General features: G+C 33.7%; 74 protein-coding genes (2 of these 74 only partly in view). 25 read left to right on the top strand and 49 right to left on the bottom strand.

Annotated elements, in window-relative coordinates; translation table 11 throughout:
• From IPK88_08720 to IPK88_08700, 5 genes are all read right to left on the bottom strand, one after another.
• Positions 1–3,916 carry the 5' portion of a T9SS type A sorting domain-containing protein gene (locus tag IPK88_08720; GenBank protein MBK8243496.1) on the bottom strand. It extends 3,071 nt beyond the left edge of the window, so 3,916 of the gene's 6,987 nt are visible here — the first part of the coding sequence; it begins with the start codon at positions 3,914–3,916; the stop codon falls past the left edge of the window.
• A gap of 505 nt (positions 3,917–4,421) precedes the next feature.
• A complete protein-coding gene (locus IPK88_08715) occupies positions 4,422–17,696 on the bottom strand; it encodes a DUF11 domain-containing protein (protein MBK8243495.1) in 13,275 nt (4,424 codons plus the stop codon).
• Between the two features lie 576 nt (positions 17,697–18,272).
• Positions 18,273–19,181 (bottom strand): hypothetical protein, encoded by a 909-nt coding sequence (locus IPK88_08710; protein ID MBK8243494.1) that lies wholly within the window; start codon positions 19,179–19,181, stop codon positions 18,273–18,275.
• A 21-nt stretch (positions 19,182–19,202) separates the two neighbouring features.
• Positions 19,203–20,903: a hypothetical protein gene (locus IPK88_08705; protein MBK8243493.1), complete on the bottom strand. Its 1,701-nt coding sequence runs from the start codon at positions 20,901–20,903 to the stop codon at positions 19,203–19,205.
• Between the two features lies 1 nt (position 20,904).
• Positions 20,905–21,969 carry a di-heme enzyme gene (locus IPK88_08700; protein MBK8243492.1) on the bottom strand — a complete coding sequence of 355 codons (1,065 nt, stop codon included), beginning with the start codon at positions 21,967–21,969 and terminating at the stop codon, positions 20,905–20,907.
• Positions 21,970–22,150: 181 nt separating this feature from the next.
• On the opposite strand from IPK88_08700, the gene IPK88_08695 reads away from it, so the two are divergent.
• Positions 22,151–22,579, top strand: coding sequence for a nuclear transport factor 2 family protein (locus IPK88_08695; GenBank protein MBK8243491.1), 429 nt, complete (start codon positions 22,151–22,153; stop codon positions 22,577–22,579).
• Here the strand turns inward: IPK88_08695 and IPK88_08690 are convergent.
• Complete coding sequence (locus IPK88_08690; GenBank protein MBK8243490.1) at positions 22,527–23,852, bottom strand: O-antigen ligase family protein; 1,326 nt, start codon at positions 23,850–23,852, stop codon at positions 22,527–22,529. The genes IPK88_08695 and IPK88_08690 overlap by 53 nt on opposite strands.
• 59 nt (positions 23,853–23,911) lie before the next feature.
• Positions 23,912–24,619: a hypothetical protein gene (locus IPK88_08685; protein MBK8243489.1), complete on the bottom strand. Its 708-nt coding sequence runs from the start codon at positions 24,617–24,619 to the stop codon at positions 23,912–23,914.
• Positions 24,620–24,768: 149 nt separating this feature from the next.
• Here IPK88_08685 and IPK88_08680 point away from each other — a divergent pair, with 149 nt between their 5' ends.
• From IPK88_08680 to rpmA, 5 genes are all read left to right on the top strand, one after another.
• Positions 24,769–25,845 carry a hypothetical protein gene (locus tag IPK88_08680; protein ID MBK8243488.1) on the top strand — a complete coding sequence of 359 codons (1,077 nt, stop codon included), beginning with the start codon at positions 24,769–24,771 and terminating at the stop codon, positions 25,843–25,845.
• A gap of 283 nt (positions 25,846–26,128) precedes the next feature.
• The gene (locus IPK88_08675) at positions 26,129–26,959 is read left to right on the top strand and encodes an SPFH domain-containing protein (GenBank protein MBK8243487.1); all 831 of its coding nucleotides are present in this window, start codon (positions 26,129–26,131) and stop codon (positions 26,957–26,959) included.
• Between the two features lie 300 nt (positions 26,960–27,259).
• A complete protein-coding gene (locus IPK88_08670) occupies positions 27,260–28,318 on the top strand; it encodes a hypothetical protein (protein ID MBK8243486.1) in 1,059 nt (352 codons plus the stop codon).
• Between the two features lie 201 nt (positions 28,319–28,519).
• Positions 28,520–28,834, top strand: coding sequence for a 50S ribosomal protein L21 (gene rplU, locus IPK88_08665; protein MBK8243485.1), 315 nt, complete (start codon positions 28,520–28,522; stop codon positions 28,832–28,834).
• Positions 28,835–28,853: 19 nt separating this feature from the next.
• Positions 28,854–29,207: a 50S ribosomal protein L27 gene (gene rpmA / locus IPK88_08660; GenBank protein MBK8243484.1), complete on the top strand. Its 354-nt coding sequence runs from the start codon at positions 28,854–28,856 to the stop codon at positions 29,205–29,207.
• Positions 29,208–29,217: 10 nt separating this feature from the next.
• On the opposite strand, the gene IPK88_08655 is transcribed toward rpmA, so the two are convergent.
• Both IPK88_08655 and IPK88_08650 read right to left on the bottom strand, forming a co-directional pair.
• Positions 29,218–29,940, bottom strand: a complete 723-nt coding sequence (locus tag IPK88_08655) for a tetratricopeptide repeat protein (GenBank protein MBK8243483.1) — start codon at positions 29,938–29,940, stop codon at positions 29,218–29,220.
• Positions 29,937–31,724 carry a hypothetical protein gene (locus IPK88_08650; GenBank protein ID MBK8243482.1) on the bottom strand — a complete coding sequence of 596 codons (1,788 nt, stop codon included), beginning with the start codon at positions 31,722–31,724 and terminating at the stop codon, positions 29,937–29,939. Before IPK88_08650 ends, IPK88_08655 begins: the two co-directional genes overlap by 4 nt.
• Positions 31,725–31,954: 230 nt before the next feature.
• Here IPK88_08650 and IPK88_08645 point away from each other — a divergent pair, with 230 nt between their 5' ends.
• The 3 genes from IPK88_08645 to IPK88_08635 are packed head-to-tail and all read left to right on the top strand — an operon-like array spanning position 31,955 to position 36,232.
• Positions 31,955–32,974, top strand: a complete 1,020-nt coding sequence (locus IPK88_08645) for a type 2 isopentenyl-diphosphate Delta-isomerase (GenBank protein MBK8243481.1) — start codon at positions 31,955–31,957, stop codon at positions 32,972–32,974.
• Positions 32,975–32,977: 3 nt separating this feature from the next.
• Positions 32,978–34,318, top strand: a complete 1,341-nt coding sequence (locus tag IPK88_08640) for a hydroxymethylglutaryl-CoA reductase, degradative (protein ID MBK8243480.1) — start codon at positions 32,978–32,980, stop codon at positions 34,316–34,318.
• Positions 34,319–34,378: 60 nt separating this feature from the next.
• Positions 34,379–36,232: an ABC-F family ATP-binding cassette domain-containing protein gene (locus IPK88_08635; GenBank protein MBK8243479.1), complete on the top strand. Its 1,854-nt coding sequence runs from the start codon at positions 34,379–34,381 to the stop codon at positions 36,230–36,232.
• A gap of 202 nt (positions 36,233–36,434) precedes the next feature.
• Here the strand turns inward: IPK88_08635 and IPK88_08630 are convergent, their stop codons facing one another.
• The 5 genes from IPK88_08630 to IPK88_08610 form a co-directional block, all read right to left on the bottom strand.
• Positions 36,435–38,579 (bottom strand): T9SS type A sorting domain-containing protein, encoded by a 2,145-nt coding sequence (locus IPK88_08630; GenBank protein ID MBK8243478.1) that lies wholly within the window; start codon positions 38,577–38,579, stop codon positions 36,435–36,437.
• Between the two features lie 159 nt (positions 38,580–38,738).
• Entirely contained in the window at positions 38,739–39,824 is a 1,086-nt protein-coding gene (locus IPK88_08625) for a hypothetical protein (GenBank protein MBK8243477.1), read from the bottom strand.
• Positions 39,825–39,913: 89 nt separating this feature from the next.
• A complete protein-coding gene (locus IPK88_08620) occupies positions 39,914–41,467 on the bottom strand; it encodes an Rne/Rng family ribonuclease (GenBank protein ID MBK8243476.1) in 1,554 nt (517 codons plus the stop codon).
• A gap of 405 nt (positions 41,468–41,872) precedes the next feature.
• Entirely contained in the window at positions 41,873–42,658 is a 786-nt protein-coding gene (locus tag IPK88_08615) for a hypothetical protein (GenBank protein ID MBK8243475.1), read from the bottom strand.
• Positions 42,659–42,661: 3 nt separating this feature from the next.
• Positions 42,662–42,982: an integration host factor subunit beta gene (locus IPK88_08610; GenBank protein ID MBK8243474.1), complete on the bottom strand. Its 321-nt coding sequence runs from the start codon at positions 42,980–42,982 to the stop codon at positions 42,662–42,664.
• Between the two features lie 220 nt (positions 42,983–43,202).
• On the opposite strand from IPK88_08610, the gene IPK88_08605 reads away from it, so the two are divergent.
• Positions 43,203–44,072, top strand: a complete 870-nt coding sequence (locus IPK88_08605) for a YicC family protein (protein MBK8243473.1) — start codon at positions 43,203–43,205, stop codon at positions 44,070–44,072.
• Positions 44,069–44,653, top strand: a complete 585-nt coding sequence (gmk, locus tag IPK88_08600; GenBank protein ID MBK8243472.1) for a guanylate kinase — start codon at positions 44,069–44,071, stop codon at positions 44,651–44,653. Before IPK88_08605 ends, gmk begins: the two co-directional genes overlap by 4 nt.
• A gap of 95 nt (positions 44,654–44,748) precedes the next feature.
• Here the strand turns inward: gmk and IPK88_08595 are convergent, their stop codons facing one another.
• The 13 genes from IPK88_08595 to mutL form a co-directional block, all read right to left on the bottom strand.
• A complete protein-coding gene (locus IPK88_08595) occupies positions 44,749–45,636 on the bottom strand; it encodes a peptidylprolyl isomerase (GenBank protein ID MBK8243471.1) in 888 nt (295 codons plus the stop codon).
• A gap of 15 nt (positions 45,637–45,651) precedes the next feature.
• The gene (locus tag IPK88_08590; GenBank protein MBK8243470.1) at positions 45,652–46,305 is read right to left on the bottom strand and encodes a peptidylprolyl isomerase; all 654 of its coding nucleotides are present in this window, start codon (positions 46,303–46,305) and stop codon (positions 45,652–45,654) included.
• A gap of 3 nt (positions 46,306–46,308) precedes the next feature.
• Positions 46,309–46,674: a hypothetical protein gene (locus tag IPK88_08585; GenBank protein MBK8243469.1), complete on the bottom strand. Its 366-nt coding sequence runs from the start codon at positions 46,672–46,674 to the stop codon at positions 46,309–46,311.
• Between the two features lie 25 nt (positions 46,675–46,699).
• Positions 46,700–47,923 (bottom strand): FtsX-like permease family protein, encoded by a 1,224-nt coding sequence (locus IPK88_08580; protein MBK8243468.1) that lies wholly within the window; start codon positions 47,921–47,923, stop codon positions 46,700–46,702.
• Positions 47,920–50,820, bottom strand: coding sequence for a serine hydrolase (locus tag IPK88_08575; GenBank protein MBK8243467.1), 2,901 nt, complete (start codon positions 50,818–50,820; stop codon positions 47,920–47,922). Before IPK88_08575 ends, IPK88_08580 begins: the two co-directional genes overlap by 4 nt.
• 1 nt (position 50,821) lies before the next feature.
• On the bottom strand, positions 50,822–52,753 hold the full coding sequence (locus IPK88_08570; GenBank protein ID MBK8243466.1) for a tetratricopeptide repeat protein: 1,932 nt from the start codon (positions 52,751–52,753) through the stop codon (positions 50,822–50,824).
• Between the two features lie 9 nt (positions 52,754–52,762).
• On the bottom strand, positions 52,763–53,473 hold the full coding sequence (locus IPK88_08565) for a YebC/PmpR family DNA-binding transcriptional regulator (protein MBK8243465.1): 711 nt from the start codon (positions 53,471–53,473) through the stop codon (positions 52,763–52,765).
• Between the two features lie 74 nt (positions 53,474–53,547).
• On the bottom strand, positions 53,548–55,485 hold the full coding sequence (locus IPK88_08560) for a tetratricopeptide repeat protein (protein MBK8243464.1): 1,938 nt from the start codon (positions 55,483–55,485) through the stop codon (positions 53,548–53,550).
• A 129-nt stretch (positions 55,486–55,614) separates the two neighbouring features.
• Positions 55,615–57,351 (bottom strand): hypothetical protein, encoded by a 1,737-nt coding sequence (locus IPK88_08555; GenBank protein MBK8243463.1) that lies wholly within the window; start codon positions 57,349–57,351, stop codon positions 55,615–55,617.
• 463 nt (positions 57,352–57,814) lie between these two features.
• Entirely contained in the window at positions 57,815–58,861 is a 1,047-nt protein-coding gene (locus IPK88_08550) for an endonuclease/exonuclease/phosphatase family protein (GenBank protein MBK8243462.1), read from the bottom strand.
• A 2-nt stretch (positions 58,862–58,863) separates the two neighbouring features.
• A complete protein-coding gene (locus tag IPK88_08545) occupies positions 58,864–59,745 on the bottom strand; it encodes a rhomboid family intramembrane serine protease (GenBank protein MBK8243461.1) in 882 nt (293 codons plus the stop codon).
• Positions 59,746–59,751: 6 nt separating this feature from the next.
• Complete coding sequence (locus tag IPK88_08540) at positions 59,752–60,354, bottom strand: rhomboid family intramembrane serine protease (protein MBK8243460.1); 603 nt, start codon at positions 60,352–60,354, stop codon at positions 59,752–59,754.
• Positions 60,355–60,361: 7 nt separating this feature from the next.
• Entirely contained in the window at positions 60,362–62,161 is a 1,800-nt protein-coding gene (gene mutL / locus IPK88_08535; GenBank protein ID MBK8243459.1) for a DNA mismatch repair endonuclease MutL, read from the bottom strand.
• Between the two features lie 306 nt (positions 62,162–62,467).
• Between mutL and IPK88_08530 the strand changes: the two genes are divergently transcribed.
• Together IPK88_08530 and IPK88_08525 are read left to right on the top strand one after the other, a co-directional pair.
• Entirely contained in the window at positions 62,468–64,360 is a 1,893-nt protein-coding gene (locus tag IPK88_08530) for an amidophosphoribosyltransferase (protein ID MBK8243458.1), read from the top strand.
• 48 nt (positions 64,361–64,408) lie between these two features.
• Entirely contained in the window at positions 64,409–65,143 is a 735-nt protein-coding gene (locus IPK88_08525) for a class I SAM-dependent methyltransferase (protein ID MBK8243457.1), read from the top strand.
• A gap of 11 nt (positions 65,144–65,154) precedes the next feature.
• On the opposite strand, the gene IPK88_08520 is transcribed toward IPK88_08525, so the two are convergent.
• Both IPK88_08520 and IPK88_08515 read right to left on the bottom strand, forming a co-directional pair.
• A complete protein-coding gene (locus tag IPK88_08520; protein MBK8243456.1) occupies positions 65,155–66,147 on the bottom strand; it encodes an NTP transferase domain-containing protein in 993 nt (330 codons plus the stop codon).
• 89 nt (positions 66,148–66,236) lie between these two features.
• A complete protein-coding gene (locus tag IPK88_08515; GenBank protein ID MBK8243455.1) occupies positions 66,237–67,955 on the bottom strand; it encodes a caspase family protein in 1,719 nt (572 codons plus the stop codon).
• A gap of 216 nt (positions 67,956–68,171) precedes the next feature.
• Between IPK88_08515 and IPK88_08510 the strand changes: the two genes are divergently transcribed.
• Both IPK88_08510 and IPK88_08505 read left to right on the top strand, forming a co-directional pair.
• Positions 68,172–68,681, top strand: coding sequence for a DUF4920 domain-containing protein (locus tag IPK88_08510; protein ID MBK8243454.1), 510 nt, complete (start codon positions 68,172–68,174; stop codon positions 68,679–68,681).
• Positions 68,682–68,758: 77 nt separating this feature from the next.
• Positions 68,759–69,832, top strand: a complete 1,074-nt coding sequence (locus IPK88_08505; protein ID MBK8243453.1) for a class I fructose-bisphosphate aldolase — start codon at positions 68,759–68,761, stop codon at positions 69,830–69,832.
• Between the two features lie 108 nt (positions 69,833–69,940).
• Here IPK88_08505 and dnaE read toward each other — a convergent pair whose 3' ends face one another.
• A complete protein-coding gene (gene dnaE / locus IPK88_08500; GenBank protein MBK8243452.1) occupies positions 69,941–73,495 on the bottom strand; it encodes a DNA polymerase III subunit alpha in 3,555 nt (1,184 codons plus the stop codon).
• A gap of 570 nt (positions 73,496–74,065) precedes the next feature.
• On the opposite strand from dnaE, the gene IPK88_08495 reads away from it, so the two are divergent.
• Positions 74,066–74,779 carry a lipoprotein signal peptidase gene (locus tag IPK88_08495; GenBank protein MBK8243451.1) on the top strand — a complete coding sequence of 238 codons (714 nt, stop codon included), beginning with the start codon at positions 74,066–74,068 and terminating at the stop codon, positions 74,777–74,779.
• Positions 74,780–74,809: 30 nt separating this feature from the next.
• On the opposite strand, the gene IPK88_08490 is transcribed toward IPK88_08495, so the two are convergent.
• The 4 genes from IPK88_08490 to IPK88_08475 all read right to left on the bottom strand — a co-directional run bounded on the left by IPK88_08490 (position 74,810) and on the right by IPK88_08475 (position 78,132).
• A complete protein-coding gene (locus IPK88_08490; GenBank protein ID MBK8243450.1) occupies positions 74,810–75,130 on the bottom strand; it encodes a helix-turn-helix transcriptional regulator in 321 nt (106 codons plus the stop codon).
• A 178-nt stretch (positions 75,131–75,308) separates the two neighbouring features.
• Positions 75,309–75,647, bottom strand: coding sequence for a helix-turn-helix transcriptional regulator (locus tag IPK88_08485; protein MBK8243449.1), 339 nt, complete (start codon positions 75,645–75,647; stop codon positions 75,309–75,311).
• A gap of 151 nt (positions 75,648–75,798) precedes the next feature.
• On the bottom strand, positions 75,799–76,488 hold the full coding sequence (gene tsaB / locus IPK88_08480) for a tRNA (adenosine(37)-N6)-threonylcarbamoyltransferase complex dimerization subunit type 1 TsaB (protein MBK8243448.1): 690 nt from the start codon (positions 76,486–76,488) through the stop codon (positions 75,799–75,801).
• A 3-nt stretch (positions 76,489–76,491) separates the two neighbouring features.
• Entirely contained in the window at positions 76,492–78,132 is a 1,641-nt protein-coding gene (locus IPK88_08475) for a S41 family peptidase (protein ID MBK8243447.1), read from the bottom strand.
• A gap of 855 nt (positions 78,133–78,987) precedes the next feature.
• Between IPK88_08475 and IPK88_08470 the strand changes: the two genes are divergently transcribed.
• Positions 78,988–80,397 (top strand): redoxin domain-containing protein, encoded by a 1,410-nt coding sequence (locus tag IPK88_08470; protein MBK8243446.1) that lies wholly within the window; start codon positions 78,988–78,990, stop codon positions 80,395–80,397.
• Between the two features lie 710 nt (positions 80,398–81,107).
• Positions 81,108–83,243: an elongation factor G gene (locus IPK88_08465; protein ID MBK8243445.1), complete on the top strand. Its 2,136-nt coding sequence runs from the start codon at positions 81,108–81,110 to the stop codon at positions 83,241–83,243.
• Positions 83,244–83,433: 190 nt separating this feature from the next.
• On the opposite strand, the gene IPK88_08460 is transcribed toward IPK88_08465, so the two are convergent.
• Positions 83,434–84,201, bottom strand: a complete 768-nt coding sequence (locus IPK88_08460; GenBank protein MBK8243444.1) for a DUF3667 domain-containing protein — start codon at positions 84,199–84,201, stop codon at positions 83,434–83,436.
• A gap of 156 nt (positions 84,202–84,357) precedes the next feature.
• On the opposite strand from IPK88_08460, the gene IPK88_08455 reads away from it, so the two are divergent.
• Positions 84,358–84,825: a hypothetical protein gene (locus IPK88_08455; protein ID MBK8243443.1), complete on the top strand. Its 468-nt coding sequence runs from the start codon at positions 84,358–84,360 to the stop codon at positions 84,823–84,825.
• 72 nt (positions 84,826–84,897) lie between these two features.
• Here the strand turns inward: IPK88_08455 and IPK88_08450 are convergent, their stop codons facing one another.
• Both IPK88_08450 and IPK88_08445 read right to left on the bottom strand, forming a co-directional pair.
• Positions 84,898–86,007 (bottom strand): glycosyltransferase family 4 protein, encoded by a 1,110-nt coding sequence (locus tag IPK88_08450; GenBank protein ID MBK8243442.1) that lies wholly within the window; start codon positions 86,005–86,007, stop codon positions 84,898–84,900.
• Between the two features lie 33 nt (positions 86,008–86,040).
• Positions 86,041–87,093, bottom strand: coding sequence for a glycosyltransferase family 4 protein (locus IPK88_08445; GenBank protein MBK8243441.1), 1,053 nt, complete (start codon positions 87,091–87,093; stop codon positions 86,041–86,043).
• A gap of 557 nt (positions 87,094–87,650) precedes the next feature.
• Between IPK88_08445 and IPK88_08440 the strand changes: the two genes are divergently transcribed.
• Positions 87,651–88,580 carry a substrate-binding domain-containing protein gene (locus IPK88_08440; GenBank protein MBK8243440.1) on the top strand — a complete coding sequence of 310 codons (930 nt, stop codon included), beginning with the start codon at positions 87,651–87,653 and terminating at the stop codon, positions 88,578–88,580.
• A 105-nt stretch (positions 88,581–88,685) separates the two neighbouring features.
• Positions 88,686–90,326 (top strand): tetratricopeptide repeat protein, encoded by a 1,641-nt coding sequence (locus IPK88_08435; protein ID MBK8243439.1) that lies wholly within the window; start codon positions 88,686–88,688, stop codon positions 90,324–90,326.
• Positions 90,327–90,354: 28 nt separating this feature from the next.
• On the opposite strand, the gene IPK88_08430 is transcribed toward IPK88_08435, so the two are convergent.
• Together IPK88_08430 and IPK88_08425 are read right to left on the bottom strand one after the other, a co-directional pair.
• A complete protein-coding gene (locus tag IPK88_08430; protein ID MBK8243438.1) occupies positions 90,355–91,182 on the bottom strand; it encodes a purine-nucleoside phosphorylase in 828 nt (275 codons plus the stop codon).
• A 3-nt stretch (positions 91,183–91,185) separates the two neighbouring features.
• Positions 91,186–92,328 carry a CofH family radical SAM protein gene (locus tag IPK88_08425; protein ID MBK8243437.1) on the bottom strand — a complete coding sequence of 381 codons (1,143 nt, stop codon included), beginning with the start codon at positions 92,326–92,328 and terminating at the stop codon, positions 91,186–91,188.
• Positions 92,329–92,415: 87 nt separating this feature from the next.
• Here IPK88_08425 and IPK88_08420 point away from each other — a divergent pair, with 87 nt between their 5' ends.
• The 3 genes from IPK88_08420 (at position 92,416) to infB (ending at position 96,861) form a co-directional block, all read left to right on the top strand.
• Entirely contained in the window at positions 92,416–92,886 is a 471-nt protein-coding gene (locus IPK88_08420) for a ribosome maturation factor RimP (GenBank protein ID MBK8243436.1), read from the top strand.
• A complete protein-coding gene (gene nusA / locus IPK88_08415) occupies positions 92,883–94,118 on the top strand; it encodes a transcription termination/antitermination protein NusA (GenBank protein MBK8243435.1) in 1,236 nt (411 codons plus the stop codon). The genes IPK88_08420 and nusA overlap by 4 nt, the downstream gene beginning before the upstream one ends.
• A 64-nt stretch (positions 94,119–94,182) precedes the next feature.
• The gene (infB, locus tag IPK88_08410) at positions 94,183–96,861 is read left to right on the top strand and encodes a translation initiation factor IF-2 (protein ID MBK8243434.1); all 2,679 of its coding nucleotides are present in this window, start codon (positions 94,183–94,185) and stop codon (positions 96,859–96,861) included.
• 15 nt (positions 96,862–96,876) lie between these two features.
• On the opposite strand, the gene IPK88_08405 is transcribed toward infB, so the two are convergent.
• Positions 96,877–97,623 carry a hypothetical protein gene (locus tag IPK88_08405; GenBank protein ID MBK8243433.1) on the bottom strand — a complete coding sequence of 249 codons (747 nt, stop codon included), beginning with the start codon at positions 97,621–97,623 and terminating at the stop codon, positions 96,877–96,879.
• A gap of 301 nt (positions 97,624–97,924) precedes the next feature.
• The gene (locus IPK88_08400) at positions 97,925–100,924 is read right to left on the bottom strand and encodes a gliding motility-associated C-terminal domain-containing protein (GenBank protein MBK8243432.1); all 3,000 of its coding nucleotides are present in this window, start codon (positions 100,922–100,924) and stop codon (positions 97,925–97,927) included.
• 221 nt (positions 100,925–101,145) lie between these two features.
• Between IPK88_08400 and IPK88_08395 the strand changes: the two genes are divergently transcribed.
• Positions 101,146–106,959, top strand: coding sequence for a PKD domain-containing protein (locus tag IPK88_08395; GenBank protein ID MBK8243431.1), 5,814 nt, complete (start codon positions 101,146–101,148; stop codon positions 106,957–106,959).
• Positions 106,960–107,413: 454 nt separating this feature from the next.
• Here the strand turns inward: IPK88_08395 and IPK88_08390 are convergent, their stop codons facing one another.
• The 8 genes from IPK88_08390 to IPK88_08355 form a co-directional block, all read right to left on the bottom strand.
• Positions 107,414–108,322 (bottom strand): hypothetical protein, encoded by a 909-nt coding sequence (locus IPK88_08390; protein MBK8243430.1) that lies wholly within the window; start codon positions 108,320–108,322, stop codon positions 107,414–107,416.
• Positions 108,322–108,573 carry a hypothetical protein gene (locus tag IPK88_08385; protein ID MBK8243429.1) on the bottom strand — a complete coding sequence of 84 codons (252 nt, stop codon included), beginning with the start codon at positions 108,571–108,573 and terminating at the stop codon, positions 108,322–108,324. Before IPK88_08385 ends, IPK88_08390 begins: the two co-directional genes overlap by 1 nt.
• Before the next feature lie 461 nt (positions 108,574–109,034).
• Positions 109,035–109,598, bottom strand: a complete 564-nt coding sequence (locus IPK88_08380; protein ID MBK8243428.1) for an outer membrane beta-barrel protein — start codon at positions 109,596–109,598, stop codon at positions 109,035–109,037.
• Between the two features lie 59 nt (positions 109,599–109,657).
• The gene (locus IPK88_08375; protein ID MBK8243427.1) at positions 109,658–110,275 is read right to left on the bottom strand and encodes a hypothetical protein; all 618 of its coding nucleotides are present in this window, start codon (positions 110,273–110,275) and stop codon (positions 109,658–109,660) included.
• 52 nt (positions 110,276–110,327) lie between these two features.
• Complete coding sequence (locus IPK88_08370) at positions 110,328–111,836, bottom strand: hypothetical protein (GenBank protein MBK8243426.1); 1,509 nt, start codon at positions 111,834–111,836, stop codon at positions 110,328–110,330.
• A 907-nt stretch (positions 111,837–112,743) separates the two neighbouring features.
• Positions 112,744–113,361 (bottom strand): hypothetical protein, encoded by a 618-nt coding sequence (locus tag IPK88_08365; GenBank protein ID MBK8243425.1) that lies wholly within the window; start codon positions 113,359–113,361, stop codon positions 112,744–112,746.
• Between the two features lie 127 nt (positions 113,362–113,488).
• On the bottom strand, positions 113,489–114,253 hold the full coding sequence (locus IPK88_08360) for a hypothetical protein (GenBank protein MBK8243424.1): 765 nt from the start codon (positions 114,251–114,253) through the stop codon (positions 113,489–113,491).
• A 149-nt stretch (positions 114,254–114,402) separates the two neighbouring features.
• Positions 114,403–115,343, bottom strand: the 3' portion of a protein-coding gene (locus IPK88_08355) for an SIR2 family protein (GenBank protein MBK8243423.1). Its footprint extends 352 nt past the window's final position; 941 of the gene's 1,293 nt are visible here — the last part of the coding sequence; its start codon lies beyond the right edge, outside the window; it ends in the stop codon at positions 114,403–114,405.

Below are 115,343 nucleotides of genomic sequence, written 5' to 3'. Positions count from 1 at the left end.
TTGCATTGGCTAATGCGGAGCCATTTGCAAGTCCGCATTTTGCATCTGTTTTATTTATTGTAACACTTGGATTCGGATAGATAATAATTTTGATTTGATCAGTAGCCGTACAACCATTGACATCTGTAACAGTAACAGTATAAGTAGTAGATGCAATTGGTGTTACTGATTTATTTGAGCCATAGCCAAGTCCATTATTCCATTCATAGGTATAAGTTGGAGTTCCTCCTGTAGCTAAAGCACTTAAATTAAATGTTGAACCCAAACATCCTGATTGATCGATGCCTGCATTAACTGATGGCCCATTTGTATTTCCAATGGTAGTGGTTGCTGTTCCAGTACATCCTTTTGAATCAGTTACTGTAACTACATAAATACCGGCATTTAAATTATTAATGGTTTGGGTACTAGCTCCATTTGTCCAAGCATAAGTATACGGTGCTGTTCCTCCAGATGTTGAAGCTGTGGCTGACCCATTTGCAAGATTACATTTTGAATCCGTTTTATTAATGGATACACTTGGAGTTGGGTTGAGAATAATTTTAACTTGATCTGTGGCCGTACAACCATTTGCATCGGTAACGGTAACTGTATAGGTTGTAGAAGCGATAGGTGTTACTGTTTTGTTTGGGCCACTACCTAATCCATTATTCCAAGCATATGAATAGGCTGGAGTTCCTCCAGTTGCAATTGAATTTAAATCAAAGGTTGATCCAAGACATCCTGTTTGATCGATTCCAGCATTTACAGTTGGACCATTTATGTTACTGATTGAAGTAGTTGCAGTCGCTGTACATCCTTTTGAATCCGTAACCGTAACAAAATAATTACCTGATGATAAATTATTGATGGATTGGATTGTAGCACCGTTAGACCAAAGATATGAATATGGTGAAGTACCATTAACAGGATTAGCTGTTGCAGAACCATTGGCTAATCCACACTTGGCATCTACTTTATTAATACTCACACTTGGATTAGGATAAATTATAATCTTAACTTGATCTTTTGCTGTACATCCATTTACATCAGTTACTGTGACTGAATAAGTTGTTGTTACATTTGGCGATACAGTTTTATTTTGTCCATTGCCAAGCCCATTATCCCATGTATATGCATAAGTAGGAGTTCCTCCTGTCGCAACTGAATTTAAATTAAATGTACTGCCAATACATCCCGATTGATCAGCACCGGCATTTATCGATGGACCATTAGTATTATTAATGCTTGTAGTTGCGGTTCCCGTACACCCTTTTGAATCGGTTACTGTAACATTATAATTTCCTGATGTTAGGTTACTAATTGTTTGAGTTGTAGCCCCATTAGACCAGATAAAAGTATAAGGTGATGCGCCCCCAGTTACATTGGCAATTGCAAACCCATTTGCTAATCCACATTTGGCATCTGTTTTATTAATGGTTACACTTGGATTAGGATAGATAATTACTTTTACTTGATCAGTTGCAGTACATCCATTGGCATCTGTTACTGTCACTGTATATGTTGTTGTCGCGTTAGGTGCCACTGATTTATTCTGACCTGCACCAAGACCATTATCCCAAGCATAAGTATAGGGTTGTGTTCCACCTGATGCCACTGAATTTAAATTGAACGAACTGCCAATACATCCCGATAAATCAGCTCCTGCATTTACAGAAGGACCATTAGTATTGTTAATTGTAGTTGTTGCTGTTCCCTTACATCCTTTTGCATCTGTTACAGTTACTATATAATTTCCTGTCGTTAGGTTATTAATCGTTTGACTTGTGCCACCATTTGACCAAATATAAGTATACGGCGTTGTACCACCTGAAGCATTAGCCGTTGCAGAACCATTTGCTAATCCGCATTTCGCATCAGATTTATTGATTGTTACACTCGGATTTGGATAGATTGTTACCTTAACTTGGTCAGTTGCAGAGCAGCCATTTGCATCTGTAGCAGTAACTGTATAGGTTGTCGTGGTATTAGGATTAACTGTTTTAATTTGACCATTACCAAGGCCATTGTCCCACATATAAGTGTATGCAGGCGTTCCTCCTGAAGCCAGTGAACTTAAATTAAATGAAGATCCAATACATCCTGATTGATCTACTCCTGCATTTACAATTGGACCACTGGTTATTGTCAATTGAACAGATTTTGTTGCAGTACAGTTTTTTGAATCTGTTACAGTAACTGAATAATTTCCAGAACTCAAATTATTGATGGTTTGAGTTGTCGCTCCATTAGACCATAAATAACTATAAGGCGATGTACCACCAGTTACATTGGCCGTTGCAGACCCATTATTAATTCCACATTTTGGATCTGTTTTAGAAATTGAAATATCGATCGTAGGATTTACAAAAACGATTACCGAACTAGTTGCTGTACATCCTTTAGAATCTGTAACAGTTACCATATATGTTGTGGTTTGAGTTGGGCAAACATTTTTATTTGGTCCGCTTCCCAAGCCATTATTCCATTCATAAGTATACGCTGGAGTTCCACCACTAGCTACAGCTTTTAAATCTGCACATTTTCCTGCACATACTGTCTGATTAACTCCAACATCAACAGTAGGTTTAGGATACACTAATACAGTAACTACATCTGTTGCTGTACATCCATTAGCATCTGTAGCTGTAACCGTATAGCTAGTTGTAGTTGCTGGACTTATTGTTTTAGATTGTCCGGTTCCCAATCCATTACTCCATGCAAATGTATAGTTTGGCTTACCAGCTACTGCATAGCCATTTAAAGTAGTACTTTGTCCAACACAAATCTTACCACAAACAGAAGCATTTGCTGATGTCAAATCTCCACCAGACAGAAAGAAATTAAAATCGAATTGACATGATGTTTCATAGTTAAATGTATTTGGTTGACATATAATACTATAATCCAACCAAGAACTTGCTCCAAAATTATTAGTAACTCCGTATAAACTTCCGTTGGTTCCCAATTGTAGCGCAGCCATTTTTCCTTTTACTGCAATTACACCGCCTAACATGGCTTCCTTCCCAACAAAACTTCCTTTCATACCCGTATAATAGTACCAATTTGATGTTGCTGATCCGGTACACCCTTCTAAATGTGGGTTTCCAGGAGGAGCAGAATAAGTTCTACCAGAAAGAATTAAAGTAACATCAAATTTATAAGTTGGTAAATCTACATTTTGAATTTGCATTTCAGCATAGGCCGTACCATCACAATATTCTTTGAAAGTACCACCAGAAATTATTTTCCAATATTTTCTATTACCTGAAGTTCCACCATTTATATTGTCTAACAAACAGTCTGCATAAAAAACACGATCTACAGCACCTGAACAACTTATTTCATTACTGATGGTACGCGTTTTTACTAAATTCAAATCTGTTTGCGCCAATGCAGTAAAATCAGCACATGGTGATGTACCTGTAAGGCAGAGTTGATCTACTTTCAACCAATTGCCATTCGTTCTACCCTGTATTCTTACGGTTACTGTTCCTGCAGGAACTAATGAATTAATGACATAATAGCTCATATTTGGCAATGAACCATCTACATCAACCATGGATTCACTTATAGGATTTCCAAGATTATTCAAATATTGTATCCCGAATTTTTGATTGAATGAATTGTCATGCACGCCACCATAAAAAGTTAATGTCAAACTGGTACCAACATTAATAGTAGTTATGTCTTGATGAAAAGTTCCCAATCCGGTAATGTGTTGAAAATGTCCAGCGTACGTTCCGCATTGAGCTGCATAGGTATTAGAAGTGAAATTACCATTAGCAAAAGTCCAATTTGTAATTCCGTTTTCAAAGCTAGGGTTAATAATATAATTTCCTGGACAATTACAGCTTTGAGCAGAAATAAGTTTAAAATTCAGAAGTATTAAACTAAATAATAATACAGAACTTTTTAATAAAATTCGCTTGTTCATGATTTTGGCTTGATTAAATTTTAATATTGACTTCCTGCAACTGAAAAATGGATTAACATCTGCAGAAAGAATAAAACAATCAAGTCATCACCAATAAGATCAAAATGAAAGACATTGAATATTTTACTTCACTTATGACAACTATAAGGAAGGAATACCCCTATGACTTTTCATTCAATTTTTTTAAAAAAAGATTTAATTATGATTCACTATCATTTTGAATGATCTAATATTAAACACTAATAGAAATATATATAATAAATATTTATATTATAATTATTACAATTTAAGCATTTAATACATAACTAATAAAATAAATAAATTACGATTTAAATCATGCTAAAATTCAAAACCAACTTCTATGAAAACTGACAATTGCGTTAAAATATTACTAATCATAATATTATTCATTTTGCAAATTCATAATATGAATTTTTCATAATTAAATAACAAAGCCTATCTCAAATGAATGAGATAGGCTTTGATCATTAATTCTTAAACTATTTTACCTTAATACAGTAAATTGTTTGTTAACTATACCATGGCTTGTCAATATTTGTAAATTATACTGACCTGCTGGTAATATTGAAGTATCTAATAATTCATTAAATGTTCCTGCCTTTCTAAATCCTCCAAATGGATTTGTCAATACATTCTTTCCAGATTTATCAAATACTCGTACTTCTAATTCACTTTCTTCACCTATTGTAATATCCACTTTCAACATATTGTCTACTGGATTTGGATAAATCGAAACATTGAATTCAGAGCTTCTATTAATTTGGATCGAAATAATCTTACTGTATGTGAAATGTCCATCTTTATCTACTTGTTTCAATCTATAATAGTAGACTCCAGATTTATTTGCATCAAAGTCATCATAACCATAATTATGTTTGGCTGCTAATCCATCTTCACTAGCCAATTCTTGTCCTATAACCGTGAATCCTGTCTCACTTTCATGACGTCTTTCAATTTCAAAGTGATCATTGTTCAATTCAACTCCAGTCTGCCAGTTTAATTCTGTAAAGCTTCCATTATAGTGACCTGTGAAATTCAACCATTCGATAGCTAATACCGCTCCTACTAAACCTGCGTCAATAGTTGGCATGGCATCACCCGTTTGAATTCGATACACTCTGGTCGTTCCATAACCGTTTGTTCCATCCACATCATTATCTACCGGATCTGTTCCACTATGTGCTGCAGTAAATCCGTAATTCACTGGAGGAATAAATTTAACATAATAATCACCTTGTGCTATTCCATCTAACATATAATGACCGTCAGATCCTGTAGTCGCTTCACTAACCATTGCACCAGTATTATTGTTATATGCATTGACTTTAACTCCAGGTATTGGTTGTTCCCCTGAATCCTGTAGACCATTTAAGTTGCGATCCAACCACACATAGTCACCAACAGTAGCTTTGTTCTGGAATCCAGCTCCAATATTCAATACCATATCACCACTTAATACAACGATCTTTCTTGTACTGTTTACTCCATTTTCGTGTCCAATGTCGGAATCTTTATCTGCATTCCCACCGCGTAATGGTTCTGATGCTGCTAAGTGACCCGGACGTTCGAACTGTACATAATAACTTCCTGGTTTAACACAAGCAAACTTATAATAACCATCGTCTGACGGCGTAGCTGGGTTTACTGCAGTTAATAAAGTTGCAACTACACTACCACTATTGTAATCAATTAAATTGATTCTTAATCCATTCAGACCATTTTCACTTGCATCAAATACACCATCTTTATCCACATCAAAGAATACCCGACCTCCTATCATTACACATTGCCATATTCCTAAATCCCAGGTTCTGTCATTCTCTCCAGGGCTTAAATAAGTAGTAGCATTGGTTCGAGGCCCATTACTATTATCCACATCACTATCCTTGGTATCATTTCCTACATTTGCAGTCGTAATATTCCATCCAGCAGGTGGATCATACTTAGCATAATATTGCATAGGCATTAATTTCTCAAACAGATACAAGCCATTATTATCCGTTGTTGTCGTTTTGACTGGTAGGTTAGTAACTGCATCATACAATGTTACCAATACACCACCCACTCCTTCTTCTCCAGGTTCCTGGATTCCATTGGCATTTCTATCATGCCATACATAATCTCCGTATGATGCTAATTCAACCAATCCAGCATCCCATGTGCTATCACGTTCACCCCATTGAAGGAATGTACATGCAGCAACACCCGCTGCATCAACATCACTATCTTTAGCGTCATTGCCACCTTTATCTCTGAAAGTGAAGGCACAGTTAGGCATATTTATAGGTAGTGCGTCAAATCTTAGGAAATAATCATCTGATAATAAAAAGTCAAATTCATATTTACCGCTAGCATCTGTAGTGTCCTTCTTAACCAAACTTCCATTGGAACATTTATACAAATAGACATGTACGCCAGGAACACCAGGTTCATTATTATCTTGAACTCCATCACCATCGAGATCTTTCCAAACATAATCTCCAATCCATGCAGTCACAACGACCTTCTCCGGATCATGATCATCTGAATCTTCGTTTTCGATCTGATTGTTTCCATCGATTACATCATCCCATGGATCTTCATCATGAACTGCACGTTCCCAAGCATTGTCCGTATTCGGTTTACTATCAGCATCATCGTTATCCCGATTCACGTTGAAAGTATCTCTTACACTGCGTATCTCTGCATAATTTTCCCAATCTGGTATAGAAGGATTAGCAGCTACGATGACTTTAAGTTTTAAATGCAATTGTACACTATCTTCAGGATACAATCTTGTTCCATAAGTATACTCCAATCTTGGACCATTAAATGCCCATCCTGCATTAATTGCTGGAAGGAATTGGAAACCTTGTGGTATATAGTCATTTACTCCAACTGCAGAAGAAACAACATTGCCTTGATTGTGTAGACTGATTACAAAATCTACTGTATCACCAGGTATGTAATATGGTTTTTTACCTGGAATCCATTTTCTCAATGCAAAATCTACAACTGGTGGTTCTGCAGGATCGTGATCATCTTCATCAACAGGTGGTTTTTCATCAACTTCGCCATCTTTTGGAGGACCATCGTTATTTGGATTATCATCCGGATCGCTATCTATATCATCACCAGGTGTATTTGTTGTATCTGTAACTGTAACAATTTCTGCAAAATTTTTCCAAGCTGCTTTATTATATAGTGTAGGCTTGACTGCTAAATACAGTGTCACTTTTGCACTATCGCCAGGAATAACTTTAGCTGCTATTGTTGTTTTAGCAATTCTTGTTATATTGTTATACGTCCAATTAGGATTTGATGGCACATCAAACTCATATCCCGGAGCTAAATAATCAGCGATCACAAAATTTTGTGCACTTCTATTACCTTGATTATATACCGTTACTTCAAATGGTACCACTTGATTGTACATAATTGGTAATGTCCCGGTATAATTCTTTCTTAAAGCAACATCGAAAACCTGTATTCCGGCAGGGTCATGATCATCTTCTTCTCCTCCCTTATTGACACTTGTGATATTATTATCTGCAACATCACCAGGAGTTACTGCAAGCTCACCAGGCCCATTAGATGATGGTCGGCTGTCTACATCAAATGTATTAACATTGTTGCCTAAAGTATCCAGCATGTTGGTTATCTCCGCATAGTTTATCCAATCTCTGTAACCACCTTTGGTGTTTTTTAATTTTAAGGTAATCACAAAATCTATAGAGTCTGTCGGATTTACAGTACCTGTATATAGATATTCAGCACCATTTGCATTTGCAACCCATAAAGGACTTAATGCTGGGACTAAACTAAATCCTACAGGAATATAATCTTGAATTTTAACATTTCTTACAGGTTCATTTCCTTGGTTGAAAATCCTAACCCGATAAGTTAAATTCTGATCATAAACATATGGCGGTGGCGTATCCAATAATTTCTTCAATGCCAAGTCATATATTTTTACATACTCAGGATCATTATCATCCTCATCACCAGTAGCATTTGTGTCACCTATTGTTCCTGTTCCATCTCCATTCAAGATATCATCGCTTCCAGGGAAATTTCCTCCTTCACTATCCGGAATAGGCGCACCACCCGGATCATTATTATATACTGCATCTGGATTAGAGTCAATATCATTAATTCCTGGTTCGTCTGCAACCGGATTGTCTGAACTAATTTCTATTTCAACTGTCCATGCATGTTTTCCACTTGCCGGTTGGGATGTTAATATGATATTATACATATCCATCTCACCAGGTTTAATGGTATCTGTTACCGGTACGGTATAACTTGCGATTCTGGTAACATTATTATACACCCAATTCGTGTTTGGACCTTGTGTAAAAGCAAATCCATCCGGTACTAAAACACTTATTGTATACCCAGCACTTGCTATATTTCCTTGGTTTTTTACCTTTATAGGGAATGTAATTAACTCACCATATGAACTTATTCTATCCACGTTATTTTCAATTACTGTAGCCAAGTCAAAAATCCATGGTCCAGCAGGATCGTGATCATCTTGACTTCCTACTCCAGTATCACTATTGCTGCTTATGTCATCATCACCTAATTTACCAGGTAATACATTATTTTCGTTTGGCCCATTACTTCCTGCTTCACTATCAACATCTGTTCTTGTTACATTAAGCGTATCTTGAGCAGAAGTTATTTCAGCATAATTAATCCAAGTCTTATTCGTAGTAAGCTGTGTAGCCATTTGGAATTTTAATACTAATGTCAATACAACACTATCTCCAGGTTTAATAACAGAAGTAATCATATTCGTAATTGTATTAGGTCCTCCAGTCCATCCATTATTGTTCGTGAAGCTATAACCATCAGGTATAAAATCACTAACTAAGATATTCGTTGCTGAAATATTTCCTTGGTTAAATACGGTAACTTTAAATATATGATTCTGTCCGTAAGTATATGGCGCTGCGGCTGGTGAAACCAAAGTTTTTCTCAATGCAAGATCAAAAACTTGTACAAATTCTGGGTCATTATCATCCTCATCTCCTGCTGCACTAGTACCTCCAACAACTCCATTTCCTGCACCATTTAAGATATCATCACTTCCTGGGTAATTTCCATCCTCACTATCAGGCAATGGACTTCCTCCAGCATCGTTTGAGAAATTATTATCTGGTTTTGAATCAATATCTTTAATACCAACTTCATCAGCTATTGGATGATCTTTACTAATTTCAACTTCTACCGTCCATGCATTTGGACCGTTAGAAGGTTGAGCAGTAAGTACTATACTAAATTGGTCTGTTTCACCTGGATTTAATACATTCGTTGATACATAAGTGAACAATCCGATTCCATTATCAAATACCCAATTAGGATTAAATGCTGGATTGAAAGCAAATCCAGAAGGTATATTAACGGATACTGTATAACCATTCGTAGGAATGTTTCCTTGATTGTGTACTTCTATAGGGAAATTGATCAATTCTCCATAGAAATGAATTTCAGCTGTTGAATTCTCAACTTTAGTAGCTAAGTCAAAGATCCATGGCCCTGCAGGATCATGATCATCCTGACTTCCAAATCCTGTATCTGAGTTACTTGCTATATCATCATCACCTGGTTTACCAGGAATTACATTTTGTTCATTTGTTGTATTTGATCCAGGGTCACTGTCCACATCATCTCCAGGTACTCCGTTTAGATCATTTGCTCCTGCAATTTCTGCATAGTTTGCCCATGATTTCAACGATGGAACTGCTACCATGTTAAAGGTCAAATTCAAAGTTATTGTTCTGCTGCCACCTGGTTGGATTGTATCTGTTATGGTCTTGCTGACCGTAGGGAATGCTCCGGTCCAGCCATTGTTTGGTGAGAAACTGTATCCTTCAGGTATATAATCTTTTACCTGAATGTCCTTAGCAGTCACATTACCCTGATTAAACACTGTAATTTCAAAAGTATGTGTCTGACCATATGTGTATGGTCCTGTAGCAGGAGTTACTAATTTCTTACGCAATGCAAGGTCAAAAATACTTATAATCGCAGGATCATGATCATCCTCATCTACAGGAGGTGCCTTAGTAACTTCATCGTCAGTCGAACCACCTGGTTCTCCACCATTATCGTTGGTTGGATCATCATCAGGATCACTGTCAAAATCATTACCCGATACTCCTAATGAGTCTTGAGCTGATTTAATTTCTGAATAATTTGTATAAGCATCAAATGCTGAACCATTAGGCAATAACCTTAACCGAATGGTGACATCTGTACTTTGGCCAGGACCAAGTGGTCCTGCTACAGTGCGAGTGGCTTGTTTGTTGCCTGCAGAATAAGTCCAAGCAGCATTTACACCTCCAGCAATAAACTGAAAACCATCAGGTATATAATCTACTACAGCTATATTTTTTGCTGTAATATTTCCTTGATTAAAAATTGAAATTTTAAAATCAACATCTTGTCCGTATGCATATGGTCCACCCGTTACAACTGATTTACGCAAAGCAAGGTCAAAAATATTGACACCAGCCGGATCATGATCATCCTGATCACCTGCCTTGGTGATGTCTGTGATATTATCATCATTTGTACTTCCAGGAGTAACAGCCCTCTCTCCAGGAGTATTTCCATTTGGATCACTATCGACATCTTGAGAAGATACATCAGTTCCATTAACTGATTGCATACTTTTGATCTCACTATAATTTATCCAATTGGTGTACCCACCTGAAGTTCCTGCTAATCTTAGTTTTAAGATTACTTCAAAATTATCTCCCGGATTTAATTGAGGAGCATGTGTGTGCGTCACCAATGGATGTGAACCGCTCCATACACCTGCATTATCCCCTGCATTGTAAGTATAACCAATAGGAATATAATCATTTACCACTACATTTTTTACCGGTAGAGTTCCCTGATTGTATACTGTAATTTTAAAATCAACTACTTGACCAACACTATATGGCCCAGCTGTTGCTGTAACTTTTATCAGGGCAAGATCATACACATTAATCATGGCAGGATCATGATCATCTTCATCGATCGTACCATCATCATCTACTAAATCATCAGTAGGCCCTCCAGGTTGTCCTCCAATATCATTATTCGGATTATCATCAGGATTACTGTCAATATCTACACTTGTAGTCCCTAAACTATCTTGCGCTGATTTAATCTCACTAAAGTTTATGTAAGCAGTACTACTTCCTGGGTTTGAAATAGTTCTTAGACGAATAGTTATATTTAAACTGTCACCAGGTTTTAATGGACCCGACACAATTCTAGATGCCTGTGACAATCCTGCAGAGTAACTCCATGCAGCATTAACACCTCCTGCTATAAATTGAAATCCTGCTGGAACATAATCTACGACATAAATATTTTGTGCTGTAAGGTTTCCTTGATTAAATATTCTTATATTAAAATCAACATCTTGACCATAACTATATGGTCCAGCTGTAATAACTGTTTTTCTTAATGCCAAATCAAATAGATCTCCAAATTCTATGCCTGTCCCGGCTGGATCATGATCATCTTCTTCGGCACCTTTATTCGTACTGGATATGTTATTATCATTGATTCTTCCTGGCAATACTGCTCTTTCCAATGGTCCATCACTGCCTACTTGACTATCTATGTCATCATTAGATCTATTGGCATTGTTCAAATCTTTGCTTGAGACAATCTCTGAATAATTAATCCATTTACGGAATCCTCCAGAAGTATTTTCTAAAGTGAGTATAATGTCAACAAAGGCACTGTCACCCGGAACAATTGGCCCAGCTATCGTGTAATTAACATTTGGGTATGCTCCAACCCATCCTGGATTTAATCCTGATGAAAAAGAATAACCGATTGGTATATAATCTACAATCTTAATATCCTTGGCTGTTTCATTGCCTTGGTTATAAACCCATATTCTAAAAGTTAATGGATTATTGTAATTAATAGAACCAGACACAAAAACTTTCTTTAATGCTAGATCCCATATTTTAATAGCTGCTGGATCATTATCATCCTCATCTTGTTGTGGATCATTTTTTCCATCCTCATTTATTTCATTATCATCGGTACCATCAATAACCACGTCATTGTCATCATCAGGATTCATGTTGAATCTGCTGTCAATGTCTTCGGTTTGGGTAATATTTTTATCATCTTTAGCCGTTTTTATTTCAGCCTCATTATACCATGCTCTGTCTACAGGATTACTGCCTGGTTGAACCACTAAATTTATGGTAACATTGACGCTTGATCCTGGATTAATACTAGGAATGGTTGTTGTCGCCATCCCAATTCCATTGGTCCAAATAGCGTTTCCTGGTCCAAATGCAAATCCAGAAGGAATATAATCCACCACTACAACATCACGGGCCTGGATACTTCCCTGATTATAAACTGTGATGACAAATGGCACCACGCTTCCGTATTGGAATGGACCATTGGCTGTTGTTGTTTTCTTTAAAGCAAGGTCAAAAACTTCAATACCTGCAGGGTCATGGTCGTCTTCATCTTCATCGGGATTATTTTTTCCATCTTCTGTGATGACGTTATCATCCGGACTTCCAGGTTTAACCGCTTTTTCTTTTGTAGAATTAGAATAAGGATCACTGTCTATATCCTCGTCTGAAACTTCATCCGTGCCCATAAATGCCTTTTTAATTTCAGCAAAATTGATCCAGTCAAAACTTCCACCCGAACTTGCTACTATTCGCAAGGTCAAATCTATTGTTTTAGATGCACCAGGATTTAAAAAACCTGGCAATTTTCCTTCCAATTCATTAGCAGAAACTATAGTCCAATTAGCATCTCCACCTAAATATTTTAACCCGGCAGGTAAGTAATCGGCTACTTGGACATTCTCAACAGCAGTATTGCCTTGATTGAAAACAGTTATTCTAAAAGTGATATTATCACCGTATTTATATGATCCAGCAGGATTCAGTATAACTTTCCTTAATGCTAAATCTATAATTTTTATATCGGCACAAACAGTATCCCGTTGATCAGGAATTCCATCATCATTTACATCAAGAGTCGTTCGATTAAATAATCCTTCTCCACTTTGCGGTACGTTTGGATTGTTTGCCCCACAAGGCGTATAGATCTCGTCGCCCACACTTGCCGTTGCAACTAAATCAATTTTCACCTGTAATTTAACTTGGTATGTGTGTGTCGTTTGCTTTATAATATTTTGGTCATTTGCAAGATTCCATGGTCCAAATAAAGTTAATCCTATAGGTCCGGGATTGGCCGGATTGCCTGGTGCATTTGAGGTATATTGAGCTGACAATACTTCAAAATCATTTTCTAATCCTGGTATGTCATTCAGAGTATATTTACCTGTAGCATAGCCACTATTGGCAACCTTTATAGTATAAGTCACATCATAAGTATTCGGGCCTTGTTTAACGACCACTGGACCAGACTTTTCATGATTGATAATAGGCAATTCTCCACAAGCTTCATCCCGTTCATCATTAAAATCATTAGGTGTATCGAGTATGGACAAATTATATAAACCGTTTTCTGGAATATAATCTCCAGGTGTAACTTCGGCGCAAGGTTTGTATGAGCCATCTCCTCCTGGAGGAGGCGTTCCTTTAAGATTTAAGGTAACAGAAACTGTAAGATTGTAAACTTGGACTTCTACATCTGTTATGTTTTGATTCACTGCTAAATCATATCTGTTACTACCATCTGTTGGCGGCACGATTGTACCAGGATTACCTGGATTTCCAACAGCATTGGTGCTATACTTTATGGCATTAACCACTACGTCTTTATCGAATGCCAATGAATCTTTTAAATTATATTTTCCATTTCCTGTGCCAATATTGTCCACTGTGATTTTAAAAGAAACATCATAAGTATTCAAACCAGTTTGAGTGACACCTACAAATTCTTTAAAATGAGTTACGACAGCGCATCCAATCACTTGAACAGTATAAGTTGCAGTTGCAGTACAACCCGTCACCTTATCCGTAATTGTCACATGGTAATCGTTTGTTATCAAAACATTATTAATGGTTGCAGTTTGATTGGTTCCAAGACCTGCACTCCACAGATAAGTATAGTCACTTGGTAATTTTGGACTAGGATTGGCAGTCAAGATCACATTATCTCCTATACAATTCGGATTCGTTCCTGTGATATTTACAGTAGGGCCTCCTTCATTGATGATACTTGCGGCTAAAGTTCCTGTACATCCATTTTTATCTGTAACTGTAACGGTATATGTTCCTCCGGCAAGACCTGTAGCAGTGGTTCCTGTTTGTTGTGGTGAGGTATTCCATAAATAAGAATAAGGTGATTCTCCTCCGCTGGCTGTCACTGTGATGGAGCCATTTTTCTTATTACACTGTTCATTGGTTTTTCCAACCAAACTTGGTGTTGGGTTATTATTTACTTTCACTAAGACTTGGGCTGTATCCTTACAACCTTTGGAATCAGTCACAATGACTTGATAATTTTGATCAGAAGTTGGTGAAGCAACAGGGTTTTGGCAAGTTGTGCATGAAAGCCCGCTAGATGGACTCCATAAATAACTGAAAGTAGGTGTGCCCCCTGAAGTAATTGCCGTTAGATTGACTGAAAAGCCCTGACAAATAACTGGATTCAATGGCGTAATGGTCACTTGAGGTTTTGGATTGACCAGTACCTCCACTGATTTGGAAGCTGAACAACCATTAACATCGGTTACTACCACTGTATAATTCGTTGTCGATGCTGGACTAACAGTAACTGATGATGTCGTCATTCCTCCTGGTGACCAACTATATGTAATAGGCGCTGTCCCTCCACTGGCATTTGCTGTTAAGGTAACTGAACCTCCTGCACAAATTGGGTTTGCCCCTGTTATATCCACAGTAGGACCTCCTTCATTGATGATACTTGTGGAAAAAGTTCCGGTACATCCATTTTTATCTGTAACAGTAACGGTATATGTACCTCCAGCAAGACCTGTAGCAGTGGTTCCTGTTTGTTGTGGTGAAGTATTCCATAAATAAGAATAAGGTGATTCCCCTCCAGTAGCTGTCACTGTGATGGTACCATTTTTCTTACCACATTGTTCGTTGGTTTTTCCAACCAAACTTGGTGTTGGGTTATTATTTACTTTCACCAGGACTTGCACTGTATCCTTACAACCTTTAGAATCAGTCACAATGACTTGATAATTTTGATCGGCAGTAGGTGAAGCATCTGGATTTTGGCAAGTTGTGCATGAAAGTCCGCTAGATGGACTCCATAGATAACTATAACTAGGTGTGCCGCCCGAAGTAATAGCTGTTAAATTTACTTTGACGCCTTGGCAGATGACTGGATTCAATGGAGTAATGGTCACTTGAGGTTTTGGATTGACCAGTACCTCCACTGATTTGGAAACTGAACAACTATTACCATCGGTTACCACAACCGTATAAGTCGTTGTTGAACCAGGACTAACCATTATTGCTGATGTAGTCATACCTCCTGGTGACCAACTATATGTAATGGGTGCTGTCCCTCCTGTTGCATTTGCTGTTAATGTAACTGATCCTCCTGCACAAATTGGGCTCGCTCCTGTTATATTTACAGTTGGTCCAGTAACGGTTCCAACAGTACCAGTGGCTGAACGAGAACAACCTGAAATGTCAGTCACAGTCACGGTATAACTGCCCGGAGACAAACCTGTGATGGTCTGGATATTTCCTCCATTGGACCAAGCATAAGAAAATGGCGGCGCACCTCCAGTTGGATTTGCAGTTGCTTCACCAATTTTTTTACTACATATATCCGGGTTTGTGGTTACATTCACCTGAATATCATTAGGAGTTGCGTTTATCGTTATAGTATTGGTCCCCGTGCAACCATTCTTATCAGTAATAGTTACAATGTAAGTGCTCGAAGGAGCTGATGGCGTTACTTGAATTGGGTTTCCACTCTGCGCGGTACTCCAGGTAAAAGTATAAGGTGTTGTTCCTCCACTTCCAACAGCGGTTAAAATTACTTTTGTTCCTTCACAAACATTGTTCTTATCCGAACTCACAGTCACAGATGGACTTGGGACCGGACTAATTGTTACTTGGGAAGTAGCCGTACAACCAGTAGTTGTGTTGGTAACAGTCAAAGTATAAGTACCTGCACCTACATCAATACAACGCGTTGTGGCCATTGTACTCCAACTGTATGAAATATTTGCGGCAGGAGTTTGTTTTGCACAGATTTGTGTCGTGCTGGCTCCAATACATAATCCAGTGGCGCCTGTAATACTGCCATCTGGAAGATCGTTAACTGTCACAGTCACTTTTTTAGAACCAGAACAAGCATTTATACCATTATCACCATTCTCAGTTGTACTAACGATTAGTGTATAGGTAGTAGTAGTAGTAGGATTCGCTGTAGGATTTGCACAAGTTGTACATGACAAACCAGTAGCAGGAGACCACAAATAAGATAGAGGTGCATTTCCACCAGTGATGGTTGGACTTAATACCACACTTGTACCCTTGCAAATAGCCACATTGGATAAACTTATGGAAGGTGTATCGCAAATTTTAAAAGTTTGGGTAAAATTTGATTCACATCCTAAACTGTCTTTAATATTTACAGTGTAATTAAACATACCTGCTGTAGATGGGCAAATAAGAGCGTTATAAGCTACCGAATTACCATTTGGATCTTTCCATTTGACATTATGTGATCCAATTAAACCACTTGGTATCGGACAATTAAATAATGTGTCTAATTTTATACAGGATCCCAGACATTTCTTTATACTATTATCTCCCAGTTGAGCTTTTATTAAACAACAAAAATCAATTTGGTCAAACTTAAAATCGACAGAAATATTGTTTGTATTCATATACAAAGATATTTTGTCGATATCACACCAATTGAACCCATTGGCCACAGTAAAATCAACCAATGCAAACTCTTCATCATAGTCACCAAATCCGGAACCTGGCATATTTCTCACAATAGTACCAATCTTTCCGGTGCCATCTGTTATAGTCACAGTCATTGTCACACCAGATTGATCTGCAAAATAATTATAAAGTCTAAATCCAGCGGAAGCATCTGGGACACCATTGGCATCAAGACAGTCACAGATTCCATTCCAATTTAATTGATCTCCTCCAGTACCACCATAAACCAATTCTGTATTGGATTCATTCCCTTCATCATTACTACTACTATAAAACCATTCACCAAAATATGGGCTTGTTATATCTGACTCTTTCAAAACATCGGCTCTCGAAGTTAGAGCTCCAGACACGTACCAAATATTCATCGTACGCTTATTTCCAATCAAACCACCTGCGTTTAATCCGGTAAAAGTTTTAGTTTCAAAAATGGGGCCACCTAAGATTGGAGACTTCACTATCACTGTTTGTTGTGTAGTACCATCTGGTTCATCAAAATTGTCAATGATACGACACTTGTTAAAAGTAGCTCCATCGTGCACTATAACCTTAACCTTATCTACCAAGGTAGTACAGCCAGCCTTTGCTGCAGTAATAGTAACTACTTCAGTAACAGTAGGTGTGTAGCTCATAAATGTGCCTGCAGCACCTGTCGCCATTTTTATTAATCCAGATACAGATCCAGTCCAGGTAAAAGTAATACCAGTAGGAGTGGTGTTTAGTTCTGCAAAAAGATCTACAGTCCCACCTTTACATACTTCCACAAAACCTCCCGCAGAAAGAATTGTAGGACAAGATTGAGCGTGAAGTCTTTGGAAACTTGATAAAAATACCAAAAAAACCAAAGAAAAACTTTGAAAAAGTAACTTTAAATTATTCATATGTATGTATACTTAGTTGATATAAATTTATAATTTATCAATTTCAAAACAGTGTTATCAATATTAGAATATTTACACATAACCATACTTCATGATCCTTGCAAAACAACATAATGATGACAGATTTACTTTACTTCATTTATACAAATTAAAAGTGTGATTAGCTTGGATAAACAGATCACTCTTTTGATTCAAAATGATTCAAATTAAATCAATTAATAAATTTCTTTAGAAAATTAAATATTCAAATCCAATGCGGATTTAACAACATTCAATTTTCTAGTTCATTCTTCTCAGGATGGTTGGAACAATTTGTCATACCACATTTCCAATATTTGGCATAATTATGGTATTACTATACGAAGGCCTTGTTGTTTTTAAACAATACCTTTATAGAAAGGCAAAGTTAGTTTAAATAAAATACATATTAATATTATTTTTAATATTTTTATAATAATATATGTATCTGATTTATTTTCAATACTATACAAATTAAATAAAAATACTTATTTACTCAAAAAACTTATAAAATTTAGTGAACTCTAGTTCCGAAGGGCCAGAATTTAGAATTTATGTCTATTCGATGCCACTTAATTTCCAATTTTTTTTGAATGGGTTATAAACAAAATACATCTGATTTTGCTGCTCTTCACTTGGTGAGGTAAGGTTATAATAAAACAACACCGTAAACAATTGCATCTTTCCATCTGAAGTAAATCTGATTTTTCTAATTTTATCATCCCCTCTTGGACCCAATCCGCTTATTGAAAATCCTTCTTTCAATCTTCCAACTGGATTGTTTCGCTCATCCAATTCTAATGAGTATAATTTTGATGCTCGCGCAGATGATAAATAAAGTATTCTTTTTCCCTGATGAATATGTAAGGCTAATCCATAAATATCTTTATGGTCAATAAGCGTTGTAATTTCTTTAGTCTTAATATCAATTTTACAAACTTTTCCGATTTCTCTTTTTTCAGAAGATCCTGCTACGGTACTAACGATTAACTGACTCGTCGAACAATCATAAAAACTACCTAACAATCCAAATGGATTAAATGACCCTGGCAAAACGTCCATTGGAATTTGAACGTAAGCATTCATCAATCCTGAATTGGCATCGACCTTATATATGGTGTTTTGTTTTTCCAAAGGATTTTTAAGTAAGTTCACTTTAGCAGAAGGGAGCACATATGAATTTCCAGATTGGTCTGTACAAATGGCACCAAGAAAACCTTTATCTGTCCATGAACTGTCCTGTATAACTTTAATAATCTTTGCATTCGGATTTCCGGGCTGTTCTGATTCAATAAGTGCCATTCCAACCAAAAATTTCTCAGAAGTGGATAAATAAGCTTTTTGTGGATTGATCCCTTTCTTCAAAAAATAGGGCGGTAATCCTTTACATTGATCTAACTGACCCAATAACTCAAATTGAAAACTACATAAACAGAATAATATCAAATAATAAATGGGCTGTTTCATTTAATAAAATATTTAACTTAATTAATAAGGCTTAAACATTGGACCTGAATAACATGGATAAATCACGGGTACATATACCCCATTTTTCAATACCGATTCGGCCCAACAATATTCATTCCCTTTAGTATCGTCATTTGTCATTTGTGCAACATACCATAGAACTATAGAACTTGTTTGTATTATTTCAGGATCAGGTTCTATAAATTTTTCAGGACCTTGTTGATAATCTTTGTTGCAACATGGGCCAATAGTTGGTAAATCAGTTTCACCTTCATCTCTATGTGAATCCCATTTAGTTACATAAACATATGCATTGTCTCCTCGTCCTCCATCCCTCATTTGACCTGTATTAGCCAAAATCACTAACCCTTGTTTGTTGTCGTTTTCTGTTTTCAACCATTGATGATCACCTTGATACAACGTTTTTCCTGTTTGTAAAGTCCATTGTTCATTTTTCCACTGTTTCCAGGTATTCTTATTCCATTCATAGAAATTATTTTTTTCGCCTGATACTGCAATTCTTGTAACCGGACGATACATTCCATTATTACCACATCCCCTTCCTATACTTCCGACGACAGGTCTAAATCTGCCATCATTATAAAATTCAAAATACTGATGATAATTATAATTACATGGAGTCGGCCATCCCTCACTATAATATCGTTGGCCCAATAAAAATCCCGTTGTATCACCAGATTCCACAATAGCTTCAAAATATGGTGGCTCTACTGCGAGTACTGCAGCTGTGGAAAATTCAGGACATCCTACTGCATCACTATAACCAAATCCATCTATTTTAGAATACGAGACATGCCAGTCTACTAATTTTACATTTCTAAAGAGCTCCTTTTTTTTATATTGAACATTAGTTAAAACAAGCCCATCAGATCGACTCATAGAATAGCTAAATGTCCAATCATTTTTTTCAATTACATTATTTTTATCACAATAACATGACATGATTTTATCATTCTGCATGGTACGTTGTGTTACTGCCATACCAGTCTCACCTACCTGAGTCCATTTGACACCAGCAATATTTAAATCAGTAAGATCTACTATAGCCCAAAGTGCCTTATCTCCTTTCACAAAGGTTGGAGCTACGCATAGATGCTTTGAACGCTGGCATTTGGTTCTATTCAGAGCTGTTTTTGTGCCAGCCATGATAGGCCTTTGGTCTAATTTATGTTCTCCATATTCATTTATTACTGCCGTATCATTGATTGCCATTTCCATTGCCAATTCAACAAGATGTGGTGGAATATCTGGCTGCGTCTCTTTATAAAAAATAATATTAATAACTTGCTTATGAGCTAAATCTACGAAACCAATTATAGAAGCATTCAATGCGTAATTATACATTTCAACTCTGTACAGATTTTCCATGTTCATTATTGCATTTCCATTAGGTAAATCAGATGGTCGGGCTTTTGATATTGAAAAAATTTCATTCAACATTTTTTTCTGACTCGATGGTTCTACAAAAAATTTATCCAATTTTGAATTTGAAATAAATATATCTTGTATTTCACTACTAGACTTTATGTCATTTTGTTTAACCAATAACACGGGTTTGTTCAATTTCAAAACGGCATTGATTTCTTTTTTTCTTTCATCCAGTAGTGAATGCCCATCAGTTCTTCTGTTTTTTTGTGAAGAACAATTCAGAATAATCATAAAACAAAACAAAACATAAATTAATACTATATTTTTCATCATATCATTCGTTAAACGGATCTAAAAAATAAGGATTTGACAAATAACTGGTGTCGGTCAGGGTATGTAAAAATGCTATTAATGCTTTTCGTTTATTCTCATCTAATTGAAATCGTTTTAGTCTGGAATCAACATTTGGATGAATTGAGCCATCTCCAATACAATCTCCACTAAGTATATTTCTCCCACGATGTTCATAGTTTATAATAACATCTTCCAAACTGTTTCCCGATCCATCATGGTAATAAGGGGCGGTGATAGCAACATTCCTCAATGTTGGTATTCTAAAAACGCCATCATCAGAATAATTCTTACTGTGTTCATATTGTCCTCGATCTCTGATTGGATAACTACCATTACAATTGTATAATCCAATATTTGCAAATGCAGGACCCATTGTTGGTTCCACAAAATCTAATCCCCCATGACATCGGTGACAGGAAATGGAATCTGAAAAAAACAATCTGTATCCCGTTAGTTCTTGATCTGTAAAAATTAAAGTGTCATTTGTTTTTAAAAATTGATCGTAAATAGAAAATCGACTTTGTAAGCTCAATTCATAAACAACAATACAATCCATGATTTCATCTAGATTAAGATTTGAAATATCTTTTCCATAGCAGCTTTTGTATAATGATTGATAGAGACGATCCGATTTAAATCGATCCAAAATTTGAGATTCCTTTAAATTAAAACCCAATTCTATGGGATGTTCAGAAAATAAAGGTCTCTTCATTTGTTCTTTCAGCGATGTAATCTGAGGATTTGCCCAATCAAAGCAAGTTCTATGATTAATATTGAGAATGGAAGAAGAATTTCTTTTTAACATTTGGGCATCACTGTTCAATGAAAGGCGGTAGCCATCACTAAAGGCTAAACTTGGATCGTGACAGGAAGAACAGGACTTTTTCAAATTATAAGATAATCTTACATCATAAAAAAAATAGTGGCCTAATTCGCCCAATTTACTCGTATTTGAGTTGGTGCTGATTTCAACGGGTTCATAACAAACCGAACTAAATAATATCGGTATAAGAACAATAATTCCAATTAAGCATTTTCGCTTCATAAACACACAAAAATACAAATACCATATTATATTTAGACCTTAATTCAAATATTTAATGAATTCAGATTATTTCTTCCAAATAAAAAGTTTTATTTCGTTATTTTAATTCTATTATCTAAACTGAAATGATACCCCTGTTTTTACATTATTTAATGCTTAAACCATTCAACCTTTTATGCAAATGACCCTATCAAAACAGACCTTGATTCTTATATTGATAACCATTATTAATGTTAAGGGATATACTCAAAAGACTTCTGACATCCTTAGGACTATTTTATATTTTAATGAAGCATTAATAAATAAAAATCTGACAGAAATCAACAAACTTACTCATCCCCATTTAAGTTATGGTCATTCAAATGCATGGATAGAAACCAAAAAAGAGTTTTTACAAAACATTCAATCCAACTATATTCAATATAAATCCATCAAGTGCGATACTGTGCAAATTATTAAAACAAAAAAGATTATTACAGCTAGATATAATGCCCAATTTACAGTAAGCTTAAAAGACAAACCCATTGATTTAACACTGCATGTATGCCAGACTTGGACTAAACGAAATGGTCATTGGGTCTTGTTGTCAAGGCAGAGTACGAAAATTTAATTGTTGGTGCATAAATAGAAATCAAAGCCATAACAATCCACAGTAATCTGAAATTTAGTATATCCGTATTGATTCCCTCTATAGTTAAAAAAATAATAATAAGGAATAGGATAAGATGTTTTGTGGTTGGATTCTGTCTATAGGAATTTGCTGCTATTTTAATTAACAAAAAAAACAATCCACAACACATAATTAATCCTGGAAAACCATATCCTGCAAATGCTCCAAGATAAGTACAATGCGGATCATAATAAATGCTCGATGGATTACTATTATTTAATCCATTCCTTTTCTGATATTCATTAAATGAAGTACCACTAATTCCAAACAAAGGTTGGCTCAATCCCACCTTTATCGCTAATTTCTTCAGTTCAAAATAGTTTGTTTTTTCTAACTCCCATGCATCAGATATTAATGGTTGATTCATAAAATTTTTTATAAATCTTGATTCCTCTGAAGAACCTACTTTGGATCTTACTACAAAGTGAGTTCCCATTAAATAAATAAAAAATAATAGTGCACTGACCATTCCAAATAATGTGCGAAACTGTTTGTTTTTTTTCTTAATAAAAATGAATAGTGTTAAAATTAATATTAAAATAAATATCGTTTTTGAACTTGTCAATAACAAGCCTATTCCTTCCAAAAGTAAAATTATATTCCAACGCCAACTTTCAAAATGTTTAGCTTTATAATATCCTAATTTTAACAAAATACTGATGGAAATTACATGAGCCATCATTTCTGGTGTACCCATCAATCCTCTTGCCCGTGGGACATTACCAAAATAAGGATATTCTAAATAGTACCATGCAAAACGATTAGGAATATGTTCACCATATGCCTGCATTACACCAATGATCCCTAAAAAAGTTGTAATACCACCAGTGATACTGAGTCCATAAATTAAATATCGGACTGTTCTGTCGCTATTCCTCAATATCATCCATTTTACAATGATATATAATGCAACTAAATAAATTAATCCTACCCATTCAATTATCGAATTTTTATCCATACTCATCATAGCTCCAATTCCATAAATAAATATCAATAATCCAATCGTTGCATCCAAATAGTTTAACTTATAATCAACAATATTGAAATCATTTTTTTGTGCAATAAAACAAAAGCCCAATAGAATAAAAATAAATTCAGGGGGTGATACAACTGTAAACCAATAAATATTTAAAAATGAAATAGAAATCAGATAAAGTAAAAAGATACACCAAAGGACACTATTACGATTAAGAATTTTAATTGATATTCCCATATTTTATTTATAAATGAACTTCAATCTATTTCAAAATTAAGTGTCTTAATATGATCTACTTACTTAGTGTCCAATACCCATAGAACTCCTTGTTCATTTCTAAAGGCAACCACACCCAGGTCTTTTGAAAAATAAATTTTCCATTGATTTAATCCCCAAGTTCTATTGGTATATATTTTTTGAAATGTTTTATTGAATAATATCAGTTCTGGAACATATTCATATTCAAAAGAGAAGATGGAATAAGGATTCTCCATTAACGGAATGGTTAGGATCTCAATTCGGATTTCACTGTTCAATAAACCAGGTAAAATTTGATAAATACTCAATACATCCAATCTCTGATTCTCCAGCGGTTTGGCAGGGTTAAATAAACAGCTGATTTCAAATTCGAAAATATGAAATGAAGCCTGATTCGGAGCCAGATTGATCATACGCGTAAAATGTCGCATGACATTATAACTTACTTGTATCGACTCTGTAGCATTTGAAACACATGGAACATGAACCACTTGATATGATTTCAATCCGTAATTTAAATCATTTAAAATAACAGCATCTGATATATGACCCGTACTATCTATGAATTTTTGTTTTACATCTTTACTATAATAGATCCATGATAGGGATTGCCCTAGTGGCTTAATATCTTCTAACTCAATTCGGTCAGGACATTCACCTTTACTTTGATCTAAATGCTCCTTATTGCAGGCAATAAACCAGAAGTTTAATCCAACAATAATCATTACAGCATAAGTCTTAGACATCTTGAGTTAATTTCAAAAGCTGGAAAAAATTTAAATAGCATATAAATGCTTGAATCATAAAGTCTAAGGATTTAAGCTTTTGTTAATATTCCATATAAACAGATCGATTTCTAAAAATTAAAGAACTTTGTGGAAAATCAAAAAATCATATGATCCAATTCATTTTATCTGCAAAACAAACCCAAATATATCTCATTTCAATTATTATAATTGGTTTTTTTGCATGCAAGAATAATCCTGCAAGTCCAAATCCTACCGAACAAGCAACATTTGATGATCCCCGATCAGGAGCCGCATTAGCAGCTAGTTTTGATGGAAATAAGTTAGTAGAATGGCCCGATCTAGACTCCATTAAAAACAGAAGAACCTACAATATTGAAATGAACCGTGCAGTCTATTTAGGACATTTAAATGATGTAAAGGGATATTTACTCTATGGAAGAGCTTTTATGGAAAATGGTCAGGTTGAAAATGCCGCAGATATTTTTTCAAAAGGAATCTTGAAATTTGAAAACACACCTGACTTATTTCAGGCCAGAGGAGAAAGCTTACTTAAAAGTCGCCAATTAACAGCTGCTATCGATGATTTGTGGAAGGCTGGTCAAAAAATGGAAAACACTCCTAATCCTAAAGGAATTATAGGAATGGGTCTCATCGATTCAATTGCTGATATGACGCTACAGTATAAAAACTACTTGTTAATGGGTATCGCATTTCAATGCAATAATGACTTTTCAAATGCTGATAAAATGTTTGAAGTATGTGGTGATTTTTCTACCAATTCTGACTTATGGGTTCGCAGCTATTACTGGCAATACAGTTGTTATACCCGATCCAATAGAATGGCAGATGCCAAAAGTATATTATCCAGTGTCAATGATAAAATGCAAATATTACCTTCTTCAAAACCATATTTGGATGCTATGCTCCATTATAAGGGAACTTTGGCTGAAAAAGATTTTATAGATCTGGAACATCCACCTAAAAACAGTATTGACGCCGAAGCCTGGATCATTGGTGCTTATGCAGTTGGGGTTAAAGCACTTTTAGATAAGGATCAAACCAAGGCCATTGATGTATTTAAGAAGATTTTAGCGACCGGTTATTGGACCATGTTACCTTATATTGCAGCCGAAGGAGAAATGGCACACATGAAAGGTGTAGTTATTAAAGATGCTGAAGAGATTCAACTGAACACTCAGGAAAAAAGAAGAAATACAAAATAAATAGTTATTCTAATTTTTCTTACACATACACTTAAGACTAGCATATTAGATATTTAAACAATAATATCTATTGAATAAGAAGTTAACTTAATTTTTAAATTTATTAGATTTCCATTTATTTCTAATAAAAAGTTCCTCATATTAAATTATCCTTTACATTTATGGAAGTTCTTAAGACCTTCCATTTAGATCTTTAGTCGAATTAATTCTTTGATTGGACGTTAAAAAACCTATTGTGGAACTTAACTATAAAAAGCTCTATTAATGTTACAAAACGAAGCATATGAAAGAAAAATTATTTAACCCCATCACCGGATGGCCATTACTCATTCTCAGTTTGGCTATTATTCCAAGTTTAATTTTTATTCAAAACATTTTTTGGTGGATAGGTGGCTCACTTTTATTATTTTTTATACTCATTGGGTTCATCATCATTATTCCTAATGGGTCAAAAGTAATGACGCTATTTGGAAAATACGTAGGTACCATCAAACAGGATGGATTCTATTGGGCCAATCCCTTTTATTTTAAACGCAATATAAGTTTGCGTGCGCATAATTTTGATAGTGAAAGACTCAAAGTCAATGATATGCGAGGGAACCCCATTCAAATTAGTGTTATCCTGGTATGGAGAGTAAAAGATACATTTAAAGCTACCTTTGAAGTGGAGAATTTGAGCAATTTTGTCAAAGTACAAACCGATTCAGCCGTTCGCAAATTAGCAGGAAATTATCCTTACGACCATGTGGACAATAGCGATGAGATCACGCTCAGAACTTCAAGTCAACAAGTCAATGATTCTTTGGAAAAAGAACTTCAGGAGCGCTTGGAAATAGCAGGAATAGAAGTCATGGAAGCCCGAATTGGATATTTGGCATATGCATCTGAAATTGCAGCTGCCATGCTTAAACGTCAACAAGCGGAAGCCATAGTGGCTGCGCGATTCAAAATCGTGGAAGGTGCAGTAGGTATGGTTGAAGGTGCTTTAAAACAATTACAAGATCGCCATATCGCTACTTTTGATGATAAAGAAAAAGCCAGACTTGTAGGAAATTTAATGGTTGTGTTGTGTTCTGATAAAGAAGCAAGTCCGGTTATAGAAATGAATGGATAGCGATTAACTTTTGTGGTATAGATATTAAAAAAGCCAGAATCCGCTAAATGAATTCTGGCTTTTTCCATTTCATACCGAAACCTATCTAAATAATCACTAACTTCGATCCTATAAACAAACCATTATATTTTGTTTTTGATAAAGAAATCCATAGGACTTCATGCTTACACTATAATGGTTTCTCTAATGCTATTTCTATCAATCATAAATCCAATCTATAGCGCATCAAAAATAAAAATTCCTTTCCGCTATGTGCAATCCTTTATCATTATTGATGTCAGATTAGAAAACCTGATTCCTATGCATTTTATATTTGACACAGGTGCAGAACATCATCTATTATTTGATCACACCTATACTGATCTGTTCACTAATACGTATTTAAGGGAGGTCAAAATAATGGGTGCTGATCTTCAACAAGAAGTCAACGCTTGGATCACCAAACCCATGGAATTTAACATACCAGTTTTCGGTACACTCCAATTGCCATTAGTCGTATTGCAACAAGAATTATTTCATTTAAATCAAATCGTAGGTGAAGATATTCATGGTATATTAAGTGCTTCCATGTTCAGTCATCATTTAATCCAAATTGATTTTAAGAATCACTTTATAACCTTGTTGCCTATTGATTATGAACCAGGAAAAAAATTCAGTTCTTGTGATATTACTGTCATTAAAAACAAACCTTATCTGAGTGCCTATTATACCGGCATAAATTCGACCCCTACTAAAATTCCAACGCTATTATTAGATACGGGTGCAGGCTTACCCTTACTATTATATACAGGCTCCTCCTCAGATATCCAAATTCCTGAAAAAACCATTTCCGGAAAATTAGGAACCGGTCTTGGTGGGCTACTCAATGGTTATATAGGTAAATTACCTGAATTTTCGTTTTGTGATTTTACTTTTAAAAATGTGATCTCCAATTATCAAGAATTAAATCCACTGTTAACCAACAAAGAACAAGTCATAAAACAGGGTATCATAGGAAATCAAATTCTAGATCAGTTTACTGTTGTTTTTGATTACATCCATCAAAAAGTATATTTCAAACCAAACAAGAATTTCAAACAAGAATTGGATATTGACTGTAGTGGACTCAGTATTATAGCAGGGGGACCCGATTTAAGGAATTATTATGTCCGATTTGTAGTTCCTGGCAGCGCGGGTGAACTTGCTGGAGTAATGGAAGGCGATCAAATCAAATGGATCAATAAAAAACCAACAAAATGGTACAATATGAACCAAATTCAACGTTTTCTTCAGAAAGATGAAGGAAAAAAACTCAATTTAGGCCTAATTCGTAATGGTCAAAAACTGAATGCCACACTGATACTTAAAAAAATTATATAATTATTTTGCATGTATAAATGTTTGGATGTTAAAGCAATAACTTTAATATTTTCGAATAATTGACCTATATCACGACCTTGTTAATTGAAAATCAGACCTTTAATGGAATAAAAATCCAAGAATTTCTTTCAAAAACTAGAAAATTATTCAAAATTTTATCCAAAAGAGCTATCTTTGCAGTCCGTTTTAAAAAACCATACAATGATTGCAATTGTAAATATAGCTGGACAACAGTTTAAAGTAACTTCTGGGCAGAAAGTTTATGTCCATCATTTAGATGCTGAAAAAGGCGCTAAAGTAAGTTTCGATGAAGTATTAATGCTTAGTGGTGATGATAATACAACAACTATAGGAACACCGTCTATTAAAGGTGCTCGTGTAGAAGCTAGTGTAATCGATCATGTTAAGGGTGACAAAGTAATCGTTTATAAAAAACAAAGACGGAAGGGTTTAGAAAAAAAGAATGGTCACCGCCAATCTTTTACCCAAATTCAAATTGAATCCATCATTGCCTAATCAATAAAATCAACAAATCATGGCTCATAAGAAAGGTGAAGGTAGTACGAGTAACGGACGGGATAGTAATAGTAAACGTCTTGGTGTAAAACTATTTGGAGGTCAACTAGCAATTGCTGGTAATATTTTAGTTCGCCAACGTGGAACCAAATTTCATCCTGGAAAAAATGTTGGTGTAGGTAAGGATTGGACCCTTTATGCTCTTACTGATGGTATCGTGAGTTTTTCTAAAACCATTAAGGACAGAAATGTCATTCATGTCATTCCGGTTACATCAGCTGAAGTCATTGCGCCTGCTGCTCCTGCACCCGTAGTTAAAGCTAAAGCTGCTCCTAAAGCTGCTCCTGCTCCAAAAGCTGCAGAAGAAGAATAATTATTCAGATTTATAATTGAATTCTTTTAGTACTTGATTCTGGAATCCATCCGGCATCGTATTCTATTGTTGTGATTTTAATCCATTCGCCAATTTGGTCGATTTTACGGATACATTCTCCTGCTTTTAAACTTAGTTTTACTTCACTCTCTGAATCTGGAGAAATGTGTATTGCTTGATCATTCATTAAGACAAATTCATTGGGGTCAGCTTTAAAATTTTCCTGAAAATAAAAACAAGCTCCGGCATTAAAACTCACAGCCAAAATGGAATATTTTACCCAAACAGGTAATTGAAGCTTTTTAAATGGACCCATACTAAGTACAAAAAAGAATAAACCTATACTTAGTATTAATGCCCACCAAAAAGAAGCCACTGACAAAGCAATCTCTTCAAACCATACAAATAAAAAAAATCTGGGTAAAGCAATATTTTCTATGCCAGCTAATTTCCTAGCTACGTCCAAATTATACTGAACATCCTTGTTATTCGGGTCCCACCTTAAAGCTTTTTTGTAATAAAGTATTGACTCTGGATAACGATTTAATTTTAAATAAGTGTTAGCCAAATTATAATATAGCGTTGCGCCTTTTTGTCCTTGATCCAACAATCCATTCCATGACTTGAGACTTAATTCATATTGCCCATCATGATATTGTTTAATTGCTTCTTGAAAGGATTGTGCCGATAATGGCAAATATCCTAAGATCATAATAACGACTAAATATTTCATTTTAAAATATCTTGAAGTGATGTTGGTTTAGTATTTGAACGATTCTCGAAACCATCAAGGAATTTTAATTTTCCATCTTTGACAGGAACCATCTTACCTTCCGGTTTGGTATAAAAATGAATTTTATCTATTTTTTCAGCATCATTGAATACAATTTTCATTTGACTGCATTGGATGATATTCGCTCCAATATATGCATTAGATTCATCTTGAATAAAATAAACAGATTCTGCATTTCCATCTACATTCACATGGTTTAGTTTTTTATCAACAAAAAAAGATACGATGTTTCTTCCTTTAACTTGATTCGTTAATCCAACTTGAGAATCATTGATGATAAATGCTTTTTGATTGATATGAATCTGATCCAAAGCTTTATTTTTTAAATACATAAATATCGTATCTCCTGAAAACTGACTTGTGTCAGACCACATCACAGGATCATAATACAATCTAAATACGGAATCTCGGCTATCAAAAAAAAGTGAATCACATAGTCCTTGCATTTTTTTACTCCACATCTTCACATGTTTAAATGCTAGCAGCACTTTAAATGTATCCGCTACTTCATATCTGGTTTCTGCAATCAAACTATCTGCAGTCATATACAATGTATCATTATCAAAAGGCGAAGCTATATATTTTTTATTTCCAATAGGAATGTATCGTTCATCTTTTTTATTGTAATAAAACGTGTCACAAATAATACTAAATCCAGAACTTGTGTCTTCATAAACCACATGACCAAAAGCAGTTCCCAAATCATTATCTCCGGAATAAATTAATTGATCTGCAGTAATCACACTTTTACCCTCATTCACAGTCGTTCTTCCGGAAACCTGAAGGGATTTAGATTTTTTGTTATAAGTAATATGCTCACCTCTAAGTTCACGGTCTTTGTCTTTATAAAATCCATGACCTATAATATGTATCCAATCCGTTGCATTATTGATATAAATACTATCACCTTTGGCTTCCTGAAGACTATCACGAACCCATGCATCAGTTTTTAATGTGACTACATTCTCCTGATTGAAGAATTGGATGGTTTGTGCATCCGCTTTTTGACTACCTTTAGTATAATGTGGTGCCCGATTAAAATAAGAGTGTTGATTTACCACATCATGATATCCATCTTCGGTGTAAATACTCATCTCATTCTCTTGAATGTTAGTCGGACCAGTAAATATTACTTTTTGATTTTTTGCATCAAATACCAGTGAATCCGATTGAAGATTCATATTATTCTCAAGGATCACATTGACACTATCTTTGAAATAAGCTTGTTCTTGTTTAGCATAATAATATCCTCGCTTACTGGTTAAATGAGTTGTATTAGATGCCAACTGCCCTCCGGAATAATAACTCGCTATTCGTTTTTTCAAATCATAATCCAACTTCGGTGTAAATAATTGTCTATCGTGATGTCGTAAGACTACATTACCAATACACTCAGCTTGCAACAAATCTCCATTGTAATTCAAGGTATCACAATAAATTTGTAGACTATCTCCTTCGACAATTCTGACATGACTCCACGCCCGCATTTTGTTCCCCTCTATGATGGCAGAATCACAAAATAAATAGGTCTTTTTATGCAACACAATAATATCTGTATAGAGATACTGAATTTCTTTTCCATTAAATCGATCTACATTCAAAAAATCTGCATTGATGATTTGTATTCGATCTTTAATGGTATCTTTCTGGGCATTTCCCAATACAGAAATACTCAAAAACAAAACCAAAAGAAAAAAATATTTAATTTCAATACAATACCTCATCGCTGCAATCTATATCTGATTTATAAAGTATTTATTTCTTGACTTTTTATAAAAATTATTTAAACACATATCAAAATTAATTCATATATATATTATATTTATTTCTAATATATAAAACAACTACTTTGAACCAATTTAGTAACGTGATTAAGCTTAAAATTATTCTTATCTTGTGACTTTAGACGAACAAGTTTAACCCTTGATTGTTCTACCAACATCTTAAGGTATTCATGGATTTACATAAATCAATAAATATAGATCGAAAAGAAGATCACATCAGCCTTTCTCTGCAATCCAGATTGGGTTTATCGGCTTTAGATTCTAGGTTCGAATACGACCCTGTTAATAATGTTCATCCTGATAAAAATGAACTTTGGAAAGCAAGTTTAGGACTTCAGGAAATGAATTATCCTGTTTGGATTTCCAGTATGACGGGCGGGACTGGTAAAGCAAAATCTATCAATGCAAATCTTGCCCAATTATGCGCTGAATTCAAACTAGGAATGGGCCTTGGTTCCTGTAGAAAATTAATCGATGAACCAGAATGTCGATCTGATTTTCAAGTTCGAAGCTTAATAGGTAGCCAACCTCTTTATGCTAATTTAGGTATCGCACAAATAGAACAATGGCTATCTCAAGGAAAAGCTCAAAACATAACGGATATCTTATCCATAGTAGAAGCTGACGGTTTGATTATTCATATTAATCCTATGCAGGAATGGATGCAGGCTGAGGGGGACCGATTTAAAAGACCACCTATCGATACCATCAAGGATGTTTTAGACCGATTCGAAGTACCCATTATCGTAAAAGAAGTAGGTCAGGGCATGGGTTATAAAGCTTTATTATCTCTGATGTCATTGCCCTTGACTGCAATAGAATTAGCTGCTTTCGGAGGTACTAATTTTGCATTATTAGAATTGTTGCGCGGCGATGAAGCTCGCAAAGAACGTTTTACTCCATTAGCCAATATTGGACACAGTGCTGAAGAAATGATACATTATACCAACCAAATAGTTGCTACACAAAACAATATCCTATGCAGTAAACTGATCATTTCAGGTGGCGTTAGTCACTTTTTAGATGCCTATTATTTAATGTCAAAAAGTAATATTCCCGCATTGTATGGTATGGCTTCGGCTTTTCTCAAACACGCATTGATTTCTTACGAATCATTACAACAATTTATGATCGATCAAATTGATGGTCTTATGTTATCTAAGGCTTTTCTATCGATAAAAGCATCTTAAATTATGAGCCCAACATCGAATAATAAAGCCATTTCAGGTTTCTCAAAACTATCCAAGCGCGGAAAAATAAAATGGATCGTAGAGCATTTTTTTAAAGATCCTGAAAGTGTCATGCACGAATTAATGAGCTATTGGCATAAGAACGAAGACCAACAAAAAATTTTGGATGGATTCTCTGAAAATACCATTAGCAATTTTCCAATGCCATTTAGTGTAGCACCGAATTTTTTAATCAATGGAAAGACTTATTGTATTCCAATGGTTATTGAAGAAAGCAGTGTCGTTGCTGCTGCTTCATCGGCTGCTAAATTCTGGATGAACCATGGAGGTTTCACTTCACTGGTATTAAGTACCTTAAAACTGGGTCAGATTCATTTCTATTGGAATGGATCCAAAGAAAAATTAGAATCCATACTTCCCGAATTGACTTTCTTAATGAAAGAAAATGCAAAATCTCTATTACATAGTATGGAGAAACGTGGTGGCGGAGTAAGACACTTTGAACTCATCCAGATCAATGAACTGGAACAATATTTCCAAATCAGAATTGGATTTGAAACTTGTGATTCCATGGGGGCCAATTTTATTAATTCTTGCCTGGAATCATTTAGTCACACCTTAGAACATTTTATTGAGTCTCAATCTTCATGGACACTCGAAGAACGTGATATTAATATCCTGATGTCCATTTTATCCAATTACACACCTGAGTGTATTGTTCGTGTTAGTGCCACATGTCCGGTTGATGACTTTAGCGAAATATCGGATGGCATGAGCGCTTCTGAATTCGCAGAAAGATTCTATCGTGCTATTCAAATTGCAAAAATAGATCCCTATCGAGCTGTCACACACAACAAAGGTATCTTCAACGGAATTGACTCCGTAGTCATCGCTACAGGAAATGATTTTAGAGCAATTGAAGCATGTGGTCATGCGTATGCTTCACGTGATGGTGCATATCGCAGTCTAAGTGATTGTTCTATTATCAATAATTTATTTACTTTTTGGCTTGACATTCCATTAGCGCTTGGCACAATTGGCGGACTTACAGAATTGCATCCCATAGCTAAAAGATCATTGGAATTATTGGGCAATCCATCTGCGGAAGAATTGATGCAAGTTACCGCAGCAACAGGTTTGGCACAAAATTTCGCCGCCATAAAATCACTCATTACAACCGGTATTCAACAAGGACATATGAAAATGCATCTCGGTAATATATTGAATCATCTCAAAGCATCTCCCAAAGAAATAAATCTAGCTACCGCTCATTTTCAAAATCAAAAAATCAGCTTTACTGATGTAAGACTTTTTATTGAACAAATGAGATCGAACCATAAATAATTAAGGATCTTTTTACAACGATTCTATTCTCAAGACAATCAAAAAATTTGAATTAACTACATGAATTATTTAACACTAGAAAATGTCACCCGATCTTATGGCGATAAGGTTTTATTTGAAAAAATAAATCTCACGATAAATGAAGGTGACAAAATAGCGCTGATCGCCAGAAATGGAAGTGGTAAATCAAGCTTATTACGCATACTTTCCGGCGAAGAACCTGTGGAAGGTGAACAAGCAAAATATTGGATCAATAAAGAAATACGTTGTACTTACCTAGCCCAAGATCCTGATTTCGAACCCGGTCATAATATTCTCGAGACCATACTCGAAGGCAATGAAGAATGGATTAAACCATTACAAGCGATGCAACATGCGAATGAATCTCATGATGATGCCGAAATTCAAAAAGCACTGGCCATCATGGATGAATATAAAGCCTGGGAAATGGATGCTTATGTACGTGAATTAATTGGTAAATTTAAATTACCGGATTTTGATTTTAAAGTAAGTAATCTGAGTGGGGGCCAGAAAAAACGATTGGCTATCGTAAAAGTACTTTGTGTAAAACCAGATTTTATTATCCTCGATGAGCCTACGAATCATTTAGATCTCGAAATGATTGAATGGCTCGAAAAATATTTAGAACAAAGTCAAATTACACTTATCATGGTAACACATGATCGGTATTTTCTAAATAATGTTGCGAACCAAATTCTGGAATTAGATCGTGGCGAATTATTCAAATATCAAGGTGATTACGAAGACTTCTTAATCAAAAAAGATGCTCGTATTCAAAACGAAGCTATTGGAAAAAGTAAATTAACCAAAATGCTTCGCAAAGAATTGGAATGGGTAGTGCGAATGCCAAAAGCAAGAACCACAAAATCCAAATCCAGAATGGATGCCTACTTCACTGCCAAAGAATCATTACAAGGTCCGCAAGAACCAGGTGAAGTAGAATTCGAAATTGATCATACGCGATTGGGAAGCAAAATTCTAGAATTACACCATATCCATAAATCATTTGGCGATTTAAAAATTATAGAAAATTTTTCATACAAATTTAAACTGGGTGATCGCGTAGGTTTAGTTGGACCAAATGGAACGGGAAAAACAACTTTACTGCATTTATTTACAGGACAAATAAAACCCGATCAGGGAAAAATTATACTGGGTGATACTGTCTTATTGGGTTACTACAAACAGGATGGATTAATCCTCAAAGAAGATCGCAGGGTCATCGATGTCATTCGTGACATCGCCGATTACATTCCACTTAAAAAAGGTCACAAATTATCTGCAGAATCACTCCTGGAAAGATTCTTGTTCCCTAGATCACAACAACAAGTTTATGCCTCCCAACTGAGCGGTGGTGAACGTAGAAGATTGTATTTACTTACCATATTAATTAAGAACCCGAACTTCCTCATACTCGATGAGCCTACCAATGATTTAGACATCATTACCTTGAATGTATTGGAAGATTTTCTGATGGATTTTCCAGGTGTGTTGTTGATCGTTTCGCATGATCGCTTTTTTATGGATCGTTTGGTAGATCATTTATTTGTATTAGAAGGCAATGGCCAGATCAGAGATTTTCCGGGTAATTATACAGACTATCGCGAAGCGCTAAAAGCTGAATCCATTCAGGATAAAAAAGATGCCAAAGAAGAAAAAAATAATCCCGATACTGAAATCATTCAAGTAAAAAAACTTGCTCAGGTCGAGAAAAAAGAAATGCAACAAATAGAACGAGAGCTCGATAAATTATCTCATGAACGTGACAAAATAATGGATCTCTTTCTTCAAGGAAATTTATCATATGAAGAAATCGCCATTAAAAATAAACGCCTTGAAGAAATTCATGCAAGCATACAATTGAAAGAGGCGAGATGGATGGAGTTGGGGTGATGGATAGTATCACATTATCTTCATAACATGATCATTACGTTTTTCAATAACACGATCGTCGCAGTTATCAACTGCGATGTGCCATTGATGTTTTGATAAGTTTTTAATTTTTTGATAACTTCGTGGATTTTTAATACATTGAAGTCAAAATTTGAATGGCATCGAAGTCAGAGACTTCGACGATCCAATCGGGTATAACATACTATAACCTTAAAATTCTATGAATCGAATATCCGCCTGCTAATTTAATTTTTAAAATAAAAACACCGCTATCTGGAATAATGATTTTGCCATTAATTGAAACTCCACTTGATTTCTTTTGCCCATGAATATTGTATAATTCATAAGGTAAATCGCTTTCAATTCCTAGGATCTGAAGATAATCTGAAGTTGGATTTGGAACAATGCTTAATTGATTATCATCTAAATTAGTGGTATTAGTTGTAAACCAAGTACTATCACATGGATAATTTTGAAAATTATATTCTATAGTATCTGATTTGAAACATCTCAGTTTTGTAATTAAAGTTGATGGATCGAAAAAGCCTTTACCTAAATATAATTTGATTTCATAATATGAAGCTCCTATATTTTTATAAACCGGAATTACTATATCATCACTAAATGATCCATTATTTGAAATTCGCAATAATTGGGTTGGAATAGTATCCAGATTAATAATTGTATTATATACGGAATCAACTTTTACTTTCGCAATCTGAACATTATTCTTAGATATATAATACTTAATTTCATATTCAGAGGTAGAATTAAAATCATAATACATTTCATAAGATTTCAATTTTTCATCCCAAAAAAACATTTTTCCATTTTCAAAATATATTGAATCACGATTACTTAAATAATATATTTTTTTACCATTTGTATTCACAGTATCAGTTATCTTTATAGTTGTATGTTTTATTTCAGAATGGCCGCCTCCAATATAATAATCTGTCTCAAATGTCCATTGAGTACCTATATTGTAATTTGGTGTTTTAGCTTGCCCTGAAGGTCGTATTCTAATAATAGTATCACATGGATATCCATCAAGACAACCAGATGCATTTACTCGAATAAGCCATAAATGTTGAGTTTCAATTTTAATTGGATCTATAACAGAGTTTTGCAAACTAGTATAATATACATCCCCACTAGCTACAAAGTCACCAGATTCAAGTTCAACTATTTTATTCAAACTTGATTCTCTAAATTGTCCATAAATAGAAATATCTAATATTTCTTGTGGCATTCGATATATCCTCAGCCAAATAATTTTGCCTTCAGAATTTAATCTTAAAATAAAACCATTCCATGTAGATGAAAGATCTCCTCCTGGGACTTTACTATCAGAATTTTCTATCACTCTACCAATTGCAACAATATCCCCATTTTTTGATTCTATATAATCCTCAATGTCGTATCTACGACCATCTGTTAGCGGATTATTAGGAAGAATTAGATTCCATTCCAATTTATCCATGGTACTGTTTAACTTATTAATTCTACCAGTACTTTTAAAATCCCATCCTTTGGTGGGATGATCAACTGAACTAAAGTAATAACTATTTTCTTTGCTGACTAATAGTCTATTTCCATGCCCTTTAATATCATTAAATTGAAATGAGTCCAATACTTCACCATCAGTATTAATTTTAATAATTTTAATAATTGGATCAGGACCGATACCTGGCGGTGGACCGAAATATAAAATAAAAGCAAGATTTCCATCAGGAGTTGATTGTAAGTCATTACTTTCTAAATTAAAATTTCCTAATTTAAATGATCTTTCCCAAAGAATTTGTTTTGTATTTAATTTCATTTTAACAATCCTTGCCTCTGGTAAAGATATAGAACCATTAATTGGCAATAATACCCCATTAGCATACAAACAATCATCTTTTATTAATAAACCATAATTATTATAGGCCATTTCGGGAGGACCAAATATCTTTGCTTTTGAATCTATATTCAAATTCATGTCGTATGTAAAAATAACAGAGGAATTGGATATTGGATACAAATTTCCAGAAACCAATAAATTTGAATTTAATAATGACATACATTCATTTCTAGAATATGTAGAAAATGAATCTATAATAATTGATAATAATTGAATACCTTCTAAATTAAAAGTTGTTAACTTGGTACAGTCCACATACTTATTATTTGACTGACATAAATTTGAAGTTCCAATTATAATTTTGTCGCTATGAAGCTTCATGTCATTTGGAAAATTAAATGGACTGCTTGAATCCAAGTCAAATAATTTGCTAAATGTGTTTTGTGCACAAATTACATTTATCAGACTAATATATAGAATTAAAATAAGGAGTAATTTCTTCATGTTATATTTGAATAGGGTGGTATATTAAGTACTATATTAATCATTTTTCATTTCTGAAACTTGTCTTTTCAATCAAGCCTAAAAGATTCACACATATAAACTTAGTAATTCTAATTCTAATAACGGAAAAAATTAGATTAAATTTCTGCATTGAAATAGTCATTCCTTTTTTACAAAAACATCCTTCAATCTTTCATCTAATACTTCCTCCAATAGTTTCGCATTTGGAAAATCCACATAAGCTTTGTAAGCCGCCACACAATCAAGATCTTTCTCTAAATCCAATGCATCCTGATCTACATAATAAAATAATTTCTTGCGTTCCAATTCTTCTGCCAGATAGATTTGTTCCGGTTGACCAGGTGTGGGAATGAGTAATGCAGGTTTTTTTATCACACATAAATCCAATAAAGTAGAATATCCAGATCTACAAACAATCAGATCTGATGCACACATGATTTGATTTAATGGTTCAGATACTGCTAAATCAATAATTTCTAAATGAGCTGGCACAGTGCCATTGATGCTTTGTTTAGTACCGCGTACTAAAATCACTTTTTTATCCGGTAAATGATGACACTGCTCTAGGATTTTTTGTTCCAAATAACTTCGCTGTGGCTCAGGTCCTGATAACACAAAAGCTATATCATATTTAATCGGAATTTCTAATGGTTTGAATCGACTCAATGGTCCAACAAAAAAATGTTTTTTAGATCGGTATTTATGAGCTAGATCACCTGATAGATTAATTTCTCCTGGATAATCGGGAATCCACAATTGATCATAGAGTATATAGAATAATCGCATCCAGGTATCAGACATCCATTCAAAAAAGCGATAACCTAAAGGAAAGTGTAAGTGATGCGAAATGATAATGGAATATATTCCTTTTTGCGCAGCTCCTAATCGAGCATCAGAAACGATAAGATCTACTTTATTTTGTTTTGCAATGGATCGTATTTTGAAATGTTCGAGTATAATCGCACGATGCATTTTCCAAAGTTGAATCAACATGTTCCAATACATGTTTTTACTTGGGTAACTGATCCCGTAATCCGGTAATTCATAAACTTGGAGCTCGGGAAATTCTTTTCGCAATAAATCATTCCCTGCACCCGAAGAAGCTAAAAGTACATGCCATTGTTGATTTAAGAAATATCGAATGACCGGAATCGTTCTGGTAATATGCCCAAGACCCCAATGTTGAGGCGCGATTAATACGGTCTTTTTATTTTGTGAATCCAAAATTAATGTTTAATTCCCTTCAGCCTGCATTCATTCCATTTCATATTGCCAAAGCGAAATTAATTAAAAATCTTTAGGAATTAAGCTTATTACCCGTTAAGTCTAATTTCATCTTCCGGACCATCAAAAAAAGTAAATTGAATCAATGGCATATCCATATCTTCTTTTAAGGTAAACCACTTATGATATTTGAAATACCATTTGCGTTGGTAGGCCCACATTCCTTGTTTCAGATAAGCGATTACAAATGGGTGCGCTGCTAAAATAGGTTTTTTAATAGGTCTCGTCTGCATGATAAATTCCATATCACGTTCTATAGCATCTACCAATAATACCGTAGGATTAACCTTTCCTGTGCCACTACAACAAGGACACACTTCAGCGGTGTTGATACTGACCTCAGGCCTTTCACGTTGTCTGGTGATCTGCATTAAGCCAAATTTAGACAAAGGAAGTATCGTGTGTTGAGAACGATCATTTTCCATGAACTCCTTCATCTTTTTAAAAAGCTCTGCCTTGTTTTCATTGCTTTTCATGTCAATGAAATCGATCACAATTAATCCACCAATATCTCTCAGTCGCAACTGACGTGCGATTTCTTCCGCAGCTTCTACATTGACTTGCATGGCTGCTATATCCTGATCTAATTTCTGAACTTTTGGTCCGCTATTCACATCGATGACATGCATAGCTTCCGTGTGATCTAAGATCACATACGCTCCACTGGGCAATGTCGCCGTTTTACCAAAAGCAGCCTTTATTTGACGTTTGATACCATAGGTTTCAAATATGGATTTACTTCCTTTGTGAAGTTGGAGTATATGACTTTTTTCAGGAAGATTCGTTTGGATGTATTCCTTGATTCCTGCATAAACCTCTTGGTCATTAACATGAATGGCTGTAAAATTTTTAGTGAGCAGGTCTCTAATAATCCCGGAAGCTTTGTCCACTTCACTCAATAATTTAAGGGGCGGTCTCGCCTTATAAAGCTGTTGCTGCATGACCTTCCACCGATTCAATAATAAATTAAGTTCTTCGTGGAGTTCGGCAACTTTCTTTCCTTCAGCCGCTGTTCTAACAACAATTCCAAAATTTTTAGGACGAATAGATCCCATGAGGTGAACTAAGCGTTCGCGTTCTTCATTGGATCCTATTTTTTTGGAAATGGCGATGCTGGTATTAAATGGTGTTAATACTATAAATCTACCGGGAATGGTTATTTCACAACTCAATCGATGACCCTTGGTAGATATCGGTTCTTTTAAGATTTGAACTAAGATCAAATCCCTCTTATCTATGACCTGACCTACCTTACCATTCTTTAAAATTTCTGGTTGGATTTCAAACTGATCTAAAAGTGGTCCTTGGTATTTACCATCAATGACCTCTTGTGTAAATTTTTTTACTGAATTCAATACCGGACCCATGTCCGTATAATGGAGAAATGCCTCTTTGGAATGACCAATGTCCACAAAAGCAGCATTGAGTCCGGGCATTAGTTTCTTTACTTGCCCAAGAAATATATCTCCGACATTATATAAAGTATCAGCTTTTTGCTTGTGAAGCTCAACGAGCTTTTTGTTTTCAAGCAATGCAATTTCTACAGACCCGAGATGGGCTGAGATGATCAACTCTTTTTCCATGTATCTATATTTAGATACGGGTAGTGAGGCATGTTAGGAATAAACACACAAAATGATGTTCAGAAGATCCAAGGAAAATATCTTATCGGTTAATGGGATCTCCTAATACAAGAATAAATAATCAGTTGAATGATTCATTAAAATGTATCAAGATATACAGTAGTCCAAGAATCTTAAGTCTATTACTTTCATAGGGCTATTTAACATATTCCAATAATACCTCAGCCCCGCCCAGTCAAACTATCTGTTCTTCTTCTTGTGCCTGTTCTTTCTTAGTCGCTTTTTCCTTTTATGAGTAGCGATTTTATGTCTTTTTCTTTTTTTACCGCAAGGCATTTGTTATAATTTATATTTTTATCAATATTAGTTCGTAGTTTTTCTTATCAAAAATAAGAAAAGGCTATTCTAATTTTTTTTACAATATGTTGAATACTTCGCTGGATCGTCTTGAATGCCACCTTGAAGTATTACCTGTTCCATCAAACAATTGGCTTCCGGAAGTTCTTTTTGTTTTGCTAACAATCCGGTTAACCTTTTATATGCTTTTTCCCATTGTCCGGTCTGAATGGCCAATTGGCTTAATACCAATTGCAATGGGACATAGTCTGGATAGGTTTTTTCCAAATCCAAAAGAGCAAGTATGCCTTGCATTGGATTCTCATCGGGCATTTTAACAGCACATAAGGCTAAATTCAAGCGATGCTGTGGATTTTCTGGTGCCAATGATATGGCATTTTCAAAAGCCACACGAGCTTGTTGCTTACAATACAATCTATCCTTCTCCTCAAAATTAGCTTCCATTCCCGATAAAAAAGTGGTTCCCGCAATACTCCATGCTTCTTCCGTCTTTTCGATCTCAGCTACTTGATTCGCGTAAGCTCCTGCAAGATGAATTTTATCGATCTTGTACCAAAATCCAGATATCTTTTTGAGAATTTCTGCTTTTGAAGTTTCAGTTTTGGAATCTACCAAAAGATGATTCAAAATTTCCAGTTCAGCGTTCTGTTCCGGGCTTAATTCTTTAATGGCCTTACTTAACAAATTATCAAGACCAGTAACTTCAAGTTTTTTAGTCTTGAATTCATTGGCTGTTGACATTTCTTTGGAAACAATTTTTAATCCAAAGTAACTAATAATCAAAAGTCCAAATAAAGCTATTGCTAATAATCCAGGATGATCTCTTCTGATCATTTCCTATTCCTCAATATCTTCTTCATAAGCCGTTTCAATAGGCTCTTTACCAGATTTTACATGGTCTACAAAGATCTTTGCAGGCTTAAATGACGGTATATAATGCTCCGGTATTTCGATAGCCACATTCTTTTTGATGTGTCTTCCAATTTTTCTAGCTCGTTTTTTAACAATAAATGAACCAAATCCACGAATGAATACATTTTCGCCTTCAGCTAATGCACTTTTTACTTCTTTAAAAAACATTTCAAGAGATACCAGAACATCCACTTTCGGGACTCCAGACTTATCTGAAATTATAGAGACTAAATCAGCCTTTCTCATTTGCTTGATATTTAGACAGTTATGAATAAAGCTCTTAAAGAGCGACCGCAAATTTCGCAATTATATACGGTTAACAAAAATTTTTAAAGCTTTTTTTACAAAAATAATTTTATAAGCTTTTAAATATCAATAAGATATGGGGTTAACCAACCAAAAATAGGGCATTTTGACCTCATGGATAGTTAATTTATATAACTACCTTCGCAATAAAATAGGAACAATGGTATATTCAATGACCGGTTATGGTCACGTGGTTGGACAATTTGAAGATAAAGAAATCATCGTAGAAATCAGGTGTTTGAATTCCAAAGTCAACGATTTTCGAATGAAAATTCCTAATTTGTATAAACAAAAGGAGCTTGACATCCGTAAAATCCTGAATGATACCATAGTTAGAGGAAAATTAGATGTTACCATTACGGTAGCTTCACCCACCGGAGAGGATGAATATACTCTGGATAAAAACATGATCCAATCTCTGCATAGACAAATTCTCAATTTAGGAATTGATCTATCAAATACAGATATATTAAATGCTATACTCAAATTCCCTAATGTCATTACCTCAAATGAATCTGTAATCAATGATGAAGAATTTGCTTATGTAACAAAATTACTCCAGGAAGCTATTGTTAAACTCAATGAATTTCGATCGATCGAAGGGATAACCATTGAAACGGACATGAACTTGCGGATAGATTTGATTTTGAAAGCACTGGTAGCCATTGAAGTATTTGATCAAGATCGTATTTCTTTGTTAAAAGAGAAAATGATGAAATCTCTGACTGCTAATTTTTCTAGTGAAAATATAGATAAGAATCGTTTCGAACAAGAATTACTTTATTATCTTGAACGTCTGGATATCACAGAGGAGAAAGTTAGGTTAAAACAACACTGTGATTATTTCTTACAAGAAGTCGCAAATGATCAGGTCAGTAAATCAAAAAAATTAAATTTTATCTCCCAAGAAATTGGACGTGAAATAAATACGCTTGGAGCAAAAGCTCAACACTCTTCTATTCAAAAAATAGTAGTAGGGATGAAAGATGAATTAGAAAAAATAAAAGAACAATTGGCTAATATTTTATGAACAAACCTTCCGGGAAAATTATCATTCTAACAGCACCATCAGGAAGTGGGAAAACAACCCTTGCTAATTATTTACTAGATGCCTTTCCCAATTTGGAATTCTCTGTTTCCGCTACCACCAGAAGCCCCAGACCTGGAGAAATAGAAGGAAAAAATTATCATTTTGTAAGTCATGAAGATTTTCAGCAACTCATTTCAAATCATGAATTAATTGAATATCAAGAAGTTTATGAAGGTTGTTTCTATGGCACACTTAAATCAGAATTAAGAAAAATTTGGATTGAAAATAAAGTAGCTTTATTTGATATTGATGTAAAGGGTGCCTATAAAATGGAACAAGAAGAATATGCTAATGTATTATCCATTTACATTAAAGCATCTTCATTGGAAGTATTGCGCGAAAGGCTCATTAAACGAGGTACAGAAACCAATGAAACCATCAATAAAAGAATATCAAAAGCAAAGGATGAACTCGAATATTCTAAATATTTTGATTACGTTATAACCAATGATAATTTAGATCTCGCCAAAAAAATGCTTTATGTACTTGTTGAAGATTTTATGAATCGACCGATATATTAAAATATCGAGTTATTTAATCTTGAGTACCCTTAAATACAATTCCCCTCAAAAAAAAATCTCATTATTTGAACAATAATAAATATTGCTCAATCATCTTAATGCAAAGGAGTAACTTTCATTTTTACATCCTCCAAAGGTCTATCTCCTCTTGCCGTTTGTACTGCTGCAATTTTATCAATAACATCTAATCCTTCCACCACTTCTCCAAAAACAGTATATTCCTGATCCAAAAATGGTGTTCCACCAGATTCCAAATAAATTTTCTTCTGTTGGTCTGTATATTTCAATCCTTTTTGATCTTCAATGCGTGTTAATGCACCTTCGGATTGAGCACTACCCTGAACTATATAAAATTGCGAACCAGAAGATCTTTTTTGTGGATTACCGGCATCACCTGTTCTGGCAGCTGCTAGTGCGCCTTTCTTATGAATGAATGATTTTACAAACTCCGCAGGTACTGTATAACCTGGACCACCACTTCCCAATTGAGAATTTGAACTGGCATTCCTGGAGTCGGGATCACCTCCCTGAATCATAAATCCAGATATGACTCTGTGAAATATTAAATCATTATAATATCCTTGTTCGGCTAATTTAATAAAATTATCTCTGTGTTGAGGTGTTTCATCATAAAGATGAATCAACATGGTTCCATACTTTGTTTCAAGTTGGACCAAACAACGATCTGGAGGTGCAATATTTACATTCATTTTTGATTCTTTTATCTTATTTCCGTAATGCGTTTTTAAAACTACTGTATGCTCACCGGATTTTAAAAATCGATGACTCGGATTTTTATCCGTAGATTGACTTCCATCTCCAAAATCCCATTCATACTTATCTGCGTCAGAAGATCCGGATGTAAAATGTATTTTTTCTGGAATTTTTACACTTGATTTATCCAAAGTAAACATCGATACCTTGGGAGAACATGAAAAAAATACAAACATCAATAATGTACTCAAACGCAATATAATCTTCATCACTTTATTATAAAATTAATTAACAATCTTAATCGTCATCCTAATATTTTGATTGGGTCTATTGGCTTGATCACATGGTTGTGCTGTAATTTTATCAATTACATCTAATCCTTCTACGATCTCCCCAAAAACGGTATAATCACCATCCAGAAAAGGAGTTCCACCGAGAGTTTCATACTTTTTATAGTCTTCAGGTGAATATTTCATGCCTTTAGAAGTTCCCATCATATCTACTTGCCTCGAATCACATTTTTGACCATCTACTATAAAAAATTGGGATCCTGAAGATAATTTACCAGGATTAACTTGATCACCTAAACGAGCAGCTGATAAAGCACCTTTAAAGTGAAATTTTCCAATCTCAGGTTCTATGGTATAACCTGGACCACCTTGTCCCAATGGCAAACCCTCATGTGATGTTCTGGATTCTGGATCTCCTCCCTGAATCATAAATTGCTTAATCACTCTATGAAATAACAAATCATCATAATACCCTTCTTTAACAAGTTTTAGGAAATTCGCTTTATGTTTTGGAGTCGAATCATACAATTTAGCCTTCATATCACCAAAATCTGTATGGATGATTACAAAATCACCTTTTTGCTTTGATCCCTGACTACAATTCACTAAATAAAATCCAATAAACAGTAATAATAAATATGGTTTCATAAATTAATTTTCAAAAATAGCTGGGTAAGAACTCGTAAAATATTTGATAATCTGACTTTTTAAAAAATCTTCTTGCTCATCAACACCCTTTATTGGAAAAGGTTTAAGCTGCTCATAATGTGGCCATCCCTCATGATCTAAGCCCTTAAATTCATAATACCCTTCCTGACTCAACAACCGACATGAAGCTATATGCATGAGATCACGTTTCTCCTCTTTAGTAAATTTTCCGATAGAACCCTTACCCAATTCCTGTATTCCTATCAGAAACAATATAGCATTCATATCAGGCAATTCAGTTCGACCAATTTGGTCTTTAATAAAATGCTTAATACGCAACCATTCAAAATCGATTTGCCACTTTTCCATCAACTGCAAAATTATAACATTCCAATTATTCTTCCCTAAAAATTGACTTAACTTCCTTTATTTTTTGTGCAGGTAATAATGAAGCCAGAAAAACTATCGACAATACGGTTACAGAAACAATGATGAAATCCATGAATTTTAAAGATATTGGATAGGAATCAATAATAAATTCATCCGGAACACCTATCAATGCATATCTATCTTGTAAAAAATAAAACCCAATAGCCATTCCAAATCCTAAAATCAAGCCCAATATACCTATGCCTAAACCAACAAAAATAAATATTCTCCTAATATCCCTATTAAGCATTCCCAATGATTTCAATATTGAAATATCAATCCGTTTTTCTAATACTATCATCCACAAACTACCAACAACTGTAAATGACACTAAAATCAATGTCAAACTAAATAATAAAAAAAAGAGCCATTTCTCTAAATTCATGATTCTTAGAAAAGACTCATCTTGCATATATCTGTCCTTAATCAAAAAGTCTTTGCCACAAATCACTTCCAACTCTTTCTTTAATAACTTAATGTCGGCTTGCTCAATAAGCTTTAACTCAATAGAACTAATCCATTTCTGGTCTCCAATAAACGATTGTAAAACACTTAAGTCCGTATAAATATATTCACCATCAGACTCTTGATTAAGCGAAAAAATGGCTTCTGGGCGAATTTGATATTCTTTAAATTTACTTTTAGATAATTCATCAATAGCCTCACCCAATTTAGGAACATAAACACTAATATCCTCAAGTATATTTTCAAGACTAATACCTAACTTATTCTTAACCCCCACCCCTACAATAGCAAAATATGGATTCTCAATCAGTCGCGCTAAAGAACCATCAACCAATGCAGAATCTAATAATATCACTTGTCTAAAATTCGAATCAATACCTTTTATGGTTCCAAAATCCTGTGATTCATTGTATTGAAACATACAGATTTGATCTAAACTTTTTGATACCAGCTTAATATCTTTAAGTTGTTTAATACGTGACATCATTTGGTCATCATCCAAAAATAATTGACCCCCTTCTCGTACAATTTTTATATCAGGATTGTGTTTGCTAAATAAACTGGATAGTAAAAATTCAAATCCGTTGAATACTGATAAGACGATGATTAATGCTGCTGTACCAATAGAAATTCCTAAAATAGAAATCCCGGTTATCCAATGTATAGCCTGTGAAGAAGATTTACTAACTAAATATTTTTTGGCAAAATAAGCGCTTAAATTCATAATACCATTCGCGCTTTATAAATAATATCTTGAATTTGTGTTCTATATCTATACTTATGCAATAAATTTATTTTCCCATCAGGATATGTTCTATTCGATAGAAAGATAAAGAGTATATTATTAACAGGGTCAGCCCATAAACAGGTTCCAGTAAACCCCTGATGGCCATATGTAGCATCTGATGATAAAGAAGAAACGTAGGGTATATCTGTTGTGTTCAGCTCTTTCAAATCAAAACCCAAACCTCTTCTTGAAAATTCTGTATCTCTTCCTGTGAATTTTCGAACTTGATTGGAACTAAAATATTCACGTCCTCCATAATAACCCAAATTTAAATAACACTGCATGATGACCGCAAGACTTTGGCTATTACTGAACAATCCCGCATGACCACTAATCCCATTCATCATTGCTGCACCCATATCATGCACATAACCTTGAATTCGTTGATGCCGAAAGTAGGAATCCTCTTCAGTAGGAGCTATATCATTAAGTTGATATCCGTGTTGAAGTGGTTGATAGGTCAATCGTTCGATATGTAATGGATTGTAAATCGATGTATTTAAATAATCTACAAAAGAAATACCGGTTAAACTTTGTATTAATTCTGGAATAAAATAAAAACCCAAATCAGAATATAGATATTTCTTTTGATCATGTAACTTACTCATCAAAATTTTACTTTTAATCGTATCTATAATATCTGATCTCAAAAATAATTGATCAGCAACATGAATTCCGAAGGTATCCGATTTAGAAAATTTATAATATTCGTAATCAAGAATATTTAATGTGTCCGGAGCTACCAATGTCGATTTATAAAAAGGAATCCAACTAACCAATTGACCTTGATGCAATAAAAAATCCTTGATGGTTAATTTCTCCTTGTTGGTATTTTTAAAAGATGGTAGGTAATTTGCAAATGGTTTTTGGTAGTCTAATTTACCATCATCTTCTAATGTCATTAATGCAGGAACAGTTGCCATAATTTTAGTCAAACTGGCTATATCATATAAGGTATTTAAATGAACACTATCAAAAGCCTGGTAATCCAAAGTACCAAAAGCCTCATTAAACACTATTTTATTATCCTTTGCTACAAGAACCTGACATCCCGGAGCTGCCTTACTTAAAATAATTTGGTTGACAATATTTCGAATGCTTGCCAAAGTATCAGAATTCAATTGTGTAGATTCAGGTATAGCATAACCCAAACGCATCAATGAAGGTCTTTTGATGGATTTTCCTTGTTGTAATGTTTTAGAAATGGTGACCGGAAGATAACCACGAATTGGGTCTGTTCCAAACAATAATTGTGCAGCTATATCTTGAACCAATTCAGTATCTTCATAGGCCAACATGATAGCAGCCAATGATTCAAAATCAGAAACTACATAAGGACTTCCAAAGACCGTAATGATGACACGCTTATTTTGTCCAAATTCCTCAAATATTTGTTTCGAAATACTTGACAAACCATATCGGTCTGACTTTTTGTAATTTAATTTATGCAATGAAAAAATAACGAGATCCGCTTTTTCAATTTGCGTTCTCATTTCTTCACTTAATCCTTGCTCCTTATTCAAAACAAATTCCGTTGTCTTACAATAACTGGAAATTCGTTTTTGAAAATTGGTTCTACTCGTTACTCCTACTGAAATGGTTACTATTTTTTGTGGTATCTCTCGGATCGGTACTGCATTAAAATCATCTTTAATTAAAGTAATGGCATTACGATATAATTTATCTTTTAAAGCATATGATTTGGGCTTGTTTATATCTTTAACGATTTCTTCCAGCTTTATTGGAATAAAATTCATCAATCCACAATTGGCCTTTGCTGTCAGAATTCGCTTCACTTTTTCATCCAATTCCAACTCACTAATTTCTCCTGATAAAATCGCTGTTTTGATTCTATTAATGGCTTCAGGTAGTTTTTCACTCAATAACAAAACATCATTTCCTGCTTTAAATGCATTTAACTCCAATTCACCGGCTGTAAAATTTTTAGTTACACCTTTCATTTCTAAAGCATCTGTAATGACAAGACCATCGTAATGATATTCTTTTCTCAAAATGGAGTTGATGATGTAAGGTGATAATGAGCAAGGCATATTTACACAGCTATCGAGTGAAGGTATACTCAGGTGAGCTACCATTACAGAAGCAATATTTAATTTAGTGATCACTTGAAATGGATATAACTCTATAGAGTCCAATTCCTTTCGTGAACTATTGATAATAGGCAAATCAAGATGTGAATCCACATCCGTATTTCCATGCCCGGGAAAATGTTTTGCGCAAGCCATTACACCTCCATCTTGAAGTCCTTGCATAAATAAGTAGGACTTTGATGTTACATTAAGTTTATTTTCACCAAATGATCTTTCATTAATTACCGGATTGGATGGATTATTATTGATATCTAAAACAGGAGCAAAATTGAGATGAACACCCATCCGTTTTAAATGAGATGCCATATTAAGTCCGGTGTCATAGATTAAATGATTATTCTGTATAGCACCAAGCGTCAATTGTTTTGGAAAACTAAACCCATCGGATTTCAATCGCATACCTAAACCAAACTCAGCATCCATACTTATTAGCAAAGGATATTTTGATAACTGTTGATATTCATTGGTTAATTTAGCCTGAATATCCGCCGAACCTTGAAAAAAACAAAGGCCGCCTACATTGTATTTTGAAATGGTTTCACGTAATGCTGCTATAGCATTGGTATCATTATTTCCATATGCCCTAACGATGAATAATTGTCCAATTTTTTCATCAAGGGTCATACTATCCAAAGTGTTCTTTATCCATAACGATTCTGGCGTTTGACTAAAACCACTAATCTGGTGCAGTATTAAAAAAAATAATAATCGAACTGATTTCATATTATTTGACACCTTGATATTTAGATAAAATATTAGGATCCAAATTTTGGGCCTTCATCAAAAATTCAGCAGCCTTTTGTTTATCTCCCGAATTGGAATAAGTCAAATAGAGATTAAAGTACGAATCAGCAGAGTTTGGAGCCAATTGCAACACACGATTAAAATACTCGAGCGCCTTTGGATAATTGCTCAATGTCCCATATGCAACTCCTAATAAATTCAAGGTCAATTGATCATTAGGTTCCAAAACCAATGCTTTATTTAAATATTCAATAGCTAGTGTAGGATTGTTTTGTTCCATACCCAATTGCCTAGCATATTCTCTATAGGTAATGTTCAAATTCGTTAAACTCTCCTCATCTCCGGGCAGATACTTTAAGACTTCACTATAATAGGCTATAGCCTGACTGTATTCCTTTTTAAAGAAATAAGCATTTCCTAATAATCTATTGGCATCAAAGTATTTTGGATGAATTTCTAATGCTTTCTTCAAATACTTGATGGCTCTCTCTAAGGATACTTGTGAAGCTTTTGATTCTCGATCCTTCATGACATCTTCCAATAAAACCGCTCCAGCCGCATTGTTTATTTTTGCACTATTTGAAGACGTTTTAACATCGGTAAATATAATGGTGCGGTCATCTTTCCAATCCATATTTCGTGCAATGGTCTTAACGGAATACAAAAATAAAATGATCGAACTAAACCATAATACCTGAGTTTTATTTAAATATTTTAATAAAACATATGCTAATAAGATACAAAATCCAAGTGATGACATAAATAAAAATCGCTCACCCATTAATGTACCAACAGAGAATACTAAATTGGAAACAATGAACAACGGAATCAAATACAAAAAGATCGAAAAACTTATAATTTGATTTCTCTTCAATTGAATCATTCCCATTATAATAAATGAAATATATCCCAAAAATCCCAAAATAGATATCGGCGAACTCATGGTATGCATGACGATATGCTTCGGATAATAATCTGAAGTAAGAGGGTGAGGAATGAATAACAAACCTATATATCGAACTAAGGTATAAGAAATGGTTCCTATTCTTTCACCTAAATTCATGGATACATATTTTCCATTCGTAAATTTAAGAAATGGATTATTCATCAATTCACCTGAAATTCCTTCCACTGGATTCCAACCTAAAATAGAGCCCCTGATCAATAAAAATATTAAAACAGGCAAAAGCAAAGCTGAGAATATTTTAAATGTTTTACCCATAGAAGTCTTATAAAATAAAATCGTTGCAAAGGGTATTAATACTAAAAACGAAATGGTATTTTCTTTAGACATGAGTCCTAAAAATAAAAATACCATACTTAACATAAGGTGAAATGGTCTATTGTTTTCACACCAATTTAAAATAAAATGAAATGATAAAATAGAAAATAACAATGCTGCTACCTCGTCCAATCCTTTAATATTAGCGACACATTCTGTATGTATAGGATGACCTACAAAAAAAAGTGTCGATAAAAATGCCAGTGCGATAGGAGAAACTAGCTTTTGATTCCGAAATAATTGAAGTAATACTAAATATATAAAATTACATAATAAGATAAAACAAATTATACAAAGCAAATGAAACATAAAAGGATTGGCTCCTACACATTGATAAAGTATAGCAAAAGCTACCAAAGTCAAAGGTCTATATCTGCCACCGGAAACCAATTTGTCCTTGCCTTCTTTTTTAAAAAAGCCTCTAAATGTATCTTTATTTAATATGTTTGGTATGCCTGAAAAACCCTTAGTAACATACTCATTTTTGGTGATGACTATACTATCATCCACACAAAATTGATTGAGCGTGGTATTAGCATAAATAAAAAATGCAAAAAAACTAATGATCAGTTTATGATACTTTCCATTATTAAAAACTTGTTGAAAATAATGCTCCCACTTATTTACCATAATGTTTAATTATTCCATGGTGCTGTATACATCTTGTACATCATCATCATCTTCCATTTTATCTAAAAGTTTTTTGACATCGATTTCTTGTTCAGGTGTCAACTTCTTTGTCATGGTAGGAATTCTATCAAATCCCGACTCAACAATTTCATATTGGTTTTCTTCAAAATAATGATGCAATTTACCAAAAGCATCAAATGCACCATATATGATTAATTCATCATTCTCAACTGAAAGCTCTTCACATCCTACATCAATGAGTTCAAGTTCCAACATATCCACATCTACATCCATTTTACGTTTGACCCGAAAATTACATTTGTGGTCGAACATAAAGGATACTGATCCCGATGTTCCCAAACTTCCACCATATTTATTAAAATAAGACCTAACATTCGCCACTGTTCTGGTTGGGTTATCTGTAACCGTTTCAACCAATACTGCTATACCATGAGCTGCATAACCTTCATAAGTTATGATTTCTAAATCTTTCTCATCCTTTGAACTCGCTTTTTTTATAGCAGCCTCCAATCGTTCTTTAGGCATATTTATAGCCTTTGCGTTTTGCATGGCAGCTCTTAACCGCGGATTATTATCAGGATTAGGACCAGCTGCTTTAACAGCCATAAAAACGTTTTTACTTATCCTTGCAAATTGTTTGCTCATCTTTGCAAAACGAGCAAACATAGTATGCTTTCTAACTTCAAAAATCCGACCCATAATTTAATTTATTTACAATTTGGCAAAAATAATAAAATATACAGATAAACTAACTGTTTTCACAGAGCAATTACTTAGAAGAAATCCTTGGAGACTTTTGCAAGTGTTTCTGCTAAATTAGGATTGATACTGTAGGCTCTTTTCATACATTCCGTTGCAGTTATCCGATCACCTTTCTTATAATAAGTATTTCCTAAATTGACTACAATATTTGCATTTGTTGGATCCAAAGCAATCGCTTGATTAAAATAATCAATGGATTCCTCAAACTGTTCATTAGAACCATAAACTATTCCAATAGCCTCTAACACTCTTGGATCATTGGGTTTAATTTTCAAAGACTTGAATAAATAATCTGCCGCTTTTGGCAATTCAATTTGTTTAATGGCCATCTGACGTCCCAATTCCCTGTATGCAACTTGAATATTTTTTATGACATCACTGTTGTTAGGAACCAATTTTAAATAAGCTTCATAATTCTCCACAGATTTTTTGTAATCCTTATTCATATAACTAACATTACCTAAAAGATAAAGTCCATTTAAATTTCGGGGATATATTTCTATAGTTCGCTCAAGATCAGCCATGGCATCTGCCATGGCTTGCTTACTAACTTCCGGATTATAAGACTGCTTAAAAAATTCAATTCGATTGTTCGCCATCGAATTAAATATTTTTGCACTGTTCGTTGATACTTTGATATCAGTAGAAAGTAATTGATAATCGTTTGCCCAATCTAGGTTTCGACTCACAGTTTTAATGCTGTAAGCAAATAATAATGCGGCTACAAAAATTGAAGCAATAGGAATATATTTTGGAATATACTTAAACAAAATAAAAGGAATGACCATACAAAGTGCTAATGAAGAAGTAAACATAAATCGTTCTCCCATGGGTGTACCAATATTAAATAAATAATTAGAAATAATAAACCATGGCACCACAAATAATAATATCAAAAATGAAATAAATGAATTCTGATTTCGAAATTTAAAATATAAAAACACAAGTAACCCTAATGTGATAAATCCAATCATGGGAATTAAGGTAAATAAAGAATCTAGTGGTATTTGCTTTGGATAATAATCATGGGTTAATGGATGTGGAAAAATCAACAACTGTAGGTATTTAAAAAAACTATAAAAAATCATCCCTGATTTTTCCAAAAATGATGCTTCTATGATTGAATTTCCCTGAATCTTTAGAAAAGGATTAGTAAATAAATCTTTGGACATTGAGCCCAGGATCAGGGATCCTAAAATAGAAACTCTGGTAGCTAAATAGATACCAGCACCAATGAATATTGGTATCGTTCTCTTAAAAGATACTGCCCAAGAAGTATTCCATAACAATAAAAAACTTGCCGGAATAAGGACAACAAAATGAATGGCGCTTTCTTTAGAAAAAACAGCCATTATAAATGATATCAATGCTAACCATGCCCATTTGTTCTTTTTACTTTCATCCCATAGTAATAATAAATTTAATGCTAACATCGAAAACAATAATGAAAAAATTTCATCAAGTCCCTTGATGTTAGCCACAACTTCTGTGTGTATTGGATGAAATGCGAACAATATTGTTCCAACAAAAGAAACAGGAACTGCAACACTTTGCCAATTTCGTTGTATCAATTTTTTCATTGTGGTATAAATAATCAAACACAATAATGCAAAACTTAATATATTGAAAACATGAAATGGCATTGGATTGGCTCCGAAAATTTGATAAATAAAGGCAAATAGAACTAATGTAAATGGTCTATATCTTCCTCCGGTAGGAATAATCTGACTATTATCATTGTTTACAAAACCTTTATAAGTATCGTTCTTTAGTATCTTCGGAATTCCTGAAATTCCACTATTGACAAATTGATTTTTTACTATGACCATTTGGTCATTCAAAACAAAATCATTCTTTATAGTATTCAAAAACAATAAACATGGCAATATAAACAAGATAATATGGTGCCATTTTGAATTATTGTACAATTGATTCAATATATTATTCATTAATCTAGTATTAAATACAGTGACAAGTTGATTTCACCCGCAAAGATAATGCATTCTAATAAATGCTTTCTTAAATTAATACTTAATATAAGCCCAATTCTTAACTATTATATTAATTCATTAAAAGCTTTAGTATTCAATCCTACCTACAGGATATATATTAAAATAGGGTTCACAATAAACAGAATGATTATATATAAATTCTAATCGGTCTGAAAGATTTTTGGTACTCAAACTATCTGAATTAATATACTGATTAAATAAGATTCGAAGTTCAGCATTTTCTTCCAATAATTGATATGCCTTATCTTCAAAAAGGTAGTCAGAAAAATATTCTTTACGCATTAATATACCATCAAAATAATTCCAGGCAAAATAAGAATCTGGTGCTTGGGGCTCCAAAGTTTCTATGATAAAACGAATATTATTTTGATCCGTATGGATTAAATAATCACCTTTGAAATAGGGATACTTCATGTTTATTTTCTCTACTTCGATCTTCGTATGCAAATAATGATTTTCGTATGGTAAATCAGTTGTTTTATAATGAAGTATCTTATAAAATGACCCAAAAATCATTGTATCAACATTCAATTTTGTCATTTTGACACCATTTATTTTCAATAGTTCAATCACCCGATCATAAGATTGCGGTATAATATAAAATTTTGGTTTTTCAACTTTAATCTGGGGAACATATTTATTGTAAAAAGGAATTTTCTTGACAAAAGGTCTTGAACGATTATATATCAATCTATTCGAAGAATGAATTTGACTCGGCTTATACTCTGCCTCATATCCATTAAACCATATTGAATCATGTTGTGTCTCATCAAATTTCCATGAAATTGGAAAGACCTTTAAATGTTTATCATATTTAAATGCATCAGCTCTGGCATCTATGATTTCCTGAGCATGCGTTGATGCATAATACATAAATTGTCGCATCAGGGTTATTGTTGCTTTGACCCTTAAATGATAGGACTTAAGCATATGCGTTTCGATCATAAATGCGAAACTATTGTGTATTGCAGCATATCCAGAAGAAAATCTTGGACTATCCATAAAATCATAAATCCCATGATCCGGAATATCTTCAACATTTACATAGGGAACTAAAGGTTCATTCAATAAATTCATTGAAGCATAAATGGATGGAATAAATTTATTATACATATAATCTCCCAAAATTACATTCAGCTTATTTTTTTGACTAGCGAGCAAAGTAATATTATAGGTATAATCAGCTCCATCAGAAGTATGATTATCGATCAATATATCAGGATTCCATTGGTTGAATATATTAGAAAAGGTCTTTGCATTTTTACTGTCGCATTTTATAAAATCTCTATTTAAGTCCAGATTTTGTCTATTACCTCTGAATCCATATGCCATAGGTCCATTTTGATTAACCCGGCTGGTGCTATTTCTTAATAAACTTCCCCCGATATTATAAATCGGAATGATAATTAAAGAAACCTTATTCATGTATGCTAGATTAGCTTTGTCCAAAACCATTTTACGGGCAAAAATCATGCTTGCGTCTATTCCTTCTGGCTCACCAGGATGGATCCCATTATTGATTAAAATTATAGATCGTTTTTTCTTTCTAATGTCTTTTGGATCTGTTAAGCCATCTTTATCTATCACTACAATATGAATGGGAAAACTTACATCTGAAGGTCCTCCGGAAAGAACATGGATCATACTTGATTTTCTGGCCAATGTCTTATAAAAATCGATACATTCCTGATAAGTTGCGGTCTTATTGGAATCTAATTCAAACGGGGTTAACAAGGATTGACATCTTCCAATGTTAAAGTTGAATAATATCAAAATATAAGAAACCACAATAATTCTAATCATAACGCATAAGTATGGACAAATCTATAAAAACTAAATCATTGCCAATTCTATTAAGCTTGTCCAAATGATTAAAAAACGGTTTAACGCTAAATTCTCCCTTATTTATGCTTTCCTACGTTCCTGAGTTAGACTTTCAGGCTTACCCGTACATCAGATTTAACGTTTTCATCATGTATCACTCCAAGAACTTATAACATTTAGGTCTTTTTATAAGGTCTAAAATGCTTGATTTTGACCCAAAATCATACGCTCGTTTAAAAGTTCCCTGCGTTAGTACGAAAGTATTAGCACTTTTGCAGGCACCCACTTACCTTTGAACATGTTAAATAATGAATGAAATATCCTACACTGGCTCCAGACCAGCTTAATAACACTATAAGTTTTCCCTGAATAACGAATTTCAATATTTAAAGCATTCAATTACCATATTGGATGCTTTAAATGTTTTTAATCCTTATAATTTTCAATATTTTAAATACAAACTTGTAAATACAGGATTATGATCTGAAAAGGTGGTTTGCATAACGCGATGAAAACAAAATTCAATCTTCTTCTCGTCCGCCAAAACAAAATCTATCCTTAATCCAGGCAAAGCGCCAACAAAAGTACTGCCAATGCCCTTTCCACATTCTAAAAAACTATCCTTCCTCTTTTCAGTCAATTGTTCATATGCATATGAATAGGGCGTGTCGTTGAAATCACCTGCTATAATCACAGGAAAAGGTGAATTCGCTGCATGATTTTTAACCTGGATGGCTTGCTCCGCTCTACGAATGGACATTCTACGGTATTTAACCATCATCCGTCGGATCACATTTAAATTTTGTTCATTTATTTCTACATCGTTATCTGCAAGTCTTTCAATTTCTGATGAAATTCGATTCGACTGCAAATGCACACTATATATTCTAAGTTTTTTTCCATCTATTAATAAATCCGCCCATAAACAACTATTGGTTTTTGTGCCAAAATCAACCTGGCCGTTATCTAATATCGGGTGTTTAGAATAAATGGCAGCACCATGATTAATTAAATAATGAAAATAGGGAAATAGTCCTGTTTTATTAATCACACCATCAGCAAACAAATTATCCTCTTGTACACACAATACATCAGGATTTGTTTTTCTTAAAAATGAAGTAAACTGTTGCTTATTGGTGAGTTGACTTTGATCTATGGTATCCTTTAAGTTTTTCAAACCATAAACATTATAACTCATTACAGTAATGGCACTGCTTTTACATTTACCTTGATTGTTTGAATCATTAAACGCAATAAATTTATTCAAATAATTAAAGGAAAATAATAACAAAATAAAGGAAATCCATGCATTTCGCCACTTAAAAAAAATCCAAAATATGACAAACATTAAATTAATAAAAAAACTGGCAGGAACCAATAAACTGGATATTGAAAAAATCCAAAATGACCTGGGATCAACTCCAACAACTAAATATAAAACCACACAACATATGGCCCACACAATATTAATCGCTAAAAAAAATACCATAATTAGTGCTTACTCATTTCTTCTAAAAAATATTTCTCCTCTGCTGTAAGTACTTCAATACCTTCTCTTTTTATTTTTTCTAATATTTGATTCAACCTTTCTTCTTTATTGTCATTGGCAACTATTGGCACTTTCTTAGAATGTTGTTTTTTTTGTTGATATGTCGACGTCTTAGGTGAATTTAACTTAGGAACAATTAATTTTCCAGGATCTAATGAAATACCTTTTCTTAATAAAAAAATATACAGATATCCAAATAATGCTCCTCCAATATGAGCAATATGCCCCCCTGTATTCTCTTGACTCATAAACAAAAGATCTAAAACCAATAATACTAGGGCAAGATATTTAATAGGAACATTTCCAATAAGTAATAAACGAATATTATAATTTGGTGAAATTTTGGCAGCTGCAAATAGTAAGGCCATAATACCTGCAGATGCTCCATATGCAGTAATATGGGAACCCTGATTTTGGTACCAGGGAATCACTTGACAAGACAACAAAAAAAAGATTCCACCAACAATTCCTCCTTCGAAAAAAATAATTAATGCAGCCCTCCTTCCAATAAAATCTTCAACTATTAGCCCAAACCAATACAACGCTACCATATTCCAAATAAAATGAAATAATCCTTCGTGTACAAATAAATGAGTAATCCATACCCATGGAAAAATAAAATTATGCCAAATCGAAGAGGATAATACGATGTACTTTAAAATGGTTTGATATTCATTCGTATTTAATCCTTGTTGACTAAAAATAAAATAGGATTTGATGATATTAACTATAAAAAAAACGGCAGCGCATAATAAAATAATCCTGACCCATGGCCCTCCTATTCGTATCTGATATTTTACATCTTTTATAATTTCAGAAAACATTTAAATTCAATTTCTTTTCCACGATTTTAAAAATAAAAATCCAAATAACGCACCACCTAAATGGGCAAAATGTGCAATACCTGATTGATATCCACTAAGCCCTCCAATTAAATCTATTGCTATTGCAAAAAAGGCTATGTATTTGGCTTTAATTGGAATCGGTATAAACATTAAATACATTTCTAAATTTGGAAATAAATAGGCCAGTCCTATAAACAACCCATTGATAGCTCCTGAAGCCCCTAAAGCAGGAACATTCACCATACTGTCATCTCCAGTAATATGAATAACATACCATTTGATCGCCAGGTGCAGAAAAGCTCCGCCAAGTCCACATATAAAAAAGTAACTTAAAAAACGTTTGGTTCCCAGATAGTTTTCCATCATTGGTCCAATAAAAAACAAGGCTAACATATTAAACATTAGGTGCTCAAAGTTTCCATGCATAAACATATGTGTTACAATTTGCCAAGGCCTAAAAAAAACACTTTCAGGAGAAAACAATGCTAAAATTAATCTTTGTTCATCCCCCATAAATGTATTTGTTCCGAGAAACATAAGTATGTTGATGATCAATAAGTGTTTTACAGCTTCAGTAATTGGTATCATTCATTTTTTAATTTAATTTTTTAGCTAATTCGTCCATCGTTAATATATAAAAACATGTCTTTCCGTTGGCACTTTTGTATGGATTTTCACATTCAAAAAGTTGCTCAATCAGGGTCTTCATTTCTAATTCAGTTAAAGTTTTACCAACCTTTATGCAACTGCTTTTGGCTAATGATCTCGAAATATTTTCATTCACACCCAATTGAAATTCTAAATTCAATTTGTACTGATCTAAAACTTGATGTATAAATTCAGTTTCGTTAAATTTTCCATCCAATAACATAGGCATACCATGTATGATAAATGAATCTGATCCAAATTCTTCTATTTCAAAACCCAATTGATGAAAAGATGATAAAAGTGGTTTGAGCAACATAGCATCTTGTGTGTTCAGGTGTAGTGTTTGAGGAAATAACAACCTTTGAGTTATTTGAGGAAGATCTCCTATGGCTTTTTTATAATATTCATATAAAACTCGTTCATGCGCTGATTGCTGGTCAATAAACATGATCCCTTTACGAGTTTGAATGAGTATGTATTTTTGATGGATCTGGATTGGATGATGATCTTCGGTTTCAACAGCATCATTCAAAAATTCCTGGTTTTCTACTTCCCTATTGCTTGGGTTAAATAATGTTGACTCCCTTTGTTCAATTATATTTCTTGACACCTCAGGCATTGTTAGTTGTTTCCAATGTGCCATATTCATTGGCTTTTCATAAATTGAACCCTGTATTTGCTTGGAATGGGTAGGATTAGATTGAAACATATTATCTATGCCTGGATTGGCATTTTCAAAATCAAGTTGTGGTGAAATGGTGTGGGAACCTAAGGCATATTTAACAGATATTCTTAAAAAATTATAAACAACTCGTTCATCATCAAATTTTATTTCGTGTTTTGTGGGATGAACATTAATATCAATTTTTGTGGGATCTAAATTTAAAAAAAGTATAAAAAAAGGGAAATAATGTGGGTCAATGATTTCTTGGTAAGATGATATCACCGCGTGATTTAAATAGGGACTTTTAATAAATCGTCTATTTACAAATAATAGTTGTTCACCTCTGACTTTCTTAGCGATACCAGGCTTACCTATAAACCCAGATATTCGCACAACATCAGTGTCTTGTTCTAATGGTATTAATTCTTCCTGATATTTTTTCCCAAATATGGAAACAATTCTATTTTTTAAACTACCCGGTGTTAGATGATAAATTTCATTCTCCTGTTGAATAAAAATAAACTTTATTTCAGGATGGGCAATGGCCTGATTTATAAATTCATCATGAATATGTCTTAACTCTACCGTATCCGATTTAAGAAATTTCCTCCGAGCCGGTACATTATAAAATAGATGTTGAACTTGAATTTGAGTTCCGGATGGACAAGCACAAGGTTCTTGGGACTTTACCTTTGAATCTGCGACTACTATTTTGGTTCCTATAGTATCACTATGTCGCTTGGAACGCATGTCCACTTGAGCCACAGAAGCAATCGATGCCAGAGCTTCACCCCTGAAACCCATAGTTTGTATATCAAATAGATCTGATGCTTGTCTAATCTTTGAAGTGGCGTGTCGTTCGAATGACATTCTTACATCAGTAACAGACATTCCACAACCATTGTCAGAAATTTGAATCATTGATTTACCAGCATCCTTAACCACTAATTTAATTTCAGATGCACCGGAGTCAATGGCATTATCCATTAACTCTTTGACTACAGAAGCTGGTCTTTGAATAACTTCACCCGCAGCAATCTGGTTCACAACTCCATCTGGCAAAAGTTTGATTAAATCAGCCATTTTGTACTAAATCAATATTTTTAAAGAAAATAAATTTGGGTTATTCAAAGCATTAAATCTATGCTCAAATTTCAATTTTAGTTCATTTAATAACACTATAGCGCTATATAACTTCCCCGAACAAAGGTAATTTCAATTGACATGTTCAGATTCATTAGATACGCTTATTTTTAAAAATTGTTCAAGTATGCCTATTAAATACGTTTTAACCTGATAATTATTAAACAATTCCACGTTAAAAAGTCTTCTCTATATGATTTTGTTGGATGAAATGATTCATTTATCTTTGTAACTAGCTTTTAAACCATGAGCGACCAGATACAGCACGAGTGCGGTTTAGCATTTATTAGATTATTAAAACCACTTGATTATTACCATGAAAAGTACGGTAGTGCTTTCTATGGCTTACAAAAACTCCAGCTCCTGATGCAAAAACAACGCAATAGGGGTCAGGATGGTGCTGGTATGGCTACCATAAAATTAAATATAACACCAGGCGAAAAATATATATCCAGACGAAGAAGTAATGCTCCTAATTATCTACAAGCGCTCTTTGATGGCGTTTACTCTCATTTTAAAGATCTGGATTCAGACCAACTCAATGATCCAACCTGGCTTAAAAATAATAAACCATTCACAGGAGAGGTATTATTAGGTCACTTGCGCTATGGGACTCATGGGGACAACAGCATTGAAACCGTCCACCCTTTCATCCGCGAAAACAATTGGATAAGCCGTAATTTAGTTTTAGCAGGGAATTTCAATTTAACCAATATCGAAGAGCTTTTCGATAAACTGGTAAGTCTGGGTCAATATCCTAAACTTAAATCTGATACCATAACCGTTCTTGAAAAAATAGGGCACTTTCTGGATGAAGAGGTCCAGCATCTTTTTAATTGGTACAAACCCGAAGGTTTTAATCAGCTTGAAATCAATCCCTTGATTTTTGATCATTTAGATATCAGTCGGGTGCTTAAAAAAGCGGCTAAGAAATTTGATGGTGGATATGTAATGGCAGGAATGATAGGTCATGGTGATGCCTTCATTTTAAGAGATCCCAATGGCATTAGACCAGCTTTCTATTATTATGATGATGAGATCGTAGCCATGGCTTCTGAAAGACCTGCGCTTCAAACCGCTTTTAATTTAGATCTTGAAGATATCAGAGAAATTAAGCCGGGCAATGCCTTAATTATTAAACATCATGGCAAAGTCTCTGAAGAACTATGCCTCGAACCAAAAGAAAAATTGTCCTGCTCTTTTGAACGTATTTATTTTTCTCGTGGTAATGATTTTGATATTTATCAGGAAAGAAAAAACCTGGGAAGACAATTGGTTCCAAGCGTTATTAAAGCCATCCAGGGTGATTTTGAAAACACCGTATTCTCTTTTATTCCAAATACATCAGAAACTGCTTTTTATGGCTTGACTGAAAGATTGCATGAATACCTTAACGAACAAAAGGCCAACAAAATTAAAAATCTCAATCCCAATGCTTCATTTGAAGAAATTACAAGGATATTATCTGTAAAACCACGAATTGAAAAACTCGTGGTAAAAGATGATAAAATGAGAACTTTTATTGCCAATGATCAAATTAGAGGCAGTTTGGTTTCACATGTTTATGATGTTACTTACGGCATCGTCAATGATCATATCGATACGCTTGTTGTTCTGGATGATTCGGTCGTTCGGGGTACAACACTAAGAGATAGTATTGTTAGAATTCTTTCTACTCTGAATCCTAAAAAAATTATCATCTTATCTTCAGCCCCTCAAATCAGGTATCCTGATTGTTATGGTATTGATATGTCACAACTGGGTAAATTCATTGCCTTTAAAGCAATGGTTGAATTACTTCATGATACCAATAACGATCATTTACTTGAAGAAACTTATGAAAAGTGTTTGGCACAAGTAGATGCACCCATAGAATTAATGAAAAATGAATTAATAGCATTATATGATCTATTTACTTATGATGAAATTAATTTAAAAATTGGTCAAATGCTAAAACCAAAAGATCTGAATATAGATGTTGAAATTATTTTTCAAACTTTGGAAGGATTACATAAAGCATGTCCAAATCACAAAGGTGACTGGTATTTTTCTGGACATTATCCTACACAAGGGGGAAATAAAATAGTAAATACAGCATTTATCAATTATATGGAAAAAAATGATGTTCGCGCTTATTAGTGACTCCCTTTCATAAACCAGTCCAAAACCACATTATACCGATTCAACATGAAATTTTTTATTATCAAATTAAATGCGATACTCAAAGGATTCACCATTCTTTTTCGACCACATGTTTTGTTTGGATTTTTACAAAAACCACTATTGTTTTTATCAAATACCTTAGCTCTTTCTAAATGGGCGGCTACTCAACATTCAAAAATTCCTTTTAATGACTTTTTTACTTTAACAAGAAATTACAACAAACGCCTTCAATTATTTGAATACATTGCTAGCTCAAAATCCTTAACAGATGTTAATCTGTGTTATATTGAATTGGGCGTGTTTGAAGGTCATTCATTTAAATGGTGGGCCAGTCATTTAAAAAACGCAGATACCCGTCTATTTGGATTTGATACTTTTGAAGGCTTACCGGAACAATGGGGAATGTATTATGATAAAGGAGAAATGCATGCTGTTATCCCTGAATTAAATGATTCCAGAGTTGCTTTTTATAAAGGTCTATTTCAGGATACCTTACCTGTATTTATAGAACAACATAAGTCGGAATTAAGCAAACAAAAAATCATTCATTTTGATGCCGATTTATTTAGCTCAACACTGTATTCCATGGCTATGTTATATCCCTATTTAAAAAAAGGGGATATACTTCTATTTGATGAATTTAATGTTCCGAATCATGAATTTTTTGCTTTTAAAATGATTCAGGATAGTTTTTATTTGAAGACCCAATTAATTGGAGCTGTAAATAATTATTATCAAGTTGCATTTGAAATTATATAAATAGAGATTATTTATACCATATCAATTTCAGTATTGTCTCCAATATTAAAACTTTGATACCTGCCCTTTATAATGGCATCATTTCCAATAATCGAATTCTGAATAACTACATTATCAAGAATAGTAAAATTTCCAATTATAGCATTCTTAATAATGGCATTATCAATTTGTGTATCATCTCCCAAAGTCACATAGGGACCAATGATCGAATGCTTGATTTGACAATTTTTTCCAATATGGCAAGGTTCTATAATTATCGAATGTTCCGCATTATGATGGACTGGATTTTGAGTTTGCCTTTCTAACATTGTCGCATTCGTCTCCAGAAGGATATCCTTCTTTCCACAATCAAACCAATTCTTCACTTCCATCACTTCAAAATGATTTCCCCATTCCAACATTCTCATCAACCCATCCGTTAAGTGAAATTCTCCTCTGGTTTTAAAATTATGGTCAATATTGTACTGTAATGCTTTGATCAATTGACTAAAATCACAGATCTTATATAAGCCTACTATAGCTAAATTAGATTTTGGAATTTGTGGTTTTTCAACCAATCTTTTAACCAATCCTTGATCATCCAATTCTACAACCCCGAACGCTCTTGGATCACTGACTTTCCGAACTGCCAGAGTATTCTTCCTGGAATTCATAAACACTTTGAAATCAAGGTCAAGGATCGTATCTCCTAATTGAATTAATACTTCCTCAGAGTCTTGAATTAAAAATTGACAGGTATAGATAGCATGTCCTAATCCCATTCTTTCTCCCTGTACTACATACTCCTTGTGAATATGAGGATAGTGTTCGTCTAAATAGATTTTGATTTTATCTCCAAGATAACCTATTACAAAAATAAATTCTGTTACACCGGATTGAATCATTTGATCCAATATAAATGCAATAATAGGCTTGCCAGCCACTGGAATCAATGGTTTAGGTTGGGTAAAAGTAAATGGTCTAAGCTTTGTCCCAGCACCTGCAACAGGAATGATTGCCTTCATCTTAATTTTAACCTCTCAAATCCCGATCCAAATTTACTTTTCAGGTATAAAAATTCTAAAATACCCGATTATACTACCCTTTTTTGATATTATTTTTCAACTCTGCAAAAGCCAACTGGCATTTGCTCATTATAATCACCTGCAATTAAAGGTGTTTGCGCCTGTCCTGTATAATCTCTGACGTTTGAATAAACATAATTAAATAATTCCGATATGGTAATGGTCAAATTATGATCTTTATCAGCTTCACCTTTTAAACCTCTAATTAAAAAATGAGAAAAAATACCTTGCCTCAAACCACCATCTTCCAAGCTGTATTCCTTGCTTTTTGATGACATCATAAATGCAGTGCCACCACTAGCTTTGTCCAGATCTTCATAGAAATACATCAATGAGGAAGAAAATGGGCTTTTTGCAGCTAACAAACTACCAGAATGACATGCATCTGCATAACAAACCTTGTGTTTGGCCTTACTTTTATTAAACATTTCTTTTACTTCATCATGTTGTAAAGCATGATCAAATCCGTCATAATCTATCGGAATAAAAGTACCTTCCAATCCATGACCGCTGTAGTATAACATAACCACATCATTCTCATCAGCCCGCATAAACAAATCATTCATCGCTTTTAGAATATTGTTTCGTGTAGCATCCTCATCGACCAATATTTTAATTTGATTGTCCGGTAATGCACCACCTTCAGGGCTTTTTAGAAAAGCATAGATTCTATAGGCATCATCATCCGCATATTTTAAGGAAGGCATATGCTCGTATTTTGAAATACCTACGATGACACTCCAAATCTTAACTTCTTTATTTTTATCAACCTGGATTTTATCATTAAAGACAAATTCCTGTTTACTTAATAATTGTTTTGTGGATTGACCATGATTCCACATAGCACCATATACCAATCCGGATTTAAAAAACATGGTTCCCTCGCCATGAGGAGCGTGGTTGTCCCAATATCCTTCGTAACGATCACCATTTGCATAATAACAAATTCCTTTTCCTTTTGGATCGCCATTAACAAATTCTCCAACATATTTTGAGCCGTCAGCATAATCTAGAATACCGCGACCTGATCTACAAAAACTGGTATTGCAATTAGGTAATTTTTCATCGCAGACCTGGACAACATTTACCTTTCCTTCTTCTTTAACAACTGGTTTGGTTACAACAGTATCCTTTACTTCCTCCTCTTCCAAATCAGCTAAATCGTCAACGATAACTTTAACTGCCTTGTCTGCTAGCCATTGGCCTGAATAAGTCTTACCCTTGCCATCATTGTATTCTCCATACCCCGAACGTTGAGAAGCCTTCCATGAACCTTTGTAGTTTGAACCATCAGAATAGAAAAAACTACCTTCTCCCTCAAATTGACCGTTCAGAAAGTTTCCTTCATACCGATCTCCATTTTTAAAATAGTAGTTTCCTTTACCATTCACTTGTTCCTTATTCCATTGCCCAACATACCGGTCACCGGAACTATAGTTCATAGTTCCTTGTCCTTGAATTTTATCATTGATAAAATTACCTGTGTAGATATTTCCATCTTTTTTAACAAGTTTGCCTTCCCCATGTCTTAATCCGCCTTTCCATTGCCCAATATATTTGTTTCCGTTAGAATAATAAAAAAGGCCACGACCTTCCATTTTACCACCTCTAAATTCACCTGTATAGCGGGCATTATTGCTAAATGTAATGGTTCCGAATCCATTAACGCAATTGCCCCGGACACAATTTTGACCTGATAATTCACTCATTATCAATACTATAAATATTAAACTAAGCAGTTTGTGCATATTTAAGTTTTTTTGTAAAAAGATGGTAAAAGTATCTTTATCCTTGGATATTTTTTTTCCTAAAAATGAATACCAATTAATCAGAAAATCCAGTCATGTTCTAATTCGATGATGGATTGGATTTTGTTCCGAAAACGATATCTATTAAACAACACTAAAGATCATTTTATTATATGTTTGAGTAGCTATATCTTTGCTAAAACAAAACAATTATTCATGAAAACCAATTTATTAGCCTTCCTTCTATTATTGACCATAAGCTGCAAACAAAATAACAAAGAAATTGCTTCTTCCAATGAATTAACTAATACTACTTATACTCCGGAAGTTTTTGGAGATTCTATTGATGTATCCGGTGCTTTAAGTGTTAATGATGTATTGGCCTCCTTAAAAACCAATGACTCAATTATGTGTGCAGTTAATGGCTATGTTACCGGAGTTTGCCAGGCGAAAGGATGCTGGATGATGCTTAGTCAATCACCCTCTGATTCAACAGGTCTCTTTGTTAAATTTGCTGATTATGGCTTTTTTGTACCTAAAGACTTATCATCAAGTCGAGTTATCGTTCGGGGAAAAGCCTTCAAACAAGTAACTTCTGTTGATGAATTAAAACATTATGCAGAAGATGAAGGCAAATCCAGTGCTGAAATTGAAGCAATTACCCAACCAGAAGAAGAAATGAAATTTATGGCAGATGGTGTTGTAGTTATTGAAAGAAAAAAATAAAATTTTCGTTAATACTTTGAAACTATCTTACCTACTTCAGGCTTTTCTGAATTATAATTATTATAATTAAAAAAAAAATGGCAAATCAACAAATACATAATTTACTAGGGGATCAGGCATCATTTCTTTTGGATCACCAGTGTAAAACAATCGATAAATCACACTTGCATTTACCGGCAAAGGATTCCGTAGATAAAATCTGGATTCCATCCAATAGAAGTATTCGAACACTCGGAAGTATACAATCCATTATCAATCACGGGAGATTAGCTGGTACGGGATATGTTTCTATACTTCCAGTTGATCAGGGAATTGAGCATAGCGCAGGTGCTTCTTTTGCGCCAAATCCTATGTATTTTGATCCTGAAAATATAGTAAAATTATCTATCGAAGGGGGATGTAATGCCGTTGCTTCGACATATGGTGTGCTTGCCTCAGTAGCACGAAAATACGCGCATCATATTCCTTTTATCGTCAAAGTCAATCATAATGAATTATTAACCTATCCAAATAAGGCGGACCAAATACTTTTTGGTACCATTAAAAATGCATGGGACATGGGAGCAGTAGGAGTTGGGGCTACCATTTATTTCGGATCAGAAGAAAGCGGTAGGCAAATTGTAGAAATAGCCAAAGCTTTTGATTACGCCCATGAATTAGGAATGACCACAGTCCTTTGGTGTTACATTCGCAATTCAGCATTTAAAAAAGATGGTGTAGATTATCATACTTCAGCTGACTTGACCGGTCAGGCCAATCACCTTGGAGTAACCATTCAAGCCGATATCATCAAACAAAAACTCCCCACTATTAATCGGGGTTATGAAGCCTTAAATATGGGTGGCTCTTCGTATGGAAAATTAAACCCTAAAATGTATTCAGAATTATCTTCTGATCATCCAATAGACCTGTGTCGATATCAAGTGATCAACTGCTATATGGGAAGATCGGGTTTGATCAATTCAGGTGGAGAGTCGAAAGGAGCTACTGATCTTCAAGAAGCTGTAACCACAGCAGTAATCAATAAAAGAGCAGGAGGAATGGGATTAATTTCTGGTCGCAAAGCCTTCCAAAAACCATTTGCTCAAGGTATTGAAATCCTTAATACCATACAAGATGTATATTTAGATCAGACGATTACTGTGGCGTAAAAAATCTGTTAATTTCTTTTCAAGTAGATTCATGACTAATCACTTAGAATAGATTTGCATTTTTGATTTTATAATCAGTTAAATGTTACTGTATATACAGTTTGTTTTTTAATTCAATTTATAATGCAATCCAATGTCTTCAAGGTCTGCTAATAATTCATTGCACACATTGACTTTTTTCTTCAATCCTACGAACGTTAGACTAATTTCCTGCTCTGTATCCAACACAACAAATTTCAAAATCTGATGCCCCTTATTCTTCTTACAGGTTTGATCTATTCGTCGAATAGTCTCGTCGGATAAATGGGCAATGTTTAAGTATAAAGACATTTTCTTGGTAATATATTCTAATGTGGATGACAATAGCATAATGGTCTGTACTCTATACTTCCATTCATCAGATTGCCTCCAGGTATCTAATTCGTATGTACCTTCTACCATCAATGTCGTTCCTACTTCTAATAAATTTTTATGATTTCTATATTGCTCTTTATATAAATACATGGTAATCGAACCATGATAATCCTGCAGTGTGAATGATCCATATCCCTCACCTTTTTGATTGGTTCTATGTTGAACTTCAGTTATAATGCCACATAATCTTATTTTAACATTTCGCAGTTCCGGTTTTTTATATTTATCTATTTGATCAATACTGCAACTAGCTCCATATTTGATCTCTCTGCGATAATCATCTAAAGGGTGAGCGCTTAAATAAATTCCCGCAACTTCAACTTCATAATTCAATAATTGTATCATGTTCCAGGGCTCACAAATGGGTGCCAATGGTGCTTTAACTTCTTCTTCTTCAAGTGCACCAAACAATGAACCCATCGAATTATTATTCGAATGATGATACTGTAATCCCCACTTCAACATAAACTCAATATAAGTCTCATATTTATCATAAGGCGCAAAATATTGTGCCCTATGCATTCCTTCAAATCGATCAAAGGCACCACCGTATACACAACTTTCTATTACTTTTTTATTAAAACTTTTTGAACTTAATCGCTTGACCATATCAAGAAAATCTACGAAAGGTCCCTTCTGTGTTCTGTTCTCCAACAAATCTTCTACCGGACCTTCACCAATTCCTTTTAATGCTGATAATCCAAAACGAATTTCCCCTTTTGAATTTACTGTAAAGTCCAATTCACTTTCATTAATATCAGGACCCAATACAGTAACCCGCATCATCTTACATTCATTCAAATAACTTCTTAAATCCTCTAAATTGTTTTTATTTGCAGTCAATACAGCCGCCATAAATTCTGCCGGATAATGTGCTTTCAGATATCCCGTTTGAAAGGCTAGTACTGAATATGCAGCCGCATGAGATCGGTTAAAACCATAAGAAGCAAATTTGGCCATGACGTCAAAGATTTCCTTAGCCTGATTCTCTTCTATGCCTTTATCCATAGCCCGCTCAGTGAATAGAGATCTTTGTTTATCCATCTCTTCTTTCTTCTTCTTACCCATGGCTCGTCTTAAAATATCAGCTTCACCTAAACTATAATTCGCCATAATTTGAGCAGCCTGCATGATTTGTTCCTGATAAACCATAATGCCATATGTGGGCTTTAATATATCTTCCATCCAGACATGGGGATATACAACAGGTCTTCTATGGTGTCGCTTCTCAATAAAATCTTCAATGTATTCCATAGGCCCGGGACGAAACAAAGCATTCATTGCAATAATGTCTTCTATCCCTGTCGGTCTCAAATTCTTTAAATGTCCTCGCATTCCATCAGATTCAAATTGGAATATACCAACCGTATTCCCCAATTGGAAAAGTTCTAATGTCTTTTCATCATCCAATGGAATATCTTTAAGTTGAATCCGCGCTGCTTCACCATGTCTCTTGACAATATTATTTATCGTATCCGTTATAATTGTTAATGTGGTCAGTCCGAGAAAGTCCATTTTTAACATACCGGTATACTCTATAACGCTACCTTCTACTTGTGTTACCCATAGGTCCGTATCCTTTGCAGTACTCACAGGTAAGTATTTCATAATGTCTTCAGGAGCAATAATAACACCTGCTGCATGAACCCCCGTATTTCGTACAGACCCTTCTAATTTTTTTGCGGTAATCAATACTTCAGATTCCAATCCTGGAGTCTGCAATACACGTCTCAATTCCTGAACGTTTCCCTTTTCTTCTGGACTTAAATCATCAGATATATTTTGTTCCAGATCCAATAAATTTTTTAAATAAATGCCGGGTTTCGCAGGTACTAATTTGGCCAATCTACCTGCTGAAGCAAGATCCAATTGTTTAACCCGGGCCACATCCCTTATGGAAGATTTAGCTGCCATGGTTCCGAAAGTTACAATCTGAGCTACCTGATTATGCCCATATTTTTTAACAACATAATCTAAGACTTTATCTCTTCCCTTATCATCAAAATCAATATCTATATCGGGCATACTGATACGTTCCGGATTCAAAAACCGCTCAAAAAGCAAATTATATTTTATGGGATCGATATCCGTTATGGTTAAACAAAAAGCTACCGCAGATCCTGCAGCAGATCCCCGTCCGGGGCCCACACTTACGCCCAGTTTTCTTGCTGCCAAAATAAAATCTTGTACAATCAAAAAATAACCAGCAAACCCCATTTTAAGTATAACCTCCAATTCGAAATCCAATCTTGAACGAAGTTTATCATCAATCATTCCATATCTCACTTTAGCGCCTTCATAAACCAAATGTCTTAAGTACGTGGTTTGATCGCTAAATTCTTTTGGAACCGGAAATGCGGGTAATAAAATATCGCGTTCCAAATTGGGGACAAAACACTTATCTGCAATTTCCAGGGTATGTGCAATGGCTTCAGGAACATCTGCAAATCGTTCTTGCATTTGTGCAGATGTTTTAAAAAAATATTCTGAACTCGAAAATTTAAATCTATTTTTTTCTTCAACAAATGAATTCGTATTCACACATAATAGTATGTCATGAGGCACTGAATCTTCTTCTTCAAGATAATGAACATCATTGGTTGCAATTACTTTTACATTATATTTCTTAGCCAGGCGAAGTAAGTGCTGGTTAACTTGTTCTTGACTAATCCCCATGTCATCCAAATCATTATTTCCTCCTTGTCTTTGAATTTCTATGTAGAAATCTTCACCTAATAAATCCAACCACCACTTCAATAAATTCTCGGCTTCATCTAATTTTCCTTTGATGATAGCTTGGGGAATTTCTGCACCGATGCAACAACTAGTTGCTATTAATCCTTTATGATATTTTAATAAAAGCTCCTTATCAATTCGTGGAAATTTTCCATATAGTCCTTCGATAAATCCCAACGAACACAACCTAGACAAATTCTCATAACCTTCTTGATTTTTAGCCAGTAGCAGTTGGTGAAATCGCTCATCTTTTTCGCCACCTGATTTGAGAAATGACTGTTTATGGCGATCTTTAACCATATAAAATTCACAACCCAAAATGGGTTTCAAGCCTTTACTTTTGGCTTCTTTTACAAAACTAAAACAACCAAACATATTTCCATGGTCTGTCATTGCTACAGCGGTCATGTGATCTGCTTTTGCCTTTGCCATCATAGAAGAAATATCAGTAGCGCCATCAAGCAATGAATATTGGGTATGGCAATGTAAATGACAGAAAGGTGCTGTAGACATAAGTTTGGTAAATTTATAAGGTAAAGATAATTCTAAATTAGGACTAACTTCTGATTTAAATCCATTCTAAATAAATCTTTATTACTTGATGTTAACAAATGATCAAGCTTGTTAAAGTTTATCATTAGTTTTACAAATTTCAACTCATTAAAACAATGATAGATCAATCTAATATCATGATTAAAATATAAATACTAAATATGTTTTTCATTAACTTAAAATGTGACAAAGAGTTGCAATAGTTGAGCATTAAAATACAATTTTTAAAAATTTAAATTATTTCTTTTATTTAATACTTAGTGATTGAAAATAGTTTAAATACATTACAATTTAAGGAATATTCATTAAGGCTAATTTTGTGACCATGCACCCTTTTTTTTACAAAATGCTATTGAATTTCTTGTTTGACATTTCAATATTTACACTTAAATGACAAGGTCAATGGTTTAATTCAATGCTGAAAATATCACATAGCTGGTGTTGATAAACCTAAGCATTACTATTCAGTTAATCTAAATTTATGAATACAAGCTTCCGGCAAATCAGCTTTTTTTCTACCTTTGAACCCTGATGAAGCAAAAAATCTACCTACTCGTAAGTCTGGGAATCATACTTTCGATTTTAATTATTGATCAAAGTTCCAAAATTTGGGTCAAGACACATATGCATCAAGGAGAAGAATTTCTTCTTTTTGGTCTCAATTGGGCAAGAATACATTTTGTCGAAAATGAAGGCATGGCCTTTGGTCTAAGTCTGGGTGGAGCCACCGGAAAACTAGTTTTAAGCGTATTTAGAATTCTTGCCGTCGGGTTTTTATTTTATCTCCTCCACAAAATGATTAAATCAAAAGATCGTGTAGCTTTAATCATTTCATTTTCACTCATTTTAGCTGGAGCGATTGGAAATATTTTAGATAGTGCGTTTTATGGAATGATATTTTCTGCTTCCCCTTTTCATGGCGGTCAGGCAGTACTCTTCCCACCAGAAGGCGGTTATGCACCCTTTTTAATGGGTAGTGTAGTGGATATGCTCTATTTTCCAATGTTTGAAGGTGCGTTCCCTCAATGGGTCCCTGTTTATGGAGGCGAATCGTTTGAATTTTTTAGACCTGTATTTAATATTGCCGATTCTTCGATTTTCTCTGGAATTTGCTTATTCTTTATTAATTACAGAAGCCATCATTCGCATGAATTGGGAATGACTAGAGAAAATAATGTTGAAATACAAGCTGATTCTGAAACGGGAAAAACTCCTGAATCTAATGATTCAGGAGCAATTCAATAAAAAATGAACTCGTGGAGTAAAATATACTCTTTAAGCTGATTTTTTATTCTTTCCCAAAAAGTTTCTAACTGCAACCTCCGCACGATGTACTACCTCGTAATTAATCTTACAATGTACATATTTACCTACTTTTTCTGACTGGAGTACTCCAGAAAGCTTTAAAATGCTCAAATGCTGTGACGTCACAGATTGTTCAATTTTGAGTGCATTGTAAATCTTGTTTACATTGACAACACCTTGTTTGTCAATAAATTCCAAAATTTGCAGGCGGAGAGGATGAGCCAAAGCCCTCATAAGCTCACACGAATAGTCGAGCTTTACCGCATTAAACGATACCTTAGTTTTTTTCATCAGGAATTTCTTATTTTGATTTTCGTAGTTGACCTTAACAGCACAAATATCTAAAGATATTTTGAATTTCCAAACAAATATTAAAAATTTTTTATATTTGTTATGTGGTCATCTATACGAAGTAATACAAAGTAAAGCGTTTTTCCTATAAAATAAGGTGGTTTGGCTTAAGAAATAATTAACCTGCTAGTTCTTCAACTAACTTGGAAATTTGGTTCAAACGGTCACGATCTAGTGAATAGTAGATGAACTTACCTTGTCGTTCAGTTGCCACTACGCCAGCTCTGCGTAAAATAGCAAGGTGTTGTGATGCGACAGATTGCTCTAATCTCAATTTAATGTAGATGTCTGTAACCGTCATCTTATCATTTTCTTCTAATAAATCAATGACCCTTTGTCGTAACTTATGGTTGACGGCGCGAAGGACCAATACGGCCTTTCTTAAGTCGGCATAATCGAGCTGAATGTCTTTGCCCCCTTTCTTGAGCGTAATCGTTTCGTTTTTTTTATTCCTCATGTCGCAGAATTTAATAAAATGTGCAATAACGATTAAGAAATAGCGAATAATGTGCCAAACTCATAAATCCTAAATATTTTTTTGTCATATATCCTCACATGTATAAATGTTGTATATATAACTCCAAGCTAGTGAACTTTAGTTCAATGACTTAGCTTTGTTTTGCTTTAGGAGTGGTAATATTTGGATCTTTCATATAATCCGGAATACAGCTATTTAAATCTGAGCTGCTCCCCTGTCTGTATAAGTTAAACGCAGGAATGGCTAAAAAAGTAGCTGAACACTGAATATCTAATACCCTGGCTTGGGTCTCAGGATGCTTGCCAAACCATTTCTGTGCGCCATTTCCAACAATCAACGTGTCTGTAGCTAATATTTGGACCATCGAAAAGATATCCTCCTGTATGTTAAATAGCTGCGGCTGTATCATCATCTCACCCAGCTTAGTGTACAGACCCAAATAAACATTTTCCCTTCTGGCATCCAACATGGGTATATAATGCTTCAATTCTGGGATTTCCATCCTTACCCGACCTCCATAGTGCAAAGCTTCAAGTGTTGAAATCTGAAATAAAGGAATATCTAATGCAAAACAAATTCCTTTTGCAGCAGCCATTCCAGCCCTTAATGAGGTATAGGATCCCGGGCCATTACTGATGGACACCCCTGATAATTGCTGGATATTCAATTGGGTCTCCTCTAAAACACCTCTGATCAATGGGTTCAAATGTTTTACATGGTCGCCATCGTATGTCTCCTTGCACCCTAAAATCTGTTCATTATCCGATATTGCAACAGAACATACATGGGTTGAGGTCTCTATGTGCAATAAATAAGGCATAGACTATTTGCTCTTAGATCCTTTTAGTATGGATTGGTATCGATCTGTGTTATTAAGCACACTAATGGCTTCCTTTACAAGTGGATCGTGCTGTAGTCGACATAACAGTCGTCCTCCTTCATAAAACACCCTTCCTGTCAACTCTTCTTCTATTAAATTTCTCAATAATTCCTTATGCTCTTCAATGTCTAGCCATTGTTTCTCATTAAGATCCTTTTTGATGGTTGCTATCTCCTGGTCTAATTCCTTAGTTTTTGATTTTTGGGCTTCTGTTTCCAGTTCTTTTAATTTCAATTCCAGGGGAGATAAATCATCAAATTGATTTTTCTTCAGGTAATTAATAAAATCTTCTACCTCATTAAATCGATAAGTCTTTGGATCAGCCGGTGGAGGATTTTTCAAACTATAGTCCGTACAATAGTTAAACAGCATGTTCTGATCTAGTATCTTTTGGACAATCTCAGGATGATCGGCTTCCTTCATTTCTATATCTGGATCTACACCACCTCCATCATATACGACCCGTCCATTGCGTGTCTTAAAAGCGGACCTTAATGAATCCGGGAGATGAACTTTAACCCCATTTTCGTATTTTGAACTCTGAATGCACCGGCCGGATGGAATGTAATACTTAGAAATGGTTAATTTAACCTTAGCGTTATAACCTACGTCTTTGGTGTTTTGAACCAAACCCTTGCCGTATGATATCTGACCTATAAGTACACCCCTATCCAAATCTTGTATGGTTCCGCTTACGATCTCTGATGCAGAGGCTGAATTCTTGTTGATTAGGATAACCAGTGGGATTTGTTCATCTACTGCATTGGAATTAGTCTTGTAACTTTGATCCGTTTCCCTAATCTTACTTCTCGTACTGGCTATTAATTGTCCCTGCGGTAAGAAAGTATTGCAAACATTTACTGCCTCATGTAGCAATCCGCCACCATTCTCTCTCAAATCAAAGATGATTCCCTTTAAACCAGGATTTTCGGCTTTTAATTTTTTGAAGGCATCCTGAACGTTTTTTCCGGCATTTTCGGTGAATGTATTGAGAATGATGTACCCAATATTTTCATTGACCATTCCTGAATAGGGCACATTAGGTATATTGACTTCATCCCTCACCAATTTCAAGTTTAGCTTTTCTTTGGATCCAGGTCTCATGATGGTCACTTGCACCTCACTTTTGGGCATTCCCCGCATGATCTGGTACAGATCTTCACTATCCTTGCCTTTCGCATCCAGACCATTGACAGCTAAAACCTGATCTCCTATCTGCAAACCTGCTTTAAATGCCGGGTAGTCCTTATACACTTCAGTTATAGTAACATAATCACCAATTTTCTTGGCCCTGGCGCCAATACCATTGTATTTACCTTCTATAGCCAAACGATAATTCTCAATTTGAACTTCTGAAATATAATTGGTAAATGGATCGAGGGTATTTAACATGGCATCAATTCCTGCTTTCATTAATTTGGATGGATCCGTCTCATCCACATAATTGGCATTAATTTCTTTATATACATTAGCGAATATCTCGATATTCTTAGCTATTTCAAAATATTTATCGTAAGTAAAACCTGCGCCGACAATAAACAATAAGCCTAAACCAATCAATGCACTTTTATAATTCTTCTTCATTGTATTCATTAAAATTAATAGCATAACGTAAAAATATCAGCTATGGTTACATTATTGTAGTGTAAATTTTGAAAAAAGATACATCGAATTGATATGCCATGATAGATTCAATTCATGAGAATCAATGTAAACGAATTAAACTTTGCAAAAAAATTCCAATGTTTAGAACAGGATTATAGATTACTTGAAAATGCACATTTCTTAAATCCATCCAACACAATAATAAGCTTGATTTGTTCATTTGGCTCAGTTGTGTGTTAATAGACAAAAAATCAAGTAAATTGAATGGTATGAACAGTGACACATTTTTCAACAAATATTGAAACAGCGTAATTTAAGTTAACTACTATTAGCTCTAGTATACATGCGCATCATTAATCTTTGTAAAAAATGAAATGTAATAAAATACAATAGGCTCCTTCTTAAGAACTACACTGACTTAAACTTTTAGATAAAGAATATCAAACCTACCCAATAGGTGTAGATACGTGTGCTAAACGTGTACTGAATGTCAAACTATGGTAAAAGTTATGATTCATTATTTAAATAAAACAGAATTAACTTTGAAATCTGAAAATGCTGAATTTTAATCTTAAAACCCATTAAATAAAATAAACTCGACTACAATATGGATTGAACGAATTAATAAGGTTGCATTACTATGTTAAGGCAGAAATGTCTTTTGTAGTTCATTTTTCATACTAAATACTTTTGGATATCGATTAGTTTGTTCTACTTCAATTTATGGAATTTAAAAAAAAAGTTTAATTGCCCTTATGTAAAATTATAAAAATATTAACATGGCGATTATTGTAATTACCTAAAGTATGTAGGTATTCTTAGTATTTTTACATCATGAACTTAAAGCTTATTATTTTATCGGTTTTGTTGGTTAGCCAGACCATGATGGCTCAAACAGATAGCTGCCATATCCAATTTAAAGTGGATGGCATGAAGGAAGGAAAAGTTAAAATCATTGGCGTGTTTGCTGATCAAAATTATATTGCAGATTCTACTTTGATAACAGGCAATGAGGGTCGATTTGAAATCAAAAGACTTCATCCCTTGAAACCCGGATATTTCTATGTCATACTTCCGGATTTTACGAATTTTCATATGATCATAGATAAAGATCAGCATTTTTCAATGACCACATCTACCAAGGATTTGATATTTAATATGCACATTCAAGGATCCAGGGATAATGAGTTACTCTATCAATCGTTGACCTTACAATTAAGACATGAGGAAATTCAGGATTCTTGTAAAAAAGTGTTGGAACAACATCCTAATAATGAAGGTATTTCAAAATCTATAGATAGTGTCTATAATAACTTGAATACAGCATGGAAATTACACTTAAGCGATTTAGCTAAACATGATCCGAATCTTTTTTTTACAAAATATAAATTAGCCGGACAAAATCCCGACGCAAGCGCTTACAAAAAAGCAAAAAATGACGAAGAAAAAAGCCAACAACTGGAACAATTTAGAAGTGCGTTTTGGGATAATGTAGACCTAAATGATGCTCGCCTTTTGTATACCCCTGTGATTGTAAATAAATTAAAACGATTTATTACCGAGTTAACCCCTCAACATCCGGATTCAATCATAAGACAAGCAGATATCATTATCAAAAAATCAATGGTCAATAAAGAAATGTTCCAATTCATTAGTAGTTGGATCGTGTTAAAATATCAACCCACAAAGACTGCCGTCATGGGCGGAGAGTCCGTTTTTGTGCATATTATTAATACTTACTTTACCAAAGAACTAGCTTATTGGTATAACGAAAAAGATCTAGCGGATATTCGGAAAAAAGCCTGGGAAATGGAAGCAAGCCTTTTATTTAAAATAGGTCCTGACGTGATCTCCACGGATCCTAATGGAAATAAAAAATCCATTTATGAACTCCAATCTGACTACACTATAGTATTCATGTATGACACAAAATGTGAACATTGCCAAGCCGAAACGCCTTTACTGAGGGAATTTTATAAAAAATGGAAATCAAAAGGTGTAGAAGTGTATGCTATCGCCATTAATGCTAAAGATGATGAATGGAAAAAATTTATCAGTGATTATCAAATTCATGATTGGATCAATGTTTCTGACCCCACCAACAGATCTATCTATGCCAAATATTTCGTTGACATAACCCCTGAATTGTATGTCCTCAATAAAGATCACAAGATCATTGGTAAAAATTTAAAAGTGGAACAAATTCCAATGGTTATTGAAATGGATAAAACTAAAAAACAATAAATTCAGATCTCATTGCTCAATTGATTAAAATATGATCTTACAATGAGCAAGTTAGCAAATTAAATTCGAGAAATAATAGATAATAATATGTAGTCATAGAAATTTGGACTGGCCTTAAGGGGTAAGCCGTTAAAAAATGATGGAATGAAACCGTTAAAAATTCAAAACTGTATGAGCTCAACAGAATGATAATAAAAAGAATTGGAGTGCGAGCTGAGTAAGTGTTAAGCCATTCAAAAGAAACAAGGCAATTGGCGAGTTTTTTGAATTTAGGTTTCATGGAATCATTTTAGGCTTAGACCTTACAGCCCTGCCTGCGTGGCTAGTCAGGCAGGCTAGAATTTTTGGTTCTTTTTTTTCATGAAAAAAGAACAAAAAGTTATTAATTAAACGAAAATTAATATTATTGCAGAATCTTGAACCACCAAAATAATTTTTCAATCGCTTTTCTAGACTGCGTAAGGCAAAGAGTTCTGAATTTAGAGTTTTTATAAGTTCCTTTGTACAGTTGAATATTTCAAAATAATATTTGGTTATTTATAAATTTTAAATAAAAATATTAATAATAATTTTGAAAAAGTATTGATATATTATATTCAATACTGAAAATTTGATTTTTGTAAAAATAGTTCCACTTATTTTTCTATTTATATATTGTTTCTTCATACCTTGAAGCATTCAATTTTTAACCAATTAAATAGAATCCAAAAATGAGCCTAGATCCCAAACAAATCAGAAATGTTGTCCTTCTCGGTCATTCTCATAGTGGCAAGACAACCATCATCGAATCCATGCTGTATGAAGCAAAAGCCATCTCAAGGCGCGGGACAATAGATGGTGCCAATACGGTATCAGACTTTAGTGATATAGAGCAAGAACGCAAGGGAAGTCTCTTTAGTAAATTAATGCACGTCAGTTGGAAAGACTCAAAAATCAATATTATAGATACACCCGGGTCCGATGATTTTGTCGGCGAAATCCTCTCTTCCATGAAAGTAGCCGATCTGGGTATTATGTTGTTAAATGCTGCACATGGTGTAGAAGTTGGAACTGAATTAATCTGGGAATACAAAGAAAAGTTTCAATTGCCGGGAATGTTCATCATCAATCAATGCGATCATGAAAAAGCGGACTTTGACACAACCTTGGAACAAGCCATTGCTCGATTTGGACCCAAATTAATCCCCTTCCAATATCCACTCAATCAGGGAAAAAATTTCAATGCCATCATTGATGCTTTAAGAATGGTCATGTATGAATTTGGTCCAGATGGTGGAAAACCCATTAAAAAAGAAATACCAGCATCAGAATTAAGTCGGGCTAAAGAAATGCACAATAGAATTGTGGAAGCCGCTGCTGAAAATGATGATACCTTAATGGAACATTTTTTTGAAACCGGAACATTAGAAGAGTCCGAATTAGCCGATGGCTTGAGAAAAGGAATTGCTAAACAGCAAATCTTTCCTGTGTTCTGCTGTTCAGCTTTAAAAAACATGGGTACGGGTCGAATTATGGGATTCATTAATGATGTATGCCCATCTCCTGCAGACAGACCTTCTGCGAAAACCTTACAAGGTGAGCTTGCCATAGATCCAAATGGACCAACCACACTTTTTATATATAAAACCTTCACAGAACCTAAGGTCGGTAAAGTATCCTATTTTAAGGTTTATTCAGGAAAAATTAAGTCGGGTGATGAATTAATCAATTCAGCCAATAGATCTCATGAAAGAATTAATCAACTTTTCGTTACCAATGGAAAAATAAGAGAATCGGTAAATGAATTGTGCGCTGGAGATATCGGTGCAGTCGTAAAACTTAAGGATAGCCATACCAATAATACTTTATGCACCAAAGGTCATGAAGTAGATATCGAACCTATCCCATTTCCTGAACCAAGAATCAGAGCAGCTATACATGCAGAAAATAAAAACGATCTTGAAAAATTAATAAAAGCCATCCACGATATTCAGGAAGAAGATCCTACACTAATTCTTGAACAATCCATGAGATTAAAACAAAATATTATTCATGGTCAGGGTCAGATGCATCTCGATATCTTAAAATATCGCATCGAAAAACTCAATGGCTTGGTCATGGATTATATTAAACCCAAAATACCTTACCTCGAAACCATTACTAAATCTTCTGATACTTCCTATCGGCATAAAAAACAATCCGGAGGCTCTGGCCAATTTGCAGAAGTCCATATGCGTGTGGAGCCGTATTTTGATGGCATGAGCGATCCGGCAGGCTTAAATGTCCGCAATAAAGAAATCGAAAATTTAGATTGGGGTGGCAAGTTTGCATTCTATTGGTGTATCGTTGGTGGTTCTATAGATACCAAATTCGCTACAGCAATCAAGAAAGGGATCATGCACAAAATGATTGAAGGACCATTAACAGGATCTTATTGTACGAATATAAGGGTTTCTGTGTTCGATGGTAAAATGCATCCCGTAGATAGCAATGATATGGCTTTCCAAATAGCAGGAACTATGGCTTTTAAAGAATCTTTTCAACATGCTGCTGCTCAAATCATGGAGCCCGTATATGATTTAGAAATTCTATGTTTAGATGATGTTATGGGTGATATCATGAGTGATTTACAAACACGAAGGGCCATTATTATGGGTATGGATTCCGACGGCCATTATCAAAAAATAAAAGCTCGCGTTCCACTTTCAGAAATGCATAATTATTCTTCAACCTTAAGATCATTAACTCAGGGTAAAGCTAAATTTTCAATGCGGATGAATGAATATTCACCGGTTTCTCCTGATATTCAACAAAAACTGCTTCACGAATACCAAGAACAGAATAAAGAAAATGAAATAGGGCATTAATAATAAATAATATTAGTAGACTTAATACTACTTAATACTAGTACTGATAAGGTTGTATCTAATTTTTGTATTAAAGCTATCCTAACTCAATATACAGGATTATACTAATGCAATAATCTCATCAATTCTTAATTGTTCAATAAACAATATTTGAATTTTAATCTAGATCTTAGATTACGGAATTATATAATTAATCAAAATAATATTGCAGTATTATATTGATCACATATAATAAGCCAACCATACCCCCAAAAACAAATAGAATAATCGCAATAGACTTCCAAATAGTATTCACTAAATTTTCTTTGAAAAATTTCAGATTCAATAAAACAACTATGAATATACCCAAACCTGCACTGATATAAGATCTGAATATTAAAAATGGATTAAATATTCCACCAATCAGATTTAAGAAAATTTGAACCAACACAAATTGACCAAATAAATACATAATGGCTGTTGCTCTTTCCGGTGCATTATACGATGATTTTTTATGAACAACCATACTTGCAAGAACAAAAAGGGGAATCATAAAAATGGTTAAAAACTGACCATAATTATCCACAATATTATTGAACATAACATCACTTTGCGGCAGGCTATCCATCAATTCTAGCGCACTGTCTTCTTGATCAAGGTCAATTTTGTCTATTTTAAACATATTATAAACAAACAAATTGATTCCTGCATTCAATAACATAAATTTTATAGGGGGATAACAATTGCGCCGCTCTCCGTTAATAAAACTATTAATAAATGGAATGGGTCGGAAGGTTAAACTTTTACAAGTAAAAATAAATTTTTTAATTTCCAAATTATAAAAAAAATCAACCGTAGCAGCAAATAAATTGGAAACTGTAAGTCGCTTTTTTTCCAATTTGTAACCACATTTACTACAATATTTACCACTATCCTCATATCCACAATGTGGACAGGTAAAAGTCTTGATTAATGACATGTGTATCCTTTTGGTACAAATTTCAATATAAATTGGAAGCTTTTATCAAAAAAATTGCTTTTTAATAAAAATAGTTATATTTGTTTCGGATTTTAATCCTTTTATGTCCATTTCTTATAATATGTTTCATTTTATTTTTTCGAATCTATAAACCACATGAAAAATTCAATCCCAATTTTAGTCTTAATGTTTACGATTACAGCTTGTGTTCCTATGAAAAAACACAAAGCCTTGATCCTTCAATATTCTGATGTTAATGCTGCGCTTAAAGAAAAAAACGATATAAATACCAGTTTGAGTGAACAACTGGATAAATGTAATGCTTTGAATGAATTTAATACTTCGAAAATTAAAGATTTAGAGGCACATATTAAATTTGCAGAATCGAATAATACCAATTTAACAAGCCGTATCGGTGAACTATCAGGGTCTACTAAAACCAATGCTGAAGTTCTACAACGTGCATTAGCCGAAATCTATGACAAAGACGAACAAATTACAGAGTTATCTAATATTTTAAAGAAAAAAGATTCAGTAAATGTTATCCTTGTGAAAAAAGTTAGCAAATCGATTACAAATAAAAGGTTTAGAAAATCTCTTGAGAAAATTGGCCTCGTTTTTTAATTTTTATATTGCTGTTTTTTCTTTAAAAAATTCAAAAAGTTTAATAAAAGCTTAATTAAGGTTGGTAACCAATCATGAATTTAGTTTTTTATAAACATCATGTTGTAGACCCATCAAATGTTTATTTTCAAATTTAGCCAATTGAATTTTTGCATTACTTTTTAACTGTTCCAATCGGTTAGAATCAGATGGTAATTGTATTAAGGTATAAGCTAATTCTTCAGCATCCACCATATCGATAAATACCCCAGCAAGCCCACCAGCTTCTTCAACTGCTGATCCCTTATGCCCAATTACAGGTATACCAGACGCCAATGCTTCTATAGCTGGTATTCCAAATCCTTCATACAAACTGGGATAAATTAAACCTACAGCACCCTGATATAATGCCGCTAATTCCAGGTTTGATTCCACTTTGACAAATTGAAACCATTTTTCCAGCTTATACTCTTGAATATACTTTATGATCTTATTCTTAGTATTTCCTTCACCAACAAATAATATAGGTGTTCGCTGATGCTCAGGAATTTGATTCATTGCCAAAACTAAATTAAGTTGATTTTTCCTTGCATTAAAACTACCAACACTAATCCAATAATCAACCGGCAATCCATATTTCAATTGAATAGCAGACCTGAATTCAATCGTACATCTTTCATAAAATAAGAGATCACAATTTTGGTATATAACACCGATATGGTCTGGATCACATCCGTAATACACCATTAAATCTTCTTTTGTCTTTTGACTAATAGCCACAATATGATGGGCATTTTTAATCGCCTTTTTTGTTTTGAAATCATAAATCATTCGATCCATCATTGCATAATCGTCAGGTCTTACTTTAAAAATAACATCGTGAATGGTAACAATTTTACGAATTGATTTGGAAGTATTCAATATGGGCAATTCATTGCTTAAGCCATGAAAAACACTGTGTTCCGAAACAAGTTTATATAAATTGAAACTCCGTTGATACCTTAGAAAATTTGAGTAAGATTGGATCTGATATTCAGCATCCGAAAAAGGAACTTCAGACTTCTTCCCATTACCCTTTGGGCGCAACAAAATTAACTTATCTTCAGGATAACAATTACTATAATTTGAAACCAACCATCGACTATAATTGCCAAGACCCGTTCTGTTATTATATATTCTTTTGGCTTCGTAATATATGTTCAATGTATAATGTTTTTTATTTTGAAATAATCATATTTACACGTTCAATGTATCTCTATATATTTGAAGATATTTGCATATAGAGTTATCCCAACTAAATTGGCTTGCGTGCTTTTTTATAGTTTCAATATTCATTTCTAAATGGTTGTTATAATGCTCCAGTGATAACTTTACTTTTTCAACCATATATGAGGTATCAAAATGTTCAAAATAATACGCAGCCGATCCGCCAATTTCCGGCAAGCTACAAGCATTACTTAAAAATACAGGTTTGCCATGCTGCATAGCTTCAATAGGCGGATTGCCAAATCCTTCTGCTAATGATGGAAACATAAATGCAGTGCAGTTGTCATAAAGCCAACGTTTTTGTTGATCAGAAATTTTTCCGGGTAATATAACTCTGGATTCAAGATGTTCACTTTTAATTAAATCCATGATAATTCTACCATATTCAGTATCATGATTACCTGCCAAAATGAGTTGAAACTTTTCAAAATACTTCATCATAGGAATTAAAGTATGAAAATTCTTTTTTTCCTTAAATACACTCAATCCGAAAAAAAAATCTCCGCTTATAAATTCAGGTTTAACCGAATCAGTTGGAATAAAATGATATACCCCATTATGGATGGTTGATACTTTTTTACCCTTGAGTTGTAAATGATCCTCAACCATTGTCTTAGTATAATCGGAAATGGTTGTGATTACGGTTGCGCGATCCACATTATTCTGAAGTTTTTTTAAGTAGGCTTTTGCCTTAGTTGGTGACTTTTCTATTAAGAAATTCAAATCATGAATTGTTAATATTAATGGTGATTTTGGATTGGGAAGATGCGATGGAAATTGATGCAAACTATGCCAAAGATCAAAAACCGGACACCAATTTTGAAAATATCTATATTTAAAGTGTTCTGAAATTAAACGTTGTTCATCAGGATGTTCCTTACAATAAAGTTTAGGTGCAAAATAATGAAATTCAAAGTCCTCATTTTCATACTTACGGATTTCATTTTTAAAATGTAAACTAAATTGTCCTAATCCTGTATATAAGTCTTTTATTTTATAAATGTCAATTCCAATTTTTTTCATTATGATAATAAGTCATATTACATTAAAAGATTATTTATTCGTAACGCTCTAGTCCAAAACAACTTTAGAGGTCTATATTTATTACGACAGATAATATCCGACACCTAAAGTAAATATATGGTATTTTTGTTTTCAATTTTACGTGATTATGCATAAATGATGACAAAAACAAACGGTTCTTTTTTTGATCTAAATGGTTACAAATACGCTACACTTTTATATCAATTCGAAGTTAATGGATACTTTTTACTTTTATTGGATCTATGGTTCACTGAAATCGAATCTAAAAACTTCTATTGTAAGTGCGAAAATACAGCATTATCATTAACTTTTCATAATATTGATTTGTTAATACTAGCCAATTGAAGAAGGATAAATTGCGTCACAAAAAGTCAACTTATAATGTTTTAATGAAATTTTTCACGTTTGGCATAAATAAATACAAAAACAAAACGTTTAATTAATGATCAGAATAGATGCTTTTAATAATCTAGAAATTGTGAAAATTAAATTAATTTTACTCCTGTGTAATCACTACATACTCAAATAGTATTAATATGAAAAAAGGTCTCCAGGTCGTTAGTTTTATTTTTATGATTTACACGTTTTCACAATGTAAAAAAAATAAAATTACTGAAAGCTCTCCAACACTTGGTCAAATTACAGTACTCTGCGATAATAATCTTGAGGACATCATTAAACAGGAAGAAAATATTTTCGAACGACAATATCCTTATGCTCATGTAGATCTGAATTTCAACCATGAATTTAATATATTTAAATCTTTTATTACTGATTCCGTAGAAGTTATCATTGCATCAAGATTTCTAAATGAAAAAGAGTTAAGTTACTTAGACCAACAAGGTATTCACCCTAAGCAATATCATTTTGCGACAAGTGCCATTGCATTCATAACCAATCTTCAAAATGTGGATAGCACCTTAAGCTTTGAAAAAGCTGTTGAATTGTTTTCATCAAAACCACAATCTGATTCACCTTTTCAATCTATTATTATTGAGGATGCTAATTCAGGTATAGTTCTTGAAATACTTAATCGATCTGGCATCAATTCCTTACCATCACATTTTTTTACGCTGCCTTCCAAAAATGAGGTCATATCATACGTTAAATCTCATCCCAATACCATGGGCATTATTGATTGGAGCGCTATCAGTGATTCTGATAATCCAATAGCTCAGAAAAACTTAAACGATATTCGATTGCTTCATCTTTCCAGACCTAAAGACTCGATACAATTTGGCTACATAGCACCATATCAATACAATCTTCAAGATCATAAATATCCTTTTACCAGAGACCTGGTGTTCATAAGTAGAACCGGTAAAAGTGATCTTGGCCTGGGTTTTGCTTCATTTATTACGAGTGATATCGGACAGAAAATTATTCTAAAGGCTGGTTTATTACCCAAATTTCAAACAGAAAGGCTCATCGAATTTAAACAGGAAAGCTATAAAGTGGTAAAATAGAAAGCTTTAATATAAAATTAACTTAAAATTTTAAATGGTTTTGACTAAAAATATGTCAAAGAACTAGATTTCTTCTAAAATTAACATTTCAAAATTCGTTTAATCATGAAAAGGACTATTTTTGCACACTTGAATAAAAACCAGAATCATATGTTTAAAAATTATAATTTGATCTTTTTCCTTTTAGTACTTGTCCAAACTTTACAAGGACAGACACTTCAGGAAGGTCTGAAACAATTAGAAAATGAAAATTACACCGCTGCTTTAAATACATTCACTTCCCTAAATGCTACGAACCCAAAAAATCCAATATTCGCTTATTACATTGGAGAAGTACATTATGCTTTGGAGAATTATGATGCTGCCAGAACCTCCTATTCCATTGGTTTGAACGTTAGTTCCAATTGTGATGAATGCAGAGTTGGATTAGCTAAACTGGATTTAGATAATGGCAAGTTTTTAGAAGCCAAAAAGAACTTTGACAGCGCCTTAAAGGGAAATAGTAAAAACCACGCATTGATAGCATTAGTAGGTGATGCTTATTTATATTCCAAAAAACCAAATGTAGAAGAAGCCTTAGCTTTATTAACCAAAGCCAGAGATTTAGATCCTAAGATAGCTAAATATTGGGCCCATTTAGGAGATGCTCAGGTATTAAAAGGAGACTTTGGATCAGCAATGACCGCATATGAAACTGCTGTTGAAAAAAATAAAAATGAACCAGAAACATACGTTAAAATGGCTAAAATCTGGTCTTCAAGTAAAAAGTATGACTTAGCTACTGAAAAATTAGAGTCAGCTATAGCTATTGCACCTGATTACGCTCTTGCTTATAAAGATCTTTACGAACTTTATATTAAAAGTAAAAACTATACTAAAGTAATTCCGGTATTACAAAAATACGTTGCACTTGCAGGTTCTGATATTAGCGCTAAAGTTCGTTTGGTAAAATTTCTTTGCTTTCAAGCTAAAGATTATGAACGTGCCATCGAAGAAGGAAAACAAATTATTGCTTCAAACCCCGATCAATACACGATCTACAGATGGCTTGCCTGGTCTTATGGTGAACTCAATAAATATCAAGAGTCATTTGATCAAAGCAATTTATTATTTTCAGAAATAGCTAAAGACACAACTAGAAAAACGTTTTCATCAGATTATGAATATTTAGCTAAAGCAGCTGCTAAATTAGGTAAGATGGATATAGCTGAAAAAAATTACACTAAAATAATAGAAATAGAACCATCAAGATCATCTGAAATTTATGGTATGCTTGCTAAAACTTTCTACGATTCAAAAGATTCCAATAAATATGAAAAAGCATTAGAGTGGTATACTAAAAAACAAAATTTACAAGCACTTAATAATACAGATCAATATTATTTAGGCCTTTGTTTATATTATTTAGGATACTATAGCAGAGCTGATTCAAGTTTTGCTAAAGTTGTTGAATTGACACCAAATTATGCCCAAGGATGGTTAATGCGCGCCAGATGCAACAATTCATTGGACCCGGATAATGTTCAATTTTTATCTAAACCATTCTATGAAAAATACATTGAAATAGCATCTATCGATAAAGAAAAAAATAAAAAGAATTTAATAGAATCATATAATTATTTAGCCTATTATTACATTCAACAAAATGATTTAGTTCAAGGTAAATCATTTTATGAAAAAATTATAGATCTGGATGCTACAAATGAAGATGCATTGGATAAATTAAAAATCTTGAATCAAAAATAATTTGATTTATGTGATCGCGAGCTATAATCTAATTGGCTTTCAACATTCGTTCAAAAATATCAAACAATTTTTTTGAAGAGTTATGTATCGTTTCTATAACTAATTCAATGGTTGTTTTTTGATTAGCTCCAACTTGAGGAGTAGAGTTTGACACAATAGAGACCGCTAAAATATTAAGTTCACATTGATGCGCCACAATAACTTCAGGAACTGTAGACATCCCAACAATATCTGCACCCAATAAATGAATCATTCTATACTCAGCAGGTGTTTCTAAACTTGGACCTTGAAGACCAAAATAAATTCCCCTGTGAAATGGAATATTTAATGATTCACAGCAAGTTTTAGCTTTCATTAATTGCTCCGTAGAATACACTTCTGACATATCAGGGAATCTCAAGCCTAATCTCGCATCATCAATACCACGCAAAGGATTCTCAGGATGAAAATTGATATGATCATCAATAAACACTATATCACCAGCATTGAATTTAGGATTCACCGTTCCACTGGCATTAGTAAACCAAACCGTTTTTATCCCCAATGCTTTCAATATCCTAATGGGATAAGTTACCTCTTGAGCTGTATATCCTTCATAATAGTGCAACCTACCGGACATGATGAGAATATAATGGTCTGCCCAATGCGCTAAAATGAGTTTACCACTGTGACTTTCTACCGTTGTAGGCACCAGGTGAGGTATATTTTTGTAAGAAATTTCTTTAATGATGCTTACTCTTTCTATTAAATCACCCATGCCAGTACCAAGTACTATGGCTATTTCAGGAATTTGAGGAAGCCTTTCTCTTAAAAACTGTGCGCTCTCCTGAATATCTTGGATCAAAATGGAATTCATAAATTAATTGATTATCATCTTAGCTTCATCCAGAAATTGTTGTTCCAAAACTTCCGGAAGTTCTATATGATCATACTGTTGATTTCTCAATTGGGGTATAAATCCTGCTTCCTTAATGGCATTTTGAATACCATTTGCTGTGAAACGTTGTTGTGCGCCAGCCGCTGAAACAACATTCTCTTCTATCATGATACTTCCAAAATCATCAGCCCCTGAATGCAAACATATTTGAGCTGTTTGTTTGCCTACGGTCAACCATGATGCCTGGATGTGAATAATATTAGGCAACATGATTCTACTCAGTGCTATCATTCGGATATATTCATCGCCCGTACATGTATTTCGGGCACGTTTTAAACGTTTTAACATGGTTCCTTCGTCCTGAAATGGCCAGGGAATAAAAGCTAAAAAACCTTTAGCATGAACTGGTTTTTCAGATTGCACCGTACGAATAGCGACTAGATGTTCCATTCTTTCTAAATTGGTTTCAACATGTCCAAACATCATCGTTGCTGAGGTCGTTAAATCCAATTGGTGTGCTGCTCGCATGATATCCAACCATTCCTGTGCACCACATTTACCCTTGGAAACCAATCTTCGTACCCTATCATTGAGGATCTCAGCTCCTGCCCCGGGTAACGAATCTAATCCGGATTCCATGAGTGCTTTTAAAACCTCAGTATGTGTTGATTTTTCTAATTTTGTGATGTGAGCTATTTCCGGTGGCCCAAGCGCATGCAATTTAAGATTAGGATACAGTTGCTTTAACTCTTTAAATAAATGGCAATAGAAATCTAAACCTAAATCCGGATGATGTCCACCTTGTAGTAACAGCTGCTCACCACCAAAACGAATCATCTCGTCTATTTTTAGCTTGTATTCATCAATTGTGGTTATATAGGATTCACTGTTACCCGGGGGTCTGTAAAAATTACAAAACTTACAATTTGCAACACAAACATTGGTGGTATTTGAATTTCTGTCAATAATCCAGGTGACTTTATCTTGTGGCACCTGCCTCATCCTTAATTCATGGGCTACATACATTAATTCAGGGGTAGCACATTGCTCAAAAAGCATCAAGCCCTCATGGGCAGTTAAAAATTCTTGGTTCAGTGCTCGCTGTAAAAGTTGGTCTATTATCATACAATATTCATCAAAAATATGTACATTTGCGCTTGTGATGTTAAGAGGGAACAGAAAGTTCCCTTTTTTGTTTGATAAAGTCAACAAATGTACACTGAAGAAATACATAATCTGCTGACGATCAAGTTTTTGGAAGAAAGCTTTCAAGATTGTTTTTTAGTTGGAATTGAACAACATGGTAAAACCATATCCGTATTTTTGGATAGTGATACCGTTATTTCGTTTGATCGATGCAAGGCGATAAGCCGTTTTTTAGAAAATGAGTTTGACCAAAATAATTGGTTTGGAACCGATTATATCCTGGAAGTTTCTTCCGCAGGTATTGACAGACCACTTACATTTCCAAGACAATTTATAAAAAACATTGGTCGTGGACTCTCCATAAACACAATTGATTCACAAGAATTTAATGGAACCTTAATATCAGCAGATCAAGGACAGTTGACCTTAAGCTGGGAAGAAATAAGAAAAGAAAAAAATAAAAAAATAAAAGAAATTCATGAAACCAAGATCCCATATTCATCTATTAAAGAAGCTAAAATCATAGTTAAGATATGAAACTTGTAGAAACATTTGCGGAGTTTAAAGCCGGTAAGAACATAGATAGGCCAACCATGATGCGAGTGCTCGAAGATGTATTTCGTTCACTAATTCGCAAAAAATATGGTTCCGATGAAAATTTTAATATCATTGTAAACACACAAAAGGGAGACCTTGAAATGTGGCGTGTTAGAGCTATTGTTCCAGATGGTGAGGTAACTGATGATTTAAAAGAAATTGCAATATCTGAAGCCCTGGTTATTGATGAGGATTATGAAGTTGGTTTGGAATGTTATGAACAGTTAAGTCTTGAAGATTTTGGGCGAAGAGCGATAATGGCTGCAAGACAAACCCTGGTATCGAGAATCATGGAACTCGAAAAGGATGACGTCTTCAAACGTTATTCTGAACGTGAAGGTGAATTGGTAATCGGTGAAGTTAATCAGGTATTAAAGCGTGAATTACTCATCATTGATGATGCGACAAATAATGAATTGATACTTCCTAGAACAGAAATGATCAAAGGTGATCATTTCCGAAAAGGAGATATCGTCAGAGCTGTAATTAAAAAAGTAGAACTAAAAAATAGTCTTCCGGTCATTCATTTAAGCAGAACAGATTCTGCATTCTTACAAAGACTAATGGAACAAGAAGTTCCTGAAATTGAAGATGGTCTTATTGTTATCAAAAAAATTGTTCGGTTACCGGGTGAACGCGCCAAAGTTGCTGTAGAATCTTTTGATGATCGCATAGATCCGGTTGGAGCTTGTGTAGGTATGAAAGGATCCAGAATACACGGTATTGTAAGGGAACTGAGAAATGAAAATATTGATATCGTAAATTATACCAATAATTTAAGCCTGTATGTCCAACGTTCATTGACTCCTGCAAAAATTAACAGCATTGAATTTGATGAAAAAAACAAAAAGGCAAGTGTCTATTTGAAAGCTGATCAGTTATCATTGGCTATTGGTAAAGGTGGTGCTAATATTAAACTCGCATCTAAATTAACAGGTTATGAAATAGACGTATTCCGGGATCAGGAAGAAGGTGAAGTGGATGATGTTGATTTGGATGAATTCAAAGATGAAATCGAGGAGTGGATCATTGACGCACTCAAAAACATTGGATGCGATACGGCTCGCAGCGTTCTTAATTTAAGTACTGAAGAATTGGCCAGAAGAACCGATCTGGAAGAAGAGACGATCAAAGATGTAATGGATATTTTGACTAAAGAATTTGAAGAATAGAAGAAAGGGGATATTAAAAGTAAAAAAATAAATTGAAAACCTTCTAATAAGGTAAATCCGAAGAATGACTAAATTATTAATAAAGGTAGCTACAGAATTTAATGTTGGACTAACATCCATTGTTGAACATCTTATTGCTAAAGGTTTCGAAATTGATAATAAACCTACAGCAAAGGTTACAGATGAAATGTATAATGCACTTCTTATCGAATTCCAAAGTTCCATCAACGAGAAAGAACAAGCGAACCAGTTACAGAAAGTGGCTCCACCTGTTGTAAAAGAAAAACCAATTCAAAAAATTGAAGTTAATCTTTTTGATACTCCTGTAGCACCAGCACCCCCACCTATTCCAGCTGTCAAACCATCAACACCTGAACCAGAAGTAATCTTCAAACCAGAGATTGATGAATCAAACAAGCCTAAATTAAAAATTGTAGGTAAAATAGATTTAGACAAAACGGACGCACCTCCTAAAGAAACTAAAATTGAGACCCCGGCACCTGTAGTTGAAGTTGAAAAACCAATAGAACCGGAAGTTCCTGAAGAACAAGAACTCACTCGAATTGAAGCCCCTACATTAAAGGGTCTTAAAATATTGGGTAAAATTGATACCAATAAATTTAAGGATCCCGTCAAGAAAAAAGAAGAGGCTAAAAAAGTCGCTACACCTGCTACAGATCCAAATATTTCTCAGAGTGAAGCCGAAAAACGCAAACGCAAACGCAAACGCAAAAAAGTTCCTACCTCTGACACACCAAGTAGTGATAATAAATCGAATCAAAGACCTTCACCGAATCGAAATGAACCTGAAGTAAAGACGGTTACTCAAAAGGAAGTAGAAGAAAAAATTCGCGCTACTATGGCACGGTTAAGTCCGGGTGGTAAAAATAAGCGGCAAAAAATGCGCCGTGATAAGCGAGATGAAATTCGCGAAAAAGCCGAAATGCTCGAGGCAAGTGTAGATCGGGAAACCATCCAACTTACAGAATTCGTAACCGTATCAGAATTATCAAGCTTGATGGATGTACCCGTTACAGATGTCATCATGACCTGTATGAATATGGGTATCATCGTTTCTATAAATCAACGATTGGATGCAGAAGTCATTGAATTTTTAGCTGAAGAATTCAATAAAAAAATTGAATTTATCAGTGCTGAAGCCACCATTGAAGTGGATGAAGAAATTGAAGAAGATCCTAAGAATTTAATTCCAAGAGCCCCAATTGTCACTGTAATGGGCCATGTGGATCATGGAAAAACATCCTTATTGGATTATATTCGCCATACGAATGTAGTATCAGGCGAAGCCGGAGGTATTACCCAGCATATAGGTGCTTATGAAGTAACCGTCGGTCCTGATCATAAAAAAATAACTTTTTTGGATACACCAGGTCATGAAGCATTCACTGCCATGAGAGCTCGTGGAGCAAAAGTTACAGATGTAGCAGTTATTATTATTGCTGCGGATGATCGGATCATGCCACAAACCAAAGAAGCTATTTCGCATGCACAAGCCGCCAATCTACCTATAGTTTTTGCAATAAATAAAGTTGACAAACCAGGTGCCGATCCTGAAAGAATCAAAAATGAACTATCCCAAATGAACTTTTTAGTGGATTCATGGGGCGGTAAATTTTCCTCTCAAGAAATATCTGCAAAGTCAGGACTTGGAGTTGATTTATTACTAGAAAAAATTATTCTGGAAGCTGAAGTTTTGGATTTAAAAGCTAACCCTTCAAGACCAGCTACAGGAACTGTCATTGAAGCATCCCTGGATAAAGGAAGAGGGTATGTCGCTAAATTATTGGTACAGAATGGAACTTTAAATATTGGAGATGTCGTTTTGGCAGGCGAAAATGCTGGTAAGGTCAAGGCCATGTTTAATGAGCGTGGTCAAAAGATAAAACATGCACCGCCATCCACCCCAGTTATGGTATTAGGTCTAACAGGTGCCCCTACTGCCGGTGAAAAATTTAAAGTAATGGAAGAAGAGTCTGAAGCCAGACAAATCGCAACCAAACGATCACAAATCAGTCGTGAACAAGCAAACCGTGCATCTAAACGTATTTCATTAGATGAAATAGGTCGCCGACTTGCATTAGGTAATTTCAAAGAATTGAGATTAATCGTTAAGGGTGATGTAGATGGTTCTGTTGAAGCCTTATCCGACGCATTAATTAAACTTTCGGTAGAATCCATCAAAGTAAGTGTACTGCACAAAGCGGTAGGACAAATCATTGAATCAGATATTCTCCTGGCATCAGCTTCTGATGCTATAGTCATAGGTTTCCAAGTGAGACCTTCGCTTTCTACTCGTCAATTAGCAGAAAAAGAAGGTGTCGAAATTAAACTTTATTCCATCATTTATGAAGCCATCGAAGAGATCAAGGCTGCCATGGAAGGTATGCTTGAACCTACCAAAGTTGAAAAGATCATGGGCCAAATTGAAGTTCGCGAAGTGTTCAAAATTACTAAGGTGGGAACTGTTGCCGGAGGTATGGTCATAGAAGGTAAAGTAGCCAGAAATAATATGATCCGTGTCATTCGGGATGGTATAGTCATTTATCCTAATCGTGAAGGTGGCACAGCTGAATTGCAATCGTTAAAACGATTTAAAGATGATGCCAAAGAAGTTAAAGAAAACATGGAATGCGGTGTTGCTGTTAAAAACTTCAATGACATCAAAGTAGGAGACATCATTGAGGCCTATGAAATCACAGAGGTGAAACAGAAGTTGGCTTAATTGTTTATACTAATTTCAGTTAGATTTGAGTTCTTGAAATACTAGATTTTTATCAATATTTATATCTGATTTCATGCCATCCATAAGTCTTAACTTTCTATTTGCCTCCTCAATTCGTTTGTACTTATTGTATTCATCTTCTATCCATTTTTCTGCTGGCTTTCCACAACAATTTATGAATGGTGACAATTCTTCTATATCACTTATTTGAGATGATAATTCATCATGCAATTTTAAAATATTCCTAGCCATCTCACTTGAGTAACTTGTAACAATATAATGTGCAAATTCATATTTATTGTCATGCAGGATATTTTTTAACTCAATCTGCATACTTGACATTAAGCCATAAAAAGAATATAATTCACTTATTGTTCTATTTGTAAGTAATATTTGGTTTTGAGCCACTTCATCTCTATGTTTTTTAAAAGAGATATTAAAATTATTCACTGCATCTAGTACACAGTCAGTGTTTACGCAATTTGAAGATAATTCTACATCCAATTGCTGAATATCTCCTAAAATTTTAATTAATTGCCCATAAACAATTCGTTCATGCTGAGTTTTATTTATTGTAGTTGCAAGCTTATGTTCATGCTCCTTTTGGGTTAAAGTATTTTTTAATTCAAGTTCTTTAAGTTTTCTATCCTCTCGCTTTATTATCCAAACTGTAAACAATGAAATAAGTGGTGATAAAATAATAGTTAAAGCCACTTGGTTTCTACTAAAAAAATCTAGGATTGCTTGAAAAATGTTTAACATTTAATTTCTGTTTTGTGGTTATTTAATTCATATAATAACTATCCTTAATATATTTTAGTTCCCTTGTATCAATATTTTTATATGTCACAGCCACTCATAAGACCTACTTTGTACCAACCATAGGGACAGTTAGTTCTATGGTAAGCTTGTATTTCATTACTAGTATTATCTCAAGTTTTCAGACTTTCAAACCACTAACTGATCTCAGATATTAATTTGGATCGCAGTCAAATTAACAAATACTTGAAATGAAATTAGGATTAATAAAGAAATTTAATAAAGTTTATCTTGATAAAAATGATTACCTCAACAACGTCACATCTCCTTTAATTAAAAATCGTTCCCCTGCACCATTCTCCCAATTAATTAAATAAATATATACATTAGGTAGACATAGACGGTTATTCACCATCCCATCCCAACCATTACAATTCGATCCCATGCCATTAGGATAGGATTCACAGGAGTATACTTGTTGTCCCCATCTCTCGAACAATTGTAAAGTAATTATTTTACTTCTGGAATCTGAGAATGTTATATTCCATGTGTCATTTTTGGAATCTGCATTCGGTGAGAATATATTTGGAATAAATATTTCTGAAGTTAGATTCTTGACATGAATAAATATAGAATCTATTGCTGTGCATCCATTACCATCACTTACTTCTAGATAATAAGTTCCATCTTGAATAGCCTTAATTTCTGGATTCGGACAATCAATGCAAGATAAATATTCTGATGGGTACCATCTGAATCTAGTTACATTCATGGAATGTAAACCGCTTAATGTGTGCGTGCCTCCACTAATTAATTCTAAGGTATCATCAAGATCTACATAAATATCTTCGTATGGAATAACTGTATAATGGATTACTGAATCACAAGAATGCATATTCGATTTATGAACAGTGAATTCACTGGCAGTAGTATACCATATTTGCTCAATCTGGACCGAGTCTCCAATACAGAAATAGAATGTAATAGCTGTAGGTTCAGGAATGGGAAAGAGTTTTACTTGTGTCATATGGAATGAATCGCAACCATATTGATTATTGAATTGAGTTATTATGGTGATCGAGTCATGATACCAAATATTATCTATTTGTATAGAATCCCCATTACAGATGTTATGTATGGTATGCGTAGCTATAGAATTAGGATAATTAATGATGTTAATTCTAACAATAGAATCGCAACCATATTGGCTGGTATAGTAGTTCAGAAATGAAGTATCCTTCAAAAAATAAGTTCCTTGGTAGAATATGGAATCTAGATTACACTTATACATGCTTACTGTCTCATGATATGAAGGAATAACAGATACTTGATATATATAAACAGAATCACAACCATCTTGATTCTGCCATAATATAGTATCGTTTTCATTTGATCTTATCCACTTACCCCCATTTGGCGTAAATATCCAGATAGAATCTCCTTCACAGATTTTATAATTAGTGGTAAATGATTCTGTTCGCTTTGTCTTTAATTTGATTAGAATTATAGAATCACACCCTTGTTGATTAATGTCCAATATTCTTAGTTCACCATCTTGGTGATACCATTGATCCTGGACATACACGGAGTCTCCAGTACAGAATTCCATTATTGTCTGACTACTATCGATAGGAATCACACGAATTTTAATATTAATTACAGTATCACAAGCGTCAGGATAAGTTAAATAGATCTTTAACAATGTATCTTTCTTAAGGTCAATTAGTGTTACAGTAGGATTAGAGAGCTTGATACCGTCTATAAGATATGAACTTGCATTCGTATTAAATGCTATTGTCGAAGTATTCCCTATACAAACTGATGTATCAGCTTGTATCAGACTAAATTGGTGGGCGCAATGACAGCGATTAACCTGTACCCTATGGGTATCAGACTTATATCCACATCGTATCGGATAAGAAGCTATAACGCGATATACTCCTGTATCAGGAAACATAACTTCAAGGGAGTCACCAAACTTGTGCCTAATCTCTCCTCCATCAGGTAGCATCCATTCTGTTATATGTGGACAGGCCTCTTTCACAAGAAAATGAGCCACACTATCCTTACATATAATTTTCTTTCCCTGAACTACAGCCCTATAGGGCCTTTCTAATCCTACTGCGAAATTCGGTGCACTTAGACCTGACTTACCTCCCAGATAGAAGTCATTAAGCTTAAGTTCACAGGCCTGACCATACTCATTGGGCTGATGGATGACATGTAGTGTTTTAAAAAACTTCATGAATGTGGTAATGTACATTCTATCATCTCTGCCTAGAACGGGTCCCCCTACGCCAAAACCTAATTGTTGTATTATTCTGTTAATACGCTGCCGTACCACCAAAGAATCAGGATCCTGAAGGTCTACTTGAAATATTGCATCAAATGTATCTGCACCAGTAAGATAAACTTTGGAGTCATCAGCCGAAAATGCAGCACATGTGAGATATTTTCTATTTTTGGCAGTTGTTATGGTGTCAAACAATTCATACCCGTTTGAGATTATGCCTGAACTTGGATCGAATTGATGCAATTCTACTTGACTAGGATGTCCTACAGTACATTCAATAAGGTATTCACCTGAATTGGATATCGCTAACTCTCCTGTTTTGTACTGTTCATTTGATATATTATGTATGTTCCCAGAGGTAGATGTTACTTTTTGATTGAATAGAATGCCGCTGGTGTCTAATAGGAATGAATAAAAGACCTCTGTTACTGCATTCTGACAGATTATCCACCAATCACGTCCATTACAATGTTTAACTGCCAGCACTTGTTCGGAACTGGAATCTATAAGCATCAGTTCTGGAGTAACTACTGCGCCAAGTCCATTATCCTGACTCATATCTATCTGGACGCATCTCAATTTATATGGTGGTCCAGTTATGGTAGGAAATTGATCTGGGGTAAAAAAATAATATAAGGAATCACTTCCAGGCATGGGGACAATGGCGCACATGACAGAGGATCGATTTGAGAATCGGGGACACCCTGCCATGATCTGATGATTCCGATTATAGATGTAATCATTATCTGAGTAGAAGAGTAGATTGCCCTGTTTATCACAGATACTGGAGTGGCCTTCTCCTATACCTATGGCACTGTAGAAGAATGAATCCGGCTGAGGTGTGCCAGATCGCCAATCTATCCCATGAGTACCCATATACCAGATCGAAGTCTCTAATCCAGATGGACAGTCTGATGGAATGGTGGATGTATATTGCTGTCCATAGATTAAAGATATAGTACTTTGGAATAGGACGAATATGTATAATAACCTTGAAAACAATACTTTCATCATTTAAATTAGACCTTCTTTATGGTGTATTTGATGCTTAGTGCTACCTTATTAATTTACAAATTTATTATAATTTAAGAAAATATTTACATTAATATGTGCATTTGATTATATTTGCATAATGGTCTTATCTTGACGAGCCCCTAAACCATCCTCAATTTTTATTTTTGTAAAACTCAGAACTCATAAATTTTTGATTCATTATTTAAATCAATCATATTATGAAAAATCTGTATTTATTCTTTCTTCTGTTTGTTTTTTTTGACACCCATTTACTCCAAGCCCAAGCTTGTACCATCAATGGTGAAGCGTCCGTATGCCGGAATAATGTTTATAAATATGATGTTGGAATATCAGCTGGTGAGAAAGTAAACTGGAAGCTTCAGAACATGAAAGGCAGGATTATTAGTGTAAACCATGATTCTGTAACTATCTTATGGACTAAAGCAGGAACAGAATCACTTGTGGCTGAAGTCCGAGATGTCAATGGTAATCTGTTAAGAACATGTACATTGACTATTAATATAAAAGACTTCGAATATTTTACATTAGAATATTTTCCAAAACCTCCGGAAAAAACCGAAAATCAAGCCTGTAAAGGCGATCTATTACAATTTATTACCAGACATCTTATTAATTATTCTTATCGGTGGACTTATAATGATTCTATAATTGTAGACAGTACCTCTCATTCCATAAATATTATTATGGGATTAGAACAGATGGTTGATGTATGTGTAGAGATCACGAATGATGTTAATGGATGTATGGAGAAGGTATGCAAACGAATCTACTTACTTGACCTGCCTCAGTTTAGCTTTAGAATAGATTCCAGTTCTTCTAGGAATTTCTGTACACATTCAGAAATTACTTTTAAAGCAGATCCGCCAGCCATATCAGCTCCACCTTCATTATTCAATAACTATGAATGGTCTGTAATGTCTAATAATCAGGTAATAGAATCTTCCTCCCAAACTTACTATTCACCCTATAATTATACCTTTTTAACCAGTGGGAATTATACGGTCAGACTCACGGTAACCAATCAATACGGATGCAGTCATTCGGAATCCATGGAGCTTACTATTGAAGATGGAAATTCATCTCTTAACCAATTCACCAATGTAGTATGTAAGGGACAATCAATAACATATACTACCAATAATTTATGCACTTCATATCAGTGGGGTGTAGAAGGTGGTACAATACAGTATGTATCAAATGATAGTTGTACCATCTTATGGGATAAAGATCCTTCATCTGGTTATGGAATCATCAGAATCACTAAATCCGGATGTTCTACCGGAGTTTGCGATGAAGAGGAATTCTATAAAGTCTATATCATGGGAGGAGATAATCCCATAAAAGGTGAGGTCTATTTTTGTTCAGGGCAATTCCAACAGCGCTTTTCCATTAATCCAATTCCTAACGCAAGCTATATATGGCGAATATCATCAAAGAATGGTTCAGGAAATATAAGCTTAATTGATTCTACCAAGCCCACTTGTATTACAAATTTTTTATCTTTTACCGGAACATTTACATTAAGCTGTGAGGTTAAATCATCCATTCCTGCCTGCAGCACTTATCAGAGTTCGACCAATATAACTGTATATAATTTTAGTGTTAATGGAGATACTGAGTTATGTTATGGAGAAGATGCTACTTTTATCATTGCACCTGGGATGTCTGTGAGTAATAAACATGTAATATTAAAACTCAACGGTATTATTCAATACGAATATACGACTTCTGATTCCGTTATTACGATACCTCATCAATACTTGACCCAATCAGATGATCATTACAATATAGAGGTCATAATAGATATGGGACAAAGTATGACTTGTACGACTACCAAAGACTTCAAAGTTATGGATCCTGTACTTCCACCTTTTTCGATTTTGGGTCCTAATATTATATGTCCCAATACTGAGTACAGATACTCCTCAGATAAGGTAGGTTCAAATAAAATATCTTGGGAGATCGAGAATGGAATAATCATTGACACTGCTAATGCCGCTGTAATAGTCACATGGCTCGATACCACCGCTGATAAAGTACTTAAGGTGCGAAGAGAATTCAATGGATGTCTCTCTGAGTATACTTCATTGGAAGTATTATTGAAGAATATCTCCACCATTGATATTCTTGGTTCGGATACAGTATGTGTAGAATCTATGAATGATTATACATGCAGTGAATCCACTGCAGATACTTATGAATGGAGTATTATCCCTTCTGAAGCAGGAAGAATTACTTCATACCATAATGATAGTATGACAGTAGAATGGAGTAATCTAAATGGACTTCAGACTGCTATAATTAGACTGGTCATCCATTATTGTAATGATAAATCCTTAACCAAGGATAAAATAGTGTATTTTAATCTAGGAGATACCATGAAGATTAATTATGTGAACAACTGTCTTGGCGATTCTACATTACTATATCTGTCCCATCATTATAGTAATTCATATATATGGGATTTTGGAGATGGTTCAGCTACAGTGACTACCTCTTCAGATTCAGTATGGCATCATTTTAATCAAGATAATAATTATAACGTAACTGTCCAAGCTACACAACCCTATTCATGCATCATTCAAAATCCTACATTCTATAATATTCACATTTATCCAAAGCATAAATTGAGATTCGTATATGCAGAGATATGTCCTCATGAATCTGCTTTGATTCAGACCTGTGATGAATTATTGTGTATTCCACCGAACATACATTTTATGAAGTATGTAAAATTCTCTGCATCTGGAGTACCCAATAGTGGGGATTATCGATTCACTATCAATCGGAATAATCAGCTGTGGTATACTGTAAATTCTACTTCCCCTACCTTACTCATCTATGGGAATCAGTTTAGTGGTACTGAATTCAAGCTTCAGATCATTATTGAATCCATAGGGAATATCCCATGCATTACTCCTGACACATTAACATTATTGGCCTGTGAGGATGTTCCTCCAGTCATCTGTAATGCCAAAGAAATCCAGATAAGTATAGATACATTATACTTTGACAAATGTAATACTGCTAATTATGAAGGCACAATAGCAGTCTTTGGAGATTCTGATATCGTATACAAAGAATGGCAAATATTCGAAGGTAATTCCAATCCTGTTGTTCGAAATATTGAATTCCCATTCCAACTTTTAGATCAACAATATACCTTTCAGAATGCGGGCCCATACAGAATTGACCTAGTAGCAGGTAGAAAGAGCATTGATGGAGATTCTATAGTTCAGATTTGTGATACAGTAGCTAGTAGATCAGGTATTATCTATACTATTCCGGATATAATCTATAAATGGGAATGCAATGGAACTGCATACAAGCTCATAGCGTATGCTTCCGGTACTTACTATAATCCTTCAGGAGCCGCACCAATTCATAAATGGTATGTTAATAATGTTTATATTGGAATACATGATACGATAATATTAGATTCATTGACATATGCGGGTAATTCGGTCAATCTTAGGTTAGTTTCTTTCATTTCCACTAACTCTTGTGAAAGCAAATTAAATGTACTCATACCAAAACTGAATACAGCAACAATAATTCAAATGGATTCAAGTTGTCGAAATAATCTAATATCTTTTGTTTCAAATGTGCTACCGGTGAATTATCCAAAAATAAGTAGCTATTTATGGGATTTTGGAGACAATAGTTTTTCCAAAACAAAAAATCCACAACATACATTTAAAGATACAGGAACTTATAATGTACAATTTACGATAATCAATGAGTTCGGATGTACTTATCTAGCAGAAAAAATCATCAAGATATTACCCAATGAATTAGATGGTTATGTGTCATGTACACCCGATACTTGCAGATCACAATACCAACTTAAATTTAATCAAACCTATGGTAATCCTATCCAAAAATATAAATGGACTACAGGGCAAGTGATAAATCCAATATCAATAAATTCTAGTGATAGTTACAGAGTAACAATAACTGATGTCAATGGATGTATGTTTGAATCACAAAAGGAAGTATTGATTAATGATCCTTTAATAACTATAGAAGGACCTGATAAAGCATGCCCAGACGAATTAACAGAATTTACAATTTTTACGGTTGGGGATTATGATTTAAAAGTGACTAATGGAAATAGTCTAATATTAAGTTCAGGAAATAATAAGTATTCCATCCAAATGCCAAGCAATAAAGATAGTATTATTATAAAGGTGGAGGCTAAAAAAGGAAATGTGGTCTGTAAAACAATAACAAAAGTTGTCAAAATAAATAAAATTACCAACTTTGTATTAATTAATGACAGTATTACTTGTGATCCTTTTAGATTAAGAATAAAAACCAACCCAGAATTTAGTGTTATTTGGAATGACCAAAATGGGATAATTTCTAGCGGTACTTCTATTCTGACTTCGAAAAAAGGAAATTATGGTGCAACATTAATAGATTCATCTGGATGTTTTTTGTATGTAGTAACACCAATCCAAGGAAGACCAAGAGTTGGAATTAATATAACTGGGGAAGATTACATTTGTGATTCCATATTTTTCGATGGTATTCCGAAAAAAATAAATTTTTTGATAACGGAGTATCCAGCTTCCTCATGGAAAATTCTCATAGATAATGTTGTGGTTGATTCAGCAAATGGTTCTAATCCTAGATCATTGACTCTTACCAAAAACATGGAAAATAAGGAGATTAAGTTAGTCGTAAAGGATGCATTTGGTTGTCAGATAGAATCGAAGTCTTACAAATTTCATATACTTCCATGTAGTTGTAATGCATCTTATGTGACTATAGCGGCATCTCTAGATCATTATACAGATTCTGCAGATTATGATATTTATAAAATTATTGGAGTTATACGTATACCTTCTGGTTTTGACATTTGTCCAGAAGGTTTAGAATTTCTTAACCCAGTAGAATGGATTCGATACCCTACATTAGTCCAAAATGGACCATATATTGAATTGAGAAATGGTCTTGTAAGACAACCTCGCGATTCATGTAATGGCACGGTCCAATTCACTGTTCATTGGTGCAAAGGCGAAATTACATGTTCAAAGACGCAAACTTTATACTACGATTGTTGTCCTATAGAACCTGACATTTGTGATCTTAGAGTTAACCAAGTACAATGCAATTATCCTAGTATGGGATCAATAAGCATTGATCTAGAGGTATATCTTAAAGAAGCATTTATACTGAATAGTGCTTGTCGTAATGGAATCATTACGATAGAGTATCCATTAACAAATGTAATAAGTTCACCTCCTTACTATTTCACACTAACAGAACATGGTCCATCCACTCATAACATCTCTTTCACTGGCACTATGGGCCAAGGACCATTTTGCTTCTATGTCAGAATTAAATCTACAAATTTAGCTTGCAACGAAGAATGTATTTTAGGTCCGATTTGTATAAATACAAATACGTGTCAAGTTATTAATGGTAATCAATTCGCAATTATTACAAATAATTGTAGTGGTCAAAATGGTGATGGAACTAATTCATGGAATATTCTAACTCAAATTAATAACCCTGATGGTCAATATGTAATAGAATCAGTTAATGCCAATGGTGGTACGATGCAAGATAATTATTATGATATAAATGGAATTCATTGCACATTAATAATGCCTTCAAGTTCTACCACTGCGACTTTACAACTCATGGTCCATGATTTAAATCAAGGAATAGTTTTTAATACTGCACAAACTATTTCATTGGATCAATGTATAATGGGTCACTCCAAAAAGGTAATAAATACTACTCCAATGTATTCATTACAAGCCATTCCAAATCCATCTTCTCATTTAACGACTTTTTATTATAAAATGGTTAAAAATCCAATCTCACCAATAATAAAAATATATAATATTGCTTCAAATCAAGAAATTGTTAAAATCCCATGTAATGAGCATGGATTTTCAGAGTTTGATGCTAGTAATTTACCTTCCGGCGTTTATTACATTATTTTAGAAGAAAATGGTTACAAACGAAATGTTCAAAAATGGGTAGTGTTAAGATAATTTTCTAAGCTACCGATAATTTATTTAGAAGTCCTTTGAGAAATAAATCTCAAAGGACTTTATTTTGAGGTATGTTAATTTAAATAAGTTTCAATATATGTGTCTAAATTTCAATACATATAATACACCTGTTAAGGAGTTGAATATTTACAAATTTTTTTAATGTTTTAAAATAACAGCTTCAATATTAAAATTTTTGATACTTCTCTTCAAATAAATTATGCTTAAAATTATATTAAGCTAGATCCCCAAAAACAATTCAACAAATATTGGAATCTCAATTTACAATTTCGTTTATATTATAACAAGCAATATATATATTCTATTGGCTTATAAATAATATGCAAACATACATCAGGGTGACTTAAAAGGTAATCATTTATCTGGTTTATTAATTCTATTTTCTATTGATTAAGATTGCCTTCATAGTTAGAATTTGAAATACTTACTAGTATTATTTACGTGTAGCTTGATCTGTCCACCATTCTTTATGATTATCTCTAAATATAAGCCTTTTAGGCACTTTCAAATCTTCATTTTCAGGTTGCCATTCATTAGCAGGATCTATTATAAAGTCTTTAGTTATGTCCAATAAATTTTCTAACATTATTGGTTCGCGAATTGTTTTAAACAATTTCCAATATCCTCCAGCTGTCCTTTTTTCTCTATGTTCAACATCAAACCAAGAATTTTCTTCAATCCATCTTTCAGCATAACCAAAATGAACGGGCAAAACTTTTGCACCATACCCTACTTCCCAAAAATAAACACGTCCATAATACATAATATGAATAAATTTTTCAAATAATCTTGGTCTAAAATATTCAGTTCCTAAACTTTCTTTAAGTGGAATTAGCCATAAAATGGCTACATCTCTTTTTGTATACTGTTCTGTCCTTTTAGTTATTGTTCTTAAATTTAAAAAGCTTCTTTGAACTTCAATTACAACAGGTTTGCCTTTTATCCTTCCACTTATGTCAGGGACTAATTCTGAAAGTCCCTTTACTTTATCTTCTTTAATTGGTCTTTCCATTTCCCATTTTCCATCAGGGAATGCACTCTGTAAATGCAATAATATTTCCTTTTTACAGTCTTTATGCAATTGAGTTTCACCACTGCCATATATATTACTAAGCCGACCTTTATGCGCAAAATGGTCCCTTTTACCAATACATTTTCTTACAATTACGTCAGATAAACATTCTGAGCAATAGAAGGGTCCATCTTTTTTTAATGCGTCATCAGCATGAATACGTCTATTATTTGAAACCGTGTTTGCAATTCTACCAACAAGACCAAAACACATAGATATTCTTACGTCTTGCTTAATTTTAGAGTTCAATAAATCGTTTGCGTTTTCCATTAAATGTTGATTTTTGTTATTGTTAATGCATCTTTTTTAAAAATTGGAAGGCTCCTACTCATCTCTTTTGCTATTATTTTGGAATTTAAATTTTCTGGCAACAACTTTTCAAGTTGAAAATCTAATCCCGTCCGCCATGCGATAAAGATTGTAAATAAAATCTTTATAAAGATACCAGTATTCATATTATATTTACAATTAAAAGCTTTTTTTGAAATAATATCCACTGTAAAGAATAAAAATAATTCCACAACTTATATTATTTCATAAATCTATAAAAAAAATAATTATTTGATCCAATAAATTAAGTTTTACCTTAATGAGTATTTAGATAATATTTTACAATTTCCTTTAGTAAAATTATTTTTACTCACATTAAGTGGTAGAACACTTTGCCATTGATGTTGGTATTATTGACGTATCTTATTCTCTTATTTTATCAAAATTAGGATGGGTCATTATACTCCGAATTTAGTGAGTCAACACTATCCGGGTTTAGTGGGTCATTTTACTGTGGATTTTGAAAAAAACAAAGCGCCTCTACAATTTGATCTATCATTTTATTCCTAGGTCGCTTTTAAAAATTAGCATTTCTAATTTAGTTTTGTCAATAAATACAGTTAAGTATTCAATATTTCATTTCTTTTGGATAGATGTTATAAAAAATAATTTATTATAGTAAGTCAGATCAATATTTGAATATTCAAAAAAATTAGTAGAATAAATAGTAAAGTCCTATTTTAATGGAATAACTTTTGGCAGATGAATTGATTCCAATTCCCTTTAATGGATCAAAAAAATATGTATCAGAAATTTTTCTTAAACCATAAATAAAACTTCCGTTTAATTCAATTCTACGGAACCGAAATTGAAGCCCGCCAATCAAGCCAACATCATATTTCGTATATCCGGATTTGTGTTGCAAGGAATCTGAGTAATAAACAAACTTTTGTTTAAATATAAGGTGCTCAATTTGACATCCTGCATTAAATGCTAAATTTTTAATTAAATAATAATTAATTTGAAAAGGAAAAGTAGCCCAATTAGATCTATCTGAATTTGGCCAATCAAAATACTTTACTTCATAATTTCTTTGTGAAAAACCGAAACCAACTGATAGACTTGTATGATTTAACACAGGTATTTCATATGCAATCCCAATTGTATATCCTATTCCAGTTGTACCTATAGAATCATTTAATTCATAATTAAATCTATCATAAGAATTTTTAATTAACGAAAAACCAAATTTAATTACCTCAGATTGTGCAGTCAAAGCTGATTGAAATTTGGTTAAACAGAAAACTAAAATAAATATCTTTCTACAGTTAAAATTCATCTTATTTTCAAATTATAAACAATGAGTAACTCAACAGAATGAGTTTTAATTTGACTTATATCTTTCGGCACATTAGGATCATTACTAACAAGATTACTCTTGTCTCTCATTATATACAGTGGTTCTAAAAATCGAGTCCCTATATGTATATTTTTCCACAACTTGTATTGTATACCAATAATATAATCAAATTCAAAGTTTTTAAAAGCTTTTAAATATGCATATTTTGAATTGTGAATTATATATTGAAATTTTGTTCCAATTTCAAGACAAATATTTCGATTTTTTAATGGCTTGTATTTAAGAAGAACTGATGATCCTAAAAATCCATATCCCTCATCTATTAATTTGTTGAAGGAGGTATTCGCAGATGCCCTTTTATCAAAACTCAAACCATAACTAATACTCAGATCTTCCTTTGCAAATATTCCTTCATTTATAAAAGCACCAAAATGATAATTAATGGTATAAAAAGGTCTTTCAGGAGTTGTGAAAAATAATTTCTCACCATTTACTATATGTTGAACATTCGTCAAGTTTGGACCTGCAAACAATTCTAAGGTTCTTTTCTTTTGAGCTGATAAATTAACACACCAGATCAAGTAAATTACCATTAGTAATAGTTTGATTGTCCAAACTTGATGAAATAAAATTATCATATTAGATTTATGGGCACTTCGGAACAACATAATAACAATTATTATAAACAAACGATTTTCCTTCATATCCTGACGGTACTGGACCAATATAACAATTTAAACCGTCAAATGTACCTCCATAAGGGCAAACGCCACCGTTTGGACCATTTGGATAAGATTTATAGTAAAAACCATTATTCCAAATAAATGGTGATTTCGCACACACCGTTGAAAAACAATTTCTTGAATCAAAATTATATCCTGACGGACAAATATAACAAATGCATGGATTGTTGTCTTTTAAGCAACCTGTACTAAAACTTGCCACAGGCGGTTGGTCTATTATATCAAATATGGAAGTCGTGAAATTAATTCTATATGGACAAATAAATACTTCAGGATTGACTTCAAATGGACCAATTTCGGAAGAAGCAAAAGTTTTTAGATCACCATTAACCTTACAAGTCCAAGCATTGTCCTTCACAATTAAATTTTCATTAGAATGTTCTAATTTAGATGTATTTGTAGCTCCAATGTACCAATCACATCGTAAATTAAATTTGAAATGCTGTTTAAAACAACTCCAAAAACCAAAATCATCTTTTTTATCCAATTCTAATTTATTCAACCTTAAGTTAATTTTAGGGGTAGCGTAATATCTTCTTGGATTATTTAATAACCTATATGAAGTTACATTTGTCCAAACTAGCTCTACTTTTAATCTTCTTCTATTACTTGGACCATAATAATCAGTACTTGATATATTATTCGGACAGCATTCATATTCACATGAAATTCTTGATGTCAGAATTGGGTCTATAATAAACGCAGTATCACCTTCATAACTTACTGTATCTGATGGGAATCCTGGAGTATTTCTTATTTGTGCCAATTTACTCCAATTACCATCGAAAATTGTAATTCTAACTCCATCAGATTCTGCCTCAATCTGATCTCCAATCATAAAATTACCATCCATATTTCTAAACGCAGAATAAGTTATGAACTTAGGCGATATGCTTATTTCCTCTTGATTTATCCAGTTGTATCGAATTGTATTTCCAAAAGCACTGAGTAAACCATTTATTTCATATATAGTTATACTATCATTACAGTTATATTGATCCATAAAATCTAGATATGCCTTTTCAGAGGTAAGAATTGATAAAGAATTATACCACGATTCTACTTCACTTGCTGTGGCATGATTCAGAAACAATTCAGTTTTATTAAACTCATCTTGATTTGTAAAACGGATACAACTATTTGAAATAGTATATGTACCTGGCTGAAAAGTGCCAGCTATTGCTGAATCACTTTGTGTAATATTCCAACAGCTTGTATTGATTCTTGAAGTAAGTTGTTGTTTTGAAGAAAATATTTCATTGGACTCTTTCTTGCATTGTGTACAAAATAGAATTAAGAAAATAGTTATAAAAACACTGCTAATTGACCGAATGGAATTTTTTCTTGCATTCCATAGTTGTGTCCTTAGCTTATCTTTCATACTAAAGATAAAAATACTAATCTTTTTCATAATTTAAGCATTCTGTTTATGTCTTACTTTGTTTTTTGGTGTTTTCAGATCAATGTTTTCACCATTTATCGAGCCATTTGCAAGAAACTTCGTCAGAAGTATATCTTTCTAATTTTAATCACAGAATTCAACGTATCTAATGATCATTTAGTTAGATATTTTTCTTGTTCATGTCTGATAATATTTTTACACTCGAAACTCATAGTGAAAGTTTCGTTTAATTGATTAATTCATTACTTCATGTAATTAATTAAATGATCATAATTAATTACAATGAAAATAAATAAAAATACTTTTTATTTTAAAAGCATTACTTTTATAATATTCTTGCGTTGTACTTTTAGTACAATAAAATGAACATAATTTACATCCTAATACAAATACATCCTAATGCAAATAACTGTAGAATTTATGTAAACTAAAAAAACAATTATAATACAATCCAATAAGTTTACGCCTATCTTGCGATCATTTTAAATTTTGTTTTGAAATAAAAAACGGGTCAATAATTTTTCTCAAATACTTAGTAGGCATAGTGTTAATACTAAGTCATGTCTCTCTTTTCCTAACTTTGCGGCAATAAGCAAATGTAAAATGTTCATAAATAAAATCCTAATTTTTTTTAAAATATTTTTAAATATTTATTTAACATATTTGTATTTTATTATATATCAATAAATTAATATGCATCTAAATCATTTTAGTTAGTTTAAGTTCATCTTATCCATTTCAAATTGTGATTGATCAATAATTTCAATCGATTAAACACTTCTAAAGATATATAAAGATGATTTTGAGAATAGATCTCAAAGGACTTCATACTTTGGCAGATAAAAAATTCATAATATCTGAAATGGCACTTCCTTCTTGGCTTCTCTGTCAATCACATGGTTTTTAAAACCTATTTTTATTTTGACTTTCTTCTTAATGTTCTTCTTATTGGTTTCTCATCATCAGAAATTGATTCTAAAAATTTGAAACCACCATAGAATGCAAGTCCATGGATGATTGTGTTTAAAAAAATTTTATTGTCCTTTTGATCCCTTATTAGTCTAACCGTTGCATAAGTGTTGTTTAATAATGCACCAATTAACTGCCATTTTTCCTCTAAGTCAGTTTGTTTTCCGTTCAATGTTATGTATTGTGTAACATTAGGAATAAAATTACCAACGTCTGTTCCTTCCAAAACAAAAACAACTAAAGGTTTATCAGCCATATATGCCATTCCTGATTCTACATGTAACATCTCGGAAATTGCAAATTTTGAATTTTCTGTCTTAAGGTCTTTTTGAATATAACGAGGTGTTGCTACAACCACAACAAAGTCGGCTAGCGGTATATTTATCTTCATTAATTCTGCTGCGTTTGTTGGTGCAGCAGAAAACTTACCAACTGTTCCAATAGGTAATATTCTATATGCTTTCAAAATTCTTTCTATAAAGTCGACAAATGGCTTATCCTCTGTCCGTAAACTACAACTGATAAATGCCTTTGAAATATATTCTGTTTGATCTGATTGTGTCATTAGATAGCTTTTACTTTTAGCTTGAATGTAAATGGATAGACGCTACACCGCCATATCTTTAGTAGCAAAACTAAAAAAATAATTTTTCTTTTCCATAGAAAATTAAGTGATAATAATTTTCGATACTTTAGGGTTTAGAATCAAATGTCACGTTCGCGACCGTGGTACTATTTATTAGTTTTATAATACTTACAACTGTTACAATACTTATTGTGCAAACTTCTGCAAGCAAGGGGTTTGCATTTAAGTCATGTGTTAATCTATTTGCGAGATCAACTGACTTTTCAGCAGTTGTAATTGCGGCAATTGAGAAATCTCTTAATTCTTTGTTTATAGACCCGCTTAATTCACATTTAATATAAGTATGAAGTCGGTTTTTGAATTTTCCTTCAGAAAGATCGATTAAGGCTTCTGGTATATGTTTGGAAGGAATAAAAACTATGTTAGACAATTTCTGAAGTATTGTTCTTCCAGCATTTCCTACATTTTGGTAATCAATTGAATTCGTAGCTGATTTTAAAAGTTTAATCATATGATTTTGCTCATTATTAATTTCTTCCCATGGAGTTATTATTGGAACTATGGTGTTTTGTAAAATTTGAAACTTATTTAAATCTGGATATACTTCTACTCCTATGGTCCTTCTATGAGTGAATTCAAAATATTTATTCAAAATTGATATTTTAAACAAGTGTATCGATTGTTGATATTTTTTATATAGCTGCGGGTCAACAATTATATGTAATACTTCTCCATCACCAGAGACAAAGGTATAGCTGTACTCAACGTAAATTACAGAATGCATTAGAAACTCATGAATTTCAGAAGTAGCACTTGTCTCAAATAAGTCTAAAAGATAATGATATATTTTATCTTCCAATCTCTTTTCCATAATAAATTAATTAGTTACTTGTTGATAATTTTATGTATTCAAATTCAAATAATTACATTAATATTTCCATGTATTCTTCGATAGCCTCTTAATACTTATTAGTATTAGCATCACAATATAATTAAAAACTTATATCAGTATAATAATAGTTAAAATGGATATTCTTCTGCTCTTTTACTTTCATATTCTGTAATAAAATTAGTAAATACTTCACCCCCATTTTTGAAATAGGTTTCTAAAAATGTTTTCATCCCAACTGGTAATAACTCCAAAGAATTTGCATTTACTTGTTTAATATTGAATTCTGGCATTTCTGAATAAAAAGAATTTTCTTGAATTTCTTGGATATACTTTGCTAAATCAACTGCCGTAATATTTTGTGGGTATTTTATTTTTAAAAAAAAATCATCATATAAAAACTTAAAACCATCTTTAGTTTCTGTCTTCAATTTTTCAGGTCCAAAAAATGGATTAATAATTATAAGCTTTTTTGAATCGCCGTTTACTGCTTTAATTAAGAGATTATTTATATAAGGGTCAAAAAAACTATATCCAATTACAAAAATGTAACTCTTCTCTTTTAATTTTTTTTGAAATTGTTGTAATAATGAAAAAAACGGTTCAACAGAGAATGTTTTTGTTCCTTGACCAAATATTACATAAGGATTATGTTCTTGTTCTATATATTGCTCATCTTCAGGAACTAATTTATCTTTTTCTTTAAATTCTCCGCTATCAAGTCGAACCCAATCCAATGAACCGTGGAGTTTATATAAATTAATTCTACCATAATCTTCTGGTATATTCTCTTCTTCAAATCCACGCCATTCGCCACTTACAAAACCTCGCCAAGGATTGATTTGATTATCTGTAAAATACTTTTCAAGAACCATATCATTATTTAGCGAAAAAATATCCATCCTAAAATTTGTCGAAGGGTAAGATTGGAAAAATTCTTTTAGAGGGTTTAAAAACTCTAAATTGCTTGGTTCTAACCATTCTCGAAGTAGTCTTGATTTTATTATCCTATCTAATGAACCAAATAATGTATCCGCTTGTTTATCTGATTCAGGAAGTGAATCAAACTCTG

It is taken from the genome of Candidatus Defluviibacterium haderslevense (assembly GCA_016712225.1).
Classification (GTDB): domain Bacteria; phylum Bacteroidota; class Bacteroidia; order Chitinophagales; family Saprospiraceae; genus Vicinibacter; species Vicinibacter haderslevensis.
The sequence above is the reverse complement of the archived record's forward strand: the minus strand, read 5'-3'. Positions and strand labels throughout refer to the sequence as shown.

Bases quoted from the DNA above. Each gene is read 5' to 3' on its own strand.
- IPK88_08715 (MBK8243495.1), bottom strand. From the start codon at position 17,696: ATGAATAATTTAAAGTTACTTTTTCAAAGTTTTTCTTTGGTTTTTTTG.
- IPK88_08710 (MBK8243494.1), bottom strand. From the start codon at position 19,181: ATGAAACAGCCCATTTATTATTTGATATTATTCTGTTTATGTAGTTTT.
- IPK88_08705 (MBK8243493.1), bottom strand. From the start codon at position 20,903: ATGATGAAAAATATAGTATTAATTTATGTTTTGTTTTGTTTTATGATT.
- IPK88_08700 (MBK8243492.1), bottom strand. From the start codon at position 21,969: ATGAAGCGAAAATGCTTAATTGGAATTATTGTTCTTATACCGATATTA.
- IPK88_08695 (MBK8243491.1), top strand. From the start codon at position 22,151: ATGACCCTATCAAAACAGACCTTGATTCTTATATTGATAACCATTATT.
- IPK88_08690 (MBK8243490.1), bottom strand. From the start codon at position 23,852: ATGGGAATATCAATTAAAATTCTTAATCGTAATAGTGTCCTTTGGTGT.
- IPK88_08685 (MBK8243489.1), bottom strand. From the start codon at position 24,619: ATGTCTAAGACTTATGCTGTAATGATTATTGTTGGATTAAACTTCTGG.
- IPK88_08680 (MBK8243488.1), top strand. From the start codon at position 24,769: ATGATCCAATTCATTTTATCTGCAAAACAAACCCAAATATATCTCATT.
- IPK88_08675 (MBK8243487.1), top strand. From the start codon at position 26,129: ATGAAAGAAAAATTATTTAACCCCATCACCGGATGGCCATTACTCATT.
- IPK88_08670 (MBK8243486.1), top strand. From the start codon at position 27,260: ATGCATTTTATATTTGACACAGGTGCAGAACATCATCTATTATTTGAT.
- rplU (MBK8243485.1), top strand. From the start codon at position 28,520: ATGATTGCAATTGTAAATATAGCTGGACAACAGTTTAAAGTAACTTCT.
- rpmA (MBK8243484.1), top strand. From the start codon at position 28,854: ATGGCTCATAAGAAAGGTGAAGGTAGTACGAGTAACGGACGGGATAGT.
- IPK88_08655 (MBK8243483.1), bottom strand. From the start codon at position 29,940: ATGAAATATTTAGTCGTTATTATGATCTTAGGATATTTGCCATTATCG.
- IPK88_08650 (MBK8243482.1), bottom strand. From the start codon at position 31,724: ATGAGGTATTGTATTGAAATTAAATATTTTTTTCTTTTGGTTTTGTTT.
- IPK88_08645 (MBK8243481.1), top strand. From the start codon at position 31,955: ATGGATTTACATAAATCAATAAATATAGATCGAAAAGAAGATCACATC.
- IPK88_08640 (MBK8243480.1), top strand. From the start codon at position 32,978: ATGAGCCCAACATCGAATAATAAAGCCATTTCAGGTTTCTCAAAACTA.
- IPK88_08635 (MBK8243479.1), top strand. From the start codon at position 34,379: ATGAATTATTTAACACTAGAAAATGTCACCCGATCTTATGGCGATAAG.
- IPK88_08630 (MBK8243478.1), bottom strand. From the start codon at position 38,579: ATGAAGAAATTACTCCTTATTTTAATTCTATATATTAGTCTGATAAAT.
- IPK88_08620 (MBK8243476.1), bottom strand. From the start codon at position 41,467: ATGGAAAAAGAGTTGATCATCTCAGCCCATCTCGGGTCTGTAGAAATT.
- IPK88_08615 (MBK8243475.1), bottom strand. From the start codon at position 42,658: ATGATCAGAAGAGATCATCCTGGATTATTAGCAATAGCTTTATTTGGA.
- IPK88_08610 (MBK8243474.1), bottom strand. From the start codon at position 42,982: ATGAGAAAGGCTGATTTAGTCTCTATAATTTCAGATAAGTCTGGAGTC.
- IPK88_08605 (MBK8243473.1), top strand. From the start codon at position 43,203: ATGGTATATTCAATGACCGGTTATGGTCACGTGGTTGGACAATTTGAA.
- gmk (MBK8243472.1), top strand. From the start codon at position 44,069: ATGAACAAACCTTCCGGGAAAATTATCATTCTAACAGCACCATCAGGA.
- IPK88_08595 (MBK8243471.1), bottom strand. From the start codon at position 45,636: ATGAAGATTATATTGCGTTTGAGTACATTATTGATGTTTGTATTTTTT.
- IPK88_08590 (MBK8243470.1), bottom strand. From the start codon at position 46,305: ATGAAACCATATTTATTATTACTGTTTATTGGATTTTATTTAGTGAAT.
- IPK88_08585 (MBK8243469.1), bottom strand. From the start codon at position 46,674: ATGGAAAAGTGGCAAATCGATTTTGAATGGTTGCGTATTAAGCATTTT.
- IPK88_08580 (MBK8243468.1), bottom strand. From the start codon at position 47,923: ATGAATTTAAGCGCTTATTTTGCCAAAAAATATTTAGTTAGTAAATCT.
- IPK88_08575 (MBK8243467.1), bottom strand. From the start codon at position 50,820: ATGAAATCAGTTCGATTATTATTTTTTTTAATACTGCACCAGATTAGT.
- IPK88_08570 (MBK8243466.1), bottom strand. From the start codon at position 52,753: ATGGTAAATAAGTGGGAGCATTATTTTCAACAAGTTTTTAATAATGGA.
- IPK88_08565 (MBK8243465.1), bottom strand. From the start codon at position 53,473: ATGGGTCGGATTTTTGAAGTTAGAAAGCATACTATGTTTGCTCGTTTT.
- IPK88_08560 (MBK8243464.1), bottom strand. From the start codon at position 55,485: ATGAATAATATATTGAATCAATTGTACAATAATTCAAAATGGCACCAT.
- IPK88_08555 (MBK8243463.1), bottom strand. From the start codon at position 57,351: ATGATTAGAATTATTGTGGTTTCTTATATTTTGATATTATTCAACTTT.
- IPK88_08550 (MBK8243462.1), bottom strand. From the start codon at position 58,861: ATGGTATTTTTTTTAGCGATTAATATTGTGTGGGCCATATGTTGTGTG.
- IPK88_08545 (MBK8243461.1), bottom strand. From the start codon at position 59,745: ATGTTTTCTGAAATTATAAAAGATGTAAAATATCAGATACGAATAGGA.
- IPK88_08540 (MBK8243460.1), bottom strand. From the start codon at position 60,354: ATGATACCAATTACTGAAGCTGTAAAACACTTATTGATCATCAACATA.
- mutL (MBK8243459.1), bottom strand. From the start codon at position 62,161: ATGGCTGATTTAATCAAACTTTTGCCAGATGGAGTTGTGAACCAGATT.
- IPK88_08530 (MBK8243458.1), top strand. From the start codon at position 62,468: ATGAGCGACCAGATACAGCACGAGTGCGGTTTAGCATTTATTAGATTA.
- IPK88_08525 (MBK8243457.1), top strand. From the start codon at position 64,409: ATGAAATTTTTTATTATCAAATTAAATGCGATACTCAAAGGATTCACC.
- IPK88_08520 (MBK8243456.1), bottom strand. From the start codon at position 66,147: ATGAAGGCAATCATTCCTGTTGCAGGTGCTGGGACAAAGCTTAGACCA.
- IPK88_08515 (MBK8243455.1), bottom strand. From the start codon at position 67,955: ATGCACAAACTGCTTAGTTTAATATTTATAGTATTGATAATGAGTGAA.
- IPK88_08510 (MBK8243454.1), top strand. From the start codon at position 68,172: ATGAAAACCAATTTATTAGCCTTCCTTCTATTATTGACCATAAGCTGC.
- IPK88_08505 (MBK8243453.1), top strand. From the start codon at position 68,759: ATGGCAAATCAACAAATACATAATTTACTAGGGGATCAGGCATCATTT.
- dnaE (MBK8243452.1), bottom strand. From the start codon at position 73,495: ATGTCTACAGCACCTTTCTGTCATTTACATTGCCATACCCAATATTCA.
- IPK88_08495 (MBK8243451.1), top strand. From the start codon at position 74,066: ATGAAGCAAAAAATCTACCTACTCGTAAGTCTGGGAATCATACTTTCG.
- IPK88_08490 (MBK8243450.1), bottom strand. From the start codon at position 75,130: ATGAAAAAAACTAAGGTATCGTTTAATGCGGTAAAGCTCGACTATTCG.
- IPK88_08485 (MBK8243449.1), bottom strand. From the start codon at position 75,647: ATGAGGAATAAAAAAAACGAAACGATTACGCTCAAGAAAGGGGGCAAA.
- tsaB (MBK8243448.1), bottom strand. From the start codon at position 76,488: ATGCCTTATTTATTGCACATAGAGACCTCAACCCATGTATGTTCTGTT.
- IPK88_08475 (MBK8243447.1), bottom strand. From the start codon at position 78,132: ATGAAGAAGAATTATAAAAGTGCATTGATTGGTTTAGGCTTATTGTTT.
- IPK88_08470 (MBK8243446.1), top strand. From the start codon at position 78,988: ATGAACTTAAAGCTTATTATTTTATCGGTTTTGTTGGTTAGCCAGACC.
- IPK88_08465 (MBK8243445.1), top strand. From the start codon at position 81,108: ATGAGCCTAGATCCCAAACAAATCAGAAATGTTGTCCTTCTCGGTCAT.
- IPK88_08460 (MBK8243444.1), bottom strand. From the start codon at position 84,201: ATGTCATTAATCAAGACTTTTACCTGTCCACATTGTGGATATGAGGAT.
- IPK88_08455 (MBK8243443.1), top strand. From the start codon at position 84,358: ATGAAAAATTCAATCCCAATTTTAGTCTTAATGTTTACGATTACAGCT.
- IPK88_08445 (MBK8243441.1), bottom strand. From the start codon at position 87,093: ATGAAAAAAATTGGAATTGACATTTATAAAATAAAAGACTTATATACA.
- IPK88_08440 (MBK8243440.1), top strand. From the start codon at position 87,651: ATGAAAAAAGGTCTCCAGGTCGTTAGTTTTATTTTTATGATTTACACG.
- IPK88_08435 (MBK8243439.1), top strand. From the start codon at position 88,686: ATGAAAAGGACTATTTTTGCACACTTGAATAAAAACCAGAATCATATG.
- IPK88_08430 (MBK8243438.1), bottom strand. From the start codon at position 91,182: ATGAATTCCATTTTGATCCAAGATATTCAGGAGAGCGCACAGTTTTTA.
- IPK88_08425 (MBK8243437.1), bottom strand. From the start codon at position 92,328: ATGATAATAGACCAACTTTTACAGCGAGCACTGAACCAAGAATTTTTA.
- IPK88_08420 (MBK8243436.1), top strand. From the start codon at position 92,416: ATGTACACTGAAGAAATACATAATCTGCTGACGATCAAGTTTTTGGAA.
- nusA (MBK8243435.1), top strand. From the start codon at position 92,883: ATGAAACTTGTAGAAACATTTGCGGAGTTTAAAGCCGGTAAGAACATA.
- infB (MBK8243434.1), top strand. From the start codon at position 94,183: ATGACTAAATTATTAATAAAGGTAGCTACAGAATTTAATGTTGGACTA.
- IPK88_08405 (MBK8243433.1), bottom strand. From the start codon at position 97,623: ATGTTAAACATTTTTCAAGCAATCCTAGATTTTTTTAGTAGAAACCAA.
- IPK88_08400 (MBK8243432.1), bottom strand. From the start codon at position 100,924: ATGAAAGTATTGTTTTCAAGGTTATTATACATATTCGTCCTATTCCAA.
- IPK88_08395 (MBK8243431.1), top strand. From the start codon at position 101,146: ATGAAAAATCTGTATTTATTCTTTCTTCTGTTTGTTTTTTTTGACACC.
- IPK88_08390 (MBK8243430.1), bottom strand. From the start codon at position 108,322: ATGGAAAACGCAAACGATTTATTGAACTCTAAAATTAAGCAAGACGTA.
- IPK88_08375 (MBK8243427.1), bottom strand. From the start codon at position 110,275: ATGGTAATTTACTTGATCTGGTGTGTTAATTTATCAGCTCAAAAGAAA.
- IPK88_08370 (MBK8243426.1), bottom strand. From the start codon at position 111,836: ATGAAAAAGATTAGTATTTTTATCTTTAGTATGAAAGATAAGCTAAGG.
- IPK88_08365 (MBK8243425.1), bottom strand. From the start codon at position 113,361: ATGACACAATCAGATCAAACAGAATATATTTCAAAGGCATTTATCAGT.
- IPK88_08360 (MBK8243424.1), bottom strand. From the start codon at position 114,253: ATGGAAAAGAGATTGGAAGATAAAATATATCATTATCTTTTAGACTTA.